The 115343-nt window shown below is 73.1% G+C and carries 81 protein-coding genes and 4 pseudogenes (1 of these 85 running past the window's edge); 44 read left to right on the top strand and 41 right to left on the bottom strand.

The window, feature by feature from the left end:
• The 10 genes from RNC47_RS11890 to RNC47_RS11845 all read left to right on the top strand — a co-directional run.
• A protein-coding gene (locus RNC47_RS11890) for a carbamoyltransferase family protein (RefSeq protein WP_311598071.1) crosses the window boundary here: on the top strand, positions 1–548 show its final stretch. The gene continues 1213 nt to the left of window position 1, outside the view; the window shows 548 of its 1761 coding nt (coding positions 1214–1761); the start codon falls outside the window, past its left edge; its stop codon occupies positions 546–548.
• Positions 538–2910, top strand: coding sequence for a condensation domain-containing protein (locus RNC47_RS11885; RefSeq protein WP_311598069.1), 2373 nt, complete (start codon positions 538–540; stop codon positions 2908–2910). Before RNC47_RS11890 ends, RNC47_RS11885 begins: the two co-directional genes overlap by 11 nt.
• A complete protein-coding gene (locus RNC47_RS11880) occupies positions 2903–9550 on the top strand; it encodes a non-ribosomal peptide synthetase (RefSeq protein WP_311598067.1) in 6648 nt (2215 codons plus the stop codon). The genes RNC47_RS11885 and RNC47_RS11880 overlap by 8 nt, the downstream gene beginning before the upstream one ends.
• Complete coding sequence (locus RNC47_RS11875; protein ID WP_311598066.1) at positions 9547–16800, top strand: non-ribosomal peptide synthetase; 7254 nt, start codon at positions 9547–9549, stop codon at positions 16798–16800. Before RNC47_RS11880 ends, RNC47_RS11875 begins: the two co-directional genes overlap by 4 nt.
• Positions 16801–16872: 72 nt before the next feature.
• Complete coding sequence (locus RNC47_RS11870; RefSeq protein ID WP_311598065.1) at positions 16873–17091, top strand: MbtH family protein; 219 nt, start codon at positions 16873–16875, stop codon at positions 17089–17091.
• Positions 17084–18382 (top strand): Zn-dependent hydrolase, encoded by a 1299-nt coding sequence (locus tag RNC47_RS11865; RefSeq protein WP_311598063.1) that lies wholly within the window; start codon positions 17084–17086, stop codon positions 18380–18382. The genes RNC47_RS11870 and RNC47_RS11865 overlap by 8 nt, the downstream gene beginning before the upstream one ends.
• Before the next feature lie 62 nt (positions 18383–18444).
• Complete coding sequence (locus RNC47_RS11860) at positions 18445–19053, top strand: LOG family protein (RefSeq protein WP_311598061.1); 609 nt, start codon at positions 18445–18447, stop codon at positions 19051–19053.
• Positions 19054–19081: 28 nt separating this feature from the next.
• Entirely contained in the window at positions 19082–20311 is a 1230-nt protein-coding gene (locus RNC47_RS11855; RefSeq protein WP_311598059.1) for an MFS transporter, read from the top strand.
• Positions 20312–20329: 18 nt separating this feature from the next.
• On the top strand, positions 20330–20629 hold the full coding sequence (locus RNC47_RS11850; RefSeq protein ID WP_311598058.1) for a hypothetical protein: 300 nt from the start codon (positions 20330–20332) through the stop codon (positions 20627–20629).
• 14 nt (positions 20630–20643) lie between these two features.
• The gene (locus RNC47_RS11845) at positions 20644–21678 is read left to right on the top strand and encodes a thioesterase domain-containing protein (protein WP_311598057.1); all 1035 of its coding nucleotides are present in this window, start codon (positions 20644–20646) and stop codon (positions 21676–21678) included.
• 667 nt (positions 21679–22345) lie between these two features.
• Here the strand turns inward: RNC47_RS11845 and RNC47_RS11840 are convergent.
• The 5 genes from RNC47_RS11840 to RNC47_RS11820 are packed head-to-tail and all read right to left on the bottom strand — an operon-like array spanning position 22346 to position 29181.
• Positions 22346–23641 carry a cellulase-like family protein gene (locus tag RNC47_RS11840; RefSeq protein ID WP_311598055.1) on the bottom strand — a complete coding sequence of 432 codons (1296 nt, stop codon included), beginning with the start codon at positions 23639–23641 and terminating at the stop codon, positions 22346–22348.
• Between the two features lie 29 nt (positions 23642–23670).
• Positions 23671–24561, bottom strand: coding sequence for a carbohydrate ABC transporter permease (locus RNC47_RS11835; RefSeq protein WP_311598053.1), 891 nt, complete (start codon positions 24559–24561; stop codon positions 23671–23673).
• Positions 24558–25499: a carbohydrate ABC transporter permease gene (locus RNC47_RS11830; protein ID WP_311598052.1), complete on the bottom strand. Its 942-nt coding sequence runs from the start codon at positions 25497–25499 to the stop codon at positions 24558–24560. Before RNC47_RS11830 ends, RNC47_RS11835 begins: the two co-directional genes overlap by 4 nt.
• Complete coding sequence (locus RNC47_RS11825; protein ID WP_311598050.1) at positions 25499–26812, bottom strand: ABC transporter substrate-binding protein; 1314 nt, start codon at positions 26810–26812, stop codon at positions 25499–25501. Before RNC47_RS11825 ends, RNC47_RS11830 begins: the two co-directional genes overlap by 1 nt.
• Positions 26809–29181, bottom strand: coding sequence for a beta-galactosidase (locus tag RNC47_RS11820; protein WP_311598048.1), 2373 nt, complete (start codon positions 29179–29181; stop codon positions 26809–26811). Before RNC47_RS11820 ends, RNC47_RS11825 begins: the two co-directional genes overlap by 4 nt.
• Before the next feature lie 223 nt (positions 29182–29404).
• Between RNC47_RS11820 and RNC47_RS11815 the strand changes: the two genes are divergently transcribed.
• From RNC47_RS11815 to RNC47_RS11805, 3 genes are all read left to right on the top strand, one after another.
• Entirely contained in the window at positions 29405–30181 is a 777-nt protein-coding gene (locus RNC47_RS11815) for an SDR family NAD(P)-dependent oxidoreductase (RefSeq protein ID WP_311598046.1), read from the top strand.
• Between the two features lie 110 nt (positions 30182–30291).
• Entirely contained in the window at positions 30292–31203 is a 912-nt protein-coding gene (locus tag RNC47_RS11810; RefSeq protein WP_311598044.1) for an SMP-30/gluconolactonase/LRE family protein, read from the top strand.
• 334 nt (positions 31204–31537) lie between these two features.
• Complete coding sequence (locus RNC47_RS11805) at positions 31538–32260, top strand: FadR/GntR family transcriptional regulator (protein ID WP_311598042.1); 723 nt, start codon at positions 31538–31540, stop codon at positions 32258–32260.
• 40 nt (positions 32261–32300) lie between these two features.
• Here RNC47_RS11805 and RNC47_RS11800 read toward each other — a convergent pair whose 3' ends face one another.
• Positions 32301–33773 carry a GntP family permease gene (locus RNC47_RS11800; protein WP_311598040.1) on the bottom strand — a complete coding sequence of 491 codons (1473 nt, stop codon included), beginning with the start codon at positions 33771–33773 and terminating at the stop codon, positions 32301–32303.
• Between the two features lie 245 nt (positions 33774–34018).
• Here RNC47_RS11800 and RNC47_RS11795 point away from each other — a divergent pair, with 245 nt between their 5' ends.
• From RNC47_RS11795 to RNC47_RS11785, 3 genes are read left to right on the top strand one after another with little or no spacing between them, the layout of a single operon-like run.
• Complete coding sequence (locus RNC47_RS11795) at positions 34019–35227, top strand: CaiB/BaiF CoA transferase family protein (RefSeq protein ID WP_311598039.1); 1209 nt, start codon at positions 34019–34021, stop codon at positions 35225–35227.
• Positions 35228–36190, top strand: coding sequence for a hydroxymethylglutaryl-CoA lyase (locus RNC47_RS11790; protein WP_311598037.1), 963 nt, complete (start codon positions 35228–35230; stop codon positions 36188–36190). It begins immediately after the preceding gene.
• 7 nt (positions 36191–36197) lie between these two features.
• Positions 36198–36986, top strand: a complete 789-nt coding sequence (locus tag RNC47_RS11785; protein WP_311598035.1) for an IclR family transcriptional regulator — start codon at positions 36198–36200, stop codon at positions 36984–36986.
• Positions 36987–37091: 105 nt separating this feature from the next.
• Here RNC47_RS11785 and RNC47_RS11780 read toward each other — a convergent pair whose 3' ends face one another.
• The 5 genes from RNC47_RS11780 to RNC47_RS11760 all read right to left on the bottom strand — a co-directional run bounded on the left by RNC47_RS11780 (position 37092) and on the right by RNC47_RS11760 (position 45982).
• Positions 37092–39905 (bottom strand): glycosyl hydrolase family 95 catalytic domain-containing protein, encoded by a 2814-nt coding sequence (locus RNC47_RS11780; RefSeq protein WP_311598033.1) that lies wholly within the window; start codon positions 39903–39905, stop codon positions 37092–37094.
• A gap of 98 nt (positions 39906–40003) precedes the next feature.
• Complete coding sequence (locus RNC47_RS11775; protein ID WP_311598114.1) at positions 40004–41317, bottom strand: glycoside hydrolase family 43 protein; 1314 nt, start codon at positions 41315–41317, stop codon at positions 40004–40006.
• Positions 41318–41594: 277 nt separating this feature from the next.
• On the bottom strand, positions 41595–43208 hold the full coding sequence (locus RNC47_RS11770; RefSeq protein ID WP_311598113.1) for a glycoside hydrolase family 27 protein: 1614 nt from the start codon (positions 43206–43208) through the stop codon (positions 41595–41597).
• Between the two features lie 194 nt (positions 43209–43402).
• Positions 43403–44323, bottom strand: coding sequence for an alpha/beta hydrolase family esterase (locus RNC47_RS11765; RefSeq protein WP_311598032.1), 921 nt, complete (start codon positions 44321–44323; stop codon positions 43403–43405).
• A gap of 600 nt (positions 44324–44923) precedes the next feature.
• Entirely contained in the window at positions 44924–45982 is a 1059-nt protein-coding gene (locus tag RNC47_RS11760) for a LacI family DNA-binding transcriptional regulator (protein ID WP_311598031.1), read from the bottom strand.
• A gap of 148 nt (positions 45983–46130) precedes the next feature.
• Between RNC47_RS11760 and RNC47_RS11755 the strand changes: the two genes are divergently transcribed.
• The 5 genes from RNC47_RS11755 to RNC47_RS11735 all read left to right on the top strand — a co-directional run bounded on the left by RNC47_RS11755 (position 46131) and on the right by RNC47_RS11735 (position 51437).
• The gene (locus tag RNC47_RS11755) at positions 46131–47486 is read left to right on the top strand and encodes an extracellular solute-binding protein (protein ID WP_311598029.1); all 1356 of its coding nucleotides are present in this window, start codon (positions 46131–46133) and stop codon (positions 47484–47486) included.
• A gap of 5 nt (positions 47487–47491) precedes the next feature.
• The gene (locus RNC47_RS11750) at positions 47492–48439 is read left to right on the top strand and encodes a carbohydrate ABC transporter permease (protein WP_311598028.1); all 948 of its coding nucleotides are present in this window, start codon (positions 47492–47494) and stop codon (positions 48437–48439) included.
• Positions 48436–49260, top strand: a complete 825-nt coding sequence (locus RNC47_RS11745; RefSeq protein ID WP_311598027.1) for a carbohydrate ABC transporter permease — start codon at positions 48436–48438, stop codon at positions 49258–49260. The genes RNC47_RS11750 and RNC47_RS11745 overlap by 4 nt, the downstream gene beginning before the upstream one ends.
• A 42-nt stretch (positions 49261–49302) precedes the next feature.
• Positions 49303–50463 (top strand): glycoside hydrolase family 68 protein, encoded by a 1161-nt coding sequence (locus RNC47_RS11740; RefSeq protein ID WP_311598026.1) that lies wholly within the window; start codon positions 49303–49305, stop codon positions 50461–50463.
• Between the two features lie 98 nt (positions 50464–50561).
• Positions 50562–51437 (top strand): polysaccharide deacetylase family protein, encoded by an 876-nt coding sequence (locus tag RNC47_RS11735; protein WP_311598025.1) that lies wholly within the window; start codon positions 50562–50564, stop codon positions 51435–51437.
• Between the two features lie 15 nt (positions 51438–51452).
• Here the strand turns inward: RNC47_RS11735 and RNC47_RS11730 are convergent, their stop codons facing one another.
• On the bottom strand, positions 51453–52202 hold the full coding sequence (locus tag RNC47_RS11730) for an SDR family oxidoreductase (RefSeq protein ID WP_311598024.1): 750 nt from the start codon (positions 52200–52202) through the stop codon (positions 51453–51455).
• Between the two features lie 158 nt (positions 52203–52360).
• The gene (locus RNC47_RS11725; RefSeq protein WP_311598023.1) at positions 52361–53266 is read right to left on the bottom strand and encodes an AraC family transcriptional regulator; all 906 of its coding nucleotides are present in this window, start codon (positions 53264–53266) and stop codon (positions 52361–52363) included.
• Positions 53267–53414: 148 nt separating this feature from the next.
• Between RNC47_RS11725 and RNC47_RS11720 the strand changes: the two genes are divergently transcribed.
• Positions 53415–54392, top strand: coding sequence for an alpha/beta hydrolase (locus RNC47_RS11720; protein ID WP_311598022.1), 978 nt, complete (start codon positions 53415–53417; stop codon positions 54390–54392).
• 82 nt (positions 54393–54474) lie between these two features.
• Positions 54475–55392: a TolB family protein gene (locus RNC47_RS11715; RefSeq protein WP_311598021.1), complete on the top strand. Its 918-nt coding sequence runs from the start codon at positions 54475–54477 to the stop codon at positions 55390–55392.
• Here the strand turns inward: RNC47_RS11715 and RNC47_RS11710 are convergent.
• Entirely contained in the window at positions 55353–56447 is a 1095-nt protein-coding gene (locus tag RNC47_RS11710; protein ID WP_311598020.1) for a ferric reductase-like transmembrane domain-containing protein, read from the bottom strand. The genes RNC47_RS11715 and RNC47_RS11710 overlap by 40 nt on opposite strands.
• Positions 56448–56875: 428 nt before the next feature.
• Here RNC47_RS11710 and RNC47_RS11705 point away from each other — a divergent pair, with 428 nt between their 5' ends.
• Positions 56876–57511, top strand: coding sequence for a response regulator transcription factor (locus tag RNC47_RS11705; protein ID WP_311598019.1), 636 nt, complete (start codon positions 56876–56878; stop codon positions 57509–57511).
• Positions 57512–57778: 267 nt separating this feature from the next.
• Here the strand turns inward: RNC47_RS11705 and RNC47_RS11700 are convergent.
• From RNC47_RS11700 to RNC47_RS11675, 6 genes and pseudogenes are all read right to left on the bottom strand, one after another.
• Positions 57779–59248 (bottom strand): annotated as a pseudogene (locus RNC47_RS11700) (ATP-binding cassette domain-containing protein); the annotation flags it as partial.
• Positions 59238–60983 carry an ABC transporter ATP-binding protein gene (locus tag RNC47_RS11695; RefSeq protein ID WP_394814761.1) on the bottom strand — a complete coding sequence of 582 codons (1746 nt, stop codon included), beginning with the start codon at positions 60981–60983 and terminating at the stop codon, positions 59238–59240. The gene RNC47_RS11695 and the pseudogene RNC47_RS11700, both read right to left, overlap by 11 nt.
• Positions 60980–61120: a SapB/AmfS family lanthipeptide gene (locus tag RNC47_RS11690; RefSeq protein ID WP_311598018.1), complete on the bottom strand. Its 141-nt coding sequence runs from the start codon at positions 61118–61120 to the stop codon at positions 60980–60982. The genes RNC47_RS11695 and RNC47_RS11690 overlap by 4 nt, the downstream gene beginning before the upstream one ends.
• Before the next feature lie 100 nt (positions 61121–61220).
• A complete protein-coding gene (gene lanKC / locus RNC47_RS11685; protein WP_311598017.1) occupies positions 61221–63818 on the bottom strand; it encodes a class III lanthionine synthetase LanKC in 2598 nt (865 codons plus the stop codon).
• Positions 63819–63965: 147 nt separating this feature from the next.
• On the bottom strand, positions 63966–67007 hold the full coding sequence (locus RNC47_RS11680; protein WP_311598016.1) for a family 16 glycoside hydrolase: 3042 nt from the start codon (positions 67005–67007) through the stop codon (positions 63966–63968).
• A gap of 230 nt (positions 67008–67237) precedes the next feature.
• Positions 67238–67867, bottom strand: coding sequence for a glyoxalase (locus RNC47_RS11675; RefSeq protein WP_311598015.1), 630 nt, complete (start codon positions 67865–67867; stop codon positions 67238–67240).
• A gap of 109 nt (positions 67868–67976) precedes the next feature.
• On the opposite strand from RNC47_RS11675, the pseudogene RNC47_RS11670 reads away from it, so the two are divergent.
• A pseudogene (locus RNC47_RS11670) lies at positions 67977–68590 on the top strand (dihydrofolate reductase family protein).
• A 29-nt stretch (positions 68591–68619) separates the two neighbouring features.
• On the opposite strand, the gene RNC47_RS11665 reads toward RNC47_RS11670, so the two are convergent.
• The 4 genes from RNC47_RS11665 to dctA all read right to left on the bottom strand — a co-directional run bounded on the left by RNC47_RS11665 (position 68620) and on the right by dctA (position 72790).
• Positions 68620–69183 (bottom strand): DUF1697 domain-containing protein, encoded by a 564-nt coding sequence (locus RNC47_RS11665; protein ID WP_311598014.1) that lies wholly within the window; start codon positions 69181–69183, stop codon positions 68620–68622.
• 29 nt (positions 69184–69212) lie between these two features.
• Complete coding sequence (locus tag RNC47_RS11660; protein WP_311598013.1) at positions 69213–70304, bottom strand: tartrate dehydrogenase; 1092 nt, start codon at positions 70302–70304, stop codon at positions 69213–69215.
• 113 nt (positions 70305–70417) lie between these two features.
• Positions 70418–71323, bottom strand: a complete 906-nt coding sequence (locus tag RNC47_RS11655) for a LysR family transcriptional regulator (RefSeq protein WP_311598012.1) — start codon at positions 71321–71323, stop codon at positions 70418–70420.
• Between the two features lie 78 nt (positions 71324–71401).
• Entirely contained in the window at positions 71402–72790 is a 1389-nt protein-coding gene (gene dctA, locus RNC47_RS11650) for a C4-dicarboxylate transporter DctA (RefSeq protein WP_311598011.1), read from the bottom strand.
• Positions 72791–72964: 174 nt separating this feature from the next.
• Here dctA and RNC47_RS11645 point away from each other — a divergent pair, with 174 nt between their 5' ends.
• From RNC47_RS11645 to RNC47_RS11605, 9 genes are all read left to right on the top strand, one after another.
• Positions 72965–73855: a LysR family transcriptional regulator gene (locus RNC47_RS11645; protein WP_311598010.1), complete on the top strand. Its 891-nt coding sequence runs from the start codon at positions 72965–72967 to the stop codon at positions 73853–73855.
• Positions 73856–73928: 73 nt separating this feature from the next.
• A complete protein-coding gene (locus RNC47_RS11640) occupies positions 73929–74987 on the top strand; it encodes a tartrate dehydrogenase (RefSeq protein ID WP_311598009.1) in 1059 nt (352 codons plus the stop codon).
• Positions 74988–75020: 33 nt separating this feature from the next.
• Positions 75021–76187 (top strand): mandelate racemase/muconate lactonizing enzyme family protein, encoded by a 1167-nt coding sequence (locus tag RNC47_RS11635; RefSeq protein ID WP_311598008.1) that lies wholly within the window; start codon positions 75021–75023, stop codon positions 76185–76187.
• 85 nt (positions 76188–76272) lie between these two features.
• Positions 76273–76773, top strand: coding sequence for an RNA polymerase sigma factor (locus RNC47_RS11630; protein ID WP_394814760.1), 501 nt, complete (start codon positions 76273–76275; stop codon positions 76771–76773).
• Positions 76754–77407: a hypothetical protein gene (locus RNC47_RS11625; RefSeq protein WP_311598006.1), complete on the top strand. Its 654-nt coding sequence runs from the start codon at positions 76754–76756 to the stop codon at positions 77405–77407. The genes RNC47_RS11630 and RNC47_RS11625 overlap by 20 nt, the downstream gene beginning before the upstream one ends.
• Positions 77408–77570: 163 nt before the next feature.
• The gene (locus RNC47_RS11620) at positions 77571–78320 is read left to right on the top strand and encodes an ABC transporter substrate-binding protein (RefSeq protein ID WP_311598005.1); all 750 of its coding nucleotides are present in this window, start codon (positions 77571–77573) and stop codon (positions 78318–78320) included.
• A gap of 53 nt (positions 78321–78373) precedes the next feature.
• Complete coding sequence (locus tag RNC47_RS11615; RefSeq protein ID WP_311598004.1) at positions 78374–78901, top strand: hypothetical protein; 528 nt, start codon at positions 78374–78376, stop codon at positions 78899–78901.
• A 74-nt stretch (positions 78902–78975) separates the two neighbouring features.
• Positions 78976–79806, top strand: a complete 831-nt coding sequence (locus tag RNC47_RS11610; protein WP_311598003.1) for a carbohydrate ABC transporter permease — start codon at positions 78976–78978, stop codon at positions 79804–79806.
• The gene (locus RNC47_RS11605; protein WP_311598001.1) at positions 79803–80672 is read left to right on the top strand and encodes a carbohydrate ABC transporter permease; all 870 of its coding nucleotides are present in this window, start codon (positions 79803–79805) and stop codon (positions 80670–80672) included. The genes RNC47_RS11610 and RNC47_RS11605 overlap by 4 nt, the downstream gene beginning before the upstream one ends.
• Positions 80673–80737: 65 nt before the next feature.
• Here the strand turns inward: RNC47_RS11605 and RNC47_RS11600 are convergent, their stop codons facing one another.
• Positions 80738–81346: a TetR/AcrR family transcriptional regulator gene (locus RNC47_RS11600; RefSeq protein ID WP_311597999.1), complete on the bottom strand. Its 609-nt coding sequence runs from the start codon at positions 81344–81346 to the stop codon at positions 80738–80740.
• Positions 81347–81483: 137 nt separating this feature from the next.
• On the opposite strand from RNC47_RS11600, the gene RNC47_RS11595 reads away from it, so the two are divergent.
• On the top strand, positions 81484–82707 hold the full coding sequence (locus RNC47_RS11595; RefSeq protein WP_311597997.1) for a glycoside hydrolase family 1 protein: 1224 nt from the start codon (positions 81484–81486) through the stop codon (positions 82705–82707).
• Positions 82708–82759: 52 nt separating this feature from the next.
• Here the strand turns inward: RNC47_RS11595 and RNC47_RS11590 are convergent, their stop codons facing one another.
• Both RNC47_RS11590 and RNC47_RS11585 read right to left on the bottom strand, forming a co-directional pair.
• Positions 82760–84820: a restriction endonuclease gene (locus RNC47_RS11590; protein ID WP_311597996.1), complete on the bottom strand. Its 2061-nt coding sequence runs from the start codon at positions 84818–84820 to the stop codon at positions 82760–82762.
• 154 nt (positions 84821–84974) lie between these two features.
• The gene (locus tag RNC47_RS11585; RefSeq protein WP_311597995.1) at positions 84975–85565 is read right to left on the bottom strand and encodes a TetR/AcrR family transcriptional regulator; all 591 of its coding nucleotides are present in this window, start codon (positions 85563–85565) and stop codon (positions 84975–84977) included.
• Between the two features lie 50 nt (positions 85566–85615).
• Here RNC47_RS11585 and RNC47_RS11580 point away from each other — a divergent pair, with 50 nt between their 5' ends.
• On the top strand, positions 85616–86167 hold the full coding sequence (locus RNC47_RS11580; protein WP_311597994.1) for a GNAT family N-acetyltransferase: 552 nt from the start codon (positions 85616–85618) through the stop codon (positions 86165–86167).
• A 52-nt stretch (positions 86168–86219) separates the two neighbouring features.
• On the opposite strand, the gene RNC47_RS11575 is transcribed toward RNC47_RS11580, so the two are convergent.
• From RNC47_RS11575 to RNC47_RS11560, 4 genes are all read right to left on the bottom strand, one after another.
• On the bottom strand, positions 86220–87695 hold the full coding sequence (locus tag RNC47_RS11575; RefSeq protein ID WP_311597992.1) for a glycoside hydrolase family 43 protein: 1476 nt from the start codon (positions 87693–87695) through the stop codon (positions 86220–86222).
• A 192-nt stretch (positions 87696–87887) separates the two neighbouring features.
• Positions 87888–89306 carry a hypothetical protein gene (locus RNC47_RS11570; protein WP_311597991.1) on the bottom strand — a complete coding sequence of 473 codons (1419 nt, stop codon included), beginning with the start codon at positions 89304–89306 and terminating at the stop codon, positions 87888–87890.
• Complete coding sequence (locus RNC47_RS11565) at positions 89281–90063, bottom strand: hypothetical protein (RefSeq protein WP_311597990.1); 783 nt, start codon at positions 90061–90063, stop codon at positions 89281–89283. The genes RNC47_RS11570 and RNC47_RS11565 overlap by 26 nt, the downstream gene beginning before the upstream one ends.
• Before the next feature lies 1 nt (position 90064).
• Entirely contained in the window at positions 90065–90709 is a 645-nt protein-coding gene (locus RNC47_RS11560; RefSeq protein ID WP_311597989.1) for a hypothetical protein, read from the bottom strand.
• 282 nt (positions 90710–90991) lie between these two features.
• Here RNC47_RS11560 and RNC47_RS11555 point away from each other — a divergent pair, with 282 nt between their 5' ends.
• Positions 90992–92134 (top strand): macro domain-containing protein, encoded by a 1143-nt coding sequence (locus RNC47_RS11555; protein WP_311597987.1) that lies wholly within the window; start codon positions 90992–90994, stop codon positions 92132–92134.
• Here RNC47_RS11555 and RNC47_RS11550 read toward each other — a convergent pair.
• Positions 92128–92835: a 4Fe-4S single cluster domain-containing protein gene (locus tag RNC47_RS11550; protein ID WP_311597985.1), complete on the bottom strand. Its 708-nt coding sequence runs from the start codon at positions 92833–92835 to the stop codon at positions 92128–92130. The two genes, RNC47_RS11555 and RNC47_RS11550, sit on opposite strands and share 7 nt — an antisense overlap.
• A 189-nt stretch (positions 92836–93024) precedes the next feature.
• Here RNC47_RS11550 and RNC47_RS11545 point away from each other — a divergent pair, with 189 nt between their 5' ends.
• From RNC47_RS11545 to RNC47_RS11530, 4 genes are read left to right on the top strand one after another with little or no spacing between them, the layout of a single operon-like run.
• Positions 93025–95370 carry a protein kinase domain-containing protein gene (locus RNC47_RS11545; protein ID WP_311597983.1) on the top strand — a complete coding sequence of 782 codons (2346 nt, stop codon included), beginning with the start codon at positions 93025–93027 and terminating at the stop codon, positions 95368–95370.
• A complete protein-coding gene (locus RNC47_RS11540; protein WP_311597981.1) occupies positions 95367–96929 on the top strand; it encodes a hypothetical protein in 1563 nt (520 codons plus the stop codon). The genes RNC47_RS11545 and RNC47_RS11540 overlap by 4 nt, the downstream gene beginning before the upstream one ends.
• Positions 96926–98971: an AAA family ATPase gene (locus RNC47_RS11535; RefSeq protein ID WP_311597979.1), complete on the top strand. Its 2046-nt coding sequence runs from the start codon at positions 96926–96928 to the stop codon at positions 98969–98971. The genes RNC47_RS11540 and RNC47_RS11535 overlap by 4 nt, the downstream gene beginning before the upstream one ends.
• On the top strand, positions 98968–99552 hold the full coding sequence (locus tag RNC47_RS11530) for an FHA domain-containing protein (RefSeq protein WP_311597977.1): 585 nt from the start codon (positions 98968–98970) through the stop codon (positions 99550–99552). The genes RNC47_RS11535 and RNC47_RS11530 overlap by 4 nt, the downstream gene beginning before the upstream one ends.
• A 28-nt stretch (positions 99553–99580) precedes the next feature.
• Here RNC47_RS11530 and RNC47_RS11525 read toward each other — a convergent pair whose 3' ends face one another.
• From RNC47_RS11525 to RNC47_RS11515, 3 genes are read right to left on the bottom strand one after another with little or no spacing between them, the layout of a single operon-like run.
• Positions 99581–100240, bottom strand: a complete 660-nt coding sequence (locus RNC47_RS11525; RefSeq protein WP_311597975.1) for an RES family NAD+ phosphorylase — start codon at positions 100238–100240, stop codon at positions 99581–99583.
• On the bottom strand, positions 100240–100926 hold the full coding sequence (locus RNC47_RS11520; RefSeq protein ID WP_311597974.1) for a hypothetical protein: 687 nt from the start codon (positions 100924–100926) through the stop codon (positions 100240–100242). The genes RNC47_RS11525 and RNC47_RS11520 overlap by 1 nt, the downstream gene beginning before the upstream one ends.
• Positions 100923–104456 (bottom strand): CHAT domain-containing protein, encoded by a 3534-nt coding sequence (locus RNC47_RS11515; RefSeq protein WP_311597973.1) that lies wholly within the window; start codon positions 104454–104456, stop codon positions 100923–100925. The genes RNC47_RS11520 and RNC47_RS11515 overlap by 4 nt, the downstream gene beginning before the upstream one ends.
• 187 nt (positions 104457–104643) lie before the next feature.
• Here RNC47_RS11515 and RNC47_RS11510 point away from each other — a divergent pair, with 187 nt between their 5' ends.
• Positions 104644–105213, top strand: coding sequence for a hypothetical protein (locus RNC47_RS11510; protein ID WP_311597971.1), 570 nt, complete (start codon positions 104644–104646; stop codon positions 105211–105213).
• Positions 105210–108854 carry a CHAT domain-containing protein gene (locus RNC47_RS11505; RefSeq protein ID WP_311597969.1) on the top strand — a complete coding sequence of 1215 codons (3645 nt, stop codon included), beginning with the start codon at positions 105210–105212 and terminating at the stop codon, positions 108852–108854. The genes RNC47_RS11510 and RNC47_RS11505 overlap by 4 nt, the downstream gene beginning before the upstream one ends.
• Positions 108855–108933: 79 nt before the next feature.
• On the opposite strand, the gene egtD is transcribed toward RNC47_RS11505, so the two are convergent.
• From egtD to RNC47_RS11480, 5 genes and pseudogenes are all read right to left on the bottom strand, one after another.
• Positions 108934–109911 (bottom strand): L-histidine N(alpha)-methyltransferase, encoded by a 978-nt coding sequence (gene egtD / locus RNC47_RS11500; protein ID WP_311598111.1) that lies wholly within the window; start codon positions 109909–109911, stop codon positions 108934–108936.
• 96 nt (positions 109912–110007) lie between these two features.
• Positions 110008–110697 (bottom strand): annotated as a pseudogene (gene egtC / locus RNC47_RS11495) (ergothioneine biosynthesis protein EgtC); the annotation flags it as partial.
• Positions 110697–112037 (bottom strand): ergothioneine biosynthesis protein EgtB, encoded by a 1341-nt coding sequence (gene egtB / locus RNC47_RS11490; RefSeq protein WP_311597967.1) that lies wholly within the window; start codon positions 112035–112037, stop codon positions 110697–110699. The gene egtB and the pseudogene egtC, both read right to left, overlap by 1 nt.
• A 20-nt stretch (positions 112038–112057) precedes the next feature.
• The gene (egtA, locus tag RNC47_RS11485) at positions 112058–113302 is read right to left on the bottom strand and encodes an ergothioneine biosynthesis glutamate--cysteine ligase EgtA (protein ID WP_311597965.1); all 1245 of its coding nucleotides are present in this window, start codon (positions 113300–113302) and stop codon (positions 112058–112060) included.
• A 248-nt stretch (positions 113303–113550) separates the two neighbouring features.
• Positions 113551–114336 carry a phytanoyl-CoA dioxygenase family protein gene (locus tag RNC47_RS11480; RefSeq protein WP_311597963.1) on the bottom strand — a complete coding sequence of 262 codons (786 nt, stop codon included), beginning with the start codon at positions 114334–114336 and terminating at the stop codon, positions 113551–113553.
• Between the two features lie 71 nt (positions 114337–114407).
• On the opposite strand from RNC47_RS11480, the gene RNC47_RS11475 reads away from it, so the two are divergent.
• Complete coding sequence (locus RNC47_RS11475) at positions 114408–115220, top strand: helix-turn-helix transcriptional regulator (protein ID WP_311597961.1); 813 nt, start codon at positions 114408–114410, stop codon at positions 115218–115220.
• A gap of 18 nt (positions 115221–115238) precedes the next feature.
• On the opposite strand, the pseudogene RNC47_RS11470 reads toward RNC47_RS11475, so the two are convergent.
• A pseudogene (locus tag RNC47_RS11470) lies at positions 115239–115343 on the bottom strand (IS982 family transposase); the annotation flags it as partial.

Below are 115343 nucleotides of genomic sequence, written 5' to 3'. Positions count from 1 at the left end.
TCGTCAACGAGACCGCACGCCACATATCCGAGGGGCGCGTGGTGGCCTGGTTCCAGGGGGCCATGGAGTTCGGGCCACGTGCACTGGGCAATCGAAGCATTCTGGCCGACCCACGTGACGCTGGAATGCGGGATCATCTCAACGCGGTGGTGAAACAGCGCGAGGATTTCCGGCCCTTCGCCCCAGTGGTGCGACACGAAGATGTTCACCGCCTGTTCGACGTGGTGGCGGGCGCCGAAGAGCAGTACGCACACATGCTGTTTGTTGCCCAGGTGAAGGAAGAATTCCGCGAGAAACTCCCGGCCGTGACACATGTGGACGGAACCGCCCGGGTCCAGGTGGTACGCCGAGAGGACAATGAACGTCTGTGGGAACTTATTCGCGTCTTCGGTGAGCTCAGTGGCGTTCCGGTGTTGCTCAACACTTCCTTCAACCTCCGCGGCCAACCCGTGATTAGAGACCCCGACACCGCGCTGAGGACATTCCTGCGTTCCGAGCTTGACCACTTGGTCATGGGAGATTATCTGGTGGCACGCCATGCCCACTGATTCCTCCTTCTCGACCCTCAGCCTGCCTGGAGACCTCCCGGAACCGGTTGTGCCGCGGTTCTTCCGAGCCGTTCGCGAAATATCCTGTCCCGAGGCGTCGGCGCTGCCGCTGACGGCTGGACTCGTGGCGGTGTTTGCCGGCTACACCGGCCACGCGGAATTCGTTGTCGGCGACCGCCACTTCCGAGTCACTCCTGATACCACGGTCGGCGAACTCGCCCAGCAGGCCGGGCGCCGAGCCGACCGCGAGATCACCCTGGGCCCCTGGCTCACCTTACGGTCCGGCGTTGACTCACTCAGCGCTGAATACGAGACTGACCGCTACTCACCTGCCCTCATCGAAGGTCTGTTGACCGACGTGCGCCGGGTGCTGGGCACATCAGGACCCACCACCGTCGCCGAGCTCGGCATCCGCCCGCTGGCCCTGGCCCACGTGCCGGCCGCCGCGCAGGCCGCCCCGGCCGCCAAGGTTCCACCGGAAGGGGCCCTGGAACAGGCCATCGCCGAGGTGTGGTCCCAGGTCATCGAGCTGATCGCCCCGGAGGAGATCGGCCGAGACGACAACTTCTTCGCCCTTGGAGGGCACTCCCTCGCGGCGATCCGTGCCGCCAACCGACTGAGCGAACGGTACGGGGTGGACCTGCCCAAGGAACTGATCAGCTTCGCACCCACCCCACGGGAGGCGGCCCAAGCGATCGCCGCGGCCATCGAGGCAGGCCGGCCGTGCCAGGGCTTCGCCCCACTGGCCGCGGATGCCCCGGTGCCCCACTCGGAAGAAACCCCGCTGCCTCTCGCCCCTGCCCAGGAGGCGATATGGCTCTTCGAGCAGTGGCAGCCGGATACGGCGGCGTACCACGTGCCATGGGCCATCGAGCTCACCGGTGCTCTGGAACCGGACCGGCTCCGCCGCGCACTGGAGGCCGTGATCGAGCGGCACGCGGTGCTCCGCACCGGGATCGTCGCCGGAGACGACGGCTCCCCCGAGGCGGTTGTCGTCCCTCACGCGGCACTGCCCTGGGCGGTACACGGGCTGGCCCGTGGGGGAGCGGCCGGGTCCGAGACCGGCTTGGCCGCCGAGGCGCTGATGGCCCGCCTGATCAGCGAGACCTTCGACCTCTCGCGGCCGCCGCTGCTCCGCGCCGATCTGCTGTGCCTCGCCCCCGACCATCACGTGCTTTTGCTGACCTTCCACCACCTCACCCTGGACGGCGGTTCGCTCGAGTATCTGCTCCGCGACCTGGCCATGGCCTACGAGGGGTGCGAACTCACCCCGCTGCCACTGCAGTTCCAAGACGTGGCCACCTGGCAGCGCCGCGCGGCTGGGGCTGAGCGCACCGCCGCGGCGCGGGCATACTGGCGCCAGGAGCTTGAGGGGGCGCCCGGCCCCGTCGCACTCCCCGGAGCCAGGGAACGCACCTCTCTGCCGGACCACGTCGGGGACAGCGTCGGGGCCGTTCTCGACGAAGCGCAGACCGGGGCGATCCGCGCACTGGCCCGGCGCCTCGGTGTCACTCCCTTCGCGGTCCTCTTCACCGCCTTCCAGGTGCTGCTGCGGCGGCTGACCGGCCAGCACGACCTGGTGCTCGGCACCGCGGTAACCACCCGGGACCACGCGGAGTGCGAAGGGCTGATCGGGCCGTTCTTCAACACCTTGCCGGTGCGGACCCACGCCTCGGAAGGCACCCCCTTCGCGGAGCAGGCGCGGCAGAGCCAAGAACGGATTTCAGCGGCCTTGGCCTGGAAGGACATCCCTTTCCACACCCTGTGGGCGGGACGTGGCCTCGACCGCGAACCGGTGTACCGCATGCTCTTCGAGCTCAGTCAGCCCCCGCGGGTGCCGCCGCCGGCAGGTCTGGAGTGGAACTACCGCCTGCTCAGCCCGCCCGCGGCCAAGCTTGACCTCATCTTCAGCGTCACGGACCACGGATCCGCCCTCGAAGTCCAGGCCACATATGCCACCGACCGCTACGACCGGGCCACCGCGGAGCGGGTGGTGAGCGGCTATCGGGAGGTGCTGGCCGCCGCCTGTCCTGACCCGTTGCGCGACCTGCTGCGTCGGCTCTGGGCGGAGGTACTCTCCGTCCCCGCCGAACAGATCCACCCCTCCAGCGACTTCTTCGGCCTGGGTGGGCGTTCTCTGGACGCGGTACGGCTCAGCTCGCGTCTGCGGAGGACGCTGCGGGTCGCGGTGCCAGCCGCGCAGCTCTTCCGCGCCGCCGGGTTCGACTCCCTGATCGATGTCATTCGCCACCACGCCACCGACCTGGACGCGCTGTACCGTCGCGCATCCCTCGCGCTGAGTGCCTGGGATCTGCCGGCGAATGAGCGTCAAGCGCTGATCGAAAGGCGGGACCATGTCTGAACGCCAGGAAAACGAAGGCACGTTTGACGACGAGGAACTCCGTGCGTTCCTGCTGGAGGAGGCCGCGGCGCAGCCCGTGGCGCCGGGCGGCCCCGTGAACGGCGCGACGCCGCTCTCCTTCGCACAGCGAAGCATATGGTTCTTCGAGCAGTGGAAACCGGGTACGCCCACCTACAACGTCGGCAGTGCCTTCGCCGTCACCGGCCCGCTGGACGCCCGGCTCCTGGAGCAGGCGATGGAACGGGTGGTGCGCCGCCACCCGGCCCTGCGTACCGGGTTCGCCTCCCGCGACGGCCACGTCGTTCAGGTCGTGCACCCCGACTCCGTGGTGCCGTTCCGGCATCGGGACCTGTCCGGGGCGGCCCACGAGGACAGAGCGGTCGAGGCCCGGGCCCTTGCCGAGGAGGAAGTGCGGCGGCCGTTCGAACTGGACCAGGGCCGGCCGCTGCGTGCGCTGCTCCTACGACTGGCCGAGGACAGCCATCTGCTGGTGCTGACCGTGCACCACATCGTCTGCGACGGGCTGTCGACGGGGGTCGTCCTGCGCGACCTCGCGCGCTCCTACGAGGCACTGATCAGCGGGCGGGACGGCGCGCTGCCCACCGCCCCCGGCTACCCCGAGTTCGCCGCCTGGGAGCGGGAACGATGGGAGTCGGGTACCGGGGCGGACGGCCTCGACCACTGGCTGCGCCGGCTCGACGGGGCACCCGAGGTCACCCAGCTGCCGCACGCCGGCCCCCGCCCCGCGGAACAGACCTTCGCCGGCGAGACGTTGCTGGTCGAGGTGGAGGAACGGCTGAGCCAGCTGCTTGGCGAGCGGTCCGCCACGCTGCGGGTCACCCCCTTCATCCTGCTGTACTCCGCCTTCGCCGCCTTCGTCGCCCGGTACACCTCGCAGGAGGACATCGTCCTCGGCACCCCGATGGCGATTCGGCACGGCGCCGACTCGGGGCTGAACCTCGACGAGACGGTCGGCCCGTTGATCAACACCCTGCCGCTGCGCACCGATCTGACCGGTGACCCCCGGTTCCGGGAGCTCCTCGACCGGGTCAGGGACACCGTGGCCGACGCCCAAGAGCACGCCGAGGTGCCGTTCGAGCGGATCTCCGAGGCGGTGCGGCGTGGGCAGCGGGAGCTCAGCCACCATCCCGTGTTCCAGGTGGTGTTCGGCGTGCAGGAGGAACCTGCCGCGGGCCACCGGTTGGGTGAGGCCGTACTCACCCCCGAACCCGTCGATCGGGCCACCGCGAAGTTCGACATGACCTGGAACGTCATCATCGGCGCCACCACCAGGATCGAGCTCGAGTACAACACCGACCTCTACACCCGCGCCGAGGTCGAGTCGATGGCGGCCTCCTACCTGGTGTTGCTCGACGCCTTCCTCGACGCCCCGGACACCCGGATCGGGCGGGTTGCCCTGGTCGAGCCCGCCACCCGCGCGCCCGTTCTCCGCCGCCGCCCCGGTCGGGACGACGACTCGTGTCTGCACCAGCGCGTGGCCCGGTGGGCCGAACGAACCCCCGACGCCATCGCGGTGTCCGACGGCGAACTGCGGCTGACCTATGCCGACCTCGACGCGCGCGCCACGGACCTGTCGGGTCGACTGTGGAACGCGGGGGTGCGACCGGGGGAGTTGGTGGGCCTGGCGCTGCCCCGCGGCGCCGACCTGGTGGTCAGCGTGCTGGCAGTGCTCAAGGCCGGAGCGGCCTACGTTCCACTGGACCCGGAGTACCCGGCCAAGCGGCTGGACTTCCTCCGCGCCGATGCGGAACTCTCCGTGGTGATCTCCCGAAGCGCCGTGCTCGACCGACTGCCCGGCGAGGGCTGGCACGTCATCGACCTCGACGCTTCCGACCAACCCGCGCAGCGCTGGCCGGGGCCCGACGCCGGCTCGCCGGACAGCCTGGCCTACGTCATCTACACCTCGGGCTCCACCGGCAAGCCCAAGGGCGTCGCGGTCACCCACCGCAACGTCAGTCGGCTGTTCACCGCCGTCGAGGAGTGGAACGCCTTCGACTCCTCCGACGTCTGGCCGCTCTTCCATTCGTACGCCTTCGACTTCTCCGTCTGGGAAATGTGGGGCGCGCTACTGCACGGGGGCCGCCTGGTCATCGTCGACGACCTCGTCAGTCGCTCGCCGCACGACCTGTTGGAGCTCTTGGCCCGCGAGCGCGTCACGGTGCTCAGCCAGACGCCTTCGGCCTTCCGCGCCCTGGAGGCCGCCGAGGCCGATTCCTCCGTCGAACTCGACCTGCGGTTGGTGATCTTCGGCGGCGAGGCGCTCGACATGGCCAGCGTGGGCCGCTGGTTCGCCCGGCACGGCGACGCCGCACCGCGACTGGTCAACATGTACGGCATCACCGAGACCACCGTGCACTCCACCTTCCACCCGCTCACCGAGGCCGACGCCGTCGGCGGTGCCAGCCCGATCGGGGTGCCACTTCCCGACCTGGCCATCTATGTCCTCGACCGGTGGGGCAACATCGCCCCACCGGGCGTGGTGGGCGAGATCCACGTCGCGGGCGGCGGCGTGGCGACGGGTTACCTGCGCCGGCCGGGACTCACCGCCACCCGCTTCGTGGCCTGCCCCTTCGGCGAGCCGGGCGAACGGATGTACCGCAGCGGCGACCTGGCCCGCTACCGCCGGGACGGCTCCCTGGAGTACCTGGGGCGTGCCGACGACCAGGTCAAGGTCCGCGGCTTCCGGATCGAGACCGGCGAGATCGAGGTGGTGCTGGCCGAGCACCCGGCCATCCGCAACGCGGCGGTACTGGCCAGGTGGGACGACGGCGCGCCCAGCGGGCGGCTGGTCGGCTATGTGACGGCCGGCCAACGCGTGACCAGTGACGAACTGCGCGCCTATCTCGCGGGCCGGTTGCCCGAGTACCTGGTTCCGCGCACGTTCGTGGTATTGGACGCGTTCCCGATCACCGCCAACGGCAAGATCGACCGAGCCGCCCTCCCCGCCCCCGACGGCACCCGGCCCGAACTGTCCCATGGGTACGTCGCGCCCAGCACCCCGGCGGAGAAGTCGATCTGCGAGGTCCTGGCGGAGGTGCTCGGCCTCGACCGGGTCGGTGTGCTCGACAACTTCTTCGACCTCGGGGGCGACTCCATCCGCAGCCTCCAGGTCATCGGACAGGCGCTGGAACGCGGCTGGCGGATCACCCTCCAGGACCTGTTCCGCACGCCGGTGGCCGGCGAGATCGCCGCCCGCGCGCAGCGGGTCGACCCGGATTCCGCTCCCGCGGAGCGGCAGCCGTTCGCCCTGATCGGCGAGGCGGACCGGCAATCGCTGCCCGCCGACGTGATCGACGCCTACCCGGTCTCCACGCTCCAGGCCGGAATGGTCTACCACATGGAGCGCGACCCTGAGAACCTGCCGTTCCACAACGTCAACAGCTGGCACCTGAAGGCGACCTACGACGCCGAGCGGTTCGCCCGGGCGGTCCAGGACGTCGTGGACCGGCACCCGATGCTGCGCACCTCCTTCGACTTCGCCAGCTACTCGGAACCCCTGCAACTCGTCCGCGCGAGCGCCTCGATACCCCTGGTGGTGGAGGACCTCAGGGGGCTGCCCGAGGAGGTTCGGGAATCCACCGTCCGGGAGGTGTTTCACCGCGAACGACGGACCCCGCTCGACCTGTCCCGAGGCCCGCTGCTTCGTGGTGTCATCCAACGCCGCACCGACGACACCTTCCAGTGGACACTCACCGAACACCACGCGATCTTCGACGGGTGGAGCATGATGAGTTTCCACGCCGAGTTGTTCGAGCGCTACCTGGAACTGCTCCGGGATCCGGCCGCCCCCCACACCTCGCCACCTCGGTCCGCCTACAGCCAGTTTGTCGCGGCCGAACGCGCCGACATCGCCTCGCCGGACTCCCAGAAGTTCTGGAGCAGGTACCTGGCGGGCGCTCGACCGGTCGCCCTGCCCCGCTGGCCGATCACCGAACTGACCCCCGCCGAGCGTCATGACACCGCCAAGCAGGGCGAGGTGATCGACGACATGCGGAAGTGGAGGTTCACCTCCACCGCCGAGGCCACCCACCGAGCACTGGAACTGCTGCTCCCGGACCGTGTCATCGACGGGCTGCACCGTCTCGCCGCCCGACTCGGGGTACCCGTCAAGTCCGTGCTGCTGGCGGCCCACCTCAAGGTCGTCGGCCTGGCCACCGGGCAGAGGGACGTGATCAGCGGGCTGACCTCGAACGGCCGGCCTGAGGACATCGACAGCACCCAGGTGCTCGGGATGTTTCTCAACATGCCGCCGATTCGCGTCGATCTGTCCGGCGGTAGTTGGGCGGACCTGATACAGCGGGTCTACGCCGCGGAACAGGAGATCCTTCCGTACCGTCGGTATCCGCTCGCGCACATACAGTGGGACGCGGGTGGGCAGGAGCTGTTCGACACCACCTTCGTCTACCTGCACTTCCACGTCCTGGGTCAAGCACTGCGCACCGGGGTCTCCTTCCTCAGCGGCGGGGTGGCATCACACGCCGACTACCGCGCCGAGCCCACCAACTACGCCCTCTCCACGGGCCTGCTCCGTGACCCGGTCACGACGCGGACGCTGCTGCGGATGGACTACTACACCGCCAAGGTCTCCGACGCCCAGGCCAGGCACATCCAGGGGCTCTACGTGGCCGTAATGGAGGCGATGACCGACGCCGAGGCACGTCACGAGGCGTTCTCGCCGCTCCGTGGCGCCGAGTCGGAGCGCGTGCTCACCGAGTGGAACGGGCCAGATCGGGAGTACCGCACCGATCGCTGCGTGCACGAGCTCTTCGAGGAGCAGGTGCGGCGCACCCCGTTCGCGACGGCCGTCACGGACGGCACCACCGAGCTCAGCTATGCCGAGCTCAACGATCAGGCCAACCAGCTGGCCCACTGGCTGCGCGAGCGCGGCGCGGGCCCGGAGACCGTGGTGGCCGTGCGCAGCCACCGGGACGCCCGGCTGCTGGTGCTGCTGCTCGGCGTGCTCAAGTCCGGCGCGGCCTACCTCCCGCTGGACCCGACCCACCCGTCGGACCGGCTGGCCTACGTGCTCCAGGACGCCGACGTGTCCCTGGTACTGACCCGGGACACCACCCGCGACGGGGTCCCGGACGGCCCCTGGGAGACGGTGGACACCGACGCGCTGGCGGCGGAGTTGGTCGGGCGGCCCACTCACGACGCGGGCAGGACGAGCACCCCGGACAACCTGATGTACGTCATCTACACCTCGGGCTCCACCGGCCGGCCCAAGGGCGTGCTGGTGCCGCACTCCGGCGTCGCGAACTATCTGGGGTGGTGCGAGGAGGAGTACGCCTCCAGGGGAACGGGTGGCGCGCCGCTGTTCTCCTCGATCGCCTTCGACATGGTGGTCCCCAACATCTACACGCCGCTGATTCGGGGCGAGCGGCTCTGCGTGCTGCACGACGACCTCGATCCGGTGGCACTGGCCGAGCAGCTGGCCGAGTGGGCGCCGTTCAGCTTCATCAAGATGACGCCTGGCCATCTGGAACTCCTGCGCGAGGTGTTGCCACCCGAGCGGCTCAGCGGGCTGGCCGCCACCCTGGTGGTCGGCGCCGACGCCTTCCCCTCACACGTCCTGGCCGACTGGCGGGAGGTCGACACGACCTCGACGCTCCTCAACGAGTACGGCCCGACCGAGGCGTCCGTCGGCAACACCACCTACACCCCCGACCGCCTGAGCCCACCGGCGACTTCCGGCGGGCTCGTGCCCATCGGGCGCGCCATCCCCAACACCACGATGTACGTGCTCGACCAGGCGCTGGTCCCGGTGCCGGTGGGCGTCACCGGGGACCTGTACATCGGCGGCGACTGCGTGGTCCGTGGCTACGCGCGGATGCCCGGCACCACCGCCGCACGGTTCGTGCCCGACCCCTTCGCCGACAGCCCGGGGGCACGGATGTACCGCACCGGCGACCTCGGTCGCTGGCTGCCGGACGGCCAGCTGGAGTTCCTGGGCCGGGACGACGACCAGGTCAAGGTGGACGGCTACCGCATCGAACTCGGCGAGGTGGAGGCCGCCATGGCGGCGCATCCGGCGGTTCGGCAGGCAGTGGCCTCGGTGGTGGACGGCGAACAGTCCCGCCGGCTCGTCGGCTACTACGTCACCACGGAGGCGGACGACGGCGGGCGCCAGGAGACCGGTCCCGAGCTACGGGGGTGGCTCGCCGAGCGGCTCCCCTCCTACCTGGTGCCCAGCGTGCTGGTGCCGATCGACCGGCTGCCGCTCAACGCGAACGGCAAGGTGGACCGTGGCGCGTTGCCGTATCCACGGCGCACCGGCGCCCTGGCCCCGGAGAGCCACCAGCCGCCCGGCACCCCGCTCGAGGAACTGCTGGCCGCGCTCTGGAAGGACGTGCTGGGCGTGACCGACGTCGGTCGCTCCGACACCTTCTTCGGCCTCGGCGGCAACTCACTGCTCGCCACGAGACTGGTGTTCCGGCTGCGGCGGGAGCTGCGCGTCCAGGTGTCGCTCGACACCCTGCTCCGCGCGGCCTCCCTCCGCCGGATGGCCGTCGAGTTGGGCACGGAGCTCCGCACGGCACATGGTGCCGAGGTCGCCGCCCTCCTGCTCGGCCCGGCTGACACGGACACCGAGCCCGAGACGCGAGGAGCACAACCGTGAGCGCCGATCTGTTCAGCAACCTGACCAGCCTCTCGCCCGCCCAACAGCGGCTGCTGCGCCACCGCCTCGGCGGCCGGGCGACGCGGCCAGGCGGCGCCACGGGACCCGAGCTCGGTCCCCGGCGGCGCCCGCGTGAGCTGCCGCTCTCCCACGCCCAGCAACGGCTGTGGTTCCTCAACCGCTTCGAGAACGACCTCAGCTACCACCAGGTCTTCGCCGTTCGGTTGACCGGTCGGCTCGATCGCGCGGCGCTGGAGGCGGCCCTGGGCGACCTGGTGGAACGACACGAGGTGCTGCGCACCGTCTATCCCGATCGCGACGGTGTTCCTCGGCAGCGGATCCTCACCCCGGACGAGGGCCGCCCCCGGCTCACGATCCGCCGTTCCCCGGCCCCCGGCGACGAGAGGCTGTCGCGCGAACTCGCGGCGGCCAAGCGGCCCTTCGACCTGACCGCCGAGCCACCACTGCGCGCCACCCTGATCGTCCTCGGCCCCAGGGAGCACGTCCTCCACCTGCTGCTGCACCACATCGCCACCGACTGGCACTCCGGCTGGACGCTGCACCACGACCTGTGGGCGGCCTTCACCGCCCGAAGCGCCGGGCGGCCCCCGAACCTGGCCCCGTTGCCCCTGCAGTACGCCGACTACGCGCTCTGGCAGCGCGAGCAGCTCGGCGACGAGCACGACCCGACCAGCCTCCAGGCCCGGCAGCTCGCGTACTGGACACAGCGGCTGGCCGGCGTACCAGAGGAGCTGCCGCTGCCCGTCGACCGGCCACGCACGGAGCACACCGGCAACGAAGGGGCCTCGCACACCGTCCGGCTGGACGCGGAGTCGCATCGGCGGCTGGCCGCGTTGGCGCGCGACCACGACGCAACGCTCTTCATGGCGCTCCAGGCGGCGGTGGCGGCGCTGCTCACCCAACTCGGCGCGGGCACCGACATCGTGCTCGCCTTCCCGACCACCGGCCGCACGGAGGCCGAACTCCAGGAGTTGGTGGGCTTCTTCGTCAACACCCTGGTGCTGCGGGTCGACACCTCGGGGGACCCGTCCTTCGCCGAACTCCTCGGCCGGGTGCGGGAGGCGGCGCTCGGCGCCTACGCCCACCAGGATGTCCCCTTCGAGCGGTTGGTGGAGGCCGTCAACCCCGAGCGGGTGCCCGGCCGGCACCCGCTCGCCCAGGTGACGGTCGGCCTCACGGGCGGCACCGCGAACGTCGGCAGCCTGCCCGGACTGACGGTCGAACAGGTCCCGACAAGCACGGGCACCGTCCACTTCGATCTGATGGTCTCCTTCGTCGAGCACCGGGAGCCGGACGGTGAGGTCGGCGGGATCGACGTCGAACTCGCCTACAAGGTCGACCTGTTCGACGTGGGCACCGTCGAGGCGATGGCGGCGCGGCTGCTCCGGCTGCTGTCGGCGGTGGTCGCCGACCCACGACGGCCCATCACCGACCTCGACCTGCTCAGCGACGAGGAACGACACCAGGTCCTCAACGCCTGGCAGGGCCCCGAGACACCCGCACCGGACACCTCGATCCCGGCCCTCTTCCGCGCGCAGGCGGCCCGCACCCCCAGGGCGACCGCACTCTCCGACGACCAGCACAGCTGGACCTACGCCGAACTGGACGCCTGGAGCGACCAGATCGCCGACACCCTCCTCGATCACGGCGTGACCACCGAGGACCGCGTCGCCATCCTCATGGAACGGTCACCCGCCACCGTCGCCACCCTCCTCGGCACCCTCAAAGCCGGCGCCGCCTACCTCCCGCTCCGCACCGCCGACCCCACACAACGGCAGCGGACCATCGTCCGGCGCGCCGGTGCCCGACTGGTGCTCTGCGATGCCGCCACCGACCGTCTCGCCCAGGAGCTGCCCCTGACCAGACTTGTGGTGGCGGCTCAACCACCGGCCGAGGCCCTGGCCTTCACCGCCGCGTTCCGCTGGCCCGCCATCCACCCGGATCAGGTGGCCTGCGTGCTCCCCCCACCCGGGTCCTCCGGCGGAACCGGAGACGTGGCGGTCACCCACCGCGCCATCGCCGGCCTCGTCACGGAGCGGTCCGCGGGTGCGACCGGGCGCCGGCGCACGCCGCTCTGCTACGACGCCTCCACCCACGAACTGTGGGTGCCGCTGCTGTCCGGCTCCCGGATCGACGTCGACCGCGTCGGCACGGACGAGGTGTTCGCGGGTGCCCGGGTCTATGTGCTCGACGAGCGGCTGCGCCCCTGCCCGCCGGGCGTCGCCGGGGAGATCTACCTCGCCGGCGACGCGCTGGCCCGCGGCTACCTCGGACAGCCGGCGCTCACCGCGGAACGCTTCGTCGCCAGCCCCTTCTCCCCACCCGGCCAACGGATGTACCGCACCGGCGACCGCGCACGCTGGACCCCCCAGGGCGATCTCGAGTACTCCCGCCGGGTGCTCCCGGCGCCCCGGGGGAACGCCGGGGCCTCGGCGGCCACGCGCCCACCCGTCTCGGACGACGAGCGGCGGCTGTGCGCACTCTTCGCGCGGGTCCTGGAGGTCGACGCCGTCGCGCCCGAGCAGAACTTCTTCGCCGCCGGCGGCACCTCACTTCTGTTGATCCGGTTGTGCGCGCTGGTCCGGAGGGAGTTCGGCCGGGACCTGTCCGCTCGTCAGGTCTTCTCCAACCCCACCCCGGCCGCCCTCGCCCACCTCCTCAACGCCGACCCCGACCCTGCCGACGACACCCCCGACCGGCCGCCGCTACGTCCCGGCGCGGCCGACGGCCACCCGCCCGTCCTCGCGCCCGTCCAGCAGGGAATCTGGTTCCTCCACCAACTCGAAGAACAGCGAGCCACCTACAACGTCCCCCTGGCCATCCGCATCACCGGCCCCCTCGACACCGCCGCCCTCAACCAAGCCCTCCACGACCTCATCACCCGCCACGACACCCTCCGCACCCTCATCCCCGACCACGACGGCCAACCCCGACCCCACACCCTCCCACCAGCAGCCATCACCAACCCCCTCACCACAACCACCACCACCGAAGCAGAGCTGGCGGCACTGCTGGCCACCGAGCAACGCCACAGGTTCGACGTCGGCGTCGAGGTCCCCCTGCGCGCCCGACTCCTCAGGATCGACGGGGACGAGAACCACCACGTGCTGTCCGTCGTCTTCCACCACCTCGCCATCGACGACGGGTCCGTCGACACCCTGTGGGCCGATCTCGCCACCGCATACCGGGCCCGCACCACCCACACCACCCCCACCTGGCCGCCCCTCCCCCTCCGCTACGCCGACTACGCACACTGGCACCACACCCTCCTCGGCACCCACGACCACCCCACCCCCCACACCCGCCACCAACTCGACCACTGGTGCGACACCCTCCGCGACCTCCCCACCGAACTCCCCCTCCCCTACGACCGACCGCACTCCGAGAGCACCGGTGACGCGGGGGCCTCGTACGCCCTGCGGTTGGACGGGGAGTCGCATCGGCGGCTGGCCGCGTTGGCGCGCGACCACGACGCGACGCTCTTCATGGCGCTCCAGGCGGCGGTGGCGGCGCTGCTCACCCGACTCGGCGCGGGTACCGACATCCCCCTTGGCACTCCCGTCACCGGCCGCGTCGACGAGCGGCTCCAGGGCCTCATCGGCTACTTCGTCAACACCGTGGTCCTGCGGGCCGACACCTCGGGGGACCCGTCCTTCGCCGAACTCCTCGGCCGGGTGCGGGAGACGGCGCTGGACGCCTACGCCCACCAGGACCTCCCCTTCCACCGGCTGGTGGAGGCCATCAACCCCGAACGCGTGCCGGGCCGGCATCCGCTGTTCCAGGTGATGGTCAACTTCACGGAGGACGGCCCGGCCGACCACCTGCTGCCCGGCCTGCGCACCGAGCACATACCGGCCCAGGCGCACACCGCCCACTTCGATCTGATGATCTCCTTCGTCGAGCACCGGAACCGGTCAGGAGACCCGGCGGGGGTGACGGTGAGCGTCGAGTTCCGGACGGGCCTGTTCAACGTGGGCACCGTCGAGGTGATGGCGGCGCGGCTGCTCCGGCTGCTGTCGGCGGTGGTCGCCGACCCTCGGCGGCCCATCACCGACCTCGACCTGCTCAGCGACGAGGAACGACACCAGGTCCTCAGCGCCTGGCAGGGCCCCGAGACACCCGCCCCGGACACCTCGATCCCGGCCCTCTTCCGCGCGCAGGCGGCCCGCACCCCCAGGGCGACCGCACTCTCCGACGACCAGCACAGCTGGACCTACGCCGAACTGGACGCCTGGAGCGACCAGATCGCCGACACCCTCCTCGATCACGGCGTGACCACCGAGGACCGCGTCGCCATCCTCATGGAACGGTCACCCGCCACCGTCGCCACCCTCCTCGGCACCCTCAAAGCCGGCGCCGCCTACCTCCCGCTCCGCACCGCCGACCCCACACAACGGCAGCGGACCATCGTCCGGAGCGCCGGTGCTCGACTGGTGCTCTGCGATGCCGCCACCGACCGTCTCGCCCAGGCGCTGCCCCTGCCACGGCTGAAGGTGGCCCGCGACCTGCTCCCGTTCCCCGGCACACTGCTCCGTGACCTCCCGGAGCCGCACCCGGACCAGTTGGCGTACGTCATCCACACGTCCGGTTCCACCGGCGTGCCCAAGGGGGTGGCGACCACCCACCGCAACGTCGCCGACCTCGTCCAGGAGCGGCGCTGGCACACGGGCGCGCACCGCTGCGTGCTGCTCCACTCGCCTCTCGCGTTCGACGCCTCGACCTACGAGATCTGGGTGCCGCTGCTGCACGGCGGCCGGGTCCATGTCGCGCCGCCCGGCGAGCTGGAGTTGCCGAGCCTGATCCACACCTTGCGCGAGGGCCAGGTCACGGCCGCCTGGCTCACCGCCGGGCTCTTCCAGCTCATCGCCGACACCGAGCCCGCCGCCCTCGCCTCGCTCGACGAGGTCTGGACGGGCGGCGACGTGGTCCCCCCGGCAAGCGTCGAGCGGGTCCACGCCCACTGCCCGCACACGGATGTGGTGAACGGGTACGCCCCCACCGAGGCCACCACCCTCATCACCGGCCACCGGATACGGCGCACCGACACCGGTGCGGCGCGCGTCCCCCTGGGGGGCGTGTTCGCGGGTGCCCGCGTCTATGTGCTCGACGAGCGGCTGCGACCCTGCCCGCCAGGCGTCGCCGGGGAGATCTACCTCGCCGGCGACGCGCTGGCCCGCGGCTACCTCGGACAACCGGCGCTCACCGCGGAACGCTTCGTCGCCAGCCCCTTCGCCCCACCCGGCCAACGCATGTACCGCACCGGCGACCGCGCCCGCTGGACCCCCCAGGGGCTGCTGGACTTCCTTGGCCGCACCGACCACCAGGTGAAGATCCGTGGGTTCCGCGTCGAGTCCGACGAGGTCCGCGATGTCGTGGCCAACCATCCCGCCGTGCGCCAGTGCGCGATCCACGTCCACGAGGGGCGACCAGGAGACCGAAGCCTCGTCGCCTATGTGGTGCCCAGCGAGCAGGGGGCCTTCTCGGCGGACCGGCTGCGTGCGGACGTGTCCCGTCGGCTTCCGAACTACGCGGTTCCCGCCGCGTTCGTGCCGCTCGCCGCCCTGCCGCTCAACGACAACGGCAAGATCGATCACCGGGCGCTGCCGGCGCCCCGGGGGAATGCTGGGGCCTCGGCGGCCACGCGCCCACCCGTCTCGGACGACGAGCGGCGGCTGTGCGCACTCTTCGCCGAGGTCCTGGGAGAGGACACCGACCCCGTCGCGCCCGAGCAGAACCTCTTCACCGCAGGCGGCACCTCGCTGTCGGTCATGCGGCTGTGCGCGCTGGTCCGCAGGGAGTTCGGCCGGGACCTGACCGCACGCCAGGTCTTCTCCAACCCCACCCCGGCCGCCCTCGCCCACCTCCTCAACCCTGATACGGAACCCGCCTACCGGGCCCCCGACCGGCCGCCGCTACGTCCCGGCGCGGCCGACGGCCACCCGCCCGTCCTCGCGCCCGTCCAGCAGGGAATCTGGTTCCTCCACCAACTCGAAGAACAGCGAGCCACCTACAACGTCCCCCTGGCCATCCGCATCACCGGCCCCCTCGACACCGCCGCCCTCAACCAAGCCCTCCACGACCTCGTCACCCGCCACGACACCCTCCGTACCCTCATCCCCGACCACGACGGCCAACCCCGACCCCACACCCTCCCACCAGCAGCCATCACCAACCCCCTCACCACAACCACCACCACCGAAGCCGAGCTGTCCCGAGAGCTGGAGCGGTTCGCCCAACGGGAATTCGACATCGAGCAGGACTTCCCCCTGCGGGCGTGTCTCTTCCGGGTCGGCGACGACGAGAACCACCACGTCCTCTCCCTCGTCTTCCACCACCTCGCCATCGACGGCTGGTCGACCCACATCCTCTGGGCCGACCTCGCCACCGCCTACCAGGCCCGCACCACCCACACCACCCCCACCTGGCCGCACCTTCCCCTCCGCTACGCCGACTACGCACACTGGCACCACACCCTCCTCGGCACCCACGACCACCCCACCCCCCACACCCGCCACCAACTCGACCACTGGCGCGACACCCTCCACGACCTCCCCACCGAACTCCCCCTTCCCTACGACCGACCCAGGCCGGCCGAGGGGCAGCTCACCACCCGGTTGGTGTCCGTCGACTGGGATCAGGACGTGCTGTCGCGCCTCGAAGCCCTGTCCGTCGAGTGCGGCACCACGCTCCTCACCGTGGTCCAGGCCGCCGTGGCGGCGCTGCTCACCCGACTCGGCGCCGGCACCGACATCCCCCTCGGCACCCCGGTGGCCGGCCGCGTCGACACCCAGCTGAACGACCTGATCGGTCACTTCGTCAACACCGTCGTGCTGCGCGTCGACACCTCCGGCGATCCCGGTGTGCGGGAACTGGTGACCCGGTGCCGGGAGACGGGACTGACCGCCTACGCCCACCAGGACCTCCCCTTCGACCGGCTGGTCCGGGAGCTCGCGCCGGCGCGTCGGCCCAACCTCAACCCCCTCTTCCAGACCGACGTGACCTGTGGCCGGGCCGAGACGGTCTTGCCGCGACTGGGGGTGGCCTCCGTCGCCGCGCTGCCGACGGATCTCGCCGTCGCCAAGTTCGACCTGCAGTTCGCCTTCGAGTCGGGAGGCCCCACCGGTGGCCTCCGATGCGACCTCAGCTACTGCGCGGAGCTCTTCGAGCCGACCACCGCAGAGCGCGTCGTCGCCCAACTCGACCAGGTCATCCGGGAATTCGCCGCCTGACCGGGGCCAGCGCCCACCCGGGGCCCGGAGCCAAGTCCGTGTCCGCCGACCTCACCACCAAGGAGAAGCTCGATGTCCAACCCCTTCGACAACGCCGACGGGACCTTCCTGGTGCTCGTCAACGCCGAGGGCCAGCACTCCCTGTGGCCCGCCACCATCGAGGTACCGGCCGGCTGGAGCGCTGTCCTGGACGCGACCGACCGCGCCACGGCCCTGGAGTACGTCGAGACCCACTGGACGGACATGCGACCCAAGAGCCTGATCGCGGCCATGGAGGGCTCGGATGACTGACCCCACCCCGCCGGTCACGCTCACCAGGGCCCGAACGCCACGGAGCACGGCGGCGGCCTCGGTCGCGGTCAACGGGCCCCGGCTGCTTGACCGGATCCGCAGGTTCGCCGCCATCGGCCGCGACGACCAGGGCGGGATCAACCGACCCGGCTTCGGTGAGGCGGACCGCGCCGCGCGCGCCCACCTGATCGAGGAGGCGCGGCAGGCGGGTCTGCTGGCGCGGACGGACGCCGCCGGGAACGTGCTCATCCGGCGACCCGACCACGACCACGATCTTCGCCCCCCACGTCTCCTCCTCGGCTCCCACCTCGACACCGTCCTCAACGGCGGCGAACTCGACGGCGCCTACGGCGTACTGGCCGCCCTCGAGGTCCTGCACAGCCTGCACGAGTCCGCCATACCCACCCGCTGCGACGTCACCGTCGTGTCCTTCGCCAACGAGGAGGGCGCGCTGTTCCCCCAGCCCTTCTGGGGCTCCATGGCGCTCGCCGGGCGACTGCACGCCCTGCCCGACGATCCCCGGGACTACCACGGACAGTCGCTCCGAGACGCCCTGCGGCTGGCCGGCGGCGACCTCTCCGACCTCCCCTCGGCCGGCTGGCCCCCGGGCTCGCTGGACGCGTACCTCGAACTCCACATCGAGCAGGGTCCCGTGCTGGAGCGGCTGGGAAAGCCGATCGGCGTGGTGGACTCCGTCACCGGTCGTACCCAACTCGCGGTCGAGATCTCGGGCTCCGCGGGGCACGCCGGCACCACCCCCATGGCGGGCCGCCGCGATCCGCTGGTCGGTGCCGCCCACGTGGTGCTGGCGGTGCGCCGCATGGCGGGCGAGGAGGAGCTGTGCCGGGTGGCGACCGTCGGGAGGCTGGAGCCGTCGCCGAACTCCTCCAACACGATCCCCGAGCGGGTGCGGCTCAGCGTCGACATCAGGGACAGCTCGGCGCGGCGACTGGCCGCAGCCGAGGAGGCGTTCCGCGAGACGCTGGCGGCACTGGCGCGGCGCGAGCGGTTGGACATCACGGTGCGCGACGCCATCCGCACCGCCCCCGTGCACACGGATCAGCGGCTGCGCCACGCCATCGCCTCGTCCGCCCGCGACCTGGGTCTGGGCTACGAGACGTTGCCCAGCGGCGCGGGCCACGACGCCCAGGTGGTCGCGGACATCGCTCCCATCGGGATGATCTTCGTTCCCAGCATCGGCGGCGTGAGCCACGTTCCCTCCGAACGCACGACACCCGAGGACCTGATCGCCGGCGCCGACGTGTTGCTCCACACCGTCCTTCGGCTGTGAGCCGCCACCGCCCACCGCACCCACCCCCCACCCGTTCCGCCACGCACTCCCAGGAGACCGCCATGCCCCCTGCCCAGCCGCACCACTCGTCCGTCATCGCCGTCTTCTGTGGCGCCCGCCCGGGCGCCATGCCCGAACACACGGGCCTGGCACGGAATTTCGGCGCCGCCCTGGGCCGTCGTGGCCTGGGCATGGTCTACGGCGCCGGTGGCGTCGGGGTGATGGGCGCGGCGGCCGAGGCCGCGCTCGCCAACGGCGCCGCCGTGACCGGTGTCATCCCGCAGGACCTCCACGAGCGGGAGCGTGCGCAGCAGGCCCCGGGGGAGATCTTCGTCGTCCGCTCCATGCACCAGCGCAAGGCGCTCATGTACCGGCTGTCCGGCTCCTTCGCGGTACTGCCGGGTGGCCTGGGAACCATGGACGAGCTGATGGAGGTGGCCACCTGGAACCAGCTCGGCGTGCACGAGAAGCCGGTGGTCCTGCTCAACGCCAGTGGCTACTTCACCCCGCTGCTGGCCTTCTTCGACCACATGGTGGCGGAGGGCTTCCTCTCCGCCGACGAGCGCCGCCTGGTGCACGCGGTGAGTGACGTCGAGGAGGCCCTTGACCTGCTCGCCCCGGACAGTCGCGCCCTCGACGCGGCGCAGCCCCTGGCGGGGTCCGCCCTGTGACGGCCCGGCGCGCACGGGGTGCCAGGGCATGAGGCTGCTGCGCGACGCACGGTTTCGGCGTCTCCTGATCGGTGAGACCGTCTCCAGCTTCGGGGACAGCGCCATGTACCTCTCGCTGGGCATCTGGGCCAAGGACCTCACCGGCTCCGACGCCGCCGCCGGGCTGGTCTTCCTCTTCCTCACCGTGCCGGGGCTCGGTGCCCCCCTGCTCGGGTACCTGGTGGACCGGGTCGACCGCAAGCCCCTGCTGCTATGGATGTACGGCGGGATGGGCCTGACGGTGCTCTCGCTGCTGGCCGTCCGCTCGACCGACCAGCTGTGGATCATCTATCTGGTCGCCTTCTGCTACGGCGTCCTCTTCTCCACCCCGGCGCGCGGCGCCCTGCTCAAGGACATGTTGCCGTCCGAGGACGCCGCCGACGCCCGCTCCCTGCTGATCGCCACCCGGGAGGGCGTACGCATCGTGTCGCCCGCCGTCGGCGCCGGCATCTACGTGGCCTGGGGCGGTGGCTTCCTCGCCGTGGTCGACACGTTGACGTTCGTGGTGGCCATGCTGCTGCTGGCCTCGATCCGGGTGACCGAGTCGCCACCCGGCGAGGCCGGGGAACCCTTCCGCACCCAGGTCGCCGCCGGGTTCCACCACGTGCGCCACGTGCCGCTGCTGTTGCGGCTGACGGCCGCCTTCACGGGCTTCATGCTTTTCGCCGGCCTGTTGGAGAGCGCGTCGTTCGCCGCCATCGACGAGGGACTCGGCCTGTCGGCCGCCTTCCTCGGAGTCTCCGCCTCGGTCCAGGGAGCCGGGTCCGTGCTCGGCGGCCTGGTGGCCGGCCCCCTGGTCAGGCGGTACGCGGAAGCGTGGATCAGCGGTGTGGGCTTCGCCGTGGTCGCCGTCGCCATGGCCCTGTGTTGCGTCCCCGACCCCGGGTTCTTCCTGGCAGGGGTCGCCCTCAACGGCGTCGGCATGCCCATGGTGCTCGTGGCGCTGGGTACCGCCACACACCTCTACGCCCCCTCCCGGCTCCAGGGCCGGGTGCAGTCCGTGGTCAACATGGCCGGCAACGGCTCCCAGACGCTCTCCATCGCCGCCGGCGCCGCGCTGGTCGGAGTCGTGGACTACCGGCTGCTGTACGCGGCCATCGTGCTGGCGGCCCTCAGCAGCGTCGGGGCGGTGCTGCTCCGCCCACCGCCACCTCCCGCCGTGGCCGCCTCCCTTGCCGACCAGCTCGCGGAACCGTCCACGCGAGCCAACTCCCGCTGACGAGATGAGGTGCCACCCATGTCCTTCGCGCACCTGCCACAGCCCCCGGCGTCCCCGGGGGAAGCGGCCCTGCTTCCTCTCCTGGCCGCCCTGGCCACCGAGGACCGCGGGAAACCGCTGGTCGAGGCACAGCTGGCCGTGCTGGAGGCCGCGCTCCTGCTGGCACGGGCGGCCGAGGCGGAGACCCGGCAGCCGCCGGCCGACTGTCTGGAACCGCTGACCGCGGCCCTCGGTTCGGTGCGGGCGGCCGTCCACGCCACCTCACACGCCCTCATCCGCACCCGCGACGGACTCCGTAGCCCTCATCCGTCCAGCTGAAAGCCGATACAGCGATGACAGCTCAGCTCCCCCCGCCCGTGCGGCAGGGACTCAGCCCCTCGGAACAACTCCTGTGCGAGATGTTCGCCGCCGTGCTCATGGTCGAGGGGGTCGGCCCCGACGACGACTTCTTCCAGTTGGGCGGCCACTCCATGCTCGCCGTGCGGTTGCAGCGCCGCCTGCGCCCCCTGGTCAGCGGGCGACTCGGCGTCCAGGACGTCCTCCGCCACCGCACCCCGCGCGCCCTCGCCGCCCGCCTGAGCCAGCAGGGCGAGGAGGACCGCACCGACCCGCTGCTCGCCCTCCGCTCCACCGGCGACGGCGTCCCACTCTTCTGCGTGCACCCGATCCTCGGCCTCAGCTGGAGCTACGCCGCGCTGCTGCCCCACCTCAGCGGGCACGAGCCCCTGTACGGCCTGCAGGCCACGGGCGACAGCGCCACGGCGCACCGCACGCTCGACGACCTGGCTGAGGAGTACGTGGAACGCCTCCGCCGCGTCCAGCCGGACGGCCCCTACCGACTGGTCGGCTGGTCGCTCGGTGGGCTGATCGCCCAGGCCATGGCCACCAACCTGCAACGGCGGAACGAGCGTGTCGCCCTGCTTGCCCTCATCGACGCCTACCCGGTCTCCGTCTTCACCGGCGACCGGGACGCGGGAGTGCTGGACTCCCTGCTCGACAGCGTCTCCCTGGTGAACCGGCGCGGCAGCGTCCTGGGGCGGGCCGGCGTCGCCGCCGCCCTGCACGAGGCGACGGGGCTGGCCGACGCCGACCGCCTGGTCGACGCGGCGCTCGCCAACGACCGCCTGGTCCGGGACCGCACCCCGCACGAGTTCCACGGCGACCTGCTCTTCTTCACCGCACTCGAGGGCCGCCCCGCTGGCCTGCACGCCGGCCTCTGGCAGCCCACGGTGACTGGGACCATCTCGGAACACCAAGTCCACGCCGCCCACCACGACATGTTGCGATCCCCTGCCGTGGGCGAAGTGGGTCGAGTCCTCGCACGGGCACTGGCCGACGGGACAGACCACCCCCCTCCCGGTCGATAGTCGCCGAACGCCCCGGCCCTCCGGACACCTTCACCACACACCCCACATCCCCGCCAGGTGCACGCCCCAGATGACGATCAAGGGAAAGGACACAGGCACCTTCGAGCGTGGGCCAGCACGGGAGATCCAGACGATCGGGGACGCCTGTCATGGCTCCAGATGCTGCCGTACGAACGCCGCGATCCGCTCAACCAGTCGTTCGCGGTCGGGAGGGGCGGTGGTCCCCGCGGCGCGGTGAGTGGGTCCGGAGTAGGCGAGTCGGAGTTCATCCCCCAGGTGTTCCCAGCGGTACCGGCTCGGCCTACCCAGGTTCGAACCCTGGCGCCGCCACAGCGCAGAGGCGGCCCTCTGACCAGCAAAACACCGGGTCTGGGGCGGGTCTCGCGCCTTTCCCGCCCCTGATCAGTGCGCGGCCGTACGATCCCACGGCGGACGCGTCGTTCACCGACCCGGTCACGGGTGCCTGCTACATCGCGCCGGGGGGAAGAGGGGTTCCACGCGATGGAGGTCAACGGGTTCCGCCACGCCCACGTCATCGTGCATCCAACCGGGATCACCGCGCGGATCGCCCCACGCCCGGGAAACATCCGTCGGCTGGCGGGCGCGGTGCCGTCCACCGCCGACGGAAGCGCGCGGACGCTTCCCACCGTGCGGTGTTGACGTGCGGTCACGGTCGCCCCGGTGACGCCTCGGCCGCGGCGAACACGGCGTTGCACTCGCGTTGGAGGGCGATGTCGCCCCACATCGGGTGGTGCGGGGCGGCGTTGGAGCACACGATCGTGCCCCAGGCCCCGACCCGCGCGCTGAGGCGGATGGCCTGCCGGCAGAACTCCGCGCCGACGGGCCCTTCCTCGAAGTCGCCGCTCAGCGGCGTGTAGCCGATCCATCCCTCGCCGAAGACCAGGGGGATCCCGCGTCCGGCGCAGAGATCGGCCGCCGCGGAGATCCAGGTCTCCAGGGTGCGGAGCATGGACACGCGGTGTTCGCCGTAGCGCTCGTACAGGAACCGGTCCCAGGCCTCGGCGTCGCACCAGTCGTGCACGTAGATCTCGGGCTTGCCGACGATCGTGGCCTTCAGTCGCCATTCCTCGCCCGCGGGCGGGCGCCACTGGTCGAACGTCGGGGCGCCCGGGCGCATCAGGTCGGCGCGGGCGCGCTCCTCGTCGAAGCCGCCGTCGGTCGAGCGCAGGCCGTACCCGACCACGAGTTCGTCGAGGACTCCGTAGACGTACGGGTGGAAGACGCCGACGTCGATGTTCTCGGGGATGCCGCGGAACGCGTCCAACGGGACCCGGGCGTAGTTGACGGTGACGGGAACGTCGGGTTGGCGTTCGTGGAAGCGGGCCAGGCCGCGTTCGAGGCGCTCCCGCAGCTCCACGACGGCCGGTTCGCCCCCTGGCAGGCCCTCGGTGAGGTACCCGCCCTGGACCTCGTTGTGCAGTTCGACGAACGCGATCACCTCGGCGAGCCCTTCGGCCGCGGCGAGTTCGCAGGCGTCGGCGAGGGCGTCGGCCAGTCGGACCGGGCGGTCCTCGGGGGCGACGGCCATGAGCGCGTCGAACCAACGCCGGTCGCCGGCGAAGGAGCTGCTCTGCTGGTACTCCCAGCTGGAGAGGATCATCACGACCCCGTGGCGCCTGGCGGCGCGCAGCAGCGCGAGCAGGTGGGCCCTGGGGTCGAGCCGGACGCGGTGGCGCACGTCGTACCAGCGGGTGCCCTGGCCGTACTCCCCGCCGAGTGGGCCGAACTCCATCTCTCCCGAGAGCCCCGAGCCGAAGACCAGGTACGGCATGGCGCAGATCCGGATGGTGTTGTAGCCGCGCTCGACGGCCTCGGTGAAGGCGCGGTCGAGGTCCTCGAAGGGCTCGCCGGGGCCGGTGCGGGTGTACCAGCTGAAGTCCCACAGGGTGATGGTGAGGCGGTCCGGCAGGTGTCGCGGGAGGGGCACGGGGGTGTAGGTCATCTTTTCCTGCTCCGGGTGGTGGAGGTTTCTCAGCCCTTGAGCGCGCCGGCGCTGAGGCCGTCGATGAGCTGTTTGCGCAGGGCGACGAAGACGAGGACCGAGGGGATCGCGGCCAGCATCGATCCGGCGAGGACGATGTCGTACTGGCGGCCCTCGGCGCCGAAGATCGCCTGCAGCCCGAGGGGCAGGGTGTAGAGGTCCGGGTCGCCGATGACGATGAGTGGCCACAGGAAGTTGTTGTAGGAGTTCAGGAAGCTCCACACCGCGAGCGCGGCGATCGCGGGGCGCAGCAGCGGCATGACGAGCCGCCAGAAGAGGCCCGCCTCGCCGACGCCGTCGATCCGGCCGGCGTCGAGGATCTCGTCGGGGACGGACTGCGCCACGAACTGGCGCATCATGAAGATCCCGAAGGCGGGCGCCACCCAGGGCACGATCAGCGCGAACCACGGGTCGGCCGTGCCGGTCCGCGCCAGGAACACGAACAGCGGGACCACGATGACCGCGAAGGGGATCGCGAGCGAGCTGAACATGAGGTTGAACAGGGCGCTCTGGAACCGGAACCGGTACTTGGCGAAGCCGTACCCGGCCATCGAGCACACCAGCACGGTGACGGTCGTGGAGACGAGCGCGATGAGCGTGGAGATCAGGAACCACTGCCAGAACGGGTGCGCGTCGAACAGCGACGTGTAGTTGTCGAGGGTCGGGTCGGGCGGGAGCAGGCTCGGCGGGTAGGCGAAGATGTCGCCGCGTTGCTTGAACGACGAGAACAGGGCCCACACCAGGGGGAACAGCCAGAACGCCGAGGCGAGGACGAGTCCGGCGTAGAGGGCGACGCGGCCGGGGCGGGGCGTGCGCGAACGGTTGGTCCCGCGCCGGTTCGGTACCGGTGTGGTGGGCGGGGCGGCGGCGGTCGTGGTCATCGGTTCTCTCCCGCTCCGAACACTCGGATCGCGATCCGCCCCAGGAGGAAGACCGCGACGAACATGACCACGCCGGCGGCCGAGGCGTAGCCGAGCTCCTGACGCTGGAAGGCGGCGCGGTAGATGAACTGGGCCACCGACATGGTGGACTCGCCGGGACCGCCCTGGGTCAGCAGGAAGGGCTCCTCGAAGATCTGCGCGGTGGACACCAGGACGGTGACGCCGATGAACGCGGTCACCGGGCGCAGCTGCGGGAGGGTGACGCTCCAGAAGCCGCGGATCGGGCCGGCGCCGTCGATCTGGGCGGCCTCGTGCAGCTCGTGGGAGACGTTCTGCAGGCCGGCGAGGAAGAACATGGTCAGGTAGCCGGTCCAGCGCCACAGCACCAGGATGATCACCACGACCTTCGCCCAGAACGGTGAGGTCAGCCATTCGACGCCGGGACTGCCGAGGGCGGCCTGGGTGAGGCCGTTGACGAGGCCGAACTGCTGGTCGAAGAACAGGCCGAAGACCAGCGCCACGACGATCGGGGACACCACCACCGGCAGGAAGAAGACGGTGCGGAAGAAGTCCCGGAACCTGAGCCCGCGGGCGTCGAGCGCCAGGGCGATCAGCAGCGACAGCGGCAGGACGACGCACATCGTGCCGACGGTGAACACGGCCGTGTTGGAGACGGCGGTGTAGAAGCTCGGGTCGTCGAACAGCCGGGCGTAGTTCTCGAACCCCACCCATTCCGGAGACCCGACGCCCGCCCAGCTGGTCATGGACAGGAAGGCGCCGATGGTGATCGGCACGACCATGAAGAGCAGGAACAGGACGTAGAACGGGGAGATGAAGAGGTAGGGCGCCCATGTCCGGGCGCGTGCGGCGCGTCGTCCGGCGGGGGGTGGAACCGCCGCCTGGGCGACTCTCGTGTCGGGGGTGTCGATCACGCTCATCAGGACCTCACCTGTCGGCGGTAGGAATCCGTGGCCTCTCGGATCACCTGAGCGGGGGTCAGGTCGCCGTCGTAGAGGCCCAGCAGCTGGGCGCCCATCGCCACCACCAGCGCCTCGTTGTTCTCCGACAGGAAGAACTCCGGCATGTCCTCGGCCGCTCGGGCGTACTCCCGGAAGGACCGCTGGCCGCCGAGGAACTCGTCGCGGTGGGAGGTGAACTCGGGCTCGGTGTAGAGCGAACGCAGGGTGGGCAGGAACCCGCCGGTCCGGAAGCGGAGCAGTTGGCCCTCGGGGGTGAGGTAGACCCTGCGCAGCAGGTCGAGCGCGGCCTCGCGTCCCGGGTTCACCGCGGAGACGGTGAAGCCCGTGCCGCCGAGGGCGGACGCGATGTGACCGCCGCCGCTGAAGCGCGGCAACGTCCGCAGCCGCCACTGCCCGGCCTGTTCGGGGGCGTTGGCCTCCAGGCCGTAGACCCGGTACCACGACGGCATGGCCACGGCGACGAGCAGCCCTGACTTGATGGCGGCGGCCGCCGCCGCGCCGTAGGGGTCCCCGACGACCATGAACGAGCCGTTGGCGACGCCGCGTTGGATGAGGTCCAGCGCCTCGACGGACTCGTCGGTGTCGATGGTGAGGTTGCCTTCGGCGTCGAACGGGCTGCCGCCACGCTGCACCAGCAACTGCAGATAGGTGTTGTACAGCGAGGTGTTGTCGCCATTGGAGACCATGCCGATCGACTTGCCGGTGGCCTGGTTGAGCCGGCCCCCGATGTCGAGCATCTCGTCCCAGGTTTCCGCGTCCGTCGGCAGCCCGGCCTGGGCGAACTCGTCGGGTCGGTAGTAGAGGACCGAGATCGACGTGTCGGAGTCCAGGCCGTACAGACGTCCGTTCAGGCTGTAGGGCCCGCGGCGCAGCAGGTCGTCGCCGAACGGCTCGGCGATCTCCGAGAGGTCCAGGAACAGGGACTCGGCGAGGTCGCCCTTCATCACCCGGGGGAACTCGGAGATGATGATGCCGAGCAGGTCGGGCGGGGCGCCGTCGGCCATGAACTGGGTGATGGTGCGGGTCAGCAGGTCGGAACCCGAGGCCGCGGTCACCTCGAGGGAGGGCGCGTAGGCCGAACCGCGCATGATGGTCCGGTCGCTCAGTGCGGCCTGGAACGTCGCGGTGTAGCTCGGATCGTGGGTCCACAGCCTGAGGCCGACCGAGCCGTCCGTCACCGGCTCGGCGGGGGTCGCGGTCGCGCACCCGGTGGCCAGCGCCCCCATCCCGCCCAGCACGGCGAGGAAGCGGCGTCTACTCAGCCCGCTCACGAGGCACCGATCCCGACGGTGGCGCGGTGGACGGGGACCAGCCGGGTTTCGTCGATCCGCAGGGTGACCTCGTCGGGGCGCAGGTGGTCGGGCACGTGGATCTTCGCGCTGGGGTCGAACGGGAGCAGCCGCAGGACCAGCTCGGCGCCGTCCGCCAGGGCCTTCCGGTGTCGGGTGAGGTCGATCTCCCAGGGGGATCCGTTCCAGTACTGGTCGGCTATCAGGACGCCGTCGAGCTCGGCGCGGGCCGCGTCCCCGACCCAGTCGAGCCGCAGCAGCAGTCGGTGGGCGCCGTTGAGGGCTTCGGGGTCGAACTCGACGCGGTGGGCGGCGGCGAGGGCGTAGTCGTCGGCGGTGGGCGCGGCGGCGCGCTTCAGCGGACCGCCGACGCGCTGCGGCGCCGGCCCCTTGGCGGCGGCGAGTTCGACGAGCCGGACCTCGGGCACGTCCGTGGGGGCGTCCACCTCGAAGCGGGCGAAGATCCCGCTCTCGCCGGTGGCGCGCAGGCCGAGCCGTGCGGTCGCCCGTGGGGCGAGGGTGCCGGTCGGTGCGGGATGGACGAGCAGGGTGCCGCCGGCGGGGCCGCTCTCGACGTGCAGCGACTGTCCGTCGGGCACGAGGTGGACGCCGTCGCCGACGAGCAGGCGGCGGGCTCCCCACAGCTCGCCGATCGTGGTGTGGCGGGCGGTGTGCTCGTCGAGGACCAGCAGCCGCAGCGCGTCCAGGCGGATCAGCGCGTCCGGTCCTGGGCGCGGCACCCGGATCCGGGTGCGGCCGGCCCCGAGGTCGTCCACGAGGACGCCGGGCCCCTCGACCGACGCGGGGTCGACGCCGGTGAGGACCAGCTCGACGGGGATGCCGGCGGTGCGGGTCAGCACGACCAGGTCGTCGTCGAGGACGGTGACGAGTTGGGCCGTTGCCGACTCCAGGGTCGCCGCGCCGGGCAGCGGCCAGCGGAAGGGCCAGGCGAAGTAGGCGCCGGAGGGTATGTCGACGGGGTCGACGGGCAGTTCGAGCGGTCCGTCGGGGCCGTCGAGCCGGAACCGGACGGCGTCGTGCGCCGCCAGGGTCTCCCCGGCGGGCTGGTGGGTGTTGACGAACAGCATCCCGGAGGTGCCGTCGGTGCGCACGGCCCAGCGCAGCGTCTCCCGGTCGTCGAGGTCCCTCGGCGCCTCGGCGGGTTCGACGAGTCCCATCGGGGCAAGGCGCTCGCCCGCCGCCGCGAGCAGGTGGTGCTGGAGGCGGAGCAGCTCGTAGCTGGGGCGGACCTGGCCGTACTCCCCGAGGGGCGCCTGGAAGTCGTAGCTGATGACCGGCAGGTCGTTGGGGTAGCCGGTGTCGATCGACTCCTGCATGGTGGTCGCGGCGTCGGTGACGTGGGAGCCGCCCTGGTACATGTAGTAGCCCTGCCAGGTCGATCCGGAGCCGATCTTGGTGAGCGCCAAGGCGGCCACGTCGTCCGGCGGGACGAGGGGGCGGCGGTGGTACGTCACCTGGATGCCGCCGCCGAGCTCGCAGGTCGCGTACGGGTAGCGGTCGAGTTCCGGGCCCTTGCCCGCGCTGGGCAGCGGGCGCAGGTCAGCGCCCACGGTGTGGTCGTCGCGCAGCGGGGTGAAGAAGAAGTGCCGCCTGTTGTGCCGGGCCCATCCCGGGTGGGCGTCGTCCCAGGGCGCCTCGGCGTAGCCCGCGTAGAGCGGCAGGAACTCGTCGGCGGGCAGCTCCGCGCCTCCCCAGGCCGTCGCGGTCCACAGCGGCGGGGTGATCCCGGCCTCCTGGGCCATCCGCTTGAGCGTGCGCAGGTGTTCGGGCTGGTCGTACAGCTCGTTCTCGATCTGGACGGCGACGATCGGCCCGCCCCGCGCGTGGTACAGCCCGTCGAGCTCGGCGCCGATCCGCGCGTAGTAGGGCCGGACGAGGTCGAGGTAGGCGGGGTCGTCGGTGCGGGTCCTGGTCCCCGAGTGCTGAACCCACTCCGGGAAGCCGCCGTAGCGGGCTTCGCCGTGCGACCACGGGCCGATCCGCACCACGGCGTCCAGGCCGCACGCGGCGGCGAGCTCGACGAACGCCCGGACGTCGCGGTCGCCGTCGAACCGGAACTCGCCCCGGCGCTCCTCGTGGTGGTGCCAGAACAGGTAGGTCGCGACGGTGTCGATCCCGCCGGCGCGCATGCTGAGCAGCTGCTCGCGCCAGCCGGCTCGGGGGTAGCGGGTGAAGTGCATCTCGCCCATGACCGGAAGCCAGGGGCGACCGCCGCGCGACAGACACGTGCTGGTGGCGACGATCCGATCCGGTTGCCCTTCGGGCTCGCCCATCCTGAGATGGCCGGCGAGCGGCTCCCTGGGTGGGCGCAGGGTCAACGTGAACACCATCGGTCTCCTTGCCTCGGCGCCGGGCCCTGGGTCGGGCCGTCCGGCAGGCCGGCGTCATCGATGGACGCAAGTTAAATCATAATTTCTGAATAGTGAACCCCCTTGTGGCAACCGGCGGCGCGTGGGGCGGAACGTGTGTGTGGAACGCGTACGCCTTGGCATCCAGCAATAATTAATATTTAATCTCGTCTGTCGTCGTCGCCAGTCCCCCAGGAGTCAGCCCATGCCTCCCGCACCACCACCCCCCACCCCCCGGTTGGCCGGCCGCTGCGCGCTCGTCACCGGCGGCGCCTCCGGCATCGGTGCCGCCACGGCCCGCCGGCTCGCCGCCGAGGGAGCCGGCGTCCTCGTCGCCGACATCGACGAGGAGTCGGGCGCGGACGTCGTCACCGCCATCCGGGAAGCCGGCGGCAGCGCGCGGTTCCAGCACTGCGACGTCTCCGACGAGGGTTCCTGGGCCACGGCGGTGCGCGCCGCGGGATCGGCCTTCGGGCCCGTCCACGCCCTGGTCAGCAACGCCTACACCGTCCGCGTCGCCCCGGCCCACCTGACCAGCGCGGAGGAGTGGAACCGGCAGCTCGCCGTGAGCCTCACCGGCTCCTTCCTCGGCACGCGCGCCTGCCTCGACGACCTGGTCTCGACGGGCGGCAGCGTGGTGCTGGTCTCCTCGGTGCACGCCCTGGTGGGCCTGCCCGGACGGCCCGCCTACGCCGCGGCCAAGGCCGGACTCACGGGACTGGCCCGGCAGTTGGCCGTCGAGTACGGGGACCGGATCAGGGTGAACAGCGTGTTGCCGGGGCCGGTCCTCACCCGGGCCTGGGACGGCATCGCCGAGGAGGACCGGCGGGCGGCGGCCCGGGAGACCGCCGTGGGGCGCCTCGGCGCGCCCGAGGAGGTCGCCGCGGCCATCGCCTTCCTCGTCAGTGACGACGCCTCCTTCGTGACCGGCGCCTCGCTCGTGGTGGACGGCGGCTGGAGCGTGCTGAAGAACTCCGCCTGAGCCGGGTCCGTGCGCGGCCCGGCTCGCCCACCGCGCCCGGGCCGCCGAGGTCATCGGTCGGGCGGCACGCCGGCGGGCTCCCCCGCCCCGACTTCCGCGAAAGGTTTCTCATGACCGCGTACGGACCCTCGAACATCGGCCCGTTCCGGCCCGTCACCCCGGAGCGACTCCAACTCGGTGAAGGGCCCCGGCTGTTGCCCGACGGCGCCGTCGTCCTGGTGGACATACTCAGCGGCCGGCTGCTGCGACTGCCGAGTGCTCCGGGCGGCGAACTGGTCCAGCTGGCCAGGTTGTCGCAACCGCTGGGCGCGGTCGCTCCCCTGGCGCTGCCCGGCGAGCGGGCGGGGTGGCTCGCGGCGACCGGCATGGCCTTCGCCGTGCTGGACCCGGCCGGCCGGGTCCTTCGGGAGTTTCCGCTGCCGCGCCGGGAGGGCGGCGCACAGCGCATGAACGACGCGGCGTGCGACGCGGCCGGGCGGATGTGGGCCGGCACCATGGCGTACGACGCGACGCCGAGGGCGGGCGCCCTGCACCTGCTGGACGTCGACTCCACGGTGACCACGGTGCTTGACGGTCTGACGATCCCCAACGGCCCGGTCTTCAGCCCGGACGGCCGCACCATGTACCTGGCCGACAGCGCCCTCGGCACGGTCGACGCGTTCACCGTCGACCCCGGCACCGCCCGACTCTCCGCGCGCCGGCCGCTGTTCCGGATCGATCCCGACGAGGGCAGCCCCGACGGCATGGCCGTCGACACTTGGGGCTGCGTCTGGTCGGCGATCTGGGGAGCCGGACAGGTCAGGAGGTACGCCCCCGACGGGCGGCTGCTCCAGATCGTGGAGGTGCCGGCCGCGCAGCCCTCCAGCGTCTGCCTGACCGGGGACGGCCTCGTCGTGACGACCGCCGCGCTCGGTCTCGCGGACCCCGGCCCGTACGACGGGGCGGTGCTTGTCGCCCCGTGCTCCGCCGTCGCCCCGCCCGCCGCGTACGCCTCCGCCGCACTCGCGGGTCCGCCCGCCTGACCGGGCGGGGGCCGGCGCCGCGGGTCACGCCGTGCGGAAGGCGCGCAGCGCGGGCAGGGCCCGGCCCTGGAAGTCGAACAGCGTCGTGTTGCTCACGACGTTGGGCTGCCCGACCTCCCAGCCCACGCCGGGCGCGGGGATCATGACCGGGTCCCAGGAGATGTCACCGACCACCAGCCGGACCGACGCGCCAGGTGGCGCTCGACGGTGCGTTCATCGTCGAGGGGGCCCCGAACACTGTCAAGATGTATTCATAATTAATGCCTACTGCTAGCCTGGCGGTACCAGGCCTCCGCGTCCCGGAGCCCCCGCAGACCCCGAGGAGAGACCGGCCATGGCGTCGTACACCGGCAGAGGCGTCCACGGGCAGGTCGTCCACGTCCTCGGTCGGCGCATCGTCGGTGGTGACGTGCCCGAGGGGGCCACCCTCGACATGCGTGCCCTCGGGGAGGAGCTCGACGTGAGCCTCACCGTGATGCGCGAGTCCATGAAGGTGCTCGCCGGCAAGGGCCTGATAGACGCGCGCCAGAAGCGTGGCACCTTCGTCAGGGAGCGAGGCGACTGGAACCTGCTCGACGCGGACATCATCCGCTGGCAGGTCGAGAGCGGCGCGGGACAGCGCCTCATGCGGGATCTCGCCGACGTCCGCGCGATCGTCGAGCCGGCCGCGGCCCACCGTGCGGCCCTCAACCGGACAGCGGACGACCTGCGGGCGCTCGAGGCCGCGCTCGACGCGATGGCCCAGGCCCACGCCCGCTCCTCCGCGGACGCCGCCGAGGCCGACGCGGCGTTCCACCGTGCCCTGCTCTCCGCCACCGGCAACGAGATGCTCGCGCGCATGGACCTCCTCCTCGAGCCCGGGCTACGCGAACGCGACCGGGTCGTCCACTCCCACGGCCAGGCCATCGACCCCGTACCCAGCCACCGGGCCGTCCTCGACGCGATCCGCGACCAGGACCCGGCCCGCGCGGAGCTCGCCATGCTCGACCTCCTCGCCAAGGCCACCCACGACCTGGACCGGGTCACCGGCGGCGCGTCCACCCCCCGCCAGCCCTGACCACTCCTGGACCGCGCCACGAGGCCGCGGGTGGACGAGGTCAGAACAGCAGGCTCAGCGGCATCAGCAGCAGGATGCCGACCACCGAGGCGATGGAGACGCCGACGGTGCAGGTCTTGAGCGTGCCGCGGGTGGTCTGGCCGAGCAGCGACTGCAGCAGCCAGAAGGTGTTGCTGGTGACGTGCACGGCGAAGAGCGAGCCGGTTCCGGCGGCCAGCGCGATCAGCACCGGGTCGATGCCGAGGGAGGGGGCCACGGGCGCCAGGATGCCGGCGGCCGTGATGGCCGAGATGGTGACCGAGCCGACGGCGATGTGCAGTACCGCGGCGATGACCCACACCAGCAGCAGCGGGGCGAAGGTGTCGGCGGTGAAGTAGTCGCTGAGGATGTCGCCCAGGCCGCCGGCCGACACCACGGCGGCCAGCGAGCCGCCCACCGCGGTCAGGATGAGGATCTGACCGCTCTCCCGGAAGCCGTTGGCGATCGCGGCCTCCACTCGCTGGCGACCCACGGCGAAGCGGCCCACGAGCACGGTGCCGACCAGGCCGGTCAGCAGGGCGACCACGGGGTCGGAGACGAACCCCAGCATGGCGTTCTCCCAGCCCGCGGCCTCGGCGATGGCGCCGGAGGCGATCATCAGCAGCGCCACGATGAGCGGGGCGAAGCGCACCACCAGCGGCGGGCCGCCCGCCGCGCCGGCCGGGACTTCGTCCGGCGTCGCGGGGCCGCCGGCCGTCCGGACCGGCCCGGGTGCCGCCGGGCCGGAACCCGCGCCGGCCGGGTCGCCCGCCTCCGCCGCCACCGCGGCGACGGCCTGGGGCACCCGCTCCGCCGCCGGCTCCCCGGCCACGTCGGCCGGCTCGGCGTCGGCCGCCTCGTCCCGGGCGGGGTTCCAGAAGCCGACCCGGAAGAGGAAGGTCATGATCGCGACCGAGACCAGGATCGTCGGGACGATCAGGACGAACCCCCAGAGCAGCATCGTGCCCAACGGGACGCCGAGCAGCGCCGCCAGGGCGAGCGTGCCGACGCCCGGCACCATGAGGACGATGCCGCACTCCAGGCCGATCGCCAGCGCGGCCGCCATCCGGGGGGTGCCGAGCGGCTCGATCCGGCGCGCGGCGGTGCGGGCCAGCGGAGCCGAGATCACCAGCAGCACGTCCAGGTAGATGGACTGGAGCAGGGTGCCGATGGTCAACGACATCGAGTACGGCAGCCGCTTGGGTCCGAACAGCCGCAGCAGGTGGTTGACGAGCTGCTCGATGGCGCCCATCTCCTTCAGGATCGCGCCCATCAGCACGCCGAAGGCGATCAGCAGCCCCACCTCGGCCATGATGTCGCCGAAGCCGCCGGTGATCGTCGAGACGGTCTCGTCAAGCCCGAGCCGGGTGACCAGACCGAGGTAGAGGGAGCCGAGGACCAGGGAGATCACCGGGTTGACGCGGAAGCGGACGATCAGCACGACGATGGCGAGGACCGCCACGGCCGTGTTGGCGAGGATCGCGATGTCTGACATGCGGCCTGCAATCTACTGGTAACCAATTTCCTGAGATGGCCACCCATCATCAGGACGGCTTCCTGGGTGGTCAAGGGATCGAACAGAACACGTTTCGCGATCGCTTCGCCGGAGAGACGGCCTGGTGATGACGTTGAGTAGCAGTTCCGAGCGCCTGCCCGCCTTGACCCTTCCGGCGTCATCCCGCATTCTGAGTCCTCGGCTCACGATGTGAGGAGCGTGCGCAGTGGATCAGGAGGACGCGGATGGGTGACACGACGGGACCCCTGGCCGGGATACGGGTGCTCGAACTGGGCAACTTCATCGCCGCCCCCTCGGCCGGCCGCCTGATGGCCGACTTCGGCGCCGAGGTGATCAAGGTCGAACGCCCCCGGGGCGGCGACGAGTTGCGGCGCTGGCGGCTCCACGAGGGCGACACCTCGCTGCTCTTCCGGACGATGAACCGCAACAAGCGGTCCCTGACCCTGGACCTGCGACACCCGCGGGGCCGCGCGCTCGCCCTGGACCTCGTCGAGGACTGCGACATCGTGCTGGAGAACTTCCGCCCCGGCACCCTGGAGCGCTGGAGCCTGGGCGCCGACCGGCTGCGCGCGGCCAACCCCGGTCTGATCCTCGTGCGCATCTCGGGATACGGGCAGACCGGCCCCTACCGCGACCGGCCCGGATTCGGCGGCGTCGCCGAGGCCGTCGGCGGCCTGCGGCACCTCACCGGCTTCCCCGACCGGCCGCCCACCCGCGTCGGCATCAGCCTCGCCGACTCGGTCGCCGGCCTGTACGCGGTCATCGGAGCCCTCGCCGCCCTGCACCGCCGCCGCGCCACCGGCAGGGGCGACGAGGTGGACATCGCCCTGTACGAGGCCGTCTACTCGCTGATGGAGTCGCTGACCCCCGACTACGACGCCTTCCGCGTCGAGCGCGAGCGCACCGGCAGCTCCCTGCCGGGCGTGGCGCCGTCCAACACCTACCGCTGCGCGGACGGCCGTTACGTGGTGATCGCCGGCAACGGCGACTCCATCTTCCGGCGGCTGACCGCGGTCATCGACCGACCCGAGCTCGGCGAGGACCCGCGTCTCGCCGACAACGCCGGCCGGGTGCGGCACGTCGACGAACTCGACGCCGCCATCGCCGCCTGGACGGCCGGCCTGCCACACGAGGAGGTGCTGCGGCGTCTCGACGAGGGGCAGATCCCCTCGGGCCCGATCTACACCGCCGCCGAGATCTCCAAGGACCCGCACTACGCGGCCCGCGGCATGCTGGAACGCCACCCGGTGACCATCGCCCCCGGCGACCGCCGGGAGGTGGCGTTCCCCGGAATCGTCCCGCGCTTCCGCGAGGACCCGGGCCGCACCCGCTGGCTCGGCCCCGACCTCGGCGAGCACACCGACGCCGTGCTGGCGGAACTCGGCGTCGACGCCGACCGTATCGAGGAACTGCGACAGCTGGGAGTGGTCTGAATGCGCGACGCGGAACCCGTCATCGAACCGGCCGACCGCGCCGACCGCGTCCTCATCACGGACGTGCTGCTGCGCGACGGCTTCCAGATCGAACCCGCCGTCGTCCCGACCGCCGACAAGGTCCGCCTCGCCCACGGGCTGCTGGACGCCGGCCTCACCTCCCTGGAGATCGGCTCCTTCGTCCACCCGGACAAGGTCCCGCAGATGGCCGACACCGACCGGCTCGTCGCCGAGCTGCGCCCCGGCGAGTCCGCCACCCTCCACACACTGGTACTCAACGAGCGCGGCGCCCGCCGCGCCGTGGCCGCCGGGGCCCGCGCCGTCCGCCTCGTGGTCTCCGCGAGCGACGGCCACAGCCGGGCCAACGCCGGGGCCCCCACCCACGCCGCGGTGGACCGGCTCGCCGCCGCCGTCGACGTGCTCGGCGGCGCCGGGGTGCCCGTCGAAGCCACCATCGCCACGGCGTTCCTGTGCCCCTTCGACGGGGAGACGAGCCCCGACCGGGTGGTGGAACTGGCCCGCCGGCTGGCCGGGTTCGGCATCCGCGTGCTGCACCTCGCCGACACCATCGGCGCGGCCAGCCCCTGGCACGTGAACCGCACCGTCTCCGCCGTGCGCGACGCGCTGCCGCAGCTGCCGCTCGGCCTGCACCTGCACAACACCTACGGCATGGCCTCCGCCAACGCCTGGGAGGCGCTGCGGCTCGGGATCCGCCGCTTCGACGCCGCGGTCGGCGGCATCGGCGGCTGCCCCTTCGCCCCGGGCGCGGCCGGCAACATCGCCACCGACGACCTCGTCAACCTCTGCCACCACGCCGGCTTCGCCACCGGCGTCGACCCGGACCGGCTGGTCGCCGTCCGCGACGAGGTCCGCACCCTGCTCGGCCGCCGGCTCGACTCCGCGCTGGCCGCGGTGCCCGCGGCGCCCGTTCCGCCGCGCGTCCGGGAAGGGCGTACGGTATGACCTCAAGATGACGACGAGCGACAAGGCGGGCACGACGCCACTGCTGGTCCTCCAGAAGATCCGCCAGATCCTGGAGTGCTTCACCATCGAGGCGCCGGAGCTCACCCTCCAGCAGATCACGCGCGCCACCGGCCTCCCGACCAGCACCTGCCAGCGCCTCGTGCACAACCTGCTGCGCGAGGGCTTCCTGGACCGCAACGGCGACACCTACCGCATCGGCCTCGGCCTGGTGCGGTGGGCCGCCCCCGGCACCTTCGGCCTCGACCTGGTGCAGCTGACCAGGCCGGCGCTCGAGCGCCTACGGGACCGCACCGGCGAGACCGCCTGCCTGTACGTGCGCGACGGCGCCTACCGCACCGTCGTCGCGCTCGCCGAGACCCACCACGTGGTGATGCGACTCTTCATGGTCGGCATGGTGATGTCCCTCCACGCTGGCTCCGCCGGCAAGGTCTTCATGGCCTTCGACCCCACGGCCCGCCGCGCCGCCGTCAGCCACGGCCTGACCCAGCACACCGCGCGCACGATCGTGGACATCGACCTCCTCGACCGGCAGCTCGCGGAGATCCGGCGCACCGGCTACTCGGCGACCTTCGAGGAACGCGACGTCGGCGCGGCCTCCGTCAGCGCCCCCGTCTTCGGGAACACCGGCGACATCGTGGCCGCCCTCGGCATCGGCGCCCCCACCCAGCGCCTCACCCCCGCCGACGTCCCCCGCATCGCCCCGGCCGTCACCGACGCCTCCGCGGAGGCCTCCCGCGCCCTCGGCTACCGCCCGGGCATCCGCCCGGCGCCGTAGCCGAGGTGAGTGGGCCATCGCGATGCTTCAGGCCCCCTGGGCGGCCGCAGCTGGATCGAGCTGGCGAAGTACCGCGGCCTCGGTTCGGTGAGCGGGCCGCTCCGGTCAGGCGGAGGCCAGGTCGAAGGACTCGGCCGTGCCGATCGTGGTCTTGTCGGCGATGAGCGGGGCGGCCCCGCCGTTCTCCGCGCACACGTACCGGTTGTTGGCCTGGGCGCGGAGGCTGACGGTGCCGTTGGCGTTGTTCACGCGCTGAAAGGTCTCCCAGACGCCGATGGCGGTGCGGTTGGCGATGAGCGCGGCGGCACCACCGTTCTCCGCGCACACGTACTGGTTGTTGGCGTGCGAGCGCAGCGCGACGTTGCCGTCGCCCAGGTCGATCAGGTCGAACCGCTCCCAGGGCCCGATGGCGGTGCGGTTGGCGATGAGCGCCGAGGCGCCGGCATCGTCGGCGCACACGTACTGGTTGTTGGCGCGGGCCCGCAGGCTGATCACCGTGGTGGCGCGGGGAGCGAGTTGGTAGGTGGTGCCCGCGGCGGCGGTGAAGGTCACCACGCCGGCCTCCGGTCGTTGCACGGTGACCGGCTGGCCGCCGGTGGTCACGTCCACGGGGACGGCGGTGCGGACGCGGACCGTGCCGGCGGCGCGGGGGCGCAGGGTGGCCCGGGTGAGCACGCTCCCGGCCCAGGCGAGGTCGACGGTGTGGCCGCCCCTGGCGAGCAGTCCGGTGACCTGGCCGGCGGGCAGTTCCGGCGGCAGGGCGGGCAGCAGGTGCGTCTCGCCGGCGTGGGAGTGCAGGAGCCATTCGGCGATGCCGGCCGTGGCGCCGAAGTTGCCGTCGATCTGGAACGGCGGGTGGAGGCAGAAGAGGTTGGGGGCGGTGCGCTCGGGGGTCAGCTGCGCGCGCAGCAACTGGTAGGAGCGGGCGCCGTCCTCCAGACGGGCCCAGAAGTTGATCTTCCAGGCCAGGGACCAGCCGGTGCCGGCGTCCCCCCGCCGCTCAAGCGTGACGCGCGCCGCCTGGGCCAGCGACGGGGTGCCACGGACGGTGATCTGGTTGCTCGGGTGCAGGCCGTAGAGGTGGGAGACGTGCCGGTGGGTCTGCTCGGGGGCGCCGGCGTCCCAGTCGGCCTGCCACTCCTGGATCTGGCCCTGCGCGCCCACCCTGGTCGGCGCGAGCCGGTCGCGCAGCGACAGGACCCGAGTGCGGAAGTCGGCGTCGGTGCCCAGCAGCGCGGCGGCGTCGGCCACCGCCTGGAAGAGATCCCGGAGGATCTGCATGTCCATGGTGGGGCCGGCGCACACGGAGACCCCCGAGTGGTGCGAGTTCTCCGGGGAGTTGGACGGGTTGGTCACCATGAACCCGGTGCCCGGGTCCGGCACGAGGGTGTCGACGAAGAACTGCGCCGCGCCCCGGAGAGCGGGGTAGCGGGCCCGCAGGGCCGACAGGTCGCCGGTGAAGCGGTAGTGCTCCCAGATGTGCAGCGCCATCCAGGCGCCGCCGGTCTGCCACATGCCCCACAGGGCCCCGTCGACGGGCGCGGTGCCGCGCCAGGCGTCGGTGTTGTGGTGGCACACCCAGCCGCCGGCGCCGTACTGCAGGCGGGCGGTGGTCGTGCCGGCGACCGACAGGTCGTCGACCAGCCTGAGCGCCGGTTCCATCATCTCCACGAGGTTGGTGGGGCCGGCAGGCCAGTAGTTCATCTCGGTGTTGATGTTGACGGTGTACTTGGAGCTCCACGACGGGCGCAGCGCCTCGTTCCAGACGCCCTGGAGGTTGGCCGGCTGGGTGCCGGGCCGGGAACTGGAGATCAGCAGGTACCGGCCGAACTGGAAGAAGAGGGTGACCAGTTGCGGGTCGTTCCCGCCGGCGAAGCCGGCCACCCGCTGGTCGGTCGGCAGTTCGGCCGCCGGCGAGGTGCCCAGGTCGAGGGTGGTCCGGCCGAAGTACCGCTGATACTCGGCGAGGTGGCGGGATCTGAGCTGGTCGTAGGACTGGTTGCCGGCGGTCTGGAGCGGGGTGAGCGCGCGGCCGTTCTGGTCCCCGGTCAGGTCGCGGTAACTGGTGTGGTTGGTGCCCACCGAGATCAGCAGGGTCACCGCGTCCGCGTTGGCCACGGTGAGCGTGCCGTTCTGGCTGGTGACCGTTCCACCGCTGGTGCGCACGCTGGCCAGCGCGCGGAACCTGACCCGGCCGGTGAGGTTGTCCACGGTCTCGCCCGAGCCGTCGAGCCCGATGGTCAGCGGGTCGGGGGAGTGGCGCGAGGTGTTGGGCTGCAGGCTGTCGAAGGCGGCCGAGAACGAGATCCGGCCGGCGGTCGACGCGGTCAGCCGGACCACGATCACCTGGTCCGCCGCACTGGCGAAGACCTCCCTGGTGTGGGTGACGCCGTCGCGCGTGTAGCGGGTGAGGGCGATGGCGGTGGCGAGGTCGAGTTCGCGGTGGTAGCCGCTCGCGGTGCCGCCGGAGGGGAACGTCAGCCGCAGGTTCCCCACCGTCTGGTAGGGCATCTGGCCTCGGGGGGTCCCCATGAACTGGCTGTCGATCAGCGACTGGGCGGCGGACCACTCGTTGTTGAACACCCGGCGTCTGATCTCCGGCAGGTTGGCCAGGCCGTCCGGGTCGGCCGGGTCGTAGGGCCCGCCGCCCCAGACGGTGTCCTCGTTCAGCTGGAGCCGCTCGCTCTCCACGCCGCCGAACACCATGGCGCCGAGCCGTCCGTTCCCGATGGGCAGCGCCCGCAGCCATTCGGTGGCCGGGCCGGTGTACCGCAGGCGCAGCGGTTCTTCGGCGAGGGGCAGGTCGGTCGTGGTGGAACCGCCGGTGGCGGCCCGTGCGGTCGTGGCGGTGGCGCCGGCGGCCACACCGGCGGCCGCGGAGAGGGCGAGGAAGTGCCGGCGGTTCGGGCGGGGAGGCATGGCGGCTCCTGGTGAGGGGGCACGACGGATCGCCTCCGGCGCGGCCCACGGGTGGTGCCGCGCCGGGGCGGTGGAGGGAGAGGGGCGGTGCGGTGGGCTCAGCGGGTGAACTGCCACCAGTTGACGTTGAAGAGGAAGCCGCTGCCGCCGGTGAACCGGAGGTAGAGGTCGCGGGTTCCGGTGGCGCCGGTGACCGGGCAGGAGACGGTGGTCCAGGTCTGCCAGCCTCCGGTGCCGGGCACCGTGCACGTCGAAACCTGTGGGCCGGTGGTGCTGTCCAGGCGCACTTCGATGGTGCCGCCGCCGGCTGCCGAGGCGACTCTGGCGGTGAAGGTGCTCGCTCCGGTGCCGAAGGCGGTGCCCCTGATCCTGAGCCAGTCGCCGTTGTCGATGTAACCGACGTTCATCCCGCCCTCACTGGACGGTTCGGTCTCGACGCCGGAGGCCCAGGCGCTGGTCTCGGCCTCCTGGCGGACGAACGGGTTGAGCGTGCCCAGTTGGGGCGCCCCGGCGGTGGTCATGTTGATCGTCGGGATGGTGCCGTCGGCGTTGTACTGGAACCTCTCCACCGCGACGGAGCGGGTGAAGCCGCCGCCTCCCGGCAGGGCGCCGTTGTGGTAGAAGAAGTACGAGTTGCCGCGGAAGTCGATGACTCCGGGGTGGTTGGTGAAGCTGCTGCCCTGCGTGGGCATGATCGTGCCGCGGAAGGTCCAGGGCCCGGTGGGTCCTGGGGCCGTGGAGTAGGCGATGGACTCCGAGCAGCAGTTCGCCGCGAAGACCAGGTAGTAGAGGCCGTTGCGTTTGTAGACCCACGGCCCCTCCTCGTAGAGGGTCGGGCGGGACGGGTTCCCGTCGCGTCGGCCGAAGCCCGCGGTGGTGAGGGGGATCTGGGTGGGGCCGCCCGTGAAGGAGACCATGTCGGGGTTGAGCCGCACGTACCACAGGTTGGGGTTGCCCCAGTAGAGGTAGGCCTGGCCGTTGTCGTCGATGAACACGGCGGGGTCGATCTCGCCGTTCTCGACGAGCGGGTGTCCCAGGGCGTCCCGGAACGGCCCGGTGGGGCTGTCCGAGACGGCCACGCCGATGGCCATCCGCCCGGTCGCCCGGTTGGTCACCGGCACATACCAGTAGAACTGGTTGTTCCTGGCCACGACATGGCCCGCCCAGGCGTCGGCGCTCGCCCAGCTGAACGTGGCCAGACTCAGCGGCGAGCCGTGATCGGTCCAGTTCACCATGTCGGAGGAGGAGAACACCCGCCAGTCCCGCATGGTGAACCAGGTCGAGCCGTCCTCGTCGTGGCCGGTGTAGAGGTAGACCCGGTCGTTGTGGACGATGGGCGCCGGGTCGGCGGTGTAGATGGTCTGGACGATGGGGTTGTCGGCCCGCGCTGTGCCGCCCTGGAACAGGGTCATGACGCAGAGCAGGCTCACCAGCCAGGCGACGGCGCGCCTGGCGGTCCGACGGGCCAGGAGCGGTGTTCTCGGTGTCACGATCACTCCTCCGGTGGTGGAGACGCCGGCCGGGTTCGCCAGCCCGGCCACCAGGCGCCACGGTGAGTCGGGGGGTAGGTGTCGAACGGACAGGCGTCGACGCGGGCCAGGTGTACGACCTGGCGTTCCGTTTCTCGGTGCGGTCGGGGCCCGGGCCCCGGGGGCGCGCCGTCGCGCCCCCGGGCCGGGTGGCGGCTTGTCAGGAGCGGGTCCAACGCTGGTTGGGCTGGCCGTTGCAGGTCCACAGGATCACGGCGGTCCCGTTGGCGGTGCCGGCCTGGTTGACGTCCAGGCACAGGCCGGAGTGGGCGTTGCGGATGGATCCGTCGGCGGCCAGGGTCCAGCGTTGGTTGGCTTGGCCGTTGCAGGTCCAGGTGATCACCCGGGTGCCGTTGGTGGTGCCCTGGTTGTAGGCGTCCAGGCACTTGTCGCCGAAGACGCGGATCTCGCCGCCGGCCCAGGTGGTCCATGTCTGGTTGGCGGCCGTGTGGCAGTCCCAGATCAGTACGGTGGCGCCGGCGGCGGTGGAGGCGTTGTCGACGTCGAGGCAGCGTCCTGAGCCGGCGCCGCGCAGCCGGGAGGTGGTGTTCTCCAGCGGGGTGCCGCCGGACACCCGGTAGACCGCGACGCCGTGCGCCGGCACGCTGGCGGAGATCTGGCCTCCGGTGGTGGCGGTGCCGCCGGTCCACAGGTCGGTGAGGGTGAAGGTGCCGCCGGACAGGCCGATCTGGGCCGCGGTGGTGGTGATGGTGGTGGTGGCGCCGCCGCGGTTGAACAGGCCGACGGCCACCGAGCCGTCGGCGAGCGGCTTGGCGAACACCTCGACGTCGCCGTCGTCGCGCACCCGTCGTCCGCCGGCGCCCAGGGGGTCCTGGTTGACGGCCAGCAGGCGCGGGTTGCGCAGGATGGCGCTGACGTCGGCGGACATGGTGCGGATGTCGTTGCCCGCCATCAGCGGCGCGGCCATCAGGGCCCAGAGCGCGAAGTGCGACCGCGCCTCGGTCAGGGTCAGGCCCGGCCGGCCGACGACCAGCATGTCCGGGTCGTTCCAGTGCCCTGGCCCGGCCTGGGCGGCCAGCGGGGCGTTGATGTCGACGACGTTGCCCACGCCCATCGGGTAGCTGTTGGTGTTGCCGTTCTGCCAGATGTCCAGCAGGTCCTCGGTGGTGCGCCACAGGTCGGCGACCTGGCCCCAGTCGTAGGTGGCGCCCGTGATCGCGTGAAAGCTGTTGGGGTTGATGCTGTAGACGATCGGACGTCCCGTGGCGCGCAGGGCGTCCCGCATCAGCGTGAACCGGGCGATCTGCTCCTCCCGGGTGCCTTCCGGGGAACACCAGTCGTACTTGAGGTAGTCCACGCCCCAGGAGGCGAAGGTGTTGGCGTCCTGCACCTCGTGCCCCATGCTCCCGGTGGAGCCGGGGTGCGTGCCGACGCGTTGGGCGCAGGTGCGTTCGGTGGGTACCTGGTAGATGCCGAACTTGAGCCCACGGCTGTGGATGTAGTCGCCCAGGGCCCGCATGCCGCTGGGGAACCGGGTCGGATGGGCGCGCAGGTTGCCCTGGGCGTCGCGCTGGGGGTCGAACCAGCAGTCGTCGACCACCACGTACTCGTAGCCGGCGTCCCGCATGCCGGAGCTCACCATGGCGTCGGCGGCCTGGCGGATCACCGTCTCGTTGACCCCGCTGCAGCCGAAGCTGTTCCAGCTGTTCCAGCCCAGCGGCGGGGTGAGCGCCGGGCTGCCCGGCGCGGCCTGGGCCGGCGGCTGCGCCGGCGCGGCCTGGGCCGGTGCCGGGGCCGGCGTCGTGAAGAGCATCGTCATCGCGACCGCCGCTGCCGCCAGCAGGTGGGGCAGTCGTCCGCGGATCAGGGTGCGCATCTGTGGCCCTTTCTCGATTCCTCGACGGACGGGACGCCGATGGGCTCCACCCTCCCGGTGCGGGCGCCGTGGACGGCGCCCGCTGGCCCGTCCAAAGGCGGGAGGGTGGAGCGGCGTGGGGGTGGAACGGGTCAGAACTGGGTGAAGAAGCGCCAGGTCTCGCCGGGGAGCCAGGTGCGGGAGCCGCTGTCGCCGGGGGCGCCGTCCTGGGGGGCGGCGATGTGGCCCCCGTCGAACGCGGCCCAGGTGACGGGGCGTCCTGAGGCGCAGCCGGAGTAGGTGGTGGTGATGTGTCGCAGGCTGCCCTGAGGCGGTTCTGGCGGGTTCTGGGCGGTGCAGCCGTTGTTGCGCACGAACCGGTCGCGCATCGAGCGGCCGTTGGCGATGTTGTCGCTGACGCCGTGGGCGGCGAAGTAGGCGACGGAGCCGGTGCCGCCGCTGCAGCCGCTGATCTGGCCGGGTGCGCCGTAGACCGCGACGGCGCGGAAGGTGTTGGGGCGGGAGCAGGCCAGGGAGTAGCTCATGGCGCCGCCGTAGCTGAAGCCGAGGGCGAAGCGCCGGCTGGTGTCGACGCACAGGTCGGCCTCGACGCGGCGCAGCAGGTCGTCGACGAAGGTGACGTCCTGGCCGCCTGTGTTGGCCCAGCCGTTGCTGATGCCCTGGGGGGCGACGAAGATGGTGCTGTTGTTCGCCAGTCGCTTGAGGCCGTAGTAGGCCCAGACGTCGCGTTCCACGGTCTGGCCGGTGGCGACGTCGGTGGCGGTGCCGCCCCACCAGTGGAACCCGAGGACCAGTCGGTAGGGGCGGTTGCGGTCGTAGCCGTCGGGGACGTCCAGGATGAAGGAGCGGTTGGTGCCGCCGCTCTGGATCGTGTGGGTGCCGTCGCCGAGGGTGGGTGCCTGGCCGCAGGCGGCGGACGTCACGGCGGTGCCGTCGGCCTCGGCGGACGGGGAGTCGGCGCCGGGGGTGCCGGCCGCCGCCTGGCCGCCCATGACCAGGGCGAGAAGCGCCGCGGCCACGATGGGCACGGATAACAGCTTACGCAGCGACATCGCGTGACTCCTTGACTGTCGACATGCCTGACATGGCTCTCCTTGGTGCCGGGAACGCGTCCGAGGCGGTGTCGCGCGTGACCGCGACGGCATGGCGGGGGAGAGGCACGGACGGCTCCATGGCGGCTCTGCCGGAGGCTCCCGACACACGAGAGCGCCTGTCGTCCTCAGGCGTTCAACATCGTGACGCACGTGTGGTGGGGGCCACCGGTACGGAAGGTGGTTGGTGCGCGTGCTGTGTCGTGCGATGGCCCGCTGGCCGGCGGGGCAACTCCGAGTGCCGTTCGAGACCACGAACAGCAGTCGGGGCGTCAGACATGGAGCATAGGAGTCTCGCGGGGAGTGTCAACCTCTCCGTCGGCTGGTGGTTTCGAGAAATTGAGCGAATGTGATCGTGTGCGGGCGGCGAATGGGGACAAGGCGCCCATGCGTGCGGCTCGGCGTGAGGGGATATCAGCGAAATGATCGATTCTTTCGCTGGAATTCACTCGGGGTGAGCCGGGAGACTCACCCGCCCTGGCGCTCCCGCCGCAGCAGCCATCGCAGGATCGACGGGTTCTCGCACGTCGGCCCCGATACGCGTCGCGACGTGACGTGCCGTCAGCGGGCCGGTGCGGCCACCGAGCCGCGCAGACGGACCGGCATGGGAACCCGGTGTGACCCGCCGTCGGGTTCGAGTCCCTCGCGGTGCCGGTCGATCTCGGCGAAGAGGACGTCGACGGCCTTGCGGCCCAACTCGTAGTGGGGGAGGGCGACGGTGGTGAGCTTCGGTCGGATCCAGGTCGCGATGGGGTGGTCGTCGAACGAGACGACGGAGACGTCGTCGGGCACCCTCAGGCCGGCGCCGTCGAGCGCCTGGTAGGCGCCGAGGGCGAGCCGGTCGTTGAGGCAGACCAGTGCGCGGGGCCGCTCGGCCGTCAGGAGCTCGGCGGTCGCGGCGTACCCGTGCTCCGGTTGCCAGTCGGGACACACCCGGCCGCTGGCGATCTCCACCCCCGCCTGCCCGAGGACGTCGCGGATGCCGGTGAGTCGTTCGACGCCGGCGACGGTTCCGGGAGGCACGTCGTGGATTCCGGGGCCGGCGCCGACGAGGTGGATGCCGGCCCGGTGGCCGGCGTCGAGCAGAAGTCGGGCGGCGGCGCGGCCGGCCTCGGTCTCGTCGGGCACGACCGAGGGCAGCGGTGAGGGCTCCGTCGGCAGCGCGTTGAGCAGCACGGCCGGGGCGGCGGTGAGGGCGGCGGGGACCGGGATGGTCCTGGTGAACATCGAGGCGAAGACGATGCCGTCGACCCGGCGGTCCTGCATGGCCTCCAGCAGGCCGCGCTCCAGGTCGGGTTCCCCCTCGGTCTCGCCGATGAACAGCATCACGCCCCGCTCCCGCGCGGCCTCCAGCGCCCCCTTGATCATGTCGCCGGCCAGCCGCGAGGTCGCGACGGTGTCGGAGACGAACCCGATGGTCCGGGTCGTGCCCGTGCGCAGGCTCTGCGAGACGATGTCGGGCCGGTACCCCAACTCCTGGGCGGCCCGGAGGACGCGCTCCTCGACGCTCCGCGATATCCGCAGCTCACGGCCGCGTCCGGAGAGCACCAGGGACGCCGTGGTGCGCGAGACGCCCGCGCGATCGGCGACATCGGTCATGGTCACCCGTCGTGGGCTCACCGGCGGACCTCCAAGGCATCACATCCGACCAACATCTTGACAGTCGACAGCGCGGCGGTAACACTAACCGCCGCTAACACGATTTAGCAACCGGCTCGGGACGTCTGGCCCTCGGCCGGTCAGCCACGAATCCAACGGAGTGTGCGCAATGACGCGTTCCATCAGCCGTCGGGAGGCCGCGCTCGGGTTCCTCGCCCTCGCGGGGACACTGGCCGTCGGATGCGGCGGACCGGGCGGCAGCGGGCCACGGCGGTCCGACACCGGCCCGTCGCCCTCTGCGGCGCCGACCATCGGCACCGAACCGGTCACGCTGAAGGCCTACTTCGAGACCGGGTTCCCCATGGCGCGGGCTCTGACGGACGAGTTCACCCGGCAGTTCCCCAACGTCACCTGGGACATCCGCGAGGACCAGTTCGCGGTGATCACCCAGAACGCGCCGCGCGTGCTGGCCGACGACCCGCCGGACCTCATGCGGCTTCCCCAGGTGTCCGAGCTGGTGGGCGACGGCCTGTTGCTGAACCTCGACGGCTACGCGGAGGTCTTCGGCTGGGACGGCTGGCCGCCGTCGCAGCTGGAGCAGTTGCGCGTGGCCCCGGAGGGCCGGCCCCGCGGCGAGGGCTCGCTGTACGCGATGGGCCTGAACTTCAGCATGACCGGCGTCTTCTACAACCGGACGCTCGCCGAGCGCATCGGCATGGCGTCCCCGCCGGCCACGCTCGCCGAGTTCGACGAGCTGCTCGCCAGCGCCAAGGACGCCGGCATCGTGCCGATCGTCCAGTTCAACGGCGGCGCGACCGGCGGATTCGCCTTCCCGCTGCAGAACCTGATGGCGGCGTACGGACAGCCGGGCCCGATCAACGACTGGATCTTCCAGAAGCCCGACGTCACGATCGACACCCCGTCGAACCTCTCCGCGGTGCGGCACCTCCAGGAGTGGATCGAGGCGGGCTACTTCGACCCGGACGCCAACGCCATGGAGTACGCCCAGATGATGAGCACGTTCATGGCCGGCGACGCCCTGCTCATGTTCAACGGCGACTGGGAGTCGGGGAACCTCGACGGCGAGATGCCGGGCGAGGTGGGCTTCTTCCTGATGCCGCCGGCCGAGGCGGGCGGGCCCGTCGCGACGATGTCCGCGCCCCTGACGTACGGGATCAGCGCGAACGCCGCGCACCCCGACGAGGCCGCGTTCTTCCTCGACTGGGCGGCCACCGACGAGCGCGCCCGCGAGATCGTGGTCGAGGTCGGCGGATCCCACCCGATGGGCCCCCCGGACGCGCACATGCCGGAGGTGGCCGAGGACAGCGTCACCGGGCAGACCCTCGCCGCCGGCGCCCGGATAGCCGAGGACGACGGCGCGATGGACTTCATCGCCAACGCCACGGGCTCCGTCTACGCCAAGGGCTGGACCCCCCAGTTGCAGCGGCTGTTCGCGGGTGACCAGAACCCGGAGGGGCTGCTGGCGGCGGTGCAGCGCGAGTACGAGATCGAGGCCGGGAGCTGAGCGGCATGACATCGCCGACCACGGACCCGAAGCCCGGCCCCGGCCCCGGCCCAGGGCTCCGGCCGGGCCGGAGCCGCCGGCCCGGACTCCGCACCAGGTGGTGGGTCGGATGGTCCTTCGTCGCCCCGGCGCTGGCGGCCTACACCGTGTTCGTACTGTGGCCGATGGTCCTCACCGCGCAGTACTCGCTCTACGAGTGGAACGGCATCGGACCCTCGACCTGGGTCGGTCTCGACAACTACGGGCGGGTCTTCACCGATTCCGAGCTGTTCGACACGATCCTCAACGCCTTCCGGCTGATCGTGTTCTTCAGCGTGATACCCGTGCTGCTCGGTCTGGCGATCGCCGCCACGATCCGGCGGATCGCCACCAGCCGGCTGGCCGTCGTCGCCCGGACGGTGGTGTTCATACCCCAGGTCATCCCGCTGGTGGCCGCCGGCATCACCTGGAGCTGGCTGCTGTCGTCGAACGGCCTGGTCAACCAGCTGCTGTCGGCCATCGGGCTCGGCGGGGTGACCCGGGCCTGGCTCGGCGACCTCTCCACCGCGCTGCCGGCCGTCGGACTGATCGGCGCCTGGGTGCAACTCGGCCTGTGCACGCTGCTGTTGCTCGCCGGCATGAGCAAGATCGACCCCGCGCTCTACGAGGCGGCGCGGCTCGACGGGGCGGGTCCGCTGCGCGAGTTCCGCTCCGTCACCGTGCCCAGCCTGCGCCAGGAGATCGGCGTGTGCGTCACCGTCACCGTCATCTCGGCCCTGGCCAGCTTCGACATCATCTACATCTCCACCCAGGGAGGACCGGGCAACTCGACGATGGTCCCCGGCCTGGAGATCTACTACCAGGCGTTCTCCGACCGGGAGATCGGCGTGGCCTCCGCGCTCGCCGTGGTCCTCATGGCTCTCGTGCTCCTGTGCGTCCTTCCCATCCAGCGGCTCACCAGGGAGCGGCCATGATCGTCGGCAAGCGCGAGGCGTGGACGGGGCGGCTGTTCCTCGTCCTGCTGATGGCCTTCACCATCGTGCCGTTCGTCAGCCTCTTCGTCACCGCGCTCCACCCCTCGGGCAGCTACCCCTCCGGACTCGAGTGGCCGAGCGAGCCGCGGTGGGGGAACTTCGCCGACGCGTTCCGGGCGGCCCACATGGGCGACCTGCTGTGGTCGAGCACCCTGATCGTGCTCGGCGTGGTGCCGGTCTCGCTGGTGCTGGCCACGATGGCCGGCTTCGCCCTCGGCCACCTCCGGATGGCGGGGCGCCACCTGGTGTTCCTGATGTTCGTGCTCGGCCTGACCCTGCCCTTCGAGGGCATCATCACGCCGCTGTACTACGTGGTGCGCGACATGGGCCTCCTCAACACCCGATGGGCCATCATCCTGCCGCTGATCGGCCTGTTCATGCCCTTCGCGGTCTACTGGATGCGCGCGCACTTCATCAACCTGCCCGACGACCTGTCCGAGGCCGCCCAACTCGACGGCGCCAACGTGTGGCAGCTCTTCTGGCGCGTCCACGTCCCGCTGGCCGCGCCCGCGATCTCGTCCCTCGCCATCCTGCTGTTCCTGTGGACCTGGAACCAGTTCCTGCTCGCCATCGTCCTGGTCGACGATCCGGCGCGGCGCACCATGGCCGGCGCGCTGGGCGCCTTCCAGGGCCAGTGGGGCACGGACATCCCCCTGCTGTGCGCGGGATCCCTGCTGATCCTCGCGCCCACGCTCATCGTCTTCCTCATCTTCCAACGCCGCTTCGTCTCCGCCCTGTTGCAGGGCTCAGTGAAGGGCTGACCGAGCGATGCCGAACGACAACGGCCCGACGACAGGACAGGCGTGACAGACACCCGCCCCACCCGGTGGACCCGGCGTGACCTCGATCGGCTCGCCGGGGAACCGGCGACCACCGCGCCCGTCATCGACCCCGCCACCACGCCCCGCGTCCTCCCCGAGCACGACATCTGGGACCTGTGGCCGGTGCAGCGGGAGGACGGCACCACCGCCACGGTCCGGGAGGGCGAGCTCTGGATGACGCTCTCCGCGCCCGCCGTCGGCCATCCCGAGCACCGCCACGACATCGCGCGCCTCCACCTGCTGGCCAGGGCCGGCGACCGCTGGACGGACCTCGGGCACGTCTTCCCCGACGGCGCGTCCCCTGGCAGCCGCGAATGGTCGGGGTCCGCCCTCCTACGACCCGACGGCACGGTGTCCGTCATCTACACCGCCACCGGCGAACGCGGCGAGGCCCGCCCCACGTTCCACCAACGCGTCGTCGAGGCACGCCCCAGGCTGATCACGGACGGCGGCGCGACCCGGCTGGCACGGGACGCCGAACACCGCGTGGTGCTGCGCTCCGACGGCCTCTCCTACCTGCCGGCCGACGAGATCGCCGGCGGCCCCGGCCGGATCAGGGCCTTCCGCGACCCTGCCTGGTTCCGCGACCCGGCCGACGGGGTCGCATACCTGCTCGTCGCGGCCAGCGTGCCGTGGCGCGACCGCTTCATGGGCGCCGTCGCCCTCGCCCGGGAGACCGCCGAAGGCTGGAGCCTGTGCCCGCCACTCCTGGTGGCCGACGGCGTCAACCACGAGATCGAACGCCCGCACGTCGTCGTCCACCGGTCCCGCTACCACCTCTTCTTCTGCACCAGCCGCCAGTCGTTCCATCCGCCGGGCGCCCCCACGGGTCTCTACGGCTTCGTCGCGCCCAGCCTGACCGGCCCCTACGAACCCCTCAACGGCTCGGGGCTCGTCGTGCGCAACCCACCGACGCGCCCCGACCAGGCCTATGCCTGGTGGGTGCTCGGGGACCTCAGCGTGGTGAGCTTCGTCAACTACCTCCTCCCGGACGGCAGCGACCCCCGACAGCTGCCGGCCGCCGAGGCGAGAGCCGCCTTCGGCGGAACGGTCGCACCCGTCCTCGACCTCACCCTCGACCACGCCACCGCCCACGCCGTGCCGCGCGCCGGGTCCGACCCCGCGCCCAGGCCCGCGGAATGAGCCGACGCCGCCCGCCCTGAGGTTCCCGGTGAGGTGGGCCGGGGACATGGTGCCGGGTTCGACTCAAGGGGAGGTACCGCTCGGCCGATGGCGGTGGCATGGAAACGTCTGCTCGCGACCTCGCACGCCGTCTTTTGCTCCGCCGTCTCCTCGGGGCGGCCGGGCTGGCCGGCGGCTGTCGGTTCGTGGTGCCGGGAGCCCTGGCCGGGACGGCCGGCGCGCTCGCGCCGCGCCGGGCGGCGGCCGCGGACGCCGAAGGTCTCGAGGCGCTGTTCGGGTCGGAGAACCGGGTGATCTCCACGCACGAGGACGTGCTCGCGGTGACGTTCAACGCGGCCTGGAACGACTCCGGCCTGGACAGCGTCCTCGGCGAACTCGCCCACCGGGGCGCGCCCGCCACGTTCTTCCTGACCGGCGACTTCGCCGACCGGTGTCCCGAGGTGGTGGAGCGGATCGCGGCCGCGGGGCACGGTCTTGGCAACCACTCCTACAGTCACCCCTACTTCAGCGAGCTGACCGCGGCTGGCCGGCGGGACGAGGTGCTGGCCGCGGACCGCGCCCTGCGCGCGGCCGGGGCGGGGGAGGCGCTGACCCCGTTCTTCCGGTTCCCCTACGGCGAGACCACCCCCGAGCAGATCGGAGAGGTCAACGAGCTGGGATACGCGGACATCGAGTACACCGCCGACACCAACGGCTGGCAGGGCACCGCGGGCGGCATGACCGTGGACCACGCGGTGCGCAGGGCACTGGACGCCCTGTGCCCGGGGATGATCCTGCAGATGCACATCGGCGATCCCGGGGGCGGCACCGAGGTGCTCGACGCCCAGGCCCTGCCACGGATCCTGGACGCGACCACCGCCCACGGCTACCGCGTCATCGACCTCCGCGCCCTCCTCACCCCCGCGACCGAGCAGACGCCGACCGCGAGCGGCGACCCGGCCCGGCGAAACGGACCTACAGCCGCCGCTTTCTGAGCCGGAGGTTCGGGCTCACTTCGCCTGGGCGAGCCACATCGCGTCGGGGCCGGCGGGGAAGCGGAGTTGGCCGGTGGTGTCGTGGACGGCTCGCCAGACCGTCTCGGCGACGTCGCTCTCCTTGGTGAACACGTCCTGTGCCATGAAGCCCTCCATGGTCTTCTTCGCGAACGCCGCGTAGGGCGCCGGGACGAGCTGGTCGGGGGAGGCGCCGCCCGTCGCCCTGGCGGCGAAGCCGGTGGTGAGACAGGCGCCGGGCTCGACGGTCTTGGCCTGGACGCCGAAGGGGGCGAGTTCGAGGGCGAGGGAGGCGGTGAATCCCTCGACGGCCATCTTGCTGGCCTTGTAGACGGCGGAGAGCGGCATGTGGCCCAGGACGACGCTGGAGGTGACGTTGACCACCACGCCGGAGCCGCGCTCGCGGAACTGGGGGAGGACGGCCTGGGTGGTGGCCATGACGCCGAAGGTGTTGGTCTCGAAGACCTCGCGTACGTGGGTCATGGGGGTGCCCTCGAAGACGCTGATGGAGGGGACGCCGGCGTTGTTGACCAGGGCGTCGACGGGGCCGGCCGCCTGGAGGGCGGCGGTGATGCTGTCGGGCTCGGTCACGTCGAGTTCGATGACGCGCAGGCGGTCGGATGCGGGGAGGAGGTCGGGGCGGGGGGTGCGCATGGTGGCGACGACGTTCCAGCCCTGGGCGTGGAAGTGGAGGGCGGTCGCCCGGCCGTATCCGGAGGAGGTGCCGGTGATGAGCACGGTCTTCATGGTGTGGTCCCTTGCGACGCGGTGGGATGCGGACGATGGACAGGCATTTTCCTGCTTGGCGGGAGAGCCTGTGATCCCATTGAATCGCTCTGACCTGCTGGAATAGTAGAAGGATCCTCGCTTGTGCTTGCACGATTCTCCATCGTGTCTCCGCTGGTTTAGGTGAGGGCGCCTGCCGGGGTGCGGGCGGTGTGCCGGAGGTGGAGGGCGTCCCGGCTGGGTGGCGCGCCGAACTGGCGGCGGTACTCGCGGCTGAACTGGGAGGGGTTGTCGTAGCCGACGCGCTGGCCGACGCCGGTGACGTCGCCGGGGTGGGTGGCGAGCAGCAGTCGGGCCTCCTGGAGTCGGATCTGCTTCTGGAACTGGATGGGGCTCATCGCGGTCACGGCCTGGAAGTTGCGGTAGAACGCGGAGACGCTCATGCCGGACATGCGGGCCACCTCCTCGACGCGGAAGGGCTGCGCGTAGTGCTCGCGGATCCACCGAACGGCCCGTGAGATGTGGCTGAGGCCGCTGTCGGCAAGGCCGAGTTGGCGGACGGTCGCGCCCTGCTCGCCGGTGATCAGGCGCCACAGGATCTCGCGTTTGACCAGCGGGGCCAGCACCGCCCGGTCGCGTGGCTCGTCGAGCAGGCGCAGCAGCCGGAGCACCGCGTCCAGCAGTGCGGGTGGCGCGTCGTTGACGGCGATGCCCGAGGGCGTGCCTCCGCCGGCGCGGGGGATGTCGCCGGGGCCGGCCTGGAGGAGCAGTTCGGCGACGGCGGACGGATCCAGCACCAGGCCGAAGCCGAGGGCCGGCCGCTCGGGCTCGGCCTGGGTGAACTGCCCGGTGACGGGCAGGTCGACGGAGGCGACCAGGTACTGCCCGGGGCCGTACTCGAAGACCCGCTCGCCCAGCGCGAGGCGTTTGGTGCCCTGCGCGATGACCGCGAGGACCGTGCCGGACATCGAGAACGCCGGCGGGTCGGGGCGGTCGACCCTGGAGATGAGGACGCCGTCGATGGCGGTGGTCCAGTCGGGGCGGGCGTGCCGGGTCAGCAGGGCGCGAAGCTCGTCGAGGTGCATGCCCCCATTGCAGCACCCTTTGGGGCGATGCTCCCCGGGGCGAGAGAATCATGCAGGTGCACAGGAGCATCGTTCTAACGTTTCCGCAGGTCACATGGGTTAAATGGGAAACAGCTCACTCCATCGACCCGGAAGAGGGAAGCCTTCGATGCGTGTCACCCAGACCGCCAGGCCCGACCTGGACCCCGAACTGCGTGCCCTGCTGGCCGAGATGCCGCTGACGGTCCAGCTCACCCCGGAGATCCTCGCGCGGCTGCGACAGCTCCCCTCCACGCCCGTCGAGCCTCTCCTCGCCCATCGGCGGGTCGACCGGCGCGAAGTCACCGTGCCCGCCCCGGACGGCACCCCGATACCGCTGTCGGTCTTCTCGCCCAAGGACACCGACCGCACCGGCCTCGCGCCGTGCGTCTACTGGATGCACGGCGGCGGGATGGTCATGGGCGACCGCTTCTCGCAACTCGACATCCCGCTGGAGTGGCTCGACGAGTTCGGCGCGGTCGTGGTCTCCGTCGACTACCGGCTCGCCCCCGAGGCCACCGGCACCACCCTGGTCGACGACTGCTACCAGGGCCTGCGCTGGATCGCCGCGCACGCCGCCGAACTCGGGGTCGACCCGACCCGGATCGTCGTCGCCGGCGCCAGCGCGGGCGGCGGCCTGGCCGCCGGCGTCACCCTGCTGGCCCGCGACCTCGCCGGACCGAGGATCACGGCGCAGCTGCTGATCTGCCCCATGCTCGACCACCGCGGCGCCACCACCTCCAGCCGCCAGTACTCCGGGGTGCCGGGTGTGTGGACCGCCGAGACGAACGCGTTCGCCTGGCGCTGCGTCCTCGGCGACCTCGCCGACGACCAGGTGCCCCCGTACGTCTCACCCGCGCTGGCCGACGACCTCTCCGGACTGCCGACGACCTATGTCGACACCGGCTCCGCCGAGGTATTCCGCGACGAGGACACCGACTACGCCACCCGCGTCTGGGCCGCCGGCGGCCAGGCCGAACTCCATGTCTGGGCGGGCGGCTGCCACGGCTTCGACGCTCTCTACCCGCAGGCACCCATCTCGGCCACGGCCCGCCGCACCCGCACCGACTGGCTCGCCCGCGTCCTGTCCGCGAACCTCGCTGGGTAGCGGCCTCGGGGCTGACCTCGCTGAGGGATCATGACCTGATCGTGGCGGGCGTTCGCGCCTTCCTGACCGAGGGAGACACCATATGAGCGAGCAGGGATCGTTCCGGCGGCTGGCGGCCGGTCAGCTGGCCCGCGTCCGGGTCTGGGACCGCGCGACCGGGGCGGTGCGCACCGTCTTCGAGTCGCGTGACCGCCTCTACGAGGCGCCGAACTGGACCCCCGACGGCCAGTTGCTGGTCAACGGGGACGGCAGGCTCTGGCTGCTCCCGGCCGACGGTTCTGGCCCGCCCCGGGAGATCCCCACGGCGGGGCTGCCCGCCGTCAACAACGACCATGTCCTCGCCCCCGACGGGGCGACGGTGTTCGCGTCGGCCAACGACTGGCACATCTGGGAGGTCCCGCTCGACGGAGGCCTCGCCCGCCGCGTCACCGCCGACGACGGCGGGATGCACTTCCTGCACGGCATAAGCCCCGACGGACGGCGTCTCGGCTATGTCCGCCTCGATCCGGAGGGCGACAACTGGTGGGCGTCGGCCACCATCCACACCGTCGGCCTCGACGGAGAGGACGATGTCGCCGTCACCACGGATCCGGGACCGGCGGACGGGTGCGCGTGGACGCCGGACGGCGAGTGGATCGTCTTCAACACCGAGCAGTTCTCCGACACGCCGGGCCACGCCCAGCTCGCCCGGATCCGGCCGGACGGGACGGAACTCGAACAGCTCACCTTCGACGAGCGCGTGAACTGGTTCCCGCACGTCGCGCCGACCGGGGACGTCGCCGTCTACCTCAGCTACCCGCCGGGCACGACCGGGCACCCGGCGGACCTGCCCGTCGAACTGCGGCTGGTGACGGTCGGCGCCTGGCGGGAGCCCACCACGCTGGTCGCCCTCCTCGGCGGGCAGGGCACGATCAACGTGCCGAGCTGGGCCCCGGACGGATCCGCGTTCGCCTTCGTCGACTACCCCTTCGACCAGCGGGACGAGCCGGCGACCGAGTGACCGGCCGGCCGGGACGGGCGGAGCCGGTGGGCGACGGCCACCAGGAGCAGGGTCAGCACCAGGAGGCCCGTCCAGATCACCCACCGCTCGGGCCACACGCCGGCGGAGGAGTGGCCGTGGTCGGGCCGGCCGCCGTCGGCCCCGGAGGCGATGACGGCCGCCAGGCCGGCGATCGTGGCCAGCACCGCGAGTCGGCCGGCGGCGCGCGCGGTCAGCGGCAGCGGGCGCGACTCCCGGCCGGGCCCGCGCAGCCGCAGCCGCTCGCTGGGGCGGGCCGGCGCCAGCAGCCGGAGCAACAGCAGCCCGGCCAGCGGCATCTGGAGCGCCCACACCAGGGTGCGGAACGAGCCGTCGAACCAGACGTTGGTGCCGTAGAGCAGGGTGTGCCAGACGCTGAGCACATAGACGACGATGACGAAGCGGTGCAGCGCCCGCCACAGCCGGGAACCCGTGGTCTGACGCACATAGAAGGCGAGACCCAGGACGATCCCCAGGTAGAAGGCGAGCAGGCCGATCAGGACGGCCACCCGGCCCGTTCCGGTGGCGTAGCCGCCGGGGACGAACACCTTGACCAGGGTCTCGCGCACCAGCTCGCCCATCGGCTGGTTCTCGAAGTTGGTCTGGAGCTCGGCGCCGAAGAACGTGGCCATGTGCAGGAACATCAGCCCGATCGTGGTCAGGCTGGTGGTGCGGTGCCACCTCTCCACCCGGGCCGCCGACAGCCAGCGCCAGGGCGGGCGCGCCCCCGACCTGAGCAGGCCGAAGGCGACGGTGATGTAGGCCCACAGCAGCGCCGACCAGCCGAAGGCCTGGCACAGCCAGTACCACCAGTACTCGGACGCGTCCTCGAAGGGCGGCATCATCCGGATGCTGGGCGAGCTGCCGTTCTCGATCCGGGCCCACAGCCACCAGAAGACGAGGCCGGTGACCAGCAGCGCCAGGCTGGCGTCCGGTATCGCGGCGCGGGCGTCGGCCCGCAGCCCGGGCCAGTCGAAACGCCGCGTGCCGCTTCGCCTTCCCGAGGAGGGGACGGGTGGTCGCGCGGCGTCTGTCATCGGAGTCCACCTTCTCTGAGCGGCTTTCGGCGTTTCGGCGGGACACCTGGGCAGTCGGACCGGGAGGACGTCCGGTTCCCGGCGCCGGCGCGACGACCGGCGGTATGTGACGCGATCGTGGAGCGCTCACCCGTGATGTCCACGAATTCCGCGCGCCCCTCCAAAATCGAAATGTCCGGCGATGGGGGGCCGGTGAATAACAGGGCCCCGGCGTCTCGCCTAATACGTCGGGAAGCGGCCGCGAAGTCGCCCGACTTCCTGCGGAGTTCGTCCCGGGGGCGCGTTTCATAAAGGTATGCGCCCCCCGCGCGCCCTTGTGCTTCCCCGGAGCGCGGATTCGTGTGTGCAATGCGACGGTGACGGGTGAGGATGTGTGAGTTGGGGGCACTCGACAGAGGTGGGAAACGACTGCCGGGGAGGCACCAGGCGTGATCCGATTACTGCTCGTGCACGACGACAATCTGCTGCGCTGTGCGCTGGCTTCGCTGCTGGCCGTCGAACGGGACATCGAGGTGGCGGCCGCGTCCTGGCGGGAGGTCGTGCCGCCGGACGCGCCGGCGCACTCCGCCGACGCGTGGCTGGTGGACACCGACTGCGCGGGTTTCGCCGCGCTGACCGCGGAGGACCCGGTGGTGGCCGGCGGGGGAGTGGGCCACCGGGGCGAGGGCGGTGGGGGGCGGGCGCCGGGCCTGGTGGTGCTCGCGCCGACGGGGCGGCCGGGGCTGCTGCACCGGGCCTTCACCGCCGGCGCGCTGGGATTCGTCAGCAAGGGGGCCCGGCCGGCATGCCTGCTGGACGCCATCAGAAGCGTCGTGCGCGGCAGCCGTTATGTGGATGACGCGCTCGCCTTCGATTTCTTCAGCGCCACGCATATGCCGCTCACGCCACGCGAGTTGAACGTTCTCTCACTCGCGGCCGACGGCGCCCCGGTGCCGGAGATCGCGGAGCGGCTGTGGCTCGCCGAGGGCACGGTGCGCAATTACCTGGCCGCCATCATCCGGAAGACCGGTGCCCGCAACCGGGTCGACGCGATCCGCATATCCCGCAGCGCCGGCTGGGTCTGACCAGTCGGCCGCCAGATCGCGGTAAGCGGCGGAGCGTTCGAGCAGTTCCTCGTGTGAGCCGAGGGCGTGGCATCCGCCGTCCAGCAGGAGCACCCGGCCCGCCCGGCGGGCGGAGCTGATCCGGTGCGCGACGACGATCAGCGTGCCGCCGTTCCGGGCCGCGAAGGCCCGCTCGGCGCGGGCCTCGGCGGCCGGGTCCAGATGGCACGTCGCCTCGTCGAGCACCGCCACCGGTGCCGGCGACAGATAGGCCCGGGCCAGCGCGAGCGACTGCCGCTCGCCCGCGGACAGCGCCGCGGGCGTCACCCGGCCGCCCGGGCCGCCGAGCCGCTCCACCAGGGCGTCCGCGCCGACCGCCGCGGCGGCGGCGAGCAACTCGTCGTCGTCCGGTGGTCCGGGGCGCAGATACCCCAGGTTCTCGGCGACGGTGCCGGAGAACACGTACGCCTCCTGCGGGATCAGCACCCGCAGCCCGGCCAGCTCCGCCGCGCCCCGGCCGGCCAGCGGCTCGCCGCACAGCACGATCTCGCCGGCGCCGGGCCGCAGCAGCCCGGAGACCAGCAGCGCCAGCGTCGACTTGCCGGTGCCGCTCGGTCCCACCACGGCCAGGTGCCCGCCGGTCGGGAGCGTCAGATCGAGCCGGTCGAGCACCGGCTCCGCCCGCCCGCCGTAGGCGAAGGAGACGCCGCGCAGCACCAGCGCCGGCCCGCCCGCCGGCGGCCCGGCCGGCGGTCCGTCGGGTGGGACAGGGGGTGGCACAGCGGGTGGGGCGGCGGGCGGCTCGGCGAGCAGCCGCCCGGTGACCACGGCCAGCCGGGCGCCCGCGCCGCCGACGCCCCGCACCAGGCTGGTCAGGGCGGGCAGCAGCCCCTGGAGCACGAAGGTCACCGCGCCCACCAGCTCACCCGCCGTCACCCCGCGGTCGAGCAGCCAGGGCGCCAGACACACCAGCAGTCCCAGCGGCAGCTGCCCGCCGAGCGCGAGCGCCACCACCCGCGTGGTCCCCCAGCGGGCCAGCGACAGCGCGGCCCGCAGCTCGCCGTCGACCCGGGCCGCCGCCCCGGCCGCCACTCCGTCCTCCGCCCCGCAGGCGGTGATGTCCCGCAAGCCCGCGCAGATCCCGCCGAGTTCGCCGGCCAGCGCCTCGTCCGCCGCCAGCACCGCACGCTGCCGCGCGGCCAGCGGCCACAGACCGGCCGCGAAGACGGCGAGCGCGAGCAGCAGCGGCGGCAGCACCACGAGCAGCAGCACCGGCGCCAGCAGCAGCAGGCCGAACAGCGCGCCCGCGGTGGTGAAGACGAACGTCTGCGCCACCAGCACGAGACCCGCCAGGCTGTCCCGGGCGATCTCCGTCTGCGTCGTCAGCCGGGAGACCGCCGCCGCGTCGTCCCGCTCCGCGCCGCGCACGGCCCGGTCGAGGGCGCGGTCCACCACCGCGCGCACCAGCGTGTCGCGCAGCGGCTCCACCAGCTCGGCGACCGCCCGGTACACCCGGCCCGTGCTCAACGCGCCGGCCAGCACCCCGACCCCGGCCAGGGCCAGCCAGCCGAGGCCGGCGCCGGTGCGGCCGGCCAGGAAGCCACCGTCGACGGCCCTGGCCACGCCGTAGCCGAGCAGGAACGACTGCCCCGCCTGCACCGCCGACCAGCCGGCCAGCCGGGCCACCACCCGGGGCCGGCGCCGCAGCGCGCCCAGCCCGGCGGCCACCTGCCGCCCGGCGGTGACCTCAGCGGCCATCGGACTCCCTCCACAGCGCCCGGTAGTCGGCCCGCGCGCACAGCTCGCGGTGGGTGCCGAGCGCCCGGACCCGGCCGTCGTCGAGCCAGGCCACCAGGTCGGCCCGGGCGGCGGACGCGGGGCGGTGCGCGATCACCAGCCGGGTGCGGGCGCTCGCCGCCCGGTGCAGCGCCGTCGTGACCCGCCGCTCGGTGACGGTGTCGAGCCCCGAGGTGGCGTCGTCCAGCACCAGCAGCCGCCCCCGGTGGGTGAACGCCCTGGCCAGCCCGAGGCGTTGCCGCTCCCCGCCGGAGAGCGGGGCGGTCGCGCACCGGGTGTCGTAGCCGTCCGGCAACCTCCTGACGAAGCCGTCGGCGTCGGCCGCCCGCGCCGCGGCGACGACCCGCTCCCGCTCGACCGGCACCGGACCGAGCCCGATGGCGTCGGCGACGGAGCCGCCCAGCAGCACCGGCCGCTCGAAGGCGTACCCGACCGCCTCGCGCAGCTCGCGGCGGGGCAGTTCGGCGACGGGGACGCCGTCGAGCAGCACCCGCCCCGCGTCCGGCTCGGCCAGCCGGCCGGCGAGCGCGGCCAGCAGCGACTTGCCGGAGCCCGAGCGGCCCACCACCGCCACCGTGCTGCCCCCGGGCACCACCAGGTCCAGATCGCGCAGCACCGCCCGGCCGCCGCGCCGCGCGGTCACCCCGGCGAACGCCAGCTCCCCCGGGCCGCCCGCCGGCAACGACCGCGCCCCGTGCCGCGGCGCCGGTACGCCGAACACCTCGGCCAGCCGCTCGGCCGCGCCCCTGGCCCGCACCAGCCGGTGCACATGGGCGACGAAGCCGCCGATCCCGGTGGCGAGCACCACGTAGCGGGTGGCCGCGAGCAGCCCGCCGACGGACAGGTCGCCCGCCGCGAGCAGCAGTCCCGCGACGGCGACGACCGTCAGCTGGAGCAGTGGGACCAGCGCCGCCGCGCGGGCGCCGGCCCTGGCATTGATCCGCCACATCCGGCGGCCCTCGGCGCCCAGCTCGGGAAGCGGCGCCAACACCCGCTCGCGCTCCCGCCGTCCGGTGCCCGCGGCGGCGATGGTCCGGGCGCCGCCCAGCGTCTCGAGCAGCCGGCCGGCCAACCGCCCCTGGACCCGCTGGTAGCGGGCGACCGAGTCGGCGGACGAGCGGGCGAACACCCGCAGCAGCAGCACCAGGAGCGGGGCGCCGGCCGTGAACGCCACGGCGAGCCGCCAGTCGAGCAGCGCCAGCGCCACCACGCCGCCCACCGGCGTGACCAGCGCGGCGCCGGCGGCGGCCAGGGCGGCCGGGGTGGCGCCGGCGTGCGCGGCGTTGACGGTGACCCGGGCGACCAGGTCACCGGCCGGGAAGCGGGCCGCGGCGTCCGGCCCCAGCTCCAGCACGTGCCGCACCAGCCGGCCGCGCAGCCACGCCGCGGCGCGGGCGTCGGTGGTGGCGGTGAGCAGGCTGCCGGCGGCGTTCAGGGCGGCCTGGGCGACCAGCAGCAGCGCGCCCAGCGCGCTCCACCGGCCGGCCGCCGGCGCGTCGTCGAGGAGCAGGTCGAGGGTGTGGCCCAGGGCCGCGGGCAGCGTCAGCGCGACGGCCGAGCCGGCCAGGGTCAGCGGGAGCAGCACGGCGACGCGGGCCGCGCCGTGCCCGGCGGTGCCGAGCGGGTCGAGCGGTCGAGGGGGGCGGCCCCGCGCGAGGCTCGCGCGGGGCCGCCGACGTCCGAAGGGACGGCTCACAGACAGAGCAGGAAGCTGTTGGAGCTGTGGGTGTCGCAGACCAGCAGGCTCAGGCTGCTGGTGTCGCCGCCACCGCCGCCGCCACCGCCGTCGGTGGCCGTCTCGGGCTCCATGGACTGCAGGTCGAGCAGGGACATGGGGTGTTCTCCCTTTCGTCGGTGACGTCGTCACCCGTCGGGCCGCCACCGCGGGCGCGGGGCGGGTCTCGCTGCGACCCCGGCGAGCCGGGGCCGGTCCTCAGGGCCGCCCCGGGGGCGGCAGGAAGGGCAGCCGCGGGCCGTGCCCGGGGCCGCTCGCGGGCGACGCGGCCCGGGCCGCGGCGGCGCCGAGCGCCAGCAGACAGCCCGCGGTGCCGGTGGCCAGGTCCATCGACAGCCGCATCATCTGGTCGCCCGGGAAGGCCAGTTCGCCCTGGTACGACATGCCGTACCAGTCCATCGCCGCCGCCTGCGCGGCCAGCGCGGCGGGCTCGGCGCCAGGGGTCGTGGTCCTGGCCAGGTGCCAGACCATGCCGGCCCGGCCCCGGAAGAGCCCGGGCTGCGCGTAGTAGCGCAAGCCCGCGCCGGGCAGGATCGCGGCCCTGGCCCGCTCGAACTCCGGGTCCGGCGCGTGCGCCAGGTAGTCGTCGAGCACCGCCGCGATGCCGACGCTGCCCTCGCCCAGGTACGGCAGCACCCGGTCGCCCTCGTCGACGTTGAGCATGCCGCGGCGGTCCACCGCGCAGTGCGCCAGGTCCCGGCGCAGGGCGGTGGCGGCCAGGTCGAGCAGTGCTCCGTCGCCGGTGCGCTCGTGCCGGCGCAGCATCAGCAGCGCGATGCCGGTGGCCCCGTACAGCAGCCCGGCCCGTCTGCGCCCGCGCGGCTCGGGCGGCTCCGCCAGGCGGGCGGCGGCCAGCTCGGTGGCCCGCCGGGCCCGGTCGGCCAGCGCGTCGTCGCCGGTGGCCGCGGCCAACTCGTCCAGCACCAGACCGATGCCGGCCAGGCCGCCGAAGAGATGTCCCGGCAGCCGCTCCCACCGCTCGTCCAGGGCCCGGCCGGCCAGCTCGTGCGCGGCCTCGGTGCGGCCGAGCCGGTGCAGGACGTGCGCGACGCCGAGCAGCCCGTCGTACAGGCCGAGCGGGGTGCCACGCGGCGGCCGGGCGGCCTGCCGCAGCAGCCACCGCTCGCCCTCCGCGTAGCGTTCGGCGCCGCACTCGGCCAGCGCGTAGAGGACGCCGGCCGCGCCGTGCGCGAGGCCGAGCCCGCCGCCGGGCGAGAACTGGGCGATGTCGCCGGGGAACAGCCGGTCCTCCCGGTCGGGCGTCGCGGAGGCCAGGATGGCGCGGACCATCGACTCCCGGCCGGTCGGTCCGTCCGCCGGCACCGGCGCGGTCCGGGGTGGGGCGGCCGTCCCCGGCCCGTCGCGGCCCACGATCTCGGCCACCGCCTCGGCGAGGAAGTCGGCCGGCAGGTCGGGGAACTCGCGCCCCGCCACCTCGGCCAGGTGCGCGGCCTTGCCCGGGTCGATCGCCAGCAGCGAGGTCAGCGGGATGAACATGGCGAGCCGCAGACAGGCCAGGGCGTACCGGTCGACGGCGAAGCCGGTGCGGTCGGCCGGCGCCAGGAACCCGGGGTGGGCGACCGTCTGCCGGGCCGCCGCCGACTCGGGGGCCGCGGCCTCGAAGTCCAGCAGGGCGACCGACTCGCCGTCCGGGGCCACCATGATGTTGAACATGTGCAGGTCGTTGAAGACCAGGCCGCGCCCGTGCAGCGCCGCCACGGCCCGCTCGGTGCCGGCCAGCACGGTGCGCGCCCACCGGGTGTACCGGGCCACCTCCTCGGGGTCGGGCGCCACCGCGAGCAGCGGATGCCGCTCGGCGAAGAAGGAGTTGAGGGTGCGGCCCGGCAGCTCGTCCATCACCAGGAAGCGGTGGTCGCCCAGCATGAACCAGTCGCGTACCTCGGGCGCGATCCCCAGGCCCGAGACGCGTTCCAGCGCGGCCTTCTCCCGCTCCAGCCGGGTCACCGCGTCGGCGGCGTCGGCGGCGAGCCCCGCGTAGGGGCGGGCCTCCTTGAGCACCACCGCCGCGCCGGTCCGCAGGTCGGTGCCGCGGTAGACGCCGCCGCCGTTGGAGAAGTGCAGGGCGCGGTCGACGCGGTACGGCAGGTCGGCCACGGTGACCTGGTTGCGGGCGGCCAGGTGCGGGGCGAGGAAGTCGGGGAGCGTCACCCAGTCGGGGACGCGGAAGGTGGGGGTCCTGCGGTCCGGCACCAGCCGGCCGGTGCCGTCCTCGACCGCCGTCACCAGGGTGCCCGAGCCGTTGTCGCAGTAGCGCGGGGCGAACGCGCCGTACCGCACGTAGAGCGGGCCCTCCCGCCACCGCAGGTCGGTCAGGACATAGGGCCCGGGCTCGCCCGCCAGCAGCTCGCCGAGCTCCGTGAGCACCGTGTGCAGGCGCCGCTCGTCCGCCGGGTAGACGGTGGCGAACTTGCCGCTGTTGTCGCGCCCGGCGTACTTGGAGTTCCGGAGGAACAGCAGGTGGCGGGCCGGCACGAACTTGAAGGGGATGCCCCGGGGGACGCAGTACTCCCAGATCCTGGCGGCCGTCTTGTCCGCGCCGTCCAGGGTGGCGGAGACATGGATCTTCCAGCCCTGGAGGGGCAGTTCAGCGGCCACCGGCTGGAGCTGGAGCCAGTCACCGGAGCGTGCGGCGCGCCAGCCCTCGGGCACCGGGCGCCGCGCCGTCTCGTAGGACTCCTCGTCCCGCAGCCGGCCGTCCGAGCGCAGCGCGAGGCGCTCGGGAGTGTCGTAGAAACACCTGTCGATCAGGCAGAAGACCTCGTACCGCTTGTCCATCGCCCTCCTTCGGCACGGACAAGAGGGTTCCAGGAGACCGGGAGGGCGGACAGTGGCGGCTGTCATGAATGGACCGTGCGAAACGCACGACCCGTCGACGGGCGGCGCGTGGCCGCCCGTCGACCGTGATCAGTGGCCGCGAGCCACTCAGCCGCGGCTTCGCAGCGGTTGGATGGTGATGTCGCGGTAGCGGACCGCGTTGCCGTGGTCCTGCAACCGGATCGGCCCCGCCGTCGGGCCCTCGGGGGCGCCTCCTCCCGTCGGCCCGGTGAGCGCCACGTCGTCGTGCACGGTGACGCCGTTCCACACCACCGTGACGCGGGCGTCCTCCGTCTTGGTGCCGGCGCTGTCGAAGCGGGCGGCACGGAAGGTGATGTCGTAGGTCTGCCAGGTGCCCGGTGGTCGCGCCGCGTTGACGTCGGGGGCCCGCTGTTCGTAGATGGCGGCGGCCTCGTTGGCGGCCGGCGAGTCGTCGCCGTAGGAGTCCAGGATCTGGATCTCGTAGCGGTCCTGGAGGTAGACGCCGCTGTTGGCGCGGTCCTGCCCGGTCACGTCCGGCGGCAGCTCGGGCAGCCAGAACTCCACGTGCAGTCGGAAGTCCTGGAACGCCTGTTTGCTGCGGATGTCGCCGCAGCACACCTCCATCGCCTCGTCGCCGACCAGCGGCCACTCCACCATGCGGCCGTCGCCGTGCTGGAACGAGGACCGGTCGGTGCCGTCGAAGAGCGCGACCCGGCTGCCGGCCCGGTGGACGGTGAGCAGGTCGAGGTTGACGTGCCCGGTGTCGCCCGCCTCGTGGACGTAGCTGATGGTGTTCCGGCCACGGCGCAGGTTCAGCCGCTCGGTCCGGGTGGACCACTGCTCCCAGGTGCCGGTGGACAGCAGGCTGGTCTGTCCCACCCGTTCCCCGTTGACGTAGACGCTCACCGTCTTGGTGCCGGTGAAGGGGTCGGGGCCGTTGGAGTAGCGCAGCCCGACGTCGTAGGCGCCGCGCCGGTCGGCGTCCACGGTGAAGGTGGTGCTGGCGCCCGCGGTGCCGTAGCCGGCGACGAAGCCGCGTCCCGAGTAGGCGTCGTGGTCGTCGGCGAGCCGCGCGCCGCCGTCGAGCCGCGCCTCCTCGGCCTCGTAGTACGCCGGTTCTGGCTCCGGGGCGCCGGGGATCCGGTTGAGGGTGTACCACGCCTCGGTGTTCCACAGCTCCTGGCCGCTGGCGTCGGTGAACGGGCGGGGCGAGCGCACGTGGACCACGTGTCCCGGCCTCAGCCCCGGGATGTCCAGGGTGACCGTCCGGCCGTCGGGTGAGACGGTGGCCGAACGCACGGTCAGGGTCTCCTCGTCGACCTTCGGCCCGCCGTACTGGGCGGTCGGCAGGTAACGCCACTGCGTGACGCGGTAGCTGGCGGCGAGCGCGTCCACCGTCGCCTGCGAGAGCGGCTTGGTGTACTCAAGCTCGAAGCCGTCGCCGGTGGCGCGCATGGCCAGGATGTCGAAGGCGTCGCTCCCCGTCGGCGTCAGCTTCTGCAGGCCGAAGGTCAGCTTCCCGTCCTGGCCCCAGTTGCCGCCGGCCCCGATGCCGCCGGCGTAGATGGCGCCGTCGGGACCCACGCTGATCCGGTTGACACCGGCCTCCAGGCCCTGGGTGAAGCGGAAGACCGCGCCCTGGTACGCGCCGTCGACCTCCTCCAGGTAGGCCCGTTGGATGCCGCCGTACGTGACGTCGCCGAAGAGCAGCTGCCCGGCGAACGTGCCCTCCTCCAGGTAGAGCGGCGTGCTGGGCGAGTTGGCTATCTCGTTCTGCGGCAGCCACAGCACGGGCTGGGTGACGGGCTGGTCGTCGAAGGGGCCCGGGGGGTTGGTGTAGTGGTTGAAGAAGTCGCCCTGGTCGACCTGGACGAGCTTGGAGGAGGGCAGCCAGCCGCCCTGGTTGTCCGTGACGAACAGCTCGCCGTCCGGACCCCAGCCGATGCCGTTGGGGGTGCGCAGCCCGCCCGCGACGTAGTCGACCTCGCCGGTCTCGCGGTTCACCCGGACCGTGGTGCCGCGGTTCTCGGCGGGCTGCGGGTTGGTCGTGGCGCCGCCGAGGTCGATGGCGACGGACAGGTTCAGGTAGAAGTAGCCGTCCCGGTAGAGCAGGCCGAAGGCGAACTCGTGGAAGTTGCCGCCCCACGGCCAGGTGGCCACCGTCCGGTACTCGTCGGTGACCTCGTCGCCGTCGACGTCCACCAGCTCGGTCAGCTCGTGCTTCTGCGAGACGTACAGCGAGCCCTCGACGTACTTCAGGCCCTGGGGTTCCCGCAGCCCCTCCGCGATCCGGACCGTGGTGACCTCGTCGGGTCCCGTGTCGCCGGTGACGCTGTCCAGCAGGTAGACCTCGCCCTCGGCGGGCTGCTCGTCGGGCGAGCCGCCCCCGCCCCAGGTGGCGACGGCCAGGCGGCCGTCCGGCAGCCACTCCATGGCGGTGACCTGCGGTTCGAAGCCCTCGGGCCGGAGGTCGGTCAGCTGGTAGTCGGGGTGTACGCCGTCGAGCGGCAGGCCGTCACCCGGCGAGTCGTCGTTGCCCTCGCACTCCTTGCGGCCGGGGGCGGTGACGCGGACGACGCCGGCGTCGGTGCTGAGCACCGAGTTCGGCACGACGGAGAACTCGGCCGCGCCCGGCGGCCGCCAGGAGAGCGTGAGCTGCTGCCCGCCGTCGCGCTCGAAGAACTCCACGAACAGCGAGTGGTAACCGGCCGTCAGCTCCACGGAGCCGTCCCTGGACGTCGCCCCGTGCAGCCCGTCGTGGTCGATCACCTCCTGGCCGTCCACGGCGAGCCGCGAGCCGTCGTCGCTGGTGAGGCGGAAGGCGTAGGTGCCGTCCTGCGGCACGTCGATGTTGGCGATGGCGTGTGTGACGAAGCGGTTCTCGAAGCCGAACTGGTCGGCCGTGGTCCAGTCGATGGTGGGCATCAGCCGGTCGACGTTCGGCGTCTGCCCGGCCTTGAGCGTGCAGATCTCCTCCAACGGCACCTGCACGTCGTAGGTGCGCAGGGTCACCCCGGGCTCCTGGGGCGGAAGGTCGGCGGCCGGCCCGACCTCCTGCCCTGCGGCGGGCGCCGCCCAGCCGGCCCCGGCCAGCAGGGCCCCGGCGAGCAGCGCCCCCAGGCGGCTGTGGAGTCTTCGACGGAACCGGAGATTCGACGGTTTGACCATTGCTCCTCCTGACGCGAGTGGAGCGGGACGGAACCTGTGGCCCAGGCTCAGCGCCGGAGAGACTAGGGACTTGTTCTTGACGCGTCCATGCTTTTGACTCGGTCTGTCGAAACAGTCTCAAAACGCACCCGAAGCTTCCGGGTAACGTCCCGTCTTACGGCCGCCGGTCGAAGAAGTGGCACGTTGACCTGTGGCCAAGTCGGCTCTGGCCGCGCCCCCCCCCGGGCGGTTCACCGCGAGGCGGTCTCCGCCGCGGTCGCCCACGCGAACCCGTCCGGATCGGTGAAGGCGCCGGCGTCGCCGCCGATCGTGATCCGGTGCGAGCCGGTGCCGTCGGGGGAGACGCCGGCGACCTTGGCCAGGCCACGGCGCTTGTACAGCGCCAGCTTGACGGAACCCGACTCGCTGGCGAACTCGACGTACTTGCTGCCGAAGCTCCTCGCCACGGCGAGGCCCTGGTCGACGTAGAACCGCTTGCTGGCGGCCACGTCCGCGACCCCCAGCAGGAGCACGATCTCGTCGATCCGCCCGGTGGCCGGGCCGGGGTCCTTCTTCTTCGCCGACGCGAGCTGCCAGATCGTCCCGTCCGGCGCCTGGACGACGCCCCCGTAGCCCCAGAGGGACCTGGCGGCCGGCTTCAGCGTGGCGGCGCCGGCGGCCACGGCGGCGTCGACCAGGGCGTCGACATCGGCTGGCCGGGGCACCACGAGCGACAGCGTGAACCCGCGGAAGCCGGTCGTCGGAGTCCCGGCGGCCCGCACGCGGATCCGGCCGTCGTCCAGGCCGAAGGCGGTGGTGAGGAAGGTGCCGGCGGCGGTGGCGTCTGTCACCTCGAGGGTGACGTGATCGATCGAGGTCATGACACCGACGCTAGTCGTGGCCCCGATGTCGGCGCTTCTCGAATCCTGACCGGATCGACGGACCCGTCGTGGGCGATGAGTTCGGGCGGCGCGCCGGGTCCACCCTGACATGACTCGCATCATCGCCGACATCTCGGTCTCCCTCGACGGCTTCGTCACCGGCCCGGACCCCAGCCAGGACAACGGCCTCGGCACCGGCGGCGAGGCCCTGCACACCTGGGCCTTCTCCGACGACCCCGACGACCGCCGGCTGCTGCGCGAGGGCACCGCCCGCTCGGGCGCCGTCGTCCTCGGCCGCCGGCTCTTCGACATCGTCGACGGGCCGAAGGGCTGGGACGACACGACCGGCTACGGCGCCGGCGAGGTCGGCAAGCCCGCGTTCGTCGTGGTGACGAGCTCACCGCCGGAGTCGGTGCGGCTCACCGGCCTCGACTGGACGTTCGTCACCACCGGGCTGCGCGACGCCGTCGCCACCGCGCGCGAGCGCGCCGAGGCGGCCTCCGCGGACGCGGCGAGGACCTCGACGTGGTCCTCATGGGCGGCGGCGCCACCATCGCCTCGGCGCTCGACGCCGGGCTGGTCGACACGCTGACCCTGCACCTCGCGCCCGTCGTGCTGGGCGCCGGGACGCCGTTGTTCACCGGCGCGGCGCCGCGCACGCTGGCGCAGCGGGACGTGGTCACGACCTCGACCGCGACGCACCTGACCTACGACGTCCACTGAAACGGCGCGGGCCGGCCGCGCCGCCGAGCTCACGCCGAGCGGTCGGCGGCGGCCAGCTGATCGGCGAGCGAGACGAGGGCGGTCACGGTCCGCCAGTTGCGGGCGGTGGCGACGACGTCGTCGCCCGGCCTGGACAGCGCCTCGCCGAGCCTGCTGCGGCCCATCCCGCCGGGGAACCAGGCGAACAGCTCCCGCTCGCCGACCCGGAACTCGTCCGGCGCCCACCGCGCCGGGTCGGAACCCGCGACCGGGTGGTCGGCGGCCGGGCGGCTGAGGAAGACGACCACGAGCTTGGCCGGGTCGAGCTCGGCGGCGGGGAACGGGCACCGTTCGACGACGGCCCGCAACTCCGCACGACCGAGCACCAGGCAGTCGACGCGGAACCCGAACCGCTCGGCCACCGCGTCCCCCAGCGCGCCGGTCAACGTGGCCGGGTCGGCGGCGGGCGCGGTGAACACCGCGTTCCCGCTCTGCAGGTAGGTGCGCGCCGCGCCGTGACCGAGCTCGGTCAGCAACTGCCGGAGCTCCGCCATGGGGACCTTGCGGTGCCCTCCGACGTTGATCCCGCGCAGCAGCGCGGCGTACGTTGCCATGCCGCCACCCTAGTGTCCGGCCCGTCGGGTCAGGCGTTCAGCGCCTCGACGAGGGCCTTGGTGACGTCCTCGGTCGAGGCGGTGCCGCCGACGTCCCGGGTGCGGACGCCGGCGGCCGTGGTCGTCTCGATCGCCCGGCGCAGCCGGGCCGCCTGGTCCGGCAGGCCGAGGTGGTCGAGCATCAGGGCCGCGCTGCCGACGGCGCCGACGGGGTTGGCGAGGCCGCGGCCGGCGATGTCCGGTGCCGAGCCGTGGACGGGCTCGAACATGCTGGGGTGGCGGCGTTCGGGGTTGAGGTTGGCGCTGGCGGCCAGGCCGAGACTGCCGGCGAGGGCGCTGCCGAGGTCGGAGAGGATGTCGGCGTGGAGGTTGGAGGCGACGACGACCGACAGCTCCTCGGGGCGCAGGACGAACTTCGCCGACATGGCGTCGACCAGGACGCTCTCGGTCTCGACGTCGGGGTAGTCGGCGGCGACCCGGCGGAACACGTCGTCCCACAGCACCATGCCGTACTGCTGGGCGTTGCTCTTGGTGACGGAGGACACCTTGCGGCGGGCGCGGGTGCGGGCCAGGTCGAAGGCGAACCGCATGATGCGCTCGCAGCCGACCTCGGTGAACAGGGCGGTCTGGACGGCCACTTCGCCACCGGGGCCGCGGCCGGCGAGGTTGCGGCCGCCGAGGCCGGCGTACTCGCCCTCGCTGTTCTCCCGGACGACGACCCAGTCGAGGTCGGTGTCGTCGGCCTTGCGCAGCGGGCTGGTGACGCCGGGCAGGAAGTGGACGGGGCGGACGTTGGCCCACTGGTCGAAGCCCTGGCAGATCCTCAGCCGCAGCCCCCAGAGGCTGACGTGGTCGGGGACGGTGGGCCAGCCGACCGCGCCGAAGTAGATGGCGTCGAACTCCCTGAGCCGGTCGAGGCCGTCGTCGTCCATCATCCTGCCGGTGCGCTCGTAGTACTCGCACCCCCAGGGGAACTCCTCCCAGGAGAAGGCGAACGGCCGCGGGGAGCCCGCGGAGTCCGCGGCGAGGGCGTCGAGGACGGCTCGTCCCGCGGCGACGACCTCCTTGCCCACCCCGTCGGCGGGTATCGCGGCGATGCGGAACGTGTGGGGCGCGGTCATGGCTGCCTCCGGCTCGCAGGGGTGTGGTCGGTTCGAGTCAACACACGACGGCGGTCGCGCGTCCAAGACCTGCTTCTGATGTGACGTATAGGCGCGGCCGATCGGTGGGGCGCTCAGGGCCTGTCCGCCGGATCTCCGCGCCGGGCGTAGGCCCGGGTCAGCTTGAGGAGCGCCCGGGCGCCCGGCGTGAGGTGCCCGGGCAGGCTGACCATCGTCACGTGGAGGCGGGCGGTGTGCTCGACGGGGGCGACGACGGCGCCGCAGCGGCGGGCCAACCGGGTCCAGGAGGAGGGCAGGATGGCGACTCCCACCCCGCTGAGCACCAGCGGCAGGATCGACGTGCGGTGGTCGACGACGCTGACGATCCTGGTGCCGACGCCGTCCGCGGTGATGCCGTCGACGAGGCTGCGCATCAGGCTGCCCGGCCGGGACGCGATGAGCTTCTGCCCCGCCAGGTCCTCCGGCCTGATCGCGACGTCGTCCTCGATCCGGCCGCCGGGCGTGGCCACGACCACGAACGGCTGGTCCTCCACGTGCAGGACGTCGAGACCGGACGGGTGCACGGGCGTGGCGGAGCCCAGCAGGCCCAGTTCGCAGGAGCCGCCGCGGACCAGCGACAGGACCTCGTCCGGGGTGAAGGCGGCCCGTGTGCTCACGGTCACCGCGGGATGTACCTCGGTGAAGCGGCGGATGAGGGTGGTGAGCGGTTCGATGCCGGGGGACGGCATGGTGCCCACCTCGACCGTGCCGCTCCGCAGCCCGGCGAGCCCGGCGGCCCTGTCCCGCACGGCGGCCAGGTCCCGCAGCACGCGCCGACTCGGTTCCAGCAGCTCCCGCGCCGCGTCGGTCGGCACGACGCCCCGACCGACGCGGTGGAACAGGGCCACCCCGAGCTCGGCCTCCAGGTTCGCCATCGCCTGCGACAACGAGGGCTGGGCCACGTGCAGCGCGGCGGCCGCCCGGTTGAACCCGCCGTGCTCGACGATGGCCAGGAAGTACTCGAGCTGCCGGGCGTCCAAGGGTGCCTCCCGGTCGTTCTGGGATGCGGCTGCGGTGCGAGGCCAACCTACCGGCCGGGGTGACCAGGACGGAGGGCGTCAGGACGCCACCTCCGCGTTCCGGGTCACGGCCGGTCGGGCCTGCTCCTCCGCCGCCTCGGTGGCCGCCGGCGGCCGCCCCGCCCCGCCCGCCAGGACCTCGCGCGCCCGTGCCAGGTCCAGCGTGCCGTCCCACCGGGCGATGAACAGGGTGGCGACGGCGTTGCCGGAGAAGTTCACCAGCGCCCGGCACTCGGACATGAACTTGTCGATGCCGAAGACGAGCATGATGCCGGCGGCGGGAACGGTGCCGACCGTGGAGAGGGTGGCGGTGAGCGCGATGAAGCCGCCGCCCGCGACACCGGCCGCGCCCTTGGAGGTCAGCAGCATGACGGCGAGCAGCCCCAGCTGTTGGGGCACGGACAGCGGCGTGTCGGTGGCCTGGGCGATGTAGAGCGTGGCGAGGGAGAGGTAGATCGCCGCGCCGTCGAGGTTGAAGCTGTAGCCCGTGGGCACCACCAGGCCGACGGTGGACCTCTCGACGCCCATGTGCTGGAGCTTGCGCATCAGCCCCGGCAGCGCGGGTTCCGCGGTGGAGGTGCCGAGGACCAGGAGGTACTCCTCCTTGAAGTAGCGGAAGAGCTGGAAGATGTTCAGCCGCACGTAGGCCGCCAGCACGCCGCCGAGCACGACCACGACGAACAGGATCGAGGTGACGTAGAAGAGCAGGATCAGCGAGCCGAGACTGGTCAGCGTGGAGAGGCCGAACCGTCCGATGGCGTACGCCATCGCGCCGAAGGCGCCGAGCGGCGCGACCTTCATGACGTACGACAGCACCTTGAAGACGACCTCGGTCAGCCGGCCCACGCCCTCGATGATCGGCTCCCCGGCCGTCCCCACCGCCTTCAGCGCGATGGCGAAGATCACCGCCAGGAAGATCACCTGGAGGATGTCCCCCTCGACGAACGGGCCAAAGAAGCTGTCCGGCACGATGTGGGTGAGGAACTCCCACCACTGCTGGTGCTCGCCGGCCTCGATGTACTCGGCCGCGTCGCCCGAGGTGTCCAGGGTCGACGGGTCGGCGTGCACGCCCTCGCCGAGCCGGAAGACGTTGATGGCCACCAGGCCCGCGGCCATGGCGACGATGGTGCCGACCTGGAAGTAGGTCAGCGCCTTGATCCCGGTGAGCCCGACCCGCTTCAGGTCCGCGACGCCCGCTATGCCGCCGATGATGGTCAGGAACACGATCGGGCCGATCAGCATCTTCATCGCGGTGATGAACGTCGTGCCGATCGGCTCCATGGCGGTGCCCACGTCCGGCCACCGCCAGCCCACCACGACGCCGACCACGATCGCCACGAGCACCTGGACGTACAACTGCCGGTACCACGGTTTCGCCGTGCGGCCCACGGCTCGGGCCGTTCGCTCGTCGTCCGGGGTTTGCGTCATTGCAGCCTCCCTGATCCCGCGAGACCGAGTCCCGTCGGCACGCGCCAGCTTCGCGCCACAGTGAACCGGGCCGCTCGACCAGGGGTCCATGACCAAAAAGCGATGCCCCCGATAGGTGGCACCTATCGGTGGCGGCTCGGCGGGCCACTGGCCGGGAGGGGTGAGAATCCCGGTATGGACGTCCGGCAGCTGCAGTACTTCCTCGCGATCGTGGACCACGGCGGGTTCGGGCGCGCGGCGTCGGCGCTGTACGTGTCGCAGCCGTCGTTGTCCCAGGCGATCCGGGGGCTGGAGCGCGACCTGGGCAGTGAGCTGTTCCACCGCGTCGGTCGTCGGGCGGTGCTGAGCGCGGCCGGTGAGGCGTTGATCGAGCCGGCCCGGGAGGCCGTGCGCGGTCTGGAGACGGCCCGGGCGAGCGTCGCCGCCGTGCGGGAGCTGCGGGAGGGGCGGCTCGACGTCGCCGCCATGCCGTCGCAGGCGGTGGAGCCGCTGACCACGATGATCGGGGCCTTCAGCGGCCGCTACCCGGGGGTGTCGGTGGCCATCAGGGCCGCCTTCACGGTGCCGGACGTCGTCGAGCTGGTCCGGACGGGCGCCGTCGAACTCGGGCTGCTGGCCACCGCCGGCGCGTTGCCGGAGAAGGAGGTGGTCTCCCGCCCGGTCGGCCGCCAGCGTTTCGTCCTGGTGGTGCCGCCCGGCGGGCCGTTCGCCGACCGGGGTTCCGTGCGGTGCGAGGAGTTGGCCGGCCAGCGGCTGATCGTGGGGCAGCGGGGCACGGGGATGCGCGCCTATGTGGAGGCGCTGCGGGAGCGCGGCGTCGAGTTCACGGTCGCGGCCGAGACCGAGCACCGGGTGGCCGTCATCCCGCTGGTGCTGGCCGGCGTCGGCCTGACCGTCGTCACGGAGTCGTGGCAGGGGCTGGCGCGGCGGGCCGGCGCCCGGGTGCTGGACATCGAGCCGGAGACCGCGCTGACCGTGGGCCTGGTCAGCCGCCGCACCAGGCTGTCGCCGGCGGCGGAGGCGTTCGTGTCGACCGCCCTCCCGGCCGGCAGCCGCGAGCCCTGATAGGCGCGACTTATGGAGCAGATCGACACTCCGTCTTGGACGGTCGGGCGCGCCGGTTGCTGCAATCGACGGCATGACCGACCATCGCATCGCCCTGATCCCCGGTGACGGCATCGGCACCGAGGTCCTGCCGCCGGCCCGACAGGTCCTCGACGCCGTCGGGCGCCGCCACGGCTTCGGCTTCTCCTACACCTCCTACGACGACTGGTCCTGCGAGCGGTATCTCCGCGAGGGCGCGATGATGCCGGAGGACGGCCTCGACCAGCTCCGCGACAAGGACGCCATCCTGCTCGGCGCGGTCGGCTACCCGGGCGTGCCGGACCACGTCTCCCTGTGGGGACTGCTGATCCCCATCCGCCGCGGCTTCCGCCAGTACGTCAACCTGCGGCCGATCCGGGTCTTCGAGGGGATCGACAGCCCGGTGCGCGGGGCGACTGCGGGCGCGGTCGACTTCGTCGTGGTGCGGGAGAACGTCGAGGGCGAGTACAGCGAGATCGGCGGCCGGCTGAACCGGGGGTTCCCCGAGGAGATGGCAGTGCAGGAGGCCGTGTTCACCCGGGCCGGGGTCACCCGCCTGCTGGACTACGCCTTCGACCTGGCGGAGCGGCGGGGCGGCCGGCTCACCTCGGCCACCAAGTCGAACGGCATCGTGCACACCATGCCCTTCTGGGACGAACTGGTCGCCGAACGGGGAGCCGCCCACCCCCGGGTGGTCTGGGAGCAGGAACACGTCGACGCGCTGGCCGCCAAGTTCGTCCTCGACCCGGCCCGCTTCGACGTGGTGGTGGCCTCCAACCTCTTCGGGGACATCCTCAGCGACCTGGCCGCCGCGGTCGCCGGCTCCGTCGGCGTCGCGCCGGCCGCCAACCTCAACCCGGAGCGCACCCACCCCTCGATGTTCGAGCCGGTTCACGGCTCCGCCCCCGACATCGCCGGCCGGGGCATCGCCAACCCGCTGGGCGCGATCTCGTCGGCCGCCATGATGCTCGACCACCTCGGCCATCCCGAGGCCGCCAGGGACGTCACCGACGCCATCGCGGCGATCCTGGCCGGGACCGACCTGCGCACCCCCGACCTGGGCGGCACCGCGTCCACGGCCGAGTTCACCGACAAGCTCCTCGAACTGCTCTGAGCCGCGCCGTTCGACGGACCAGGAAGGACCACGATGAGGATCACCGCCGCCTACGAGGGCGTCGTGCCCATCAGCTCCTCGATCCGCAACGCGTGGATCGACTTCAGCGCGATGGACTGCTCGATCGTCGCCATCGTCAGCGACGTCGTCCGCGACGGCCGGCCCGTGGTGGGCTACGGCTTCAACTCCAACGGCCGCTACAGCGCCGGCGAGATCCTGCGGCGGCGCGTGCTGCCGCGGCTGCTGGCCGCGGACCCGGAGAGCCTGCTGGACGAGCGGGGCGAGCTCGACCCCGCCAGGGCCTGGGACGTCATGATGCGCAACGAGAAGCCCGGTGGTCACGGCGAACGCTCGGTGGCCGTCGGCGTCGTCGACATGGCGCTGTTCGACCTCGCGGCCAAGATCGCCGGCCAGCCGCTCTACCGGTACCTCTCGGACCGCCACGGCGACGGCCGCCCCGACGACTCGGTCTTCGTCTACGCCGCAGGGGGCTACTACGCCCCCGGCAAGACGATCGCCGATCTCCAGGACGAGATGCGCGGCTTCCTCGACCTGGGGTACGAGGTCGTCAAGATGAAGATCGGCGGCGCCGACCTGGCCGAGGACCTGCGCCGCATCGAGGCCGTCATCGACGTGCTCGGCGGTGACGGGTCGCGTCTCGCCGTGGATGTCAACGGCCGCTTCGACCTCGCCACCGCCCTGGAGTACGGGCGGGCCATCGAGCCCTACGGCCTGTTCTGGTACGAGGAGATCGGCGACCCGCTCGACTACCGACTCAACGCCACCGTCGCCGAGCACTACCCCGGGCCCATCGCCACCGGCGAGAACCTGTTCTCGCTCCAGGACGCCCGCAACCTGATCCGCTACGGCGGCCTGCGCCCCGACCGCGACTACATCCAGGTCGACCCGGCGCTCGCCTACGGCCTGGTGGAGTACCTGCGCGTCCAGGACATGCTGCGCCAGCACGGCTGGTCCTCCCGCCGCTGCGTCCCGCACGGCGGACACCAGTTCTCCCTGCACATCGCGGCCGCGCTCAAGCTCGGCGGCAACGAGTCCTACCCGGGCGAGTTCCAGCCCACCGGCGGCTTCGCCGACGACGCCGTCGTGGAGAGGAGCCGGGTCGGTCTCACCGACCTCCCCGGCATCGGCTTCGAGGGCAAGGCCGCGTTGTACGAGGTGCTGCGCGGGCTGCACGACTGACCGCGCGCGTCCGGGAGGGCGAACGTTCCGGACCGCTGCTCCGGCATTGGGGAAACGGAGAAGGGCGGAGGAAGGCCGTTGACGGATGACGAGGACATCGGTCGGGTGCGGGCGGTGCTCGTCCTGGGGGGGCGTGCCGTGGGACGAGTTGGAGGACGCGGTCCAGCAGGTCAGGGTGAAGTTCCTGGCCGCCGGGGCCGATCCGGCCCGGGCGAGGATCCGCAACCCGGCCGCCTGGCTGTCGGTCGTCGCCTCGCGGGTGGCGGCCGACTGGCACCGGGAGCGGACCCGGGAGGCGGGCCTGCGGGACCGGCTGGCCAGCCGGTGGGCGGTGCGCCCGCCGCCGCACCCGCAGGAGGACCGGGCCCTGGCGCTCGCCGTGTCCGACTGTCTGGCCGAACTGCCGCTTCCGCAGCGTCAGGTGCTGACGCTGCGCTTCTACGTCGACCTGACCGTCCATGACATCGCCCTGGTGCTGGGCGTTCCGGAGGGCACGGTGAAGAGCCGGCTGCACGCGGCCGTCGCCGTGCTCCGGGACCGGCTGGGTGAGAAGGAGGTGATCCGGAGTGACGGACGAGAGGCCTGAGCCGGTCGGTCCCGAGGAGGAGCGGCGGCTGCGGCTGGCGCTGCGGCTGATCGGCGAGGAGGTGGGCCGGGCGGAGCCCGAGCCGGCCGGCCCGCCGCGCGCCGCCCGTCGGCGGCGGCGCGAGGCGCTGGCGGGCCCGCTGGCCCTGGCGGCGGCGCTCGCGCTGGGCGTGCTGGCCGTCGTCACCGCGAACGACAGCGGTGACTCCGACGGTTCGTCCGACATGGCGGGCGGGGGCGGCCGGACACTGCGGGACCACGAGTGGGTCGCCTGCTCGACCATGATCCTGGAGGGGGACGTCCTGGATATCCGCCCGACGTCCGGGTTGTACCACCGGGAGTTGGTGACTCTCCGGGTGGGGGAGTGGATCAAGCCGGCCGAGGGGCCGGCGGAGGTGGAACTGAACCTGGTGGGGCCGCGGCGGGCCCGGGCCGAGGAGCCCCTGCGCGTGGGCGAGCACGTCCTGCTCATGGTCCCGGTGCTGCGGGACGACGTGCCGGACATCTTCCGCGGCGACCGGATCGACGAGTACCGGGACGTCATCGAGCGGGCGCTGCCGCGCGCCGAGAACACCGAATGCCCCGACTTCTGGCTGAATCCGGACGACCAGCCGCCCCTGGTGGACACCCGGTGAGTGACCGGCGCGCCGAGGCCGCGGTCGCACGGTAGCGCGATGTTCCCGGGCGTCGAGACTCTTGCCTGTCAATGACTGGTTTTGTGGGCTCGCCGCCCATCGCATCCGGCGATCGCGGTCTCGGTGTGCCGATCGCGCGGTTCAGAAGCCGAGGGAGTCCTCCATGAAGCGATCAGTGTCGATCGGCGTGTGCGTCGCGGTCCTGGCCGTCCTGTCCGCGTGCAGCACCCCCGGCGGAGCCAGCTCCGGTGGGGGCGTCCCGGCGGACGGGACGGCCGAGGTGCAGGCCGACGAGCTCACCGTGTGGGTCAATCCGTCCGATCCCGACGCGGTCATGAACGTCTACGAGCGCTTCACCGAGGAGACGGGCGTCGAGTTCGAGATCATCGAGATGCCCTCGGACGCGTTCGAGTCCGGCGTGCAGACCCGGTGGGCCTCCGGCGAGCGGCCGGACCTCCTCGAGTACCACGCGACGTCCGGGTTCTGGCAGCTGAACCCCGAGCAGAACCTCTACGACCTCTCCGCCATGCCCTATGTCGAACGGGAGCGGGAGATCCTCCGGAGCGCGGGCACCTTCAACGGGAAGGTGTACGCCGCGATCACCGACTCGCCCTCGCTCTTCGGGCTGTTCTACAACCGGGAGGTGTTCGACCGGTACGGTCTCGCGATACCCGAGACCTACGACGACCTGGCCGCCATCTGCGACACCCTGCGGACGGAGGCGCCGGACATCGCGCCGATCTTCGAGAGCGGCGGGTCGACCTGGCCGACCCAGATCCTGGGCGGCCTCATGTACATGGGGTCCGCGCAGCAGTCCGAGGACTGGGCGCAGCGGGTGCTCGAGGGGGAGACGACCTTCGACGCCGAGGGCAGCCCCTTCGTCGCCGGCCTTGAGGCGTACCAGGGCCTCTAGGAGTCGGGCTGTTTCAACTCCGACGCGACGACCGCCAGGTTCGAGACTCGATCGTGGCGGTCAGCGAGGGCCAGGCCGCGATGGTGGCCCTGCCGTCGGGTCTGCTGGACATGTTCACCGAGCAGCTCGGCCGCGACGACGCGCGCACGGCGGAGAAGATCGGCTTCGCCTACCCCGCCGCGGAGGGCGCCGTCTCGGCCTGGGCGCCCAATGTGGCCGGGACCTGGTACGTCCCGAGGACCGGCGACGCGGAGCGCGAGAGCACGGCGCTGGCGTTCATCCAGTGGGCAACTGAGGAGGGCTACCAGGACTTCGTGGATGAGTCGGGCACCTTCCCGGTGCTGGCGGGCGCCGAGCCGCCCGCCGGCGGGTACACCGGGGTTCGCGAGGAGCTGAGGGCGGCCTACGAGGACAGCACGGCGCTCGCCTTCAACAGCAACCTCTCCGGCTTCAACTCGGAGTTCGCGAACTACCTGACCGGCCTGCTCAGCGGGAGCGAGACGCCGGAGTCGGTCGCGAACCGTTCGCAGACGGTGTTCGAGCAGGCCGCGCGGGCCGCCGGCCTGCCGGGTTGGGAATAGGCGGTCGCGGCGTCATGCCTCACCACACGAAGCCGGCCCGGCGGAGCGCCCGGGGGCGGTGGTGGCCGTTCGTCGTGCCGACGCTCGTCCTGACGGTGGCCTTCTTCCTGCTGCCCTTCCTCCTCAACGTCTATTTCGCCTTCACCCAGTGGACCGGGTTCTCGTCGAGGATCTCGGTCAACGGCGTCGACAACTTCGTGAACCTCGTCGACTCCGGGGTGCTGCCGGTCGCGATCCGCGTCACCGTCACCTACGCGGTCGTCGCGATGCTGATGCAGAACGTCATCAGCATCGGGCTCGCGTTGCTCATGCAGCGCTCCAACCGGGGCAACTCCTTCTTCCGGGCGCTCTACTTCCTCCCGGTGCTGATCTCACCGCTCGCTGCCGGCTACATCTGGAGCGCCATCCTCGAACCCCGCGGACCGCTGAACCAGGCGATCGGGCTCGTCGTGCCCGGATTCGACCACGCCTGGCTGGGCGACGGGACCTCCGCGCTCGTCGCCGTGGCGTTCATCGACGTCTGGAAGTGGAGCGGCATCGTGACGCTGGTGTACATCGCCGGGCTGAACGCCATACCGCGGTCGCTCGTCGAGGCGGCGACGATCGACGGCGCGAACGCGTGGCGGGCCTTCTGGTCCGTGACGTTCCCGCTGCTGGCGCCCTCGTTCACGTTCAGCGTCGTCGTGAGCTTCCTCGGCGCGCTCAACGCGTTCGACATCGTCCAGGCGACCACCCGCGGCGGTCCAGGAGACACGACGTCGGTCCTCAACATCGCCATGTACCGGCAGTACAACGGCGGGTTCTTCGGCATGGCCAGCTCGATCAGCCTCACCGTCACGATCCTGGTCGTCGTGCTCGGCGTGCCACTGATCGCGTTCCTGCGGCGACGGGAGGTGGAGGCGTGACGACCCACGGAACGACCGCCCGACGGCGCCGGCCGGCGACGCCGCGCTCGGAACTGCTGCGCGTGGTGGTGCTTGGTGTGATCGCGCTGCCCTGGGTGCTGATCCCGATGTGGCTGCTCCTGGTCAACTCGGTGAAGCCCTACGGCGAGGCGAGCCAGCTCGACCTCGCCCTGCCGAGGGAGTGGCGGTGGGACAACTTCGCGGTCGTCTTCGAGGAGGGCGACTACCCCACGGCGCTGCTCAACAGCCTCGCGATCGCCGTGCCGACCCTCGCGTCCGTGCTGCTGTTCGGGTCGATGGCCGCCTGGGCCTTCGCCCGGTCGCGGCGCGTCTCGATGAAGGTCGCCTACAACGTCTGCGTGCTGTCGGTGCTGCTGCCGCCGGCGGTCCTGCCCACCATCTACGAGCTGCAGACGCTGGGGATCGACGGGACCCGGCTGGGCTACTTCCTGGTCATGGTGGGGACCCGGCTCGGTGTCGTGGTCTTCCTCGCCACCGGGTTCGTGCGGGCGATGTCGGTGGAGATCGAGGAGGCGGCGGCGATCGACGGGGCCTCGAAGCCGCAGATCTTCCGGCTCCTGATCGTGCCGTCGCTGCTGCCGGTGCTCCTGGTCGGCGGCGTCATCCTGATCATCACGATCTGGAACGAGTTCCTGTTCGCGCTGTTCCTGCTGCGGGGCGAGGAGAGCGCGACCCTTCCGCTCGGTCTCTTCCGGTTCGCCTCGGCCTCGTCGGAGGTCGTCGCGTTCCGCTGGGACCTCGTCTTCGCGCATGTCGTCCTGACGAGTCTGCCCCTCGTGATCGTCTATCTGTTCGTGCAACGGCGCCTCGTCCAGGGGCTGTCCGAGGGGGCGATCAAGGGCTGAGCGGCTGAGTGGCTGAGCCGGGCGGCCCGGCGGCGTCAGCCACGGGCCGCCTGCCTACTCGGGAATCAGGCCTCGGGGCCTGGCGAGGTCGCGGTGCCGCGCAGCAGCGTGACCAGCTCTTCGAGCATGGCGCCCATGTCCACCTGTTCCGGATCGAGCAGCCACTGCAGTTGGAGACCGTCGGCGGCGGCCATGACCAGGCTGGCCGTGGTCTGTGGATCCAGCGCGTCGGGGAGCTCGCCCGCCGCCTGCTTGCGGCGGATGTCCGCCGCGATGTTCGCGCGCAGCATCTCGTAGCGCTTGACGAAGAACTGCCGCGCCGAGCTCGCCGCGTCCGTGCTCTCGGCCGACATCGCGACATACAGCCGCACGAGACCGGGTTCCACGGCGTTGTGCTTGATGATCTCGATCAGGCCCTCGACGGTGACGTCGCGGTCGACTGTCTGGTCGTAGAAGCGGGTGTTGCGTTCGTCGCGACGACGGAGCACCTCGACGAAGAGCTCCTCCTTCGTTCGGAAGTAGTGCAGCAGGCCGGCCTGGCTCAGGTTGACGAGACGAGCGACCTCGCGGAAGGAGGTGCGGTCATAGCCCTTGCGGCTGAACAGCTCGAGCGCGACGTCGACGATCTCGGCGCGTTTGGCTTCGCCCTTCGCGTACGGTCTCCGCGCTGCCATGCGGACATGCTAGCCGCAGGCTCGACGGGTGATCGTGGCGAGACCCGTGCTCATGACAGCGCGGTAGGCTATCGTAAAACCAGTCATTGACAGCCTTTGGCTGGCGGGCGGCGTGCGGAGCATGGCGAAGGAGGACCGTGACCACCCTCTTCCCTCCCGGTTTCCTGTGGGGAGCCGCGACGTCGGCGCACCAGGTGGAAGGCGGCAACGTCAACTCCGACTGGTGGCGCTTCGAGCACGAGCCGGCCTCGGGGGTGCACGTCTCGTCCGGCGACGGCATCGACCACCTGCACCGCTACCGCGAGGACTTCGACCTCCTGGCCTCGCTCGGGCACACCGCGCACCGGCTCTCCGTGGAGTGGGCGCGCATCGAGCCGGCGCCCGGCGAGTTCAGCGCCGCGGCGCTGGCCCACTACCGGCGCGTGCTCGCCGCGCTGCGCGAGCGCGGCCTCCGGTCGTTCGTGACCCTGCACCACTTCACGCTCCCGGCCTGGTTCGCCGACCGGGGCGGATGGCTCGCCCCGGACGCGCTCACCGTGTTCGAACGGTACTGCGCACGCGTCGTGGCGGCGCTCGGCGACCTGGCCGACTTCGTCTGCACGATCAACGAACCGCAGATGGTCGCGCTCCACGGCTACCTGGAGGGCTACCACCCGCCCGGCATCGCGCACGCCGGCCACTGGAAGCGCGTCGGGCGCGTTCTCCTGGAGGCGCACCACCGCGCCGTCGCCGCGACGCGGGCGCACGCCGACGCCGCGCCCGGCCTTGTCGTCCAACTGCCGGTACTGGCGCCCGCCCGCGAGGACGCGGTGACCCGGCGGTACCGCGACGAACTGCGGGCGGAGATCGTCGACCTCTACCTCGACGACCTTCGGCCGGGCGACGGCGGCGACTGGCTGGGGGTGCAGTACTACCGCAAGAACTGGGTCGACCCCGCGTCGCCGACCATCTTCGTGCCGCCGCCGCGCGGCTTCGCGACCAGCCAGATGGGCTGGGCCGTGTACCCGGAGGGCCTGCGCGAGGTCCTGGGCCGGGCCGCCAGGACCGGACTGCCGCTCTACGTCACGGAGAACGGCATCGCGACGGAGGACGACACGGAACGGATCGACTACCTGGAGAGCCACCTGGGCGCGGTGCTGCGCGCCATCGGCGACGGCGTCGACGTGCGCGGCTACCTGCACTGGTCCGCCTTCGACAACTTCGAGTGGGCCGAGGGCTACCGGCCCAAGTTCGGCCTCGTCGCCGTGGACCACGCCGCGGGATTCCGGCGCCAGCCGAAGCCGAGCGCCTACGCCTTCCAACGCGTCGCCGAGAGCGGCGACCTCTCCCGACTGCGGGCGGCCGGGGTCACGACGGTCTGAGCCTCGGGCGTAGCCCCGCGCCGTTCGGCCACACGGGGCGGGGTGCCGCGCCTCACGACGTCACGTCGATGCCGAACTCCCGTACCAGTGGTTCGAGTCCGCCCGGATAGCCCTTTCCGCCCGCCACGAAGTCCCAGTCGCCGGTGGACCTGCGCCGGAAGGATCCGAGCACCAGGGCGGTCTCGCCCGGGCGACCGTCGGAGACGTCGAGCCGGCCCAGTTCCGTCCGCGTGGCGTCGAGCAGCCGAACGCAGGCGCCGGTGAACCCCGAGAGGTCGGCCGCCGGGTCGGCCTCCGGGTCGACGGCGGCCACCAGGACCAGGCGGTCGGCCCTGGCCGGCAGGGCGTCGAAGGTGACGCGGATGGCCGCCTTGTCGGGCGCCGCGGCCGACAAGGCGCGGACGGAACCGTCAGGCGTGCCCGGGTTGTTGAAGAAGACGAAGTAGTCGTCGCCGAGGATCTGGTTCCCCCGGCAGACCAGCGCGCACACGTCCAGACGGACATCGCCCGCCCAGGACAGGCCGAGCACGTTGTACTCCTCGGCCGGCGGCCCGGGTTGGGCGGTCGTCGGCCGCGCCGGTGCCGGTGACCCCCCGTCGCCCAGGCGTCCTCGAAGACCGTGCCGGTGCAGCAGGTCGACGAGTTCGGTGCCCGAGACCAGCTCCAGCGGCTTGCCGGCGGCGAACTCGTAGGAGCCGGGTCCGAACCCCGAGGTCGTCACCAGGACGCCCTTGTTGGCGCCCCTGTGCTGGACGGTTCCGTACAGGTCGCGCACGGCGGTGGGCGGCACGGTGTTCCGGTAGCGCTTCACCTGCACCACGATGCTGCCGCCCCGGATCGGCGTGGGATCCGTCGCGGCGACGTCCACTCCGCCGTCACCCGAGCGCTCGGTGGTCACGGCTTCCATCCCCATGGCCCGGAAGAGGCTCTCGATGAGGGACTCGAAGGCGATCGGGTCCATGGTGAGGAGGTCCGGTTCCTCGTCGCCGCCATGGGTGACGACACGGTTCCCGACGTCCTGCGGCCGGCGCCCCGGCCGTACCGCCACGAGTTGGTCCGGCCGCGCGGCGAGCTGCCCTCGCAGACCGTCGGTCAGGCAGCTGACGGCTTCCACCTGGGCCAGGTGCAGTTCCGCGAACGTGGAGCGCGGGGCCATGACCGTCGCCAGGTGGATTCGTCCCCGCCGCCCCGTCGCGGGATCGTGCCCGTCGACGAAGCCGTTCAACGCCACCGAGTCGAGGGAGCCGAACTCGTCCGCCGCGAAGAGCTCGTGCAGCACCAGCAACGCGCACTGCGCCAGCACCTCCCGGTAGAGGGCGCGTCGCTGCCCCACCGGCCGAGGAGTCTCCCGGTCCAGGTCCGCCGTCGGCATGTACCGCACCGACTTCACCTCGGGGACGACGTGGAACCCGGGCAGCTCCCAGTCGAGCACCAACTGCCGCCCCGCCGCGTCGTAGGCCGCCGAGACCTGCCGGGGGAACCCCTCGGGCCATGCCGAGGAGGCGTACAACGCGGCCGAGAAGTACTCGACCACGGCCTCGGGATCCCGGCGGCCGACGCCCTCGACCACGTCCAGGACGCCGGCGTTGTGCCGACGCACCTCCGCCAGCAGCGCCTGGACGGACTCGTCGTACTCCCGCCGGTACGCCGCCAACCGTTGCTGACGCTGGGCCTCCGCCACCTGTGCCGCCTGCCAGTCGTGCTCGAACCGCGCCCGCGCCTCGGCCTGCGCCTGGGCACGGCGGCTCGCCGTCCAACCCCCCTGCGCCTGGTACCGGTTCGGATCCGGCATCACCACGGGCTGCGCGAGCGCCCCCGGGTCGAAGCGCGGAACCTCCTCGGGCCGCATCAGGGCAGCCGACCGGAAGGCAGGAGCCTGGCAGCCGGTCGCCAGCAGCCCCTGTAAGCGGGCGACCCGCTCCTCCAACTCCTCGGTACGCCGCCGTGCCTCCGCCTGCCGGTACTCCCGATAGCCCTGTGCCACCTGCCGCTGATGCGCTCGGGCCTGCCGTTCCCACTCCCTGCGCTGCCGGGCCTCGGCCTCCATCCGCCGCTGCTGCTGGCGCTGCACCTCGGCCCAGACACCGACCAGACCACCAGACCGACGACTCATGCGCAGCAGCCCCTCCCCTGAACGCCGGCTGGTCGAGCCCGCTCCCCACGAACAGCGGCGCCCGGGAACCCGTCCGGATCTTTCGTGAAGAAGCATAGGAGACCTGGCGGGTGTCCGGTGGCGTGGTGGGCGGACGGGGGCGGGGGGCCCGCGGTCAGGGTGGGGGAGTCAGCGAGGCCAGGTAGTCGTCGAGGAGTTCGACCTGGCGCGGGGGCGGGAAGGTCGCGGGGTCGAACAGGGCCTGCACGACCAGGCCGAGGGTGAAGGACTGGGCGCCGGCCGCGAGGCGGGCCGGGTCGCCGGGGGGCAGTTCGCCGAGGTCCTGGGCGGCGGCGATCAGGTCGGTCAGCCGGGCGCGGCCCCGGGCGTACTTGCGGGCGTAGTCGTCGCTCAGGGCGGGGTCGGCGAGCGCGGTGTCCCAGGAGGACACCCAGATCCGGTTGCTGGCGATGGCGTCCGCGGTCAGCGGCAGGATGTCCAGCAGGGCGGCCCGCACGGCGGCGAGGCCCGGGGTCGCGGGGCGCCGGGGGCGGGCGGCGGTGCGCTCGGCGAGCAGGTCGAGGGCGTGTGCCACCAGATCGCGCTTGGCGGGGAAGTAGTGGGTGAGCAGGCCGGTGGTGGCGCCGAGTTCGGCGGCCACGGCGCGCAGCGTCAGGCCGCCGAAGCCGTGCGCGGCCAACACGCGCCAGACCGCCTCCGATACGTCGCGACGACGGGCCTCGTGGTCGCCCTTGGTGCGTGGCATGCTGCTACCGTACATATTCATAACGCTTGTTATGCGAATGTGGGGTCATCATGTTCTCCCTCCCGCTCCGGGACGACGCTCTCCTCCGGCCGCTCGAGACCTGGCACGCGGCGGAGTTCGCCACCCACCTGGACCGGGCCCGCGAGCACATCCGGCCGTGGGTCGGGCCGGGCTTCGTGACCGAGGACGTGGCAGGGGCCCGGGGCACCCTGCGCCGCTACGCCGAGCGGCAGGCCGCCGACGGTGCCCGGCTGTACGGCCTCTGGCTCGACGGCACGCTGGTCGGCGGCGTGATGTTCACGGAGTTCGACGCCGCCGCCGGCTGGTGCGAGCTCGGCTGCTGGCTGGAGCCGGCCGCCGAGGGGCGGGGGCTGGTCACCAGGGCGTGCGGCGTCCTGCTCGACTGGGCCTTCACCGACCGGGGCCTGCACCGCGCCGAGTGGCACTGCCGGGCCGACAACGAGCGAAGCGCCGCCGTGGCCGAGCGGCTCGGCATGACGCTGGAGGGCGTGCGGCGCCAGTTCTGGCGCTACGGCGGCGAGCGGTACGACAAGCAGATCTGGGCGGTCCTGGCCCCCGAATGGCGAGCCCACCGCCGGTGACCACGCGGCGCGCGGCCGCCGGCGGTGGGCGGGGACGGGGGCGGGGGAGGGGTCAGCCGGTCAGTCGGAAGGTGGCGTCGGCGCGGCCCGTCGCGTCGGTGATCTGGTCGAGTCTCAGCTCGTAGTCCCAGTGCCTGATGTACCGGTCGGGAAAGTTGTACGACCGGTAGGAGGTCCACGACGAGGCGGCGAGACCGGCCACCGGCAGGAACGTGGCGTCCGCGCGGAAGGTCGCCGAGCCGTCGTCCGGTTCGAGGACGAAGTCGAAGTCCCGGTGTCTGAGGTAGTAGCCGGGGAAGTTGACCGACTGGAAGGACACGTGTCCCGAGCCGCCCGCGAGGCCCCGGACGACGCGGAACTGCGCGTCCTGCGCGGGGCTGACGTTCGCGTCGACGCGGACGTCGAAGTTCGCGTGCCGCACGTACCGGTCCTGGTTGTTGTAGGACTGGATGCGGTTCACCGGCGTGCTGGTGCCCCACCTGGCCAGCACCCGGCTCTCCTCGGCGGCGGTGAGGGCGAGGATGGAGCCGTGGCGTTTGCGGTTGGTGCCGAGCGAGTAGTCGCCACGGGTGGTGAAGTTGCGGGTGCTGCCCAGGTTGGTCGAGGTGATGGGCATGTACCCGCGGCCGGTGGCGAACTGGTCGAGCCACAGGGCCCACTCGCCCCGGCCGTTGAACGGCATCCACATCGGCCCCTCCACGACGTTCCCGCCCGTGGCGCCGTTGGAGATGCCCATGTGCGAGAGGTCGCCGAGCGTGGTCCAGGGGCCGAGGATCGCGTTGGCGGCCTCGATGGTGATCTGCCCGTCCGCGGAGGCCCGGTAGTAGCGGTAGCCGCCGGTGGCGTCCGGCACCTCCACGATCTGGGTGTCGATGATGCCGCGGGTGCCGGCCCGTTCGATGTAGAGCTGTGGCGCCGTGAAGGTGCGGAAGTCCCGGGTCCGCACGTAGTAGACGCGGTGCTTGGTCACGCCGTTCCGCGGGGCGTTGGTCGCCCAGTAGACGACGTAGTCGCCGGTGGCGGGGTCGTGGATGGCCTCCGGGGCCCAGGCGTTGCCGGCGCCGGGGATGGCGCCGGCCACGTCGAGCAGCCGGGGCGCCGACCAGGTGACCAGGTCGGTGGACTCCCAGACGACGAGTGAGGTGCTGCCCCGGTTGGCGGCGTCGTCCCAGGACGTGCCGCTGGCGATCCGCAGGTCCGTGGCGACGATCCAGTAGCGGTCCCCGGCGGGCGACCTGAGGAGCGACGGGTCGCGCACGCCGCGGGTGCCGACGGTGGAGAGCAGCACGGGGGCGCCGTCGTTGAGGTCGGTCCAGTGCAGCCCGTCGCGGCTGTGGGAGAAGTAGACCTGCTCCCCGTTGGCGTGCTCACCGGTGAAGTGGGCCATGAGGTAGCCGGTGAAGGGGTCCAGGGCCGCGGCGCGGTCCGCCGCCGTCACCGACCACGAGGTGAACAGCAGGACGAGCGCGGCGAGCAGCGACCCGAGCCCCCTCCGGCTCCGGCGCGGTAAGGAGGGTGGTCGGCGCATGGTCGAACTCCTTCGCTCCCAGGGTGGCCGCGACGTCCTCACCACCGGCGTTTCGTTCGGTATGTCGAATGCCATTCGTGGCTTCGGGCGGAATGTAGAACCACGCGTCGGAACCGTCAACGCCGCTCGCGCCGGCGCGCCGGCGCCCAACCCCCCGGCCGGACGACGACCGTGGGGAGAGGGCGCCGGCGCTCAGGCGGTGGCGGGCCGGGGCAGCAGGGGCCACTGGCCGGACAGCCGCATGGCCGCCTCGGTCACGGCGGGATCGCGCGAGCCGCTGGCCAGGCCGTCCAGATAGGCGTGGGCCGCCGCCTCGTACCGGTCGTCGACCTCGCGCAGCGCCGCGTCCAGCGCGTCCCTGCCGGCCTGGACCTCCGCGGGGTGCGCGGCGGCCCGCTGGCCGGCCCGCCGCGCGGCCAGGGTCGACGCCTGTTCCGCCGCCGCCAGCCGCTCCCGCTCCCGCGACGTGGCCCGGTAGGCGGCCAGATAGGGGTGCGTCCTGCCGAGCCCGAGCAGGAAGGCCACGCCGCCGGAGAGCAGCAGCAGGGCGGTGAACAGCAGGCTCATCGTCTGCTCGCCGATGCCGAGCTGGTCGAGGACGCTGCCCGCGTCCCGCACCTCGGGGTCCAGGTAACGCGCCTGGTCCGGATCGAGGAGCAGGTCGCGGTCCTCGGCCAGCAGGCTCGCCCGCAGGCCCCCGAGCACCCAGCACGCGTGGGTCCAGGCGCCCAACAGCAGCAGGGCGGGCAGCGCGAGCAGCCGGGGCGACCCGGTGGCGGGCAACGTCCGCAGCATGCGGCCCAGCACGTGCGGGACGCTGATCATGACGATCCCCACGGCGAGGGTGAACGTCGCGGTGAGGAGGTTGGCGGAGGCGTCGCCGGTGCCGTGGACACGCCGGAAGGAACTCCAGTAGATGGGGAGTTCGACCAGCATCAGGCTGCCCAGCAGGGCGAGCGTGCCGCGCCGGGAGATGCCCGTCGTGCTCGGCCCCTCCCAACGCGCCACGTCGGCCGCCGGATTGGCCGCCGGACGGGCGGTGGGCTCGGGGAACGGTTCCTCGCCCGCCGCCGGGGCGGCCCCACCGGGACGCCGCTCGACCCAGCGGGCCACCGCGTCCCTGAGCTGCCGCCGGCGCGCGGCCTGCTCGGCGAGCCGGTCCAACTGGGCGCGGGTGACGTCGAGGTGGTCCGAGCGCTCCTCCCTGGCCTCACCGCATCGCCGCATCGCCGCCTCGGCCGCCTCCGCGTCGCCCCGCGCCTCCGCCGCCGCCCGCTCGGCCGCCGCCCGCTCGACGGCGGCGTCCCTCAACAACCGGTGCCGGACCCGGTCCCGCTCCGCGGCCAGCATGGCGAGCCAGGGCGGCAGGCCGTCCCCGGCCAGCACCCAGGCGTCGAAGACCCCACGGCGGGCCGCTCTCCGGCCCTCCTTGCGGCACCGCGCGAGCAGCGCGGAGCGCGTCTCGTGCCGGCCGTCCTCGCGGGCGGACCCGCCCCGCTGTCCGGGCCGCGGCGCGCGCCCCGGCGTCGGCGCGCGCCCGCCGGCCCGCCGGCCGCCCGGCCGCGGTATCCGCCGCCCGCCGTCGTCAGCGCCGGTATGTGTCGTCGACATCCGCGTCCGCACGTCCTTCCAACAGCTCCGTCCAGAACGCGTCGAAGTCCGCGTAGTCGGCCGGCTGGCGGCTGAACCGCATGCCGTAGCCGGCCGGGTAGACGACGGCGTCCGCGAGCCGGGGCAGCCGCCCCTGCTCCGCGAGTCCGTCGATGACCGCCGCGCGGGACTCCGGCGTCGTCAGGTCCTGCTCGTCCAGTCCTGACCCGACGTCCGACTGGATGAAGTCGCTGACCACCAGGATGTGGAACGCCTCGCCGTCCCCCGGGGCGGAGCCCGAGACGCGGTTCAGCGCGCCGAGCACGTCGGAGCCCGGCTGGGTCGTCCTGGCGCAGTCGAGGAGCTCCGTCGCGACGCCCTCGGCCACGGCCCGCTGGGCGGCCCGCACCTCCTCCCGGTCGAGCGTGGGATCCCCTTCCGGATCCAGCTCGACCTCCTCCGCCTGGCACGAGGAGAACTGCGAAGCGCTGGTGATGGGGGCGAAGGCCAGCGTGCCGCACTCCAGGTCGGCCAGGAAGTCGGGCAGCGTGGTGTGCAGCTTGACCTCCGCGTCGAATCCCTCCGGGGCCGGATCCCCGGAACCCGAGCCGTCGACCACCACCGCGCAGGCGGCCGAGTAGCGGTCGACGCTCGTGCCGAGCGCCTCGCCGATCGCGCCGCAGCCCGTGGTGCCCACGACCAGCGCCGCGGCCAGTGTCGCGGCCGGCAGCGCGGCCCCGAGGGCCCGCCGGCGGGACCCGGTGTGGTGCGCCGCCATCTCACCGACCTCCCCTCGTGCGCCCGGCCGTGGGCCGGGTGTCCAGGATCTCCAGGGCCCGGGCCGTGACCGAGGTCCTGCCGGTGGCGGGCTCGACCAGCCAGCTGTCCGACTCCCGCCACGACACGTCGAGTTCGAGCCGCGCCGGCGCCCAGTGCGCCAGGTGCGCGGGCGCCGGATCGGGCACGTCGCGGTGGTACCGCCGCACCGCGTCCCAGTAGCAGGAGATCACCTGGTTGGCGCGCTCCGTGACGGCGACGGCCCGGCACCGGCAGACATCGGCCTTGGCGCGCCACTCGCCCACCCGCTCGCCGAACCGCGCCAGCGCGGCGGGCGCCGGCCGGCTCCGCCCGTCGTACTGCTCCACCACGTGAACGGCCTGGTACCTGATGCCGGTTATCAGCCGCCGCTCCCGGTCGAGCATCCGGGAACGCAACTGCTCGACGGCCCGGTCCGCGGTGGCCCGCTGCTCCCGGACGAACGCGGTCACGACCGTGCCAGGCCCCAGCGGTATGTCGGTGGGCGGCGGCACGTGCGGCAGGCCCCTGCGGCCGTCCCGCCAGCCCCGGATCCGCGCGGCCCAGAGCGCCGTTCGCGGTGGTGCCGCGTGCCGGACGACACGATTGACGTTCTCTGTTCTGATCACGCTCGCTCATTCCTCCGTTTCGGTCAGGTAGCGACCGACTGCGCGTGGCGATCCCGTTTCGCGTAAGGGAAAAAAAGGGGGACGACGCGTTTCCTGTCGAAAGCCTTAGCAGGCTCGGGAGAGTCGCGGTGGGAAGAGACCCGAAGGGCCCGGAAAACGCCCCGCGTTCACCCGGAACCCGCCCGCGGGCCACCGGATCGCGCGGTCGACGGGAGCCGGACGAGCACGGCGTGGCCCGCCGCCCTCTCCTGTCCGGCGGACGACCCGTCTACTGTGGTCCTCATGGGTGCGGACATCGCGGCGAGCTCGCCCTCTCACGCCGAACTCCTGGCAGATTTACGATCATTACGCCGTCCCGGACTGACCGGCCTGCGCACCGTCCCCGTGCCGGCCCTGCGGAGGGCCGCGCTCTCCTGCGGCTTCTGCGCCGACTCCGACGACGTGCCGGCCGGCGTCGAGGCCCTGCTCCGCCAGGCCGTCCAACGGCTCGGCGAGCGCGACGCCCTCGGGCTGGCCGCGGCCCGCAGCTTCGGCCTGGTGCCCGGCGGCCGGGGCGCCGCGGCGCAGGACCGCCGCAAGGCCGCGGCCCTGGTGTACGGGGTCAGCACCGAGACGTTCCGCAAGCGGCAGGAGGGCCAGGTCCTCGACCAGCTCGCCGAGGCCGTGCTGGCGCTGTGCCGGGAGACCGCCCGCCGGCCGGCGGGCCCGGCCGGGGACGTGGCCGCCACCGCCCCGGGCGCCACCCCGCCGCGGGTCGACCCGGCGCCGCCCACCCGCATCGAGACCACCGTGGCGGACGCGCCCGCGCCGTTCGTGCTGCACGTCTCCCCGGTCGACCTGCTGCGCAACATCGACATCCTGGTCTCGTCGGAGAACGTCTACCTGGAGATGGCCAGGACCTTCGGGCCCACGCTCTCCGGCGCGCTGCGCCGGGCCGGCGCCGTCCGGGACGCCGCCGGCCAACTGGTGGACGACGTGCTCGCCGACGAACTCGCCGCCTGGGTACGGGAACACGGCCGGCCAGGGCTGCCGGTCCGCCCCGGCACGGTCGCGGCCACCTCGTCCGGCGCCATGCGGGCGCACGGCATCCGCCGGATCTACCACGCGGCCGTCGCGGTGCCGTTCGCCGACCGGGACGGCTACGAGGTGGCGCCCGGGGACATCGCCAGGGCCGTGCGCGAGGCGTTCGCGCTGGCCAGGGCCGAGCGCGAGGCGTTCGACCCGCCGCTGTCCTCCATCTGCTTCCCGCTGATGGGCGCCGGGCGCGCCCGTCTCGCGCCCGAGGTCAGCGCCAGCTGGATCGGCTGGGCGGTCCACGAGGAACTGCTCCGCGACCCGGACTGGACGGTGCACATGGTCGTCAAGAACCGGGCCACGGCCGAGGCCATCGCCGATCTCGGCCGCCCGCGCCCAGGCGGTCACTGACGCCAACTCGGGCCTCTCAGACGGACGCCGGCCGCGCGCAACCGCCGCTCCAGCGCGGAGAGCTCGCCGCGCCCCGGCACCCCGTACAGCAGGACCCCGCCGGCCGGGGCCCAGGCCACCTGCACCCTGGGCCCGGCGGCGGTGCGCGCGAGGTGCGGCCCGTACCGCTGCCGGCCGAGTTCGGTCAGCGGGCGCAGCCGCTGGTTGGCCGAGCCGCGCCACACCAGGTCCGTCGGCTCCGCGGCCACGTAGCGGCCGCTGATCAGCGCGTCCGCGTGCCGCAGGGCCTCCCGCAGCCCCGGCTCGGGCGCCAGCTCGGCCTCCGTCAGACCGGTGTAGACGAGGATGTCCGCGGGGCGCCCCCCGGCGCCCGCCGCCCGCCGCAGCGCGGCGGCGCCCGCCAGCAGCCGGGAGAGGGCCACCGGCTGGGACAGCGGCTCGCCGCCGCTGACGGTGAGGCCGTCGGCGCCGGCCGCCAGTGCCGCCCGCCACTCGTCGAGCAGTTCCGGCAGGCCGACCGCGCGCCCGCCCGCCGGGTCCCAGGTGTGCCGGGACATGCAGCCCGGGCAGGCCAACGGGCAGCCCTGGAACCAGACGCCGAGCCGCCGGCCGGGGCCGAGCGTCGTCACCGGGAAGTGGGTGCCGCTGATCCGCGCCGCCGCACCGGCCGCGCCCGGTGGGTCGGGCGTTTCGTCAACCATCGAGATCCCTCCCTGCCGAATCGCGGAATCGGTGCCCGGCCGCCGCGAATTCCATCCGAACCCACCCGGAAATCCGACGGATTCCGCCCGGAAAAGCACCCGAGGCCGACCGCGTTCACCCATTCGCGGCAGGGCGCGTTTCGCTAGAATTCAACTCGCCTGTTTCCGAGGGGAATTACGGTGATCGCCATGACCGATCCCGAAGGATCGGCGGCGGACGGCGGATCGCGCGGGCCGGGACGGCCGCAGGAACCGCCGCCGCCCACCGAGTACGAGCCGCGGCCGGAAACCGGGGGCATCCCGGCCACCGAGGCGGAGACCGAGAGCGGGACCGGAGGCCCGGCGGACGCCGGCCGCGGCGACACGTCCCGACTCCCGCCGCCGCTGCGGGCCCGATTCCGGCTCCGGGAACTGCTGCGCCGCCCGGAACGACCCGACCAGGCCGCCGTCTACCGGGTCCTGGACGACACCGGCAGCCACGTCGTCAAGTGGTACGACCGCGGCCGGGCGGGCAACCCCCGGGTCCGCGAGATCCTCAGCACCCGACAACTCCCGAACGTCGTCTGGCTGACCGAGACCGGCCGGATCGGCGGCCACCCCTACGAGGTGGCCCCGTCCTACGGCGACACCGACCTCGCCCAGTACCTGCGGGACCATCCGGGGCCCGCCGACCCGCGGCTGGTGCGCGCGGTCGTCACGCAGCTGCACGCCGCCCTGACCGCCGTGCACGGGCTCGGCATCGTGCACCGCGACGTCAGCCCCGCCAACATCGTGCTCGGCTCCCTCGACCCGGCGGACCCCGAACTCACCCTCGTGGACTTCTCCATCGCCGAGTACGCCCCCGAGGAGCGGCTCGCCGACCGGGACGCCTGGGCGGGCACGCCGCTCTACCTCTCCCCGCAGGCCGTGGCGCGCCGGCAGGTGATCCACCCACAGGCCGACTGGTGGGCCCTCGGGATGATCGTCGCCGAGCTGGCCGGCGGCCGGCACCCCATCCGGCACAGCCACTCGGGCTATGTGGACCTCGAACTGTCCTCGGGACCGCCCGACCTGTCCCTGGTCACCGACCCCCGGCTGCTGCCGCTCTGCCGCGGGCTGCTCACCCGGGACCCGGACCGGCGCTGGGGCTCGGCGCAGGTCGCGGAGTGGCTGGCCGGCGGTTCGCCCCCGGTCGCCCCGGCCGACTGGCCGTCCCCCGCCGCGCCCGACGGCCGGGACGTCAGGGCGTTCCCCTTCATGGGACAGGAGTTCACCGACCCGGTGCGGCTCGGCATGGCCTTCGACGGCTACTGGCGGCAGATGGAGCGCGCCCTGGCCCATGGCCGCGGCCGTGGCGCGTTCACCGACTGGCTACGGCAGTTCCTCGCCGCGCCTCGCTACGACCAGGCCGCCAGGGACGAACTCGCCGCGCTCATCGAGCTGCTCCAGCGCCGGCCGGGGCCGGCCACCCTGGTGCGCCTGCTGTCCTGGTTCGCGCCGCCGCTCGAACCGGCCTTCCGCGGCGAGCCGGTCGACCCGGCCCACGGCCTCGCCGATCTGGCCGCCCGCGCCGAGCACGACCAGCGGGCGCTCGCCATCGTCGAGGACCTGGCCGGGCACGAGATCCTGCCGCTGCTCGACGCCCGCCCCGGCGGCGAGGGGCTGGCCGGGATCCACCGGGACTGGCAGGCGGCGCGGCGCCGCTGGCAGCCGGGCGTCGAGGCCCTGTGCGCGGAGTTCCCCGCGCTGCGCCGGCGCATCCGCGACCACCCCGAGCTCACCGCCCGCGACGGGCGCCTGACGGCCCAGCTGCTGCACATCGCCGCGGCCCCCGAGCGCTGCCGCGACGTGCTCGACGACCACGTCACCCGGCGACTGCGGTCGCTGCCTGAGCCCGTCGACTGGTACCGCTGGCTGACCGGCGACCGGCGGGATCCGCTGCGGCTGCTGCTCGCCGACCGGCTCGCCGGCCTGGCGGAGGAGGAGTCCCACCGGTCCCGTGCCGACCGGCTCAGGGAGCACGAGGCGCGCCGGATGGACGCGGCGGCGGCCTGGCTCGGCGTCCAGGAGCTGCCCGCCACGCTGGGCTGGGCGGTCGGCGGCGCCGGCGCCGTGACCCTCCCCTGGATCTTCCTGGTCGGTCTCGCCGACGTCGCGAACCTGGCCCCCCAGACCACGGTGGTCACCGCCTGGGGCTACGCGGTGCCCGCCGCGGCGGCGACGTTCGCCCTGGAACTCTGGGCCGCCTACCGCGTCGGCTACCTGTTCTACCACCCGGAGAACTCGCTGGCCGGGCTGGTGATCCGCCAGGCCGGACGGGCCGCGAGGCCCGTGCTCCGGCACCGGGTGCTCGGCACCCTGGCCGTCGCGGCCGTGGTCGGCCTGCTGCTGGCCACCCTCGTCCTCGCCGCCTGGGCCTGGCCGGCGGGGACCGTGCTCGCGGTGGCCTGGTGGACCTGGCGGCGACACCGGGCGTGGCCGCTCCGGCGCCCCGGCGCGCCGGCCGGCCCCACGCTCGGCAACCGCCCGGCCAGCCCGACAGGAGAGACCCCATGAGCAGCGGATACGCGGTTCCCGACGTGACGTTCGTCGCCCCCGACGTCCAGTTCCCCGCCGTCCAGGCGCCCGCCCTCGACCTCGTCGACCTGCCGTCCGCCGACGTGATCACCGATCAGGTGCTGGACGTGCTGGGCACGGCCGTGCTCGGCCTCGGGGCGCTCAGCGGGGCGCTGCTGGCCGCCCGGGCGGCCATGGCCGGCACCCGGCTGCTGGCCAACGCGGCGGTCCGGGCCGCCGACGCCCAGTGCCTGCGGGGCGAGGAGCTGCGCCGCGCCCGGGCGTCCCGGGACCTCTGGCGGGACGCCGCCTTCGCGGTGTGCCGGGCCAACGCCAGGATCGACGCGCTGCGCGCCAGGATCGACCGTGACGGGCCGGCCGGCGGCCCGGGGCCCGACGGCCGGGGCCCGGCACCGCTGCCCGAACTGCCGCCCGCCCTCGACCCGGTGGGGCTGCGTCTCGACGACGTGCACCGCTGGCTCGGCGACACCGACCGGGCCGTCCGGCTGGTGGAGGCCGAGCTCGCCCGGCGCACCATGGCGGCGGCGGCCGCCGCCCTGGGCACGCGTGCCGGGGACGAGGCGGCCGCCCGCCGGGCGGCCCGGCTCAGGGCGCGCCGCGAACGCGCGCTGGCCGGCTACGCCGGGGCCGACACCGAGACGGCGGCCGGCGCGGCGCTGCCCGCGTACACCACCCCGCTGCCGGACGCCGGCGCGCTCGGCGAGGAGCGGGCCACGGAGCTGGGCGCCGAGCTGCTCGCCGGCCTCGACCCGGCGGTTCCGGTGGCCGAGTGCGTCGCGATCCAGCGGGCCGTCGGGCACGCCGTGGAGTTGGCCGAAGCCCGGCCGGCCGCCGCGGCCCGCCATCTCTCCGAGGCCCGCGAGCTGGCCTTCGCCGCCAACTGGCGGGCGGCCGACCGGCGGGAGACCGCGGAGTGGGCCGCCCAGCAACTCCGGTTCCTGCGGCAGCCGTTGCCCGAGGGCGTCGACCCGCGGCCCGAGCCGGGGGCGGAACTCGCCGCACTGGAAAGGATCCTGGCGACGGGTGAGGCCCCGGACCCGCGGCAGCGGGCGGAGATCAGCGCCCGGGTCGCCGCCCGCGAGGCCGCGCTCCAACGCGCCTACGTCTCCCAGCTGTTGCGCAGGGAGCTGGCGGCACTGGCCACCGGGGCGCGGCCGAGGACGCGGCAGGCCGCGCCCGGCGTCGAGCACATCGAGTGGGTGCCGCCCGGCTGGGGAACCGAGCACTGGCTGCGCTTCGCCCTGGACACCGGGGGCACCCTGCGGGTCCAGACCGTGCACCGGGCCCGGGCCGCGCACGAGGACACCAGGGAGGCCAGGGAGCTGGACCGGCGGCGTTGTCACGAGGCGGGTCAGCACGTCGCCCGGCTGGCCGAGACCGCCGCCGAGGCCGGCCTCTCGCTCGACCTCGTGTTCGACGGGAACCGGGTCACCGCCGACACCGTCCTGGACCACACCCCCGCCCCCGCCGCCGACCGGCGCCCGGACGACCAGGAGCCCCGGGCCCGCCGGCACCACCCGGGGGAGCAGCGCCCATGAGCCAGCACCTGCCGGGCCCCGAGGAGACCGCGGGCCTGGAGATCCCGGCCTTCGCCCAGGAGCTGGTCGGCACCCTGAGCGTGCACGCGCAGTACGTGCTGCACGGCAACGTCCGGGACGACTACCTCGTCAGCCGGCACGGCCAGGACCGCTACTTCAGCCTGGCCGGCCTGGTCTGGCACACCCTGCGGCTCCGCGGCTTCGACGCCCTGGTGCGCTACGACGTCGTGGACGGCTTCACCGTGCACCCCGCCGACGCGCTGCCGAACGTCGAACGACTGCTCGGCCGGGGCATGGTCGGCCGCCGCTTCCGCGGTCGGCTGCTGCGGGCCGACCAGCCCGCGCTGCTGGACCTCGAACCGCTGTTGCGCGCCGTCGCCACCGGGCTCGAACCGCCGCGGCGGCCCAGACCGGGCGCGGACCGGGGGGAGTTCGGCGCGGGGCCCGTCGAGCAGGAGAGCCCACAGCGGCTGGCCCTGCTGATCGACTACGCGGCGCGCATCCCCACCGAGGTCAACCGGCTCAGCGAGCGGGAGCGCGACTTCTTCCTCGGCTGCCTCAAGCTGGCCGACGACGTGGAGCCGATCCTCCACCACCGCACCGGGCGCACCCTGTTCAACCCCATCATCTGGCTGGCGGACGGCGAACGCGACCTGCCCACCTGGCTGGTCTCCGGCAGCGACCGGATCCGCACCATAGGCGTGCCGCTGCCCGACATGGAGGACCGCCGGCGCATGGCCCGCCTACAGGCCGCCGAACACGCCCAGAGCGCGGCGACGGTACCGCCCGGGACCGGTCTCTCGCTGCTGAAGAACGGCGAGCGGCCGCCGGCCGCCCACCAGGCCGACCGGGAGACGCGGGAGTTCGCCAGGGCCGCCGCCGGGCTCACACTGCGCGCCATGCGGGACGCCGTCCGGCTGGCCGCCGACCGTCGACTGCCGTTCGCCAGGATGCCCGACGCCGTCCGCATCTACCGGCTCGGCGTCGAGGACAACCCGTGGCGCCGGGGCCACATCAGGCACCAGATCCGGGAGGGCGAGGCGTACATCCGCGCCCGGGTCAGGGGCCAGGCGCCGGCGATCGGCAAGACCATGGACATCCTCAAGCGCGCCGCGCTCGGCCTCTCCGGCGCCCAGGCCGCGCATCCCGGACACCGGCCGCGCGGCGTGTTGTTCTTCGCCGGGCCCACCGGCACCGGCAAGACCGAGCTGGCCAAGTCGGTGGCCACCGTACTCTTCGGGCGCGAGGACGCGTATCTCCGCTTCGACATGAGCGAGTTCTCCGCCCCGCACTCCGCCGACCGCCTGGTGGGCGCGCCGCCCGGCTACGTGGGCTACGAGGCGGGCGGCGAGCTGACCAGCGCGGTGCGCACCGACCCCTTCCGGGTGGTGCTCTTCGACGAGATCGAGAAGGCGGACAAGGGGGTGCTGGACAAGTTCCTCCAGGTACTGGAGGACGGCCGGCTCACCGACGGCCAGGGCATCACCACCTACTTCAGCGAGTGCGTGCTGATCTTCACCTCCAACCTCGGGGTGATGACCGAAGACCCGGCGACGGGCCTGAAGCGGCGGGTGGTCGAGCCGGGCACGGACTACCAGGAGCTGGAGGCCACGGTGCGCGCCCAGGTGGAGCGGCACTTCGTCGAGGTGGTGGGCCGGCCCGAGCTGATGAACCGGCTGGGCGGGAACATCGTGGTGTTCGACTTCATCGGCGCCGAGGTGGCGCGGTCCATCTTCGACCTCCAGGTGGACAACATCAGGTCGCTGATGCGGCGGGACCAGCGGCTGCACCTGCGACTGACCGAGGAAACCACCGAGTGGCTGGCCGAGCGCTGCACCGCCGACCTGGACAACGGCGGCCGGGGCATCGGCAACGCCCTGGAGACGATGCTGATCAACCCGCTGGCGCGGGCCCTGTTCGAGGAGGGGGCGCTGCCCGAGGACACCGTGGTCACCGTCGACGCGGTGGGGCAGGAGCCGGACGGCACCGTGCGGCTCGGTCTCGACATCGCCCGACAGCCCGAGCGGAGCGCCGGATCGTGACCGACGAACAGCCCGTCGACGCCGACGACTGGGCCGACTGGGACGATCCGGACCTGGACCGCGGCCGCGGCGACGCGTTCGCCGACGACGCGTTACCCGGCGAACCCGAGGCGGAGCCCGCGGCGGTGCCCGAGACGGCGTCGGAACCGCCGCCGGAGCGGACCGCGGAGGCCGGGGCCCGCTGCTGGAACTGCGGCGAGCCCGTCGCCGGCCGGGCCCCGGACTGCCCCTCCTGCCTGAGCCCCCGCACCCACCTCGAACTGCGACTCGACACCCCCTGCCTGCGCGCGACGGCCGGGCCGGGGCGGCCACTGCGGCTCGGGCGCGACCCGGAGTGGGCGCCGGCCACCGCCGCCCCGCTCGGCGGCTCACCGGGCGTTTCCCGCCGGCACGCCACCATCACGGTGGAGCGGGACGGCACCGCCTGGGTGACCGAGGAGGCCGCCGGCAGCCTCAACGGCACCTGGGTCAACGGCCGCCGCGTCGAGCCGGCCGGCCGCCACCCGCTGCGGGGCGGCGACGAACTCACGCTGGGCCGGCGGGTGCGCGGCACCGTGTGGCTCCACGTGCCGCCGGCGTAGCCGCGGCACAGGGCCGGCCCCGGCCGGCTCAGAGCGGCGCCTCGGGCGGTGCGATCGCGGCCCGCAGGCCCGCCAGCAGCCGGTTGGCCTCCCGCCGGCCGGCCTCGGTGCCCAGGTCGAAGGAGTACTCGGGATCGGCCTTCAGCGCCGCCTCGCTGCGGCGGTCCCCGAACAGCACGTACGCCAGGCGCGGCCGGTGACGGCGTGACTGCCAGACCATCCCCTGCGCCCAGACGGCGTCCCGGCGCAGCGCCTGCGCCCAGTGCCTGGTCTGCGCGTAGCCGGCGCCCTCGGTCTCCAGCAGCCAGGAGTCCTGGCAGACCGCGGCCAGGTCCTCCTCGGTCACCAGCGCGACGAGTTCCAGCGGCGCCGAGGTGGTCAGCCGGGACAGCGAGTAGCGGGCCGCCTGCGCCCGGGGGATCAGCCGGGCGTTGGCCAGCGGGTCGAACTCCACGGAGCGCAGGAAGACCTCGGCCAGCGCGGTGGCCGGCTCCTCCGCGACGTACAGGTAGGGGAACGGGTCGTCGGCCGTCCCGTCGAAGCGGCTGCCCCCGAAGTGCGGGTGAGCGGCCACCGGGTTGAAGCCGGTGACGGGGTGCTGGGTGCGGTGGCAACGCCACAGCGGGGTGTCGGCGTCGAGGGTCAGCCGGTGCGGGGTCAGTCCGGGCGGGGGCGGGAAGGCAGGCATCAGTCCCCCTCCACCAGCGCCCGGGCCGCGGCCGTGAGCAACTCGTCCGGGACCCGCCCGATGAGGCTGGCCGGCGGGTCCGCGAGCCAGCGGTTGCCGGCGAGCCACCAGTCGGCCGCCCCCCAGGGGTCCTGGTCGGCCAGCAGCAGCCGGTTGATCCGGGCCACGACGGCGAACGGGCCGCCGTCGTCCGGATCGAACTGGAAGTCGGGGTAACGGGGGCCGCGCTCGGGGTCGTTCAGCCGGATCAACCCCGCCGCCAGCGGATCCACGGCGACCCGGGGATCGAGCTCGGCGGCGGACCGGGAGGGCGCGGCGAGCAGCCGCCGCCGCACCGCGGCGATGACCTCCCCCGGGTCGGCCTCCTCCTGCCCCGGCTCGCCGTGCCCGAGCGAGGCCAGCAGGCGCGGCAACAGAGTCCCGGCCCGCTCCGGCGCGGAGCCGGGCCCGGCCGGGCTCAGCCGGAGCTGGTCGACCGCGGCCTCCCGCACCGGGTCGCCGTCGGGCAGCGGCAACAGCGCCCGCCTGACCAGGAGCAGCGCGCGGCGCGCGGCGGTCCCGTCCCCGCCGGACTCGGACAGCGCCCGCACCGCCGCGAGGAGTTGGTCGAACTGGCCTTCCGTCAGCTCGCCACGGATCCGGTGCACGTGCCGGCCGATGAGATCGAGCAGCGCGTCGGCGTTCATCCCTCTGCCCTCCCATCCCCTGCCTTCCCCTTGCCCTCCGCCGGGCCGAACGGGCGTGGGCTGCCCTGGTGGATGAAGGCCGCCCAGGCCGGAATCCGGCCGAGCGACGGCCGTCGCACCTCGCGCCGCAGCTCCGGGCTCACCCCGGGCGGGGCCTGTCGCGCCGGGTCCAGCATCCACAGCTGGGCGGCGCGCAGCGCGTCGGCGGGTGCCAGCGAGCCGGCCGTCAGGTGGTGGTGGAACACCGCCATCAGCAGCGCCGACACCCCGTCCCGGGTCGTCCACCGGGTGCCGACCACGTCCGCCGCGCCGCGCGCCACGAACGCGGTGGTCAGGGTGAGCGCCTCGTCGTGGTCCCGCTGACTCAGATCGGTCTCGCAGGCGCTGAGCACCACCAGCGGACCCCGCTCGCCGGGGCCAGGCCCGCCCGTCCGGTCCAGGATGCGGGTGACGCTCAGCGTGCCGGGACCGTCCGGTGACTCCGCCAGGTCGAGCGCCGAGACGGTCGGCCGAGGGCCCGCCGAACCGTGCGAGGCGATGTGCAGCAGCGAGGCCGCCTCGCCCCCCGCCGCGCCGGGCAGCACGCCGAGCAACTCGTCCGGGGTGCCGGGGCCCCGCACCCGTACCGTCTCGTCAAGGAACCCCCCGTACAGCAGTGCCTCTTCATAGCAGGTGTCGCGCAGCGTGGTGACCTCCTCGGAGGCCCACAGCAGGTCGAGACGGGGGTCGGCGACCAGCACCGCGCGGTCGCGCGGCGGCAGCCGCCGGCGGCGGGCCGCGTCGAGGAACTGGGCTCCGGAGGCCGCGTAGGAGAAGACGGCTCGCGCGAGCGCGAAGCCGCTCCTGAGTCGCGCCGCGTGCCAGGGAACCACGCCCAGGTTGCCGCAGGGCACGAGGACGACGCGGGGCGGCGCGTCCCGGGGCCCGAGCCGGTCGAGCAGCGGCCCGACGACGGCGCGCCCGGCCCAGGAGCACAGCTCGTCGAGGGCGGCCTCCCACCGCTCCTCGGCCTCGGGTCCCGGACGGGTGGAGCGGCGCTCACCGGCGCGCAGGTAGTCCTCCAGCGGGCCGCGGGCGATCCGGCTCAGCCCGGGCAGCCGCAGCACCGGGTCGCCGCCCGCCCGGTCCAGGACCAGCGCGGCGCCGTCCGCGTCGCCGTCCCCGGGGATCAGGTAGACCAGCGCGTCGGCGCCGCAGTCGGCGAGGCCGGCGAGCAGTTCGGCAACGCCGGGCATGGACAGCAGCGGACGCCGGCCGTCCCCGCCCTGACGCAGCGCGTCCAGGGCCCGCCGGCGGAGGGTGCTGGGGATGGCCGAGTTGCCGTCGACATCGGCCAGCAGCGCGTTGACCGTGTGCCGCGGGCCCTCGGCTCCCGCCGGGCCGCCGGGCCATGGGCCACCCTCGGGCACGGCTCGCCGCCACTGCTCGGCCAGCTGGCGGTGACCGAGGGCAGCCAGCTGCTCCGGGACCCCCGACGAGGCGGCCGCGGCCCGCAGCACCAGCGCGCGGCCGGCCTCCAGTGCCGCGACCGCCGCCTCGACGTCCCCCTCGTCCACCGACCAGGCGGCGACGCGCAGCGCGCGGCTGGCGGCGTCCCTGGCCACCTGGAGCCCGTGCTCGGCCCCCAGCTGCATCAGCACGTCCTCGCCCACGACGCGCAGTGCGTCGAGGCCGGTGGCGATCGCGTTCCGCCGGTCGTCGAGCGTCGGGTCGCCGCGGGTGCCGTACGCCTCGGCCAGCTGCCACAGCACCTGGCCGGTGCTCCACAGGTCTCCGCCCTCGGCGAGCGCCGCCCTGCCCCGTTCCAACTCGTGGATCATGTCGTCGAGATGGGCCCGGTCACCGGTCAGCTCGTACGCGGACGACAGGGCGAGCGCCAGGAGCGCACGGGCGACCGCGCGCTGGTTCGCCGCCAACGACGCACCGTCCAGACCCGGGCGGAAGCGCTCGATCACCCCGACGAGCCGCTCCGGGTCACGCTCCAACTGCGCCGTGAACGCCAACAGGGGCAGGAGCATCATCGTCGGCAACGTGCGCAGCGTCGGCGGCAACGCGTCGTTCCCCTCCAGCAGCCGTTCGAGGTGGAAGACGGCGCGTCGCACGTCGGTGACCAGGCCGAGCACACTGGCCCGGGTCAGATGGGCCAGCGCGAGCAGGTAGCCGGCCTGGAAGGACAACACCGGCGGCAGCCCCGTCCCCTCCACGACGGGAAGCAACTCGCGGATCACCTCGTCGATCTTCTCCACGTCCTCCCGTGCGCCGGACAGCCCGGCCAGCTGGAGGAAGAGGTACGACAACCTGGCGGACAGGAGAAGCTCCCCCGCCGGGGCGTCGAGGAGCGCGGCCACATCGTCCGTCGGCCCGGGAGCGAGTTCGGCCAACCTCCGCAGCGCCGCCTCGATGTCCTGGATGTTGCCGCCCCTGGTGATCCTGGTGAGCATCGGCAACGCGGCGATTCCCGTCCGGGCCAGGTCCACGAGCTCGTGGTCCGGCGGCAGGCTCTCGGCCCCCCGGCGCAGCTGTGCCACGCTGTCGACGGCGTGCTCGGCCTGTCCCGTCCGCACCGCGAGGAGCGCCCTGCCCAGTCCGCCGAGCAGCACGTCGGCCGAGGCGTCGGCGCCCTCGGCGGGTGACGTGGGCGCGGCGCCGAGGAGTTCGACGAGCTGGCCCAGCTGGTCCGTCCCGATGAGTCCCGGCGTCTGGGTCTCGACCCCCAGCAACATGGCCGCCGTCTCCCGTCTCGCCTTCTCCTCGCTCGCCGGGTCGGACCGGGCGGGCAGCCCGTCGGTTGGCGCCGGCGGAGGCTCCGTGGGCCCGGTGACCCGCGTCGGCAGCATCGTGCGCATGGTCCGCAGCAGCGCCAGCGTCTGCTCGGCGTCGGGCACCCGATCCCGCTGCTCGGCCAGGGTCCGCTCGAAGAACCCCAGCATCCCCTGGTAGTCCCCGCCGGTCGCCAGCCGGTGGAACGTGGCCAGCACGGACTCGAGCCGGGACAGTTCGGGATCCAGCGGGCTCGGGGGCAGCGTCGCCCGCAGCTCGGCCAGCACTTCCTTCGCCTCGGCCATCTCGGCCAGCAGCCGCGCGTCGTTCATGGGATTCCGCATCGACCATTCGATGACCTGGTCGAGGCCGGGCTGCTCGCCGTTGGGTCCCCACTGGGGCATCCGGCTCAGCAGCAGCGCCAGCGTCAGCCGGACCCGGAACCGGTCCTCGGGCCCGAGTCCGGCTGCTCCGCGCACCGCGCGGAGCAGCCGGATCCCCTCCTCCCGGTCCCCGGCCGAGTCCGCCCCCCGCAGGTAGCGCTTGCCGTACAGGCAGCCGAGCCGAGCCCGGAGCGTCGCCGCCCCGGGATCGTCCGGCGCCCGTCGCGCTTCGGCCTCCGCCAGCTCCCGGACGGTCGAGTCCAGGATCCCGGGATCGGTGGCACCGGATGCCGGAGGCCCCCCCGACGCGGCCGCGACGTTCGAACTCGTCGGGAGCCTCGGCAGCAAGTCGTCGGCTCTCCGCAGCGCTTCCTCGACCCCCGCCATGGCCCCTCCTCCGGACAGTGCCCTCCCGTTCATCTTGGGGATCCTGGGCCACCGCGAAAGGTGCCAACGGGCGTTCGGACAGAAAATGACCTGTCTATGCCCAGCCGGCACGCTGCGAGCCGGGCCCCCTCCCGGTTTCAATGGAGATCGGAACCATCACCGGAGGCCGCCGCACCAGGGAGGGGACGTGAACGGGACGGTGGAATCCCTGCTGGTCACGGGGATGGCGGTGTTGGGCACCCTGATATCCGCGGTGCTGACCCAACGTCAGGCCAACCGTTCGATCACCCAGGAGCTCAACCGACTCGACCAGTGGCGCACCGCCGACCGCGAGGAGCAGGCGAAGCACGACGCCCTCCTGGTCCACCGCGCCGGCTACACCGCCCTGAACACCGCCGCCCGACGCTATCTGGCCGCCCTGACCAACCAACTGCACGCGCTCCGGCTCGGAACCGGGCTCGACACGACGACCGCCGAGCTCCACCGGGCCCGCGCCGCGCACGCCGACTCCTACGCCGAGATCCAACTCATCGCCCCCACCCCCGTGCTCGCCGCGGCCCGGACGGTGAACCACCGGCTCAACCACACCTACGGGATACTGATGCGCCTCACCAACGGAACGCCGGGCCCGGACGACTCGCCGGACGCGGCCCAGGCCCGGATCACCGAGCTGTGGAGCGCCGGCCTGCCCGAACTGCGGGAGCGGATGCGGCTGGACCTCGACCTCCCCAGCACCCCGGGGATTCCCGGCCGATGACGATCCCGCAGCGCGACGACGAGGTCGCGGCGTTCCGCGCCTGGGCCGCCGTCGCCGTCCGTCAGGCGCAACAGCTGTGGCCGCACGCGCGGAAGAACCCGCGGATGGCCGTGGTGCGGTTCGTCATCGAGCATCTGGCCACCGTCGAACGGCTGTTACCGGCGGAGGACCCGGCCCGGGCGACCGTCGTGCCCTGGCTCGGGCTGCTGATGAAGGCGTGGGCCGAGGGCCAGCCGCAGGCCGATCCCGGGGAGCTGGCGGCCGCCCTCGACCATCTGCGGTGGACCGACCGCGCCAGGCCGTTGGACGACCGGCTCGCCATGCGGGCCAGGACCGAGCTGACCGGACTGCTCGTCCCGGCCGAGATCCCCCCGGAGGCGCGCGACGGCTCGGGGCCGCCGGAGCTGGTCGAGTCCCTGCGGGCGCGGCTCACCGAGGCCCTGAACGTGCTCTCGCGTGTCGTTGCCGGCGACCTGGCGATGCGGGAGACGGTGCTGCCGGCCATGGAGCGCGTCGCCGCGCTGCTGTCCTCCCTCCCGGGCCCGTCGGAGAACAGCCCGCCGGCGCCGGCGCTCGGCGCGGCCGAGGCGGCGGAGACCACGGCCCCCGCGCCGCCCCACGACGAGGCCGCGGGGGAGGCGCTGGCCGCCGCCGTGCGGGAGGTGGCGCACCTGGCGGGCCGTGACGGGGTGTGGTGCATGCGCCTGCTGTTCTGGCTGTGCCACACGGCGGACCGCACCCGGGTCGCCGAGGCGGACGCCGAGCGGGAGCTCGCCGACCTGGGGCTCGACCGGCCGGTCCTCACGCCGCTGCGCGAACTGTTCGCCGCGCTCAGGACGGACGGGCGGGACCCCCGGGCGCTCGCCGCGCGCGTCGGCGGCGTCGCGCGAGCCGTCAGGGAGACGCTGCTCGCCCTGCCCGCCGAGGGGACGCGACGGATCCGCCTCGCCAAGCTGCACGCGGCCCTGCTCGTGCAGGGAAACCTCCTGCTGCCCGAGTCGCTGGACTTCTCCGAGATGGACGCGGCGGTGACCCGGCGCGATCCCGACCCCGAGGCACGTGCGGCCTGGCCGGGCAGGATCAGCGCGGAGTGGTACCTCAACGTCATGATCGACAACCTGTGGGGGGCGAGCGGCGAGATCGATCACCTGGAACGGAGCGTGGCCTGGCTCCGGGACGCGATCGACGCCCTGCCCACGACGGGGAGGAGGGCCGCGACCACCCGGCGGTTCCTGTCCTACCTCCTCGCCCAGCGCCTCGTCACCGCCGGCCGGCTCGAAGGCAGCCTCCAGGACGGCGTGGCCGCCCTGACCATGGCCGAGGGGCTGTCCGTCGCCGACGAACGCGACAACATGGTGGCCGTGTTGAGCCTCATCGCCGGGGAGCAGGTGGCGCGCCGCGGCCTGGACCAGGCGGCGATGGACCGGCTGACGGAGCAACAGATCAAGCGGCTGACCGACTGGTACGCCACCCCCGCGCCGGACGCCGGCGTCCGGGTCACCGTCGCCGGCGGGCTCGGCCACGCCTACAAGGCTCGTGCCAGCCGCACCGGAGACCCGGCCGACCGCTCCGCCGCCGCCCGCTACCTGCGGGAGGCGGTGGACATCGACCCCGCCACGATCCCGCTCCGGTACGCCCCGTACTACCCCGTCTTCCGGGCCCAGTTGATGATCGCCCTGGCCGAGGTGGACCCCCGCCGGGAGGTCGTGGACCGCGCCGTCGCCGAGGCCCACGCGGTGATCGAGGGATCGAGGATGTACCGCCGCGAGGAGGGCCGGCTGCGGTTGGAGCTCGGCCGGGCCATGCTCCGCGCGATCACCCACCGCAGTGACCTCAGCCTGCTCGACCCGTGCATCGCGGAGCTCAGCCGGGCCCGCGCCCTGGTCGCCGAGGGCCACGGCCCCCCGTTGCACGTCGAGGTGCTGATCGAGCTGTCCAAGGCCCACTGGACGAGCGCGATGACCGGTGGCGGGCACGCGAGCGAGGACCGGAAGGCCAGCCGCGCCCTCCGCCGCGAGGCGCTCGAGGTGATGGCCATCGACGTGCTTCGGCAACTCGGCGCCGAGGACGCCCTGTCGGTGGCCAGGGCCGCGACCGGCGAGGCCCTGTGGCTGGCCCTGCGGTGCGCCGAGGACCGTCGCCCGGCCGAGGCGGTGGAGGCGCTCGAGCTGGGCCGGGCCCTGGTGCTCAGGACGGCCGCCGCCGCCCCCAGCGTGCCGCGGCTGCTGGCCGACCGGGGGCACGCCGACCTGGCCGAGGGATGGCGGGCGCAGGCACCCCGGCATCCGCTCCGGCCGGCGAGCGGCACGGAGGAGACGGCGCGGGACCCGGGGCCCGGCCTGCCCGGCAGCCTGCGACGCAGGGCGCTCGCCGCGCTGGGCGTCGGGAAGGGCGCCGGCGCCCGGGAGTTGCTCGGCACCCCCGACATCGCCGCCCTGAGCGCCGCGCTGGCCGCCTCGGGGGCCGACGCGCTGGTCTACCTGGTCCCCGGCGAGGGCTTCCGCCCCCACATCCCGGGACGCGCCCTGGTGCTGCGCCCCGGATCCGTCGAACTCACCGTGCTCGCCCTCCCACTGCTGCTCTCCCCCGGCAGCCACCAGCTGGACCGCTACCTCACCGCCACCGCCGAGCGCACCCGCCAGGCCGCCGCCCAGGACGCGTCGCCCGCGGCGCGCGACGCCGCCGAGGCGGAGTGGCAGGCGGCGCTCGGCGACCTGTGCGACTGGGCCTGGGCCGCCGCCGTCGGGCCGGTCCTCGGCTCCCTCGAACCCCTCGGCCGGCCGCCGCGGATCGTGCTGGTCCCCTGCGGCCCGCTGGGCGTCGTCCCCTGGCACGCGGCGCGCCAGCGCATCCTGCTCGGGGGAGACCGGTACGCCTGCCAGGACGCGGTGATCAGCTACGCCCCCTCCGGGGCGCAGTTCCTGAAGGCCGCCGCCCGCGACCGGCTGCCCACCGCCGGGCACCGGGTGCTGGTCACCGACCCGCGACTCAGCCTGGCCTGGGCGGAGATCGAGACGGAGGCCCTGCGCGCGGCCTGCTACCCGGACGCCCACCGGTACGGCGAGTTCGTGGCCGCCGAGGGTGTGCCGGACGCGCCGGGAAGCTGCGCGGACCTGCTGGCCGTGCTGCCCGGTGGCGGCCGGCCGGCAGCGGTCCTGCACGTGTCCTGCCACGGCGTGGCGGGCCCGAGCCCCACCCGGTCCGCGCTCTCGCTGGCCGACGGGGAGTTGACCGTCGCCCGGATCCTGGACCACGCCGAGGCCGCGGCACCCGGTGCGGACGGCCCGCTGGTCGTGCTCAGCGCCTGCGAGACCGACCTGAGCACGGGCGACCACGACGAGGCACTGACCCTCGCCACGGCCCTGGTCGCCCGGGGCGCGGCCGACGTGGTCGGCTCCCGCTGGGCCGTCAGGGACAGCGCGACCGCGCTGATGATGGCCGTGTTCCACGACTTCCTCACCGGCCAGGGCCTCGCCCCCGCCGACGCGTTGCGCGCCGCCCAACTGTGGATGCTCGACCCGGACCGCCGACCGCCGCCCGGCCTCGGCGACCCGCTGCGCCGCGAGGCCGCCCGCGCCGACCTCGACCGGATCCACCTGTGGGCCGCCTTCACCCACCAGGGCAACCCGGCCCCACGCTGAGCTCGGCGCCGAAGGACCGCACCCGCGCTGACCGGTGGCCGGGCGGACCAGGTCCGCCCGGCCACCTTCCGCGCCGAGGCTACGTCGGGACCGCCAGGAGGAGCGCGAAGCGACCGGCCGGGTCGGTCCACCAGCGGCGGACGGTGAGGCCGCCTCGTTCGAGCTCGGCGGTGAGGGCGTCGCGGCGGAACTTGCACGACAGCTCCGTGCGCAGGTCCTCGCCCGCGGCGAGTTCGAGCGTGAGATCCAGGTCGGGGATCTTGACGGTCTGGGTGGCGCGGGAGCGCAACCGCATCTCGACGCGTTCGAACTCCGGGTTCCACAGGGCGACATGGTCGAAGCGGTCGGGGTCGAAGTCGGCGCCCAGTTCGCGGTTGAGGACGCGCAGCACGTTCCGGTTGAACTCGGCGGTGACGCCGGCCGCGTCGTCGTAGGCGCGGACCAGGACCTCGGGCTCCTTGACCAGGTCGGCCCCGAGCAGCAGCACGTCGTCGCCACTGAGCGCGCGCGACAGAGACCGGAAGAACGCGTGCCGCTGCGGCTCGTCGAAGTTGCCGACGGTGCTGCCGAGGAAGGCCAGCAGCCGCGGTCCAGGATCCTCGGGCAGCACGAGCTCGGACTCGAAGTCGGCGACGGTGGCGGAGACCGCGAGCCCCGGGTAGTCGCGGTGGATCGCGGCCCCGGCCGCTTCCAGGGCGGGGACGCTGACGTCCAGGGGCGCGTAGCGGCGCAGCGTGCCGGCGGCGGTCAGCGCGTCGAGCAGCAGCCGGGTCTTGCGGGAGGAGCCCGAGCCCAGCTCGATCAGGGTCGTGGCGCGGGTCAGCGCGGCGATCTCCGGGGCGCGGCGGACGAGGATCTCCTGCTCGGCGCGCGTCAGGTAGTACTCGGGAAGGCGGGTGATCCGCTCGAACAGGTCACTGCCGCGCTCGTCGTAGAACCACTTGGGGGAGAGGGAGCGGGGTGCGCGGCCGAGCCCTTCGCGCACGTCCGCGTGGAGGGTGGTGGTGACGTGGTCGGCGGGCAGCCGGTCGTCGAGCGTGAAGCCGTCATCGGCCATGGTGCGTGGTTCCTTGGAGTGGGGGAGCGGAGGGCGCAGGGGGATGATCCGCACGCCGGCCGTCGTGGCCAGCAGCAGCGAACGGTCGGGGACCTCACGCCAGTCGCCCGGCGCGTCGTCGGGTTCCGAGGCGACCAGGACCGTGGCCGGTCCCGCCCGGAACCAGAGGGTGTCCCCCCAGGCGGTCGCGGCGATCACGCGGCCGTCGGTGAGGAGGAGGTTCAGCCGGGCGGTGGGCCGGGCCGCGCCGACCCGGCGGACCACCGCGGCCAGCGCGCCGGCCGGCGGTTCGCCCCGCCGCAGCCGGCGGGCGACCAGGGCCCACAGCAGGGCCGAGTCGCTGTGCGCCTCGACCGCGAGCGCCTCCGCGGTGGTCAGCCCGGTGGGCAGCCGGGTCCAGTCGGGGACGGCGCCGTTGTGGCTGAACAGCCAGCGCCCGTCGCGGAAGGGCGCCGCCGCCGACTCGTCCTGGGTGGTGCCGGCGGTGGCCGAGCGGACCGCCGCGAGCACGGCGTGGCTGCTGATCGTCCCGGCCAGCTCGGGGAAGTTGGCGTCGGCCCAGACCGGCACCGCCCGGCGGTAGCGGGCGGGCCGGGGGAGGCCGGCGTCGCCCTCGGCGGCGTCCGGCGCCGCCGGGTACCAGCCGACGCCGAACCCGTCGGCGTTCACCGTGCCGTGCCGCTGCCGCGCGGGCCGCCAGGACTGCTCGTACAGGCCGCGCGCCGGTTCGGTGAGCAACCGCGCGAGCGTCACCGGCGGCCCCAGGTAGGCGAGGTGACGGCACATCAGGCGCGGCCCTCCCCCGAGGCGTCCCTGGCGGTGCGGAAGCCGGCGAAGATCTGCCGCCGGACGGGGAAGTCCCAGTTGCGGAAGGTGCCGCGGCAGGCCACCGGGTCGACGGAGAAGGCGCCGCCGCGCAGCACCTTGTAGTCGGGGCCGAAGAAGACCTCGGAGTACTCCTTGTAGGGGAAGGCGGTGAATCCCGGGTAGGGCGCGAAGTCCGAGGCCGTCCACTCCCAGACGTCGCCGACCAGCTGCCGGGCGCCGCTCGGCGCCGCGCCGGCCGGGTAGCCGCCGACCGGCGCCGGCTGGAGATGCCGCTGGCCGAGGTTGGCGTGCTCGGGCCCCGGCTCCGCGTCGCCCCAGGGGTAGCGGCGGGAGCGGCCGGTGGCCGGGTCGTGGCGCGCCGCCTTCTCCCACTCCGCCTCGGTCGGCAGCCGCCGCCCGGCCCACCTGGCGTACGCGTCGGCCTCGTACCAGCACACGTGCAGCACCGGCTCGTCGGGCGGGACCTCCTCGACGACGCCGAACCGGCGGCGCAGCCACCGGTCGCCCTCCCGGCGCCAGAACAGCGGCGCCTCGAGACCGGCCGTCCGCACGTGCCGCCAGCCCTCCGGGGTCCACCAGCGGGGCTCGCGATAGCCGCCGGCCGCGATGAACTCCTGGTAGGCGGCGTTGCTGACGGGCACCGTGTCCAGCCAGAACGCGGGGACGTCCAGCACGTGGTGCGGGCGTTCGTTGTCCAGCGCCCACGGGTCGGTGCTGGTGCCCATCGTGAACCGGCCGCCGGGGACCAGCACCTCCCGGGGCAGCGTGGCCACGTCGGCGGGCGCGGGCGGCGGCGCCGGCGCGTGCAGGACCGGGGCGCCCTCGCGCAGTTGCAGGGTGGCGAGCATCGTCTCGTCGTGCTGCTGCTCGTGCTGGGCGAGCATGCCGAAGACGAAGCCGTCCGCCAGCAGCGGGTCTGGGTTGTCGGGCGAGGTGTCGGCGCCGTCCAGCACCTCGAGGGCCGCGGCGCGGACGGCGGTCAGGTAGTCGCGGGCGGCGGCCGGCCCCAGCAACGGCAGGGCGGGGCGGTCGGCGCGCGGGTGCCGGAAGGCGTCGTAGAGCGGGTCGAGGTCGGGACGCAGCCCGGCGCGCCGCCCGGCCGTGCGCACCAGCCACAGGTCCTCCTGGTTGGCGATGTGGGCCAGGTCCCACACCAGGGGCGACATCAGCCGCGAGTGCTGGGCGACGAGATCGGCGTCGGTGACCGGGTCGGTGAGGCGCAGGGTCCGGCGGCGGGCGGTCTCCAACGCGGCCCGGGCGGCGACGGACATGGTGGTGCCGTGGTGCTGGTTCGTCATGGCTTGCCCTTTCGGACGGGTCACGCGCGGCTGAGCGCGTCCAACTGGTCATGGGCGGGACATCGGCCACGTTCCGGATAGCGCTCGGCGAAGTCGGCCAGCGCCCGCCGCAGCGCCGCGGGGGCCCGGCGGCGCGCCAGGGCGCCGTCGGCCGCGGCGAAGCAGACGCGAGCCGCCTTCGCGAGATCCGGATCGGCGAGACCGACACGGGCCGCCCGTCGCCAGACCTCGTCGACGGGAAAGGGCTCGGGGTCCCGGCACAGCGGCTCGGTCGCCGCCAGGGCCGCGTCGCGGGCGGCGGGGTCGTCGAGGAGGGTCGCCGCCAGGACGGTCGGCACGATCCAGCCGTCGCCGTGCTGGGCGTCGATCATCCGCAGCTCCAGCCAGCCGCGCGGTCTGACCGGTGGGAAGAGCGTGCCGAGGTGGTAGTCGAGGTCGGCCCGCGTGGCGGGCCTGAGCCCCGGGACGCCGCGCAGCCAGTCGCGGAACGTCAGCCCCGGCGGCGCGGACCAGTCACGGTCGTCGGCGCCGCGGACACACATCACCCGCGCGTCGAGCGCGTAACGGCTCCAGGAGACGCGCGGGTCGGGGTGGTGGCGGGGGTGTCGGGTGCGGCCGGCGTCCATCCGGGCCCAGAGGGCCTGCCGGGTGGAGAGCCATCCGGTCGGGCGGCCGTCCCGCAGGGGGGAGTTGGCGAAGGCGGCGACGAGGACGGGGCCGATCCGGTGGGCGAGTTCCCAGCGGCGGCGGTATCCGGAGAAGCCGTCGGAGTCGTCCCCGGAGTCCAGGTTGACCTGTACGGAGGCGGTGCGCCGCATCATCACGCGGCCCCAGGGGCCCTCGCGGTCGAAGAAGCCCTCCATGGCCCGGTAGCGGGGATGGTCGAGCACCCGGGGCGGCTCGCGGTACGGGTCCAGGCCCTGGCCGACGAGCGCCAGACCGGCGCGGTCGACGGTGTCGCGCAGCGCGGCGAGATCCGCGGCCGTCGCCTCGACACACGCGGCGAGCGAGCGGGCCGGCGGCGAACTCAGCTCCACCTGGCCACCCGGTTCTCGGGTGAGCCTGCTTCCCCCGGGGAGCGTGTCCGCGGCGGCGACCGGCGTGAGGGCCGCGATCAGCCGGTCGTCGGGGACGGGGAGCCGAGGGTCCCGGCGGTCCTGGACCAGCCACTCGGTCTCCACGCCGATCCGCTCGGGCGGTCCGGTCTTGAAGCACACGCCACGCACATACGCTTCCGCCTCCTGCTCTCTCAGTTCTTCCCGCATCGACTCCGCTCCCGTCTCTCCCGTCGGACGACGCGGCGCGGTCGGAGCGGAACGGAGCGACGAGCGTGAACCGCTCCGACCACGCGTGGGTCGTACGTCGACGTCGGCTTCGGTGATCTTCAGGTGCCCGGGTGGTGGGCGACCCGGCCGGCGAGTGCGCACGGCCGCGTACGGCTCCTCCTATACCCACATCGGGTCCGCCGTGCGCCTCTCCCACGTCGACGCCGGCCCGGCGTCCCGGGCCGCGCTCACCGCGGGGCGGGCCCGAGGCGCGGGAAGTGCGCGTCCGGCAGCCGGTCGCCCGGGGCCAGGCCGAGCGGTTCGGTCACCGGGTGGGCCGGCTCGGGGGCGAGGCGGGTGTCGGCGTCCACGTAGATCACGACGTGCGCGACGCGCGGGTCATCGGTGTGGTTCGGCGTCGCGGTGTGCGCCAGCCGGGAGTCGTGGAACGTGCAGTCGCCGGCCCGCAACGGCACGGTGACGCGCGGCCGGAAGCGCAGCTCGGGCGCCAGGTTCATCAGGTCGTCGCGGTCGGTCAGGTCCTGGGCGCGCAGCCCCGTCAGCCGCTGGCTGCCGGGGATGAACGTCATGCAGCCCCGTTCCGCCGGCACGTCGACCAGCGCCACCCAGGCGGACAGCGCGTGCCGGGAGCCGGTGTGCGGCCAGTACGGCTGGTCCTGGTGGAACTCGGTGGCGGCGCCGTTGTGCGGCTCCTTGATGAGCAGTTGGTCGTGCCACAGCCGCAGCGGGACGCCGGCCAGCCGGGTGGCGATGGCCGCCAGACCCGGGTGGAGCGTCAGCTCGCGCAGCTCCTCGTCGTGCCGCCACAGCTGGAGCAGTTGGGTGAAGGCGGCGCCGGAGTGGTGGTCGGCCAGCCGCTCGCGGGCGGCCAGCGCGGCCTTCGCCCACCGCGCGGCGTCCGGTCGGGAGACGACGCCCGGCAGGTGGACGAAACCGTCGCGGCGGTAGCGGGCGACCTGCTCGTCGGTGAGCGTGCCGGGGGAGGTGCGGGGGTGTTCGGTGGTCGATGTCATGCGCCTCACGCTCGCAGGCGCCCGCCCACCGGGACAGCACGGAACCGCTCGACGTGTAGCACAATCCCGTCATGCACCGGGTGCGCAGAGCGGACGTCTTCCCGCCGGGCGAGCACCACGTGGTGGCCGAGCGCCACGAGCTGACCGAGGCCACCGCCGCGCACAGCCACGACTTCCTCGAACTCGCCGTGGTGACGGGCGGCAGCGCGACGCACGTGTCGATGGCGGGCGAACGGCGGCTGGAGCGGGGCTCGGTGGTGCTGCTGCGTCCCGGCGACTGGCACGGCTACGACGCCTGCGCCGGTCTCGCGGTCCACAACGTCTACGTCGGGTCCGAGGTGCTCGACCACGAACTCGCCTGGCTGCGCGCGGATCCCCGGTTCGCCGAGGCGCTGCACGGCTCGGCCGTGCTCCCGCCGCTGACCGGCGCCGGGCTGGCGCTCGCGGAGTCGAGCCTGGCGGCGCTGGCCGCGGGTGGGGCGCCACGGGAGGTGCGGGTGGGTCTGCTGCTGTGCGTGCTGGGTGGGGCGCTGCCGCCGGGCGGGGAGCCGCCCGCGCGGGCGCACCCGGCGGTGACGGCCGCGGCGCGACTGCTGGAGCGGGACGTGGCGGCGGGGTGGACGGTCGAACGCCTCGCCGCCGAGGCCGGGTTGTCCCCGGGACGACTGGCCCGGCTGTTCACCCGGCGGATGGGGGTGCCGCCGATGGCGTACCTGGGGCGGCTGCGGGCGGAACGCGCGGCGGCGCTGCTGATCGAGACGGACCTGCCGGTCGCGGCGGTCGGGCGCCGGGTGGGCTGGCCGGACCCCAACTACGCCAGCCGCCGCTTCCGCCGGCACTTCGGCCTCAGCCCGGCCCGGTACCGGGAGCGTTTCCGGGCCTAGATGAGTAAGTCCTAATGGTTAGTGGTCGTAGGCGGTCAGCGATCGTGTGATGGGCTGGCCGGTGGTGCGGTTATGCCAGATGGCGCAGGTCAGGGCGAGGATGCGTTGGCCGATTCGGGCGAG

This window comes from Streptomyces millisiae, assembly GCF_031845425.1.
GTDB classification, from domain to species: domain Bacteria; phylum Actinomycetota; class Actinomycetes; order Streptomycetales; family Streptomycetaceae; genus Streptomyces; species Streptomyces millisiae.
This window is presented reverse-complemented; position numbering and strand designations above follow the sequence as displayed.

What these genes read in the sequence shown, in the direction of transcription:
- RNC47_RS11885 (WP_311598069.1), top strand. Translation starts at nt 538, where the DNA reads ATGCCCACTGATTCCTCCTTCTCGACCCTCAGCCTGCCTGGAGACCTC.
- RNC47_RS11880 (WP_311598067.1), top strand. Translation starts at nt 2,903, where the DNA reads ATGTCTGAACGCCAGGAAAACGAAGGCACGTTTGACGACGAGGAACTC.
- RNC47_RS11870 (WP_311598065.1), top strand. Translation starts at nt 16,873, where the DNA reads ATGTCCAACCCCTTCGACAACGCCGACGGGACCTTCCTGGTGCTCGTC.
- RNC47_RS11865 (WP_311598063.1), top strand. Translation starts at nt 17,084, where the DNA reads ATGACTGACCCCACCCCGCCGGTCACGCTCACCAGGGCCCGAACGCCA.
- RNC47_RS11860 (WP_311598061.1), top strand. Translation starts at nt 18,445, where the DNA reads ATGCCCCCTGCCCAGCCGCACCACTCGTCCGTCATCGCCGTCTTCTGT.
- RNC47_RS11855 (WP_311598059.1), top strand. Translation starts at nt 19,082, where the DNA reads ATGAGGCTGCTGCGCGACGCACGGTTTCGGCGTCTCCTGATCGGTGAG.
- RNC47_RS11850 (WP_311598058.1), top strand. Translation starts at nt 20,330, where the DNA reads ATGTCCTTCGCGCACCTGCCACAGCCCCCGGCGTCCCCGGGGGAAGCG.
- RNC47_RS11845 (WP_311598057.1), top strand. Translation starts at nt 20,644, where the DNA reads ATGACAGCTCAGCTCCCCCCGCCCGTGCGGCAGGGACTCAGCCCCTCG.
- RNC47_RS11840 (WP_311598055.1), bottom strand. Translation starts at nt 23,641, where the DNA reads ATGACCTACACCCCCGTGCCCCTCCCGCGACACCTGCCGGACCGCCTC.
- RNC47_RS11835 (WP_311598053.1), bottom strand. Translation starts at nt 24,561, where the DNA reads ATGACCACGACCGCCGCCGCCCCGCCCACCACACCGGTACCGAACCGG.
- RNC47_RS11830 (WP_311598052.1), bottom strand. Translation starts at nt 25,499, where the DNA reads ATGAGCGTGATCGACACCCCCGACACGAGAGTCGCCCAGGCGGCGGTT.
- RNC47_RS11820 (WP_311598048.1), bottom strand. Translation starts at nt 29,181, where the DNA reads ATGGTGTTCACGTTGACCCTGCGCCCACCCAGGGAGCCGCTCGCCGGC.
- RNC47_RS11815 (WP_311598046.1), top strand. Translation starts at nt 29,405, where the DNA reads ATGCCTCCCGCACCACCACCCCCCACCCCCCGGTTGGCCGGCCGCTGC.
- RNC47_RS11810 (WP_311598044.1), top strand. Translation starts at nt 30,292, where the DNA reads ATGACCGCGTACGGACCCTCGAACATCGGCCCGTTCCGGCCCGTCACC.
- RNC47_RS11805 (WP_311598042.1), top strand. Translation starts at nt 31,538, where the DNA reads ATGGCGTCGTACACCGGCAGAGGCGTCCACGGGCAGGTCGTCCACGTC.
- RNC47_RS11800 (WP_311598040.1), bottom strand. Translation starts at nt 33,773, where the DNA reads ATGTCAGACATCGCGATCCTCGCCAACACGGCCGTGGCGGTCCTCGCC.
- RNC47_RS11795 (WP_311598039.1), top strand. Translation starts at nt 34,019, where the DNA reads ATGGGTGACACGACGGGACCCCTGGCCGGGATACGGGTGCTCGAACTG.
- RNC47_RS11790 (WP_311598037.1), top strand. Translation starts at nt 35,228, where the DNA reads ATGCGCGACGCGGAACCCGTCATCGAACCGGCCGACCGCGCCGACCGC.
- RNC47_RS11785 (WP_311598035.1), top strand. Translation starts at nt 36,198, where the DNA reads ATGACGACGAGCGACAAGGCGGGCACGACGCCACTGCTGGTCCTCCAG.
- RNC47_RS11780 (WP_311598033.1), bottom strand. Translation starts at nt 39,905, where the DNA reads ATGCCTCCCCGCCCGAACCGCCGGCACTTCCTCGCCCTCTCCGCGGCC.
- RNC47_RS11775 (WP_311598114.1), bottom strand. Translation starts at nt 41,317, where the DNA reads ATGACCCTGTTCCAGGGCGGCACAGCGCGGGCCGACAACCCCATCGTC.
- RNC47_RS11770 (WP_311598113.1), bottom strand. Translation starts at nt 43,208, where the DNA reads ATGCTCTTCACGACGCCGGCCCCGGCACCGGCCCAGGCCGCGCCGGCG.
- RNC47_RS11765 (WP_311598032.1), bottom strand. Translation starts at nt 44,323, where the DNA reads ATGTCGCTGCGTAAGCTGTTATCCGTGCCCATCGTGGCCGCGGCGCTT.
- RNC47_RS11755 (WP_311598029.1), top strand. Translation starts at nt 46,131, where the DNA reads ATGACGCGTTCCATCAGCCGTCGGGAGGCCGCGCTCGGGTTCCTCGCC.
- RNC47_RS11750 (WP_311598028.1), top strand. Translation starts at nt 47,492, where the DNA reads ATGACATCGCCGACCACGGACCCGAAGCCCGGCCCCGGCCCCGGCCCA.
- RNC47_RS11745 (WP_311598027.1), top strand. Translation starts at nt 48,436, where the DNA reads ATGATCGTCGGCAAGCGCGAGGCGTGGACGGGGCGGCTGTTCCTCGTC.
- RNC47_RS11735 (WP_311598025.1), top strand. Translation starts at nt 50,562, where the DNA reads ATGGAAACGTCTGCTCGCGACCTCGCACGCCGTCTTTTGCTCCGCCGT.
- RNC47_RS11730 (WP_311598024.1), bottom strand. Translation starts at nt 52,202, where the DNA reads ATGAAGACCGTGCTCATCACCGGCACCTCCTCCGGATACGGCCGGGCG.
- RNC47_RS11725 (WP_311598023.1), bottom strand. Translation starts at nt 53,266, where the DNA reads ATGCACCTCGACGAGCTTCGCGCCCTGCTGACCCGGCACGCCCGCCCC.
- RNC47_RS11720 (WP_311598022.1), top strand. Translation starts at nt 53,415, where the DNA reads ATGCGTGTCACCCAGACCGCCAGGCCCGACCTGGACCCCGAACTGCGT.
- RNC47_RS11715 (WP_311598021.1), top strand. Translation starts at nt 54,475, where the DNA reads ATGAGCGAGCAGGGATCGTTCCGGCGGCTGGCGGCCGGTCAGCTGGCC.
- RNC47_RS11710 (WP_311598020.1), bottom strand. Translation starts at nt 56,447, where the DNA reads ATGACAGACGCCGCGCGACCACCCGTCCCCTCCTCGGGAAGGCGAAGC.
- RNC47_RS11690 (WP_311598018.1), bottom strand. Translation starts at nt 61,120, where the DNA reads ATGTCCCTGCTCGACCTGCAGTCCATGGAGCCCGAGACGGCCACCGAC.
- lanKC (WP_311598017.1), bottom strand. Translation starts at nt 63,818, where the DNA reads ATGGACAAGCGGTACGAGGTCTTCTGCCTGATCGACAGGTGTTTCTAC.
- RNC47_RS11680 (WP_311598016.1), bottom strand. Translation starts at nt 67,007, where the DNA reads ATGGTCAAACCGTCGAATCTCCGGTTCCGTCGAAGACTCCACAGCCGC.
- RNC47_RS11675 (WP_311598015.1), bottom strand. Translation starts at nt 67,867, where the DNA reads ATGACCTCGATCGATCACGTCACCCTCGAGGTGACAGACGCCACCGCC.
- RNC47_RS11665 (WP_311598014.1), bottom strand. Translation starts at nt 69,183, where the DNA reads ATGGCAACGTACGCCGCGCTGCTGCGCGGGATCAACGTCGGAGGGCAC.
- RNC47_RS11660 (WP_311598013.1), bottom strand. Translation starts at nt 70,304, where the DNA reads ATGACCGCGCCCCACACGTTCCGCATCGCCGCGATACCCGCCGACGGG.
- dctA (WP_311598011.1), bottom strand. Translation starts at nt 72,790, where the DNA reads ATGACGCAAACCCCGGACGACGAGCGAACGGCCCGAGCCGTGGGCCGC.
- RNC47_RS11645 (WP_311598010.1), top strand. Translation starts at nt 72,965, where the DNA reads ATGGACGTCCGGCAGCTGCAGTACTTCCTCGCGATCGTGGACCACGGC.
- RNC47_RS11640 (WP_311598009.1), top strand. Translation starts at nt 73,929, where the DNA reads ATGACCGACCATCGCATCGCCCTGATCCCCGGTGACGGCATCGGCACC.
- RNC47_RS11635 (WP_311598008.1), top strand. Translation starts at nt 75,021, where the DNA reads ATGAGGATCACCGCCGCCTACGAGGGCGTCGTGCCCATCAGCTCCTCG.
- RNC47_RS11630 (WP_394814760.1), top strand. Translation starts at nt 76,273, where the DNA reads ATGACGAGGACATCGGTCGGGTGCGGGCGGTGCTCGTCCTGGGGGGGC.
- RNC47_RS11620 (WP_311598005.1), top strand. Translation starts at nt 77,571, where the DNA reads ATGAAGCGATCAGTGTCGATCGGCGTGTGCGTCGCGGTCCTGGCCGTC.
- RNC47_RS11600 (WP_311597999.1), bottom strand. Translation starts at nt 81,346, where the DNA reads ATGGCAGCGCGGAGACCGTACGCGAAGGGCGAAGCCAAACGCGCCGAG.
- RNC47_RS11590 (WP_311597996.1), bottom strand. Translation starts at nt 84,820, where the DNA reads ATGAGTCGTCGGTCTGGTGGTCTGGTCGGTGTCTGGGCCGAGGTGCAG.
- RNC47_RS11585 (WP_311597995.1), bottom strand. Translation starts at nt 85,565, where the DNA reads ATGCCACGCACCAAGGGCGACCACGAGGCCCGTCGTCGCGACGTATCG.
- RNC47_RS11580 (WP_311597994.1), top strand. Translation starts at nt 85,616, where the DNA reads ATGTTCTCCCTCCCGCTCCGGGACGACGCTCTCCTCCGGCCGCTCGAG.
- RNC47_RS11575 (WP_311597992.1), bottom strand. Translation starts at nt 87,695, where the DNA reads ATGCGCCGACCACCCTCCTTACCGCGCCGGAGCCGGAGGGGGCTCGGG.
- RNC47_RS11570 (WP_311597991.1), bottom strand. Translation starts at nt 89,306, where the DNA reads ATGTCGACGACACATACCGGCGCTGACGACGGCGGGCGGCGGATACCG.
- RNC47_RS11565 (WP_311597990.1), bottom strand. Translation starts at nt 90,063, where the DNA reads ATGGCGGCGCACCACACCGGGTCCCGCCGGCGGGCCCTCGGGGCCGCG.
- RNC47_RS11555 (WP_311597987.1), top strand. Translation starts at nt 90,992, where the DNA reads ATGGGTGCGGACATCGCGGCGAGCTCGCCCTCTCACGCCGAACTCCTG.
- RNC47_RS11550 (WP_311597985.1), bottom strand. Translation starts at nt 92,835, where the DNA reads ATGGTTGACGAAACGCCCGACCCACCGGGCGCGGCCGGTGCGGCGGCG.
- RNC47_RS11545 (WP_311597983.1), top strand. Translation starts at nt 93,025, where the DNA reads ATGACCGATCCCGAAGGATCGGCGGCGGACGGCGGATCGCGCGGGCCG.
- RNC47_RS11540 (WP_311597981.1), top strand. Translation starts at nt 95,367, where the DNA reads ATGAGCAGCGGATACGCGGTTCCCGACGTGACGTTCGTCGCCCCCGAC.
- RNC47_RS11535 (WP_311597979.1), top strand. Translation starts at nt 96,926, where the DNA reads ATGAGCCAGCACCTGCCGGGCCCCGAGGAGACCGCGGGCCTGGAGATC.
- RNC47_RS11525 (WP_311597975.1), bottom strand. Translation starts at nt 100,240, where the DNA reads ATGCCTGCCTTCCCGCCCCCGCCCGGACTGACCCCGCACCGGCTGACC.
- RNC47_RS11520 (WP_311597974.1), bottom strand. Translation starts at nt 100,926, where the DNA reads ATGAACGCCGACGCGCTGCTCGATCTCATCGGCCGGCACGTGCACCGG.
- RNC47_RS11515 (WP_311597973.1), bottom strand. Translation starts at nt 104,456, where the DNA reads ATGGCGGGGGTCGAGGAAGCGCTGCGGAGAGCCGACGACTTGCTGCCG.
- RNC47_RS11505 (WP_311597969.1), top strand. Translation starts at nt 105,210, where the DNA reads ATGACGATCCCGCAGCGCGACGACGAGGTCGCGGCGTTCCGCGCCTGG.
- egtD (WP_311598111.1), bottom strand. Translation starts at nt 109,911, where the DNA reads ATGGCCGATGACGGCTTCACGCTCGACGACCGGCTGCCCGCCGACCAC.
- egtB (WP_311597967.1), bottom strand. Translation starts at nt 112,037, where the DNA reads ATGACGAACCAGCACCACGGCACCACCATGTCCGTCGCCGCCCGGGCC.
- egtA (WP_311597965.1), bottom strand. Translation starts at nt 113,302, where the DNA reads ATGCGGGAAGAACTGAGAGAGCAGGAGGCGGAAGCGTATGTGCGTGGC.
- RNC47_RS11480 (WP_311597963.1), bottom strand. Translation starts at nt 114,336, where the DNA reads ATGACATCGACCACCGAACACCCCCGCACCTCCCCCGGCACGCTCACC.
- RNC47_RS11475 (WP_311597961.1), top strand. Translation starts at nt 114,408, where the DNA reads ATGCACCGGGTGCGCAGAGCGGACGTCTTCCCGCCGGGCGAGCACCAC.